Origin of the sequence: Jejuibacter sp. L23 (assembly GCF_050815825.1) — a bacterium.
GTDB lineage: Bacteria > Pseudomonadota > Gammaproteobacteria > Enterobacterales > Enterobacteriaceae > Jejubacter > Jejubacter calystegiae.
This window is the reverse complement of record NZ_CP138199.1, coordinates 5,082,584-5,197,552: the sequence shown is the minus strand read 5'-3', so window position 1 is coordinate 5,197,552 and position 114,969 is coordinate 5,082,584. Positions and strand designations below refer to the sequence as shown.

Genomic DNA, 114,969 nt, shown 5'->3' with positions numbered 1-114,969 from the left:
CTATCAGTTGCCGGGGGATGAAAAGCGCAGCGGCGAGAAATACACCATCTCCTGGAGTAAGTATCTGCCCAGCCGTACCAATATCACGCTGGCGTCGTACTACTACCGTACCCAGGATTACGCTTCGTTCAGCGACTACATCGCCACGAAGGACAACATTGAGTACTACGGCTATAACGGCATCACCCGCTATAGCAAACAGGCATTCAGCGCCACCGTGAGCCAGCCGCTGGGGGAAAACTACGGGCGTCTGTCGCTAACGGCCTACTGGCGCGACTACTGGAATAACCGTAAGAGCACCAAACAGTACAACCTGAGCTACAGCAATAAGTTTAATTCGGTGAATTACACCCTGTCGCTGCGCCGCTCTGAATACAACCAGAGCTACTATGACTATGACTATGACAGTTACAAAGGTAACCAGAGCAGCTATCTGCGCAGCCAGCGTAAGTCGGAAAACAGCGTCTATTTGTCACTGACCATTCCGATGAGCATTTTCGACAGCCCGGGCAGTATTTCGACCCGCACCAGTTTCCAGCAGGGGAAATATGCCTCTACGGATCTGAGCGTGAATGGCACGAAGCAGGACGTGGATTACAGCCTGGTACTGACCAACGATAACGACGCGAAAACCCGTTCAGCCGATCTGTACGGCTCGTGGGATACCTCCTGGAGCCGGTTGAGCGCTGGTTTAACCGAAGCCAGCGACTACCGTCAGATGAGTATGGGTGCCAGCGGCAGTCTGCTGGCCTGGTCCGGCGGGGTACTGGCCTCTGGTTCAACCGGCAGAAGCTTTGTGATTGTCGATGCGCCAGGAATGAAGAATGCCACCATCAACGGCGATTCTTCGGTACGCACCAACGCCAGTGGTAAGGCGCTGGTTACCAACGCGGTCGCCTACCGGCAGAACAACTTCAGTATCGATGCCGATGAAAAACAGGATAGCGATGTCGATCTGCTGGGCAACATCATGCATATGGCCCCCTACGAAGGCAGCATCACATACCTGAAATATCAGACGGATACCCGTCGGCTGTTTACCCTGGAGGCCCGGCGTGAAAATGGCGAGCCGCTGCCGTTCGGCACCGCAGTGCTCGATGGCAACGGGGAGAATCTGGGCTATGTCTCTCAGGGCAGCCAGTTGTATGTGAAGGCGGAACAGATGCCGCAAAGATTGAAAATTAACGTCGGTACTCGTCATAAGCGGGAAACCTGCGTGATCGAAGCACCAAAAGAGGGAGTGATAAATGTTTGCCGTTGAGCGTACGCACTCCGTTGAATGCGCCGATAGCTATATTCGGCTGGCGCTCAACAATATGCTGGATGAGCTGGCAGTCGAAAACGTGAATGTGGCGCATCTGAGAATTCTGGTGATTGCTGAAAAAGATCCTGTTGAAGGACTGGCTCGTTTTTGTCGCGTTAATCCCGATCGGTATGATCTGATCCTGTGCTCGCAATTTTACTATGCGCTTATCCAGCACTTTTTTACTAAGTGGCGGTTAAGGTTTGTTTGCCTGGATTCTGAATATGCGCTGATTAAAAAGAATATTCGTCGCATTGTTACCCATGAGTTTGAGCCCAAAGTGATCCCCTGGCCTGGATTACGATTTACCCCAGGGGAACTTGAACTAATTTACTATCATATGAAGCAGTTATGCGCCAAACAGATAGCGCGCATTGAAAATTGCAGTATTAAGGCGGTTTCTAACCGTAAGCGTCAGGTCATGGCTAAGATGCATTGCCATACCAATGCCCAGTTTTGGCTGACCCTTAAGTTTTTACTGCATTTTGACCACGCCAGCCTGCGCAGCCTGAATTCCCGAACTGATGAAAACATCAGCCATTACGCCGTGCCTGGTCGCTCTGTTTCTTCAGCTATTACCGGAAATCGTTATGCTTAAGCGTTTTTTTACCGTAATTGCCGTGGCGGCAACCCTTTTCACCACGGGCGCAATGGCGCAGCTACCGGCGGCGGATATAGATGCCTATGGCCTGACGGGGGATACCTGCGGTATTACCAGCGGCCTGTTTTCAAAAACCCGCGTGGCTGAGTCTGACAAAACGCTTAACCTTTCTACGGCGTTTTTGAGTGGTACTAAAGCGACATTTTCCTATACCACGGCCTGGAGTGGGAGAATGAGCTGTACCTATGGCAACGTGGGTATCGGCGGCTTGCTTCAGGACCACCTCTATTATTTTACCGCGCTGGGTGGCAACCCTGTTTATCTGAACTTCACCAGCGCCGATGGTGAATCAGACTACTGGGTTAAAGTGACCGCGGAAATTACCGGCGATACTAAGGTGACGGTAAACGGGATTATCGGTACTCATTCCATTAGCTATCAAACCAGCTATACCATTACCGCAGAGCTGCTCTCTACGGCGCCTTCCGGCGTTGAAAATTATACCAAAACCACGACCTCCGGCGTGGCTTCAATAATTCCGGCAGTAATGAGCGGAGCAGGAGCCAGTGATTCAACTTTTGGCGGTATTTGGGGTAATAAATATACCTACGCAGAGGAAGTGTTTGACAATATGATGAACGATCTGGACCGTTCTTCCTGGTCAACCAGTCGCTATATCGCCTTTGAGCGCCTGTATATTCAGTTCGACCCGAATCAGACCACCTGCAATCTGAAAAAAGATATGACAGTGCAACTACCGCCGACTTCCGTCAGCATATTACAGCGCGACGGTAAGGCACCCGGCACCAATTTTGTTGTACCGATTACCTGCGTCAACATGTTGGGGGGCAGCAAATCCACCCGTAACATTCGCGCCTGGATTTCCAGCAACGATATTCTTAATGATGCCAGTACCGGCACCATTCTGGTCAATGATGAAACCGATGCCGGCGGTGTTGGGATATCATTACGGCCCTATAATCTTGGTATTGCAGAGGATGACCTGGTCATTTCCAGCGGGATGACCGATCTGGGCGCAACCGAAATATTCACAATAGACGAAGGTGAAGCGGTTGATGGTGACTTTGCGTTATATATGAATGCTTATTATAAGGTCTATAACGCATCGGCTTTAACCTCAGGCAAAGTCGTGGCAACCGCGCAAATTATGTTCGGTTACGATTGATGGCAGTCACAAGTTGCCCTGAAAAACAGTTTTCTTATTTTGTATTGTAATAATGGTCTGAATTAATAATGATAATATCTTTACAGGATGCAATTAATCTTCTCAATATCATTATTGAGCCGATTTTCCCGGATCTGGCATCCCATATGCAGCGTACAACCTATATTTCGTTGAGTCTGGCCAGAGCTCTGGAACTGCCGGAAGAGCGGGTCCGGAATGTCTATCTGGCTGCCAGTATCCACGATATTGGCCTGCTGGCGAAAAAGCAGCGTGAAATTACCGCCGACAACCTGAGCAATGAAAACCTGATGTTCCATCATGAAGAGATTGGCGAAGCTATGGTGGCGGGAATCAGCTTTCCTCCGGAAGTGCAATCGATGATTCGTCACCACCATATTCACTGGAACAGCCAATATCCGGATGAGTATCCGCTGGATAATCATATTATCCATATGGCAGATGAGTTTGATCTCTATTTAAGAAAATGCCCGAAAGATTTCATCGTCAATGCTGATGAAATTATTAATGTTTTTCTAATGGCTCATTCCGATTATCCGCCAGAATTAATCGTAACGCTGCGTAAACTTAGCCAACGGGATGCTTTCTGGTTTCGCCTGGAATCCCAGCGGTTGCACAGCGTACTAAAGCGTATTACCCCGGTGGCGAATATGCTGATGGGCAGCCAGGATTTTCTGGAGTTCTGCCTGCTGATTTCCCGAATCGTGGATAAATACAGCAGCTTTACGATGACGCACAGCACCAGCGTGTCGAATGTTTCCTGCAAAATTGCCAACCTTATGGGCTTTTCGCTTCACGATCAGACTGAAATCGCCATTGCGGGCTATCTTCACGATATAGGTAAGGTGCATATTCCGCTGGCGGTGCTGGAAAAAGAGGGGCGCCTGACGGACAACGAATATGCGCTGATTCGTAAGCACAGCTATAAAACGCTGGAAATATTAGCCCTGATTAAGCCCCTTAAACGAATTACGCCCTGGGCGGTGAATCATCACGAACGACTTGATGGTGGCGGCTATCCCTTTGGTCTGACGGCCCGGGATCTCGATCTGCCCAGCCGTATTATGGCCGTTGCCGATGTCTTTACCGCGCTAACGGAAAATCGGCCCTATCGTCAGGGAATGGCGGCGCAGAAAGCATTAACTATCCTGGAAGAGGAAGTTGCCGGAAATAAGCTGGACGGTGATGTGGTGGATATTGTTAAGCGGCATCTTGATGACGTTTATCAGTGCGTCCTACGGGTATAATCGTTTACGATTTTTCTCTTTGATTGTTCGATCAGAGAGATAATGAGCAATACAGGGATTTTATGAAGTATATTATCGCCAACAGGGTTGTTTATGATTCCGATGCAGCATTGCTGATCTGTAATGATGTGCAATATCATGAGTCAAAAAAATTGACTAATACGGCGAATCGTATCCTGGCGTTGCTGATTGAGTCCCGCGGTGAAGTCATTGAACGTCAATATTTACTGGAGAATGTCTGGGAGTCGTATGGTCATGTGGGATCTAACGGCTCTTTAAATCAGTACATTAGTATATTACGAAAATCTCTGGCCTCATTAACCGACCTTGATGATATCATTATTGCGGTGCCAAAGGTGGGGTTTCTGTTTTCGCCTGATATTGATGTCCTGCCCTGGAAGGAAACCGTTGAGGTATCAAAAAAACGCCGTGTGCCGTTATGGTTTTTGGATGCATTACTCTGTGCTCTGATCGTCATGGTGCTTTTCTTAAATATTGATGCATTATTTAAAAATAACCTCTGGCAGCCTTATACTAAAACAGTAAAGCTCTATCAAATAGAGAAATGCCAGATTAAATCCTATATTGGGATTCCTGCTCGCGCAATGAATAAGATGACTGAGGCAATTAATAGAATATCGCCTTATCTTAAAGAACGTTGTACTCATCACCCCGCGCTGGTGATTGTGCAGGCGCAGCGTAATGTCCTGTACGGAGGAGGGGGGCGGCTGTTTTTGTCATTCTGTCCACTCAGTAATGGCAATGTTTCATGGTGTGAAAGCTCGTACTATTATAACTGGGCGCTATAAATGAAAAGAACGATCGCATTACTGCTTATTCTTATGGCTCTGGCGGCGAGCTTCGCCTGGCTAAGCCTGAATCATGGTCGGGGTTATTATCAAAGTAGTTGTGAGGTCAACCTTAACTACAGCGACAGTACGGAAGGCGACCAGTACCATTTTTATGGTAATCTGGTGTTTGATTTTGAAACTAACCGTACCGGACAGCTCTATCTTTCAGGCAGCGCGCGAAGTGCTGACCAGGATTATATTTTTTCCCGCTACGTTAACTTTAGCTATCTGAATGAAAACAATAATCGCTACCGTATGGCGATTAACAAAGTAAATAAGATTGGCCATGATTCGGCGCCGGACGAGGTAGCACAAAAAATCTACCGGGTTATTGGCCTTGTCGGCGGTGTTTATGTTTATATGGAACGTCATCGTGATGGCTATATTCTTTTAGGGAATATGGTATCACCGGTGATGACCTGCGTAATATTGTCATAGCGGGAAGTGATTGAAATTGCAGCGCTGCCATAGCAGCTCTTTATTTATAATAATAATCTCTTTCTTCTCGGTGGCGATAATTCCCTGAAGGCAGAGTTCATTTATTATTCGGTTCTGGGTTGAGGGGGAAATAGCCAGCAGGGTAGCCATCTCCTTTAAGGTGACCGGCAGGCTAAAGTGCTGATGCGGAAAGGTGTTTTCCTCAAGTTTTTGAGACAGCAAGGAAATAAAGGCGCAAATGCGACCGGCGGCTTCGCCACGAGTTAATACAGAAATCAGGCGCTGATTTTCATATACTGCACGGGAGAGTAACGCCAGGGTATAGTTAAGAAAGTCGGTGGTTATCAGGCTCAAATCATAAAGCCGACGGGTTTCCAGCATACAGATTTCGGTATCGGTAGCCGCAATGGCATCGTAATGGTAGCGGCCATTGTGCAGTGCATCACCGTTAATCAACTGGCCGGAAATAAACAGATTCTGAATATTACCCGCGGCATCATACAACTTTATTGCGCCGCGTCGCAGTGCCAGCAAATGAGTGACCTCATCGCCGCAAGAAAACAGGCTTTCTCCTTTCTTGTAACATCTTTTGCGTTCCAGGCTTTGCACCAGTTGGGGTACAGGGTTGTCGAACAGATAGTCTTTGCATATTTTTCCAAAACAGCAGCTATCGCAATCGCCACATTCGGCCAGTGTATTCTTCATATTTTCATCGGTTGATCTGTTTCCGGCTATTATACGTTTTTCCCCTTCCCGACAGCCACTCCCCGGTGTCCAGGATTAGTCCATGCTGGTGGATATTAAAGCACCCGAATCAGCCGGGCTGGGTTCCCCGCATAGATCCCTTTACGGGTAATGGGTTTCACCACCACACTACCGGCCCCGATGACTGCTCCAGGGCAAATGGTATCGGTCAGAATAGTCGCTCCGCTGCCTACGGTGACATGATCGCCCAGGATAATGGTTATCCAGCGTGCAGGGTCTGGCTCCGGGGCACCGTCCTTAAACAGATCGTTGGCAAAGGTTACCCCATGACCAATAAAGCAGTTTTCGCCCAGAGTGACGCCTTCGCAGAGAAAAGAGTGGGATTGCACCCGACTTCCTTTACCGATGCGGCAGTGACGCTGGATCTCCACAAAAGGACCGATAAAGACATCATCCTGAAGCTCACACTCATAGAGATTTACCGGCGCCACCACCGTAACATTATTACCAGCGCTGACGTCGCGAATGCCGCTATGCACTATTCTCATGGAATTCCTCATGTTTCTCTGATGCCGCTGTTCTGATTATGACCTGGCATGGCAGGTTCCACGTGGTTTCAGTTCCCATTTTGTAAAAACGGCACGATTCCCCCGGGTTCTCTATACTGAGCAACGGTTGACCGTTATCACATTTTTAACCTGGAGTGGACAATGGAGCTTTATCTCGATACCGCCGATGCCGCAGCCGTAGCGCGCCTGGCGCGCTGCTTTCCCGTTGCGGGGGTGACCACCAATCCTTCTATTGCGGCCGCTGCGGGTCGGCCACTGGCCGAGACGCTCATAGCGCTGCGCGAAGCCCTGGGTTGCGAAGGGCGGCTGTTTGCCCAGGTGCTGGCCCCGGATGCGGAAGGCATGGTCTCTCAGGCCAGACAGTTACGAACGCTGGTCCCCGATCTGGTGGTGAAGATTCCCGCAATACCGGAAGGACTGGCGGCGATCCGCCTGCTGAAACAGGAAAAAATCCCGACTCTGGGAACGGCGGTCTATGGTGCGGGGCAGGGGCTGTTTGCCGCACTGGCGGGGGCGGAGTATATCTCTCCTTACGTTAATCGTATGGATGCACAGGGCGGAGACGGCGTACAGACAACGCGCGATCTCCAGCAGTTGCTGACCCAACATGCTCCCCATGCCCGCGTGCTGGCCGCCAGCTTTAAAACTGCCCGCCAGGCGCTGTCGTGCCTGCTGGCAGGCTGTGAGGCGATTACGCTGCCGGTAGAGATCGCACAGCAGTTTATTCAGGCGCCAGCGGTTGAAGCCGCCGTTGAACGCTTCGAACAGGACTGGCAGGGGGCTTTTGGCAATCGCTTCCTGTAACCGGCCACCGCTGGCGGCCGGAATATCGCGAATTAACGCTCTTCGTTAAAGACGATACCCAACTGGCGGCGGACCTCATCCATCGCGCTAAGGGTAGACAAAGAGGCGGAAAGCGGGCGAATGGGGGAGTCTGTCAGCCCCTGTTCCAGACACCATGCGAAGTGTTCCGCTTCGTGAAACAGTTGCTGGTAGCGGTTGGTGGGTTCCTGCCACGTCAGCGTCCGGTCTCCCTGGCTGGCGCGCAGCGTAAAGTTGCCAGGTGCATAAAACTGTCCGTCCAGCGTCAGGGTGGCGTCGCGTCCGGCAATAACCGCGCCGCCTGGCGTGTTGCTAAACAGCGTGGTGTTTAACACCGACTGCATCCCGCTGTTATGCACCATCAATATCGACGCCTGTCCGTTTACTCCGCCCGGCACCTGCTGGCCGCGAGCGATAATCTCCTGCGGCTCGCCGCCCACCATCAGGCTAAAAGCCACCAGATAGCTACCGAGATCCAGCATAGGCCCTCCGGCCAGGCTGGCGTTGAAAATTCGGTGATCGGCGGTAAAAAATTCGCCGTGATCGGCAATCAGGGTGTGAACATCGCCCAGTACGCCATCTTCCAGCAACTGGCGCAGCACGTCATATTTCGGCAGGAAGTCGCACCACATGGCTTCCATACACAGCAGGCCCCGGGCGCGGGCTTCCGCCTGTAACGTCGCCCCTTCCCGGGCGTTTAACGCCAGCGGCTTTTCGATCAGCACGTGTTTCCCGGCCTGCAGGCAGCGCATGGCGTCCGGAAAGTGGCGGTTGTGGGGCGTGGCGATGTAAATGGCATCGAGTCCGTTATGAGCCAGCATCGCGTCCGTATCGTCAAACGCGTGCGGAATCTGCCACTGCTGCGCAAAGGCCCCGGCTTTCTCCTGACTGCGGGCCGTCACGGCGGTTAATTGCTGGCGGCTGTTCTCGCGCAGCGACTGAACAAAGCGTTCGGCAATCCAGCCCGGGCCGATAATGCCCCAGCGCAGTTCGGGAATGGTCTGTGGAGCCGGGTGCCGCGGTGTGGGTAAAGAGGAGGGAAACATAGCTGCTCCTGATTATTCTGTTGTGGGTTCCGAGAGCTGACTATAGATAAGCGTTCACGCTTTTGGGGACGGGCCTGATGATGGAAAACCCTCAGCCCGGCGGGTGCCGGGCCGAAGGATGATTAGCGTTCCGGCATCTGCTCCGGCAGCTTGAGTTTAGCCCGCTGTTTCGCGACCTCTTCCGCGCTGACCGGCGTTGCCGCATTGCCCCAGGCGTTGCGGATGTAAGTAGCAACGGCGGCCACCTGCTGGTCGGAAAGCTTCCAGGCGAAGCTGGGCATGGCGCCACTGGTGGGGTTGCCCTGAGTTACGGCGCCGCGTCCACCCTGCAAAATGGTGGTGATGATGGAAGAGGCATCATCCGCCCGTAGTCCCGGATTATTGGCCAGACCCGCCGCCAGGTTGGCAATGCCCTTACCGTCGCTGTTATGGCAGGCGGTACAGTTCACCGAATAGATATTTTCCCCGCTCTTCATCTGCGGATGACTGGCGGCCAGCGGCTGCGGCGGCTGGGTGTCATCACCCGGCAGCGACTTCAGATAACGGGCGATGGCCTGCAAATCCTCATCGCTCAGGTGCTGAGTCGAATTGGTCACCGCTTCCGCCATCGGCCCGGAAGCCACGGCGACGTGGTTACTGCCGAGCTTCAGATACTGCACGATCTGCGCTTCGCTCCACTGGCCGATACCGGTATGGGGATTGCTGGTGATGTCCGGCGCGTGCCAGTCGCCCAGATTACTGCCCTGCAGGTAAGCGCGGGTATCACCGCCCAGCAGGTTCTTGGCGGTATGGCAGGCGGCGCAGTGCTCCAGCCCCTGAACCAGATAAGCCCCACGGTTCCAGGCATCGGACTGACTGGGGTCCGGCGTAAAGCCGGAATTATCGAAAAACAGCAGGTTCCAACCCATCATCGCCAGCCGGATGTTATAGGGGAACGGCAGTTGGGTTTCAGGAACCTTGCTGTGCACTGGCTTTACCGACCGCATATACATCCAGAGGTCGTGCATGTCCTTGTCGCTGACCTTCACATAGGCGTTATAAGGCATCGCCGGGTAGAGGTTTTCCCCCTCTTTCCCTTTGCCGTGGCGTACAGCCCGGTAAAAGTCGCGCTCGGTCCAGTTACCAATGCCGGTTTCGACATCCGGCGTGATGTTGCTGGCGAAGATATCGCCAAACGGGGTGCTGATGGCGTAACCGCCGGAGAAGGGCTGCTTACTGCCCGGCGCCGTATGGCAGGCCACGCAGTCGCCGGCAATGGCGACATACTTGCCGCGAGCCACCGCGGCGGCGTCCTGCGGGGCAGGCGGCTGCTTCATTGGAATCTGATTATCGGCCACGTCATCCGCCGATGCGTCGCCGTTGCGCCACAGCAGAGCCGCCGCGACCACAGCGGCGATAACGGCAAGACCGCCAACGATTTTTCTCTTTTTCATATCACACCTTTACCAGCGGTCCGGGGTTTTTCAGGTACTGTTCGATAATGGCCTTTGCCGTCCACAGACTCAGGGCGCCGATGGTGCCAGTGGGGTTATAGCCTGCGTTATTGGGGAACGAGGAAGCACCCAGTACAAACAGGTTGTGCATATCCCAGCTCTGCTGATAGCGGTTAAGCACGCTGGTTTTAGGGTCGGTTCCCATCACCGCGCCGCCGATGGTGTGATCGCTTGCCAGGTTGTAGGGCGAATAGTGGCCGGAGGCGGAGTTGGTGCCCACCACCGTTTTCGCGCCCATGGCCTTACCGATGGCGACGCTCTTCTCTTCAATAAACTTTGCGGAGCGGCGATCGTTTTCGTTGTAGTCGAAGGTCACGCGCAGCAGCGGCAAACCGTAATCGTCGGTGTATTCCGGATCGAGGTCGAGATAGTAATCCTCGTGGGAGTAGCTGGTTCCCTGGCCGAAGATAAAGGTGGCGTTCTGGAAGGCGTGGGTATAGGCCTTCTTCCAGTCTTTACCCCAGCGTGGCGTACCGGGCGGCAGCAGATCGGCATTGCCGATGGGGCGGGCACCGCGCGCCACCACCAGGATACCGGCGCCGCCGATAAAGCCAAGATTGCTATGGTCGAAGTTGTCACCGTTAAAATCATCGATCTGCTGGGAAAGGGCGCCAGCGCCGATGTACTGATTGAGATTTTCGTCTTCGAAGAACAGGTTAGCGCCAGAGACGGTCTGGAAGCTGTAGGCGCGGCCTACCACGCCAGTTTTGGTGACCGGATCGTAAGGCTGGCCGATTTTCGACAGCAGCAGCAGGCGCACGTTCTGCATCTGGAAGGCGCTTAACACCACGATATCCGCGGGCTGTTCCCACTCCTGGTTATTGCGGTCGATCCAGGTCACGCCGGTAACGGTCTTGCCGTCGTCAGCCTTGTTGACGCGCACGACAGTGGATTCGGTCAGTACGGTGAAATTTTCACGCTGCATCAGCGCCGGGATCACGCAGGCGTTGGGGCTGGACTTAGAGAAGTTACCGCAGCCGTAATAGAGGCAGTAGCCGCAATAGGTGCAGGGACCCATACGCACGCCCAGCGGATTGACATAGGCGCGGGACGCCTGGCCCGCCGGGACCATAAACGGGTGGTAGCCCATGGCTTTAGTGGCGTCGCGGAAGATATCGGTCAGGCGCATCCCTTCCAGCGGCGGCAGCGGATATTCGCTGCTGCGGTTACCTTCAAACGGGTTGCCGTCGGGGATTGTTTCACCGTTCAGGCGCCCGGCTTTACCGGAAACGCCAGAGATTTTCTCGAAGCGATCGTAGAACGGCTCCAGTTCGTCGTAAGTGACGCCCCAGTCCTGGAGGATCAGGCCGTCGGCAATCTGTTTTTCGCCGTAGCGCTGCACGGTTTGGGTGTAGGGCTCAAGGTCGAATGGCGTAAAGCGCCAGGCCATACCCGCCCAGTGGGTGCCGGAACCGCCCACGTTATAGCCCATCTCGTTCAGGTTCCAGTCGCGGGTTGGCAGCGCTTTCTGACTACTGTTATTACGGAAGGTCGAGGTTTCTACTGCCGGGGGCAGCAGCATGCCGCGGCGCGTGTCCCAGCGTAGTTCGTCGGTATCGACGGAAGGGGGGAAGTCGGTGGCGGTCTCAAACCAGGGGCCGCGCTCAATGGCGACCACGTTCAGACCAGCACGGGTCAGCTCTTCGGCAATCAGCGAACCGCACCAGCCAAGGCCGACGACCACGACATCCGCTTTTGGGCGTACATTTTTCATTTTTTTACCGCTTTCGTAGACTGTGGTTTACAGGCCGTTATCGATCAGGCTGGTGGGGATAATGTTCAGCTTCTGCCCCTTCTTACTGAGCAGATCGCGGAAGTCATAGCGGGCGCCCGGGAAGCCGATCATGTTCCAACTGGCCATCCCTTTGTTACCGCCGTAGATAGGGTCGGCAAGGAAACCTTCGCGCACGTTTTGCAGCAGAAGTTCGAACAGCACTTTTGTGTCGACCTCCGGACCAAGGTCGAGATTATTGGCTTCCATGGCGTGCAGCAGTTGTTCCTGCTGCTCTGTCGACAGCGCGACAAAATCTTTGCCGAAACGCTTATGGGTGGCGGTATCCAGTGCTTTCAGTCCCTGGCGATAGCGTTCGGCGGGGGTCAGCGCCGACTGCGGCCCCTGTTCCGGGGTGCCTTTAATAAAGCGTCCGCGGCGATACAGCGTAGCGGCCCGGCCATAGTCACCGGCCAACTGGCGGTCGATAAAGGTGGCGCAACCAGCCTCTTTACCGCTAATGCTAAGCTCATCGGCAGGAATAAAGCATTCGGCGATGGCGCCGACGGTTTCGAATTCATGCTGGGTAAAAAATTGCAGGCCGCCTTTACGCGGCGGTGCCGGGGGCGTCTGTATTTTTCCGGGTTCCCAGGGCTGGCCGCCGCTTACCTCCGCCGCTTTACCGGCTGCAGGCAACGTGGAAGCCACGCCGAGGACGGCGAGAGACGATAAAAACTCTCTACGTTTCATCTGGTTTGTCCTGTGCTCATCATTATTTCTGGTGCGGCTTACCACGGTTGCCACCGTAAATGACAGGCGCTTCTGGAGGGTATCAGGTAGTCCATCAGAAATACGCGTAATAATCCATCAGTACACTTTCCGGATAACAGATAAGGAAATCAGAGAGCCAACGACATTAATTAAATAAGATATTCGCGGTATGAAATTCTTCCCTGATTAAACAACGCGGTAGCCATTTTAATCCGTATTGGATGTTAACGAGGTTGTTACTTTTTGGGTACATCTGGCTTGATGGTTTTCCATCAAGTCAGTGATGGCGGATAAAATTTGAACGTATTATGGCGCCGGGTACGCTATGATAACCTGAATATCCGGCGCTGGTGTGGTGGCGTGGATGAAAAACAATCTCATGAATAATAAGGTTTTTAACATTTCACTGAACGATATTTCTCAGGACAGGAGCGTCATAAAAGGTTACAAATTGCCGGGTGGAAATAATGGGTTTTGTCGCAACTAATAAGTCAGGAAGAATCAAAAGGATTGCACCAGAGGGGAATCATCCTTTTGTGCGATATAAAAACAGAAGTGGCTGAAAAATAAAAACAGGTGATTGCGTAAATCCTTTGGATTATTACATGATGGAGCGTTTTATTTTCACGGGATTCCCATTATGGCAATGAAAAAATTGACGCTGGAGATCCTGGCAAAAATGGCGGGCGTTGGCGTGGCGACGGTCGATCGGGTACTGAATGAGCGCGGCGGCGTTTCTCCGGAAACCGCCCGTAAAGTGCTTGAGGCGGCGCGCAAAGCCAATCTGCGCCGGGTTCTGCCGGAAGCCTACCAGCGTCCCTGGCAGATAGAGCTGCTGCTGAGCGGTAATGACGCCTTCTTCTTCAAGAAGCTGGCCAGGGATTTTAGCGAAGTGGCGGATGCCGTGGGCTATCAGCGCGTTTGCCTGCACCGGACGCTGATTCCGGAATCCCAGCCGGAACGGCTGGCCCGCCACCTGATCGACTGCATAGAATCCCGCGACGGCATTATCGTTTTCGCCCATGATTACGGTCCGGTACGCGACGCGCTGGCGCTGTGTCAGGCTCGCGGCGTACCGGTCGTTACCATCGCCACCGATCTGCCTGATGCCGGGCGGCTGTGCCATGTGGGTATCGATCAATATCAGGCGGGCCGCACCGCCGGGCTGCTGATGAGCCGCGCCACGCCTCAGGCGGGGGAGGCCATTGTCGTCAGCGGCCGCTTCGACTATCGCGCTCACCGCCAGCGGGTAGCGGGCTTTCGGGATGCGCTGCAGCAGCGGGCACCGCAGTTGCGGTTGCGCGAGGTGCTGGCCGGACAGGATCAGCGCCAGACCATTCGTAAGTTGCTGGATCAAAGCCTGGGCCGGGCGGGCCATATCGTCGGCTTATACAATACCGGCCTTGGCAATACCGAAATCAGCGACGTCCTGATGCAGCACCAGTTGAGCGGGCGCTGCACCTACATCACGCATGAACTCTATTCCGTTACCCGCCGCCTGTTACAACAGGATATCCTGAGCTTTACCCTCGATCAGAATGCGGCGCAGCATGCCCAGCTGGCGGTAGGGATCCTGCTGCGTCACCTTGATACCGGCTGGCAGCCGGATGTTTACGAGGCCGGGAAAGTCGCCTTTAATCTGATAACCGCAGAGAACCTGGCATAGCAATGGCCTGCCCTGAAGGCAAGGCCACTCAGCTCAGGGTGTCTATCCAGGGGCTCTGACGTGGGTGAGTCCGGCGATAGCAGTGCACCGAAACCGAAAGCTGCACCAGATCGGTAAATACCGTGGGGTCGAGCTGGGTCAGCTTTTTTATCTGCTGGAGTCGGTAGGTCAGGGTATTGCGGTGGATACCCAGTTGCTGCGAGCTTTTTCCGACCTCGCCATTGTTGGTGATAAAGCAGTCGAGGGTGTCGAGCAGCATTTCCCCGGAGTCGTGGGCCAGCAACAGGTGCACGTTATTTTTGAAAAAGTTGACCATGTAGCTGTTTTCCAGCACCTGGAACAGACAGAGCATGGCCATTTCCCGGAAGTAGTACACCTGACGCCGGGGCTCGACCTGGCTGCCGACCTCGATAACCGAACGGGCGAAGCGCACGGCTTCGCGAATCGCGTGGGTGTCGTCGGCGTTGACCCCGACGCCGATGTGATAGTGGCTAATCTGGCTGCTGAGAATAAAGCCAATCCGTTCCAGTAGCGTCTCCTGCGGCGCTTTAACCGACGCCAGAATCAGAATTTCGTGGCTACTGAGCAGGATAACCTCATGGACGGCGGTAAGGCGGGAAAACTCCCGCAGCAGGGTGCCTAAAATATCGCTCAGACGATGCTGGGCGACCTCCAGCGCAATCACGATGGGCACCAGCGGCAGGCGCAGGGCAAAACCCATTTCGCCCAGGCGGCGCAGCGCCTCCTGGCCTTCGCGAGCCTCGCCGTGCTCCAGATACTGGCAAAATAGCGTATTGCGCAGGTGCTGGCGCCAGTTCATATCGCGCATCTCCAGCGCCTGGCGCACCAGCAGTTCGGCGGTGAGGATAGCCAGCTCGGCATAGCGTGAAATGGCCGTGGGATCGCCGCTAACCCCAATCACCATCACCACCTGCTCATCCACGAGGATCGGATGATTAATTCCCGGATTCACGTTCTTAAAGGGTGCGGCCTCGGCGGCATTATGAATGCAGATCCGCTTACTGGTGCGGATCACCTCGCGGGCCACTTCATGCTGTTCGCCAATGCGCTGGCGATCGCCGGAGGCGATAATGCGTCCGTGGTGATCGATAACATTCACGTTATGGTGAATGATGGCCATCGCCCGGCTGACTATCTCATTGGCCAGGGATTTTGTGATTACTCTGTTCATGCCTGATCCCGGGTCGCAGAGGGCGGGGAGCGCCGCCCGGCCAAAAAGGTGCGCAGCGCGTTTTCCGCCGTATCGGCCAGCAGGCGTTCGGCATCGGCCATCGCCTGCTCCAGACTCAGGGGACGCGGGCAGATGGACCACATGGCATCGATGTGGTGCTGATAGAGCTGGCGGCTGCTCTCGTCGCGCCCGCCGCACAGCGCAATCACCGGCGCCCCGTGGCGGGCAGCGGCGCGGGCGACCCCGATCGGGGCCTTGCCCCAGACGCTCTGGCTGTCCAGCCGTCCTTCGCCGGTAAAGACCAGATCGGCTTCGTGCAGCTGGGTATCGGCATTCAGCAGCGACAGCACCAGCTCAATCCCCGGTCGCAGCCGGGCGTCGGTATACCAGAGCAGGGCGGCGCCCATCCCTCCAGCGGCCCCGGCGCCGGGAACGCGGCTGACGTCGCGACCGGTGGCCAGGATGAGCCGCCGTGCGTAGTGGCTCATCCCCGCTTCCAGCCGGTTCAGCGTGGTGGCATCGGCCCCTTTTTGCGCCCCGTAGACCCGGGTTGCGCCCTGCTCGCCGAGCAGGGGATTAGTGACATCGCACGACGCCTGGACGCCGATCCGGGCCAGCCGCGGATCGAGCGCGCTAAGATCGATCCTGTCGACGCAGGCCAGATCGACCGCGGTTGCCGGGCATTTCAGCGGCGTGCCGTCGGCATGCCAGAAGCGGGCGCCCAACGCCTGGGCGAACCCCAGGCCGCCGTCGTTGGTCGCACTTCCGCCCAGCCCAATCACAATATCGCGACAGCCGACGTCGAGCGCAGCGCTCAGCAGTTCTCCCAGTCCGTAGCTGGTGGCGTGGCGCACGTCGCGCCGGGCTGCGGGGGTTAATTCCAACCCGCAGCACTGCGCCATTTCAATCAGGGCGCTACCGTCCGGGAGCTGCATAAACCCCGCTTCGGTCGGCTGACCATAGGGCCCGGTGATACGCCGTGCATGCCACTGCGCCCGGGCCAGCAGCGGGCTGTCCTGTAGTGCCGCGAGCATGCCTTCGCCGCCGTCGGAAATCGGCATTTCGATAAGGGTCAGTGAATCACTGACCCGGCGTAAGCCCTCCGCTACGGCCGAGCAGGCGGCCCGGGCGCTGCAGCTGCCTTTAAAGGAGTCCAGTGCGATAACGATTTTCATCTTATTATTCCTTTTCGCTGTAGGGTGGCCTCATTATTCCGACCGGACCAGCGCCCGGCCGGTAATACCTGTCGCTCCCGCAGTCAGGATTTACTGCTAAGAGAAGGTTCGGGAAGCGGGCGCGAGTGCGACGGGCGAATAAACGCGCTGGCGATGGCGCCGACTATCAGCAGCGCGACAGCGAACCACAGGCCGGAGGTGGCGCTGCCGGTGCGGTCCTCGAATGCCCCCAGAATAAAGGGGCCGAGGAAGCCGCCGCACAGCCCCAGGCAGTTCAGCAGACCAAAGCTGCCCGCAAGCATACTTCCGCTCATCAGGTTCGGCAGGGTGCTGAAGATAACCGACTGCACCGTGAAGAACATAAAGGCCGCCAGACAGAAACCCACCAGCGCCAGGCTGTGCCCGGCGGTGGCGCCCAGCGTCATGCCTGCGGCCATCACCAGATAACCCAGCATTAACAGCCGCCGGGAACGCGCTTCGCTGCGGGCGAAACGAGGGAGCAGCACGCCGCCGATGGCCGCCGCAATCCACGGAATGGCGGTCAGCAGGCCAATCTGCAATGACGAAAGCTCGCCCCAGGCGCCGATAATGCCCGGCAGAAAGTAGCTCAGGCCGTAGACCGAAAACTGGTGAGTAAAGTAGATAAGCACCAGCAGCAGAAACAGACGGGTGGTAAACGCCTTTTTCAGCGAAAATCCACCATCCGACTGTGGTGCTTCACGGGCTTCGCAGGCCAGCTTCTGCCCGATGAAGTCACTCTCCTGGCGGGTCAGCCAGGGGGCAGCGGCGGGTGTATCCGGCAGTTTGCGCCACACCACGAAGGCCAGTACTACGGCGGGCAGCCCTTCAATAAAGAACATCCACTGCCATCCGGACCAGCCCGCCAGGCCGTGCATTTCCAGCAGTATTCCACCCAGAGGTGCGCCGATGATATTAGCGAAGCAGACCCCCAGCAGGAACAGCCCGGTGGCTTTGGCGCGATCTTCCCGGCCAAACCACAGCGTCAGATAGTAGATAATGCCGGGATAAAGCCCTGCTTCGGCGGCGCCCAGCAGCAGGCGCATGGCATAGAACGACCAGGGGCCGGTGACAAAGGCCATGGCGCAGGAGATAACCCCCCAGGTCAACATAATGCGGGCTATCCAGAGTCGGGCGCCGACTTTAGCGAGCAGCAGGTTACTGGGGACCTCCAGCACCGCATAGGTCAGGAAAAATAGCCCGGCGCCAAGCCCGAAGGCGGTGGCGGACAGCCCCAAATCCACCGACATTGAGGCTTTCGCCATACCGATATTGGTCCGGTCAATAAAGCTGATGATGTAGGCGATAATCAGCAGCGGCATCAGGTGGCGATAGATCTTGCTGTTGATGCGCTGAGCTTCTGGTTTTATCTTTTCATGAGATGGTGACATGGTTACTATTCTCCCGTTGTCACGGTCAAATGCCTTCGTCGATCCCCGGGTGGTAACGGGTTGTCGGAGGACCTGAACCGAACGACGTCAGGCCCGATGCCCCACATCGGGCCTTTTCGCCTCTGAGTTACTCGCCTTCGTGCTCGAATAACATGGACATGCCCTGACCGCCGCCGGCACAGAGCGTGACCAGCCCGCTGCGGGCGCCGCTGCGCTCCATTTCATACATCAGCCTGACGGGCAGAATGGCGCCGCTGGCGCCCACCGGGTGCCCCAGCGCAATCGCGCCGCCGTTAACGTTGACCCGCTCAGGGTCGAGCCGCAGCTCCTGAATCACCGCCAGCGCCTGGGCGGCGAACGCTTCGTTAAGTTCAATCAGATCCACCGACTGAATGTCTCGGTCCAGCCGCGCCATCAGGCGGCGGGTGGCCGGTACCGGGCCGATGCCCATAATGGCGGCGTCGCAGCCCGCCACCGCCCAGCCGCTAATCGACATCCTGGGGCGCAGGCCGCGGCGTTCAGCTTCGGCGCGGGTCATCATCACCAGCGCGGCGGCGCCGTCGTTAATACCGGATGAATTGGCCGCCGTGACGCTGCCGCCGCTGCGAAACACCGGGCGTAGCGTGGCGAGCTTGTCGCGCGGGGTGTCGCGTGGGTGCTCATCGGTATCGAACCGGCGGGTGCCTTTTTTCCCTTCCGGCACGTCCATCGCCAGGATCTGTTCCCGGAATCGTCCTTCGGCGATGGCGCGCAGCGCCTTCTGCTGGCTGTGACTGGCGAAATCGTCCATGGCCTCGCGGCTGATGCCAAAGCGTTCGGCGACATTCTCGGCGGTGGTGCCGTTGTGCCACGGACCCTCCGGCCAGGTCAGAATGGTGGTTAAGCCATCCTCCAGTTCGCCGTGTCCCATCCGGTAGCCTTCGCGGGCCCGGCGCAGGTAGTAGGGGAGCTGGGTCATGTTTTCAGTGCCGCAGGCCACCACGACGCTGGCCTGGCCGGTTTGCAGCGACATCATGCCGTCGGCCAGCGCCTGAAGGCCCGAGGCGCACTGGCGGTTGACCGACCAGGCGGTGGTCTCTTCCGGCAGCCCGGCGCGCAGTTGGCAGACGCGGGCGATAAAGCCGCTTTCGGCTATCTGGCCGACGTTGCCCACCACCACTTCATCGACCGCTTCCGGGGGAAGACCCGCCCGTGCGACCGCCTCGCGGATAACGGCGGCCGCCAGGTCGTGCTGGTGGGTATGGCTGAAGCTGCCGCCAAAGGTGCCAATGGCGGTACGCACGCCGCTGACGATGACAATATCGTTGGGTTGTTTCATGTGGTTCTCCTTACAGCACCATGCCGCCGCCAACGTTAATCACTTCGCCGTTGATGTAGCGGGCGCCGTCCGAAGCCAGAAACGCCACGCATTCGCCGACGTCGGCCGCATCCCCGGCATAACCGGCGGGAATTTTGCTAATCATCAGATCCCAGACCTTTTCCGGCACCCCGCGGGTCATCTCGGTATCGATAAAGCCCGGGCAGATGGCGTTGACGGTGACGCCCTTTTTCGCCAGTTCACGGCAGGCGGTTTTGGTCAGCCCGACCACGCCCGCTTTAGAAGCGGCGTAGTTCGACTGCCCCACATTGCCGAGCCAGCTGGCGGAAGCGATGTTGATAATGCGGCCGCCCCCGGCCTCGCGCATCAGGCGGGCGGCCTGCTGCATACACAGAAAGGTGCCTTTCAGGTTGATATCGATGACCATGTCCCAGTCGGCCTCGCTTAGCTTATGCAGCATGGCGTCGCGGTTGATGCCGGCGTTATTGACCAGGATATTGATGCCGCCGGCCCATTCCTGCGCCCTGGCGAATAGCGCCTCTACCTGAGCGGGGTCGGCAATATTGCAGGCGATAAACAGCGCTTCGTGACCGGCGCTGCGCAGGGTATCGGCGGCACGTTCTCCCTGGTCGCCGATATCGGCGATAACGACCCGGGCGCCTTCCCGGGCCAGTACCTGGGCGATGCCCAGGCCAATGCCGCGGCCTGCGCCGGTGACAATGGCGGTTTTATTGGCGAGTTTCATAGCGTATTTCCCTGTTGAGTGGCGGCCGACAGCTGTCCGGCCAGGTTAAAGGGGGCGTCCTGGAACAGCGCGCTATCCATGACGGCCAGGTTTTCTGCTATCTGCGGGCGAAATGCCATCTGGTCCAGAATGTCGCGTTGCAGGTCGACTCCCGGGGCGATCTCGATAAGCACCGGCCCTTCGGGGCGCAGCTCGAAAACGGCGCGCTCGGTGACGTAGTGCATGGTCTGGCCGTTGGCCCTGGCCTGTTCGCCGTTGTATGAGATCTGATTGACAAGGCTTACCAGCTTGCAGACGTCGCCCTCGCGCAGGATCTGCAACTCACCGTTCTGGCAGGCGATTTCCAGTCCCCGGGCGGTGAAAGAGGAACAGAACACCACGTGGCGGGCATTCTGGGTGATATCGATAAAGCCCCCGGCGCCGGGGCAGACGCTGCCCAGTCGGGTGGCGTTGACGTGGCCGTTGGGATCCATTTCACCGGCGCCCATAAAGGTGATATCCACCCCGGCGCCGTTGTAATAGAGCATCTGATCGCGGTGATTAATCATGGCGCTCAGGTTGCGGCCAATGCCGAAGTCGATGCCGCCCTGCTGCAGGCCGCCGTAGATACCGGACTCCACGGTAATGGTCACCTGGTCCGCGACTTTCTCTTCATGGATGATGGCGCCGATCACGTCGTTGGGAATGCCGGTGCCCAGGTTGATCACGCAGCCCGGGGTCAGGAAACGACAGGCGATACGGCCAATCAGCTTGCGCAAATCGAGCGCCAGGGGGGTGGTGCCGTCTTCCGGGATGCGGGTATCGCCGCACAGCGCCGGATCGAAGGCGCAGCTTGAGGTCTGGCGGTGATCGCGGTCCGGCTGCTCGCACACCACGATGGCGTCGATAAGCGTTCCCGGCACCGTCACCTGCCTGGGGTGCAGGGTGTGGCGGGCCACGCGGTATTTCACCTGGGCCAGCACCCTGGCGCCATAGCGTTTCGCCGCCAGGACCGCGGGCAGCAGTTCCAGCTTCATCGCCTCTTCGTCGGTGGTGAGATTGCCGTCTTCATCGGCATGGGTGCCGCGAATAATCACCACGTTGAGCGGTATTGCCGGGTAAAACAGCCAGGGCTCGCCGCGAAAGCTCACTTTTTCCACTAACTGACCGCACTCCCGGGTGCGGGCGTTCATCCGCCCGCCCTCGACGTCGGGATCGACAAAAGTGCCCAGTCCCACCCGCGACAGACGCCCGTCCAGACCGGCGGCCATATCGCTGTAGAGGTGCACCATCTGCCCCTGGGGCAGACACCACGCCTCGACCTCATCGCGGTCGATCATCGCCATCCAGCGCGGCGCCAGCCCCCAGTGCGAGCCAATCAGCCGGGTGACCATCCCCGGGTGGGCAAAGTGCTGATTGCCGCGCTGGCGATCGCTCTGACCGGCGGCGTGCACCAGGGTCAGGTCGCGCGGTTCGCCGCCGGACAGAAAGCGCGCTTCGATGGCGCTGAGTATCGACCCGGCGGCGCCGATAAGCGTCATACCGACCGTACAGACGGTATCGCCGTTTTGAATCATGGCCGCCGCCTGGTCGGCGCGGATAAATTTAGTGGTCACAGTCGTCTCTCCCGTTAATCCATGGAATATGCCCGGCCAGCTGTTCACGGAGCTGGCGTTTGCTGATTTTTCCGTTGTGGGTGCGCGGCAGCGTGTGGGTGAAAATGATGTGGGCCGGTATCTTGAAGCGCGCCACCTGCCCTTTGAGCCAGGCGACTATCTCGTCGCGGGTCAGGCGGTGGTGGCTGTCGGGGACGATAAAGGCCACCGGCTCCTCGCCGTAGACCGGGCTGGGGGCCGGGATAATGGCCACCTCTTCAACGCCGGGGTAGGTGGAAAGCAGGTTTTCCAGATCGATGGAGTAGATCTTCTCGCCGCCGCGATTGATCATGTCTTTGCTGCGATCTTTAACAAACAGGTAGCCATCAGAGTCCAGATAGCCCAGATCGCCGGTGGCGAACCAGCCGTTTTCATCGCAGGCGGGGCGCCAGGCCGAGGGCTGCCAGTAGTGGCGAATAACTACCTCGCCGCGCAGCCAGATTTGGCCAATTTCTCCGTCCGGCAGTGGCCGTTTGTGGTCATCGAGAATCGCCACCTCCAGTCCGGGGATCGGCCGACCGGCGCTGCCGGGCCGGGCGCCATCGGCGGCATCTTCACACAGCAGCGTGGCGGGCGAGGTGGTCTCGGTCAGCCCGTAGATGGGGTGGATAGCGGTATGGGGAAAGCACTCTTTAAGCTCGCGAATCAGCCCCTGGTTCAGATGCCCGGCGCCGCAGGCAATGGCGCGCAGGGCAGGGAAATTTTCCGGCACCGGCTGCTCAGTGGCCCGCACGGCCTGGCACAGCAGAATAAACACGGTCGGCGAGCCGTGCAGAAACGAGATATTGCGCTCGCGTACGGTATTGACCACTTCCCGCGCATTAAAACGCTGCTGCAGCCAGATGGCGCCGCCCAGATAGATAAACAGCGCCAGCAGGGCGGAAAGACCGGTGATGTGATAAATCGGCACCGCCAGCACGGTGCTGTCGCGATGGCTCAGCTTCAGCCCTTTGGCATAAGCCTGAACCGCATGCAGCAGGTTGCCGTGGCTGATCACCGCCCCTTTCGGGCTGCCGGTGGTGCCGGAGGTAAACATGATGACCGCCGTATCTTCCGGGCCAACCCCGGGGAGCGGCCCGCTCAGGGGGGCGGGCAGGGTCAGCGCCTGCCATTCGGCCAGCGAGACGCAGCGCGCTCCCGGAGTGCGGGAAAGCCACTCCTGGTGGCCGTGATGCCACAGCACCGCATCAGGCGCGATATGGTCAATCAGGCTTTTGCCTTCGGCTTCCGGCAGCTTGGTGCTGAACGGCACGACTTCGATGCCGAGCCCCAGCGCGGCGAAAAACAGCTCGCAGAACGCCGGGTGATTGCCCCAGGCCAGGACAATACGATCCCCCTGGTTAAGTCCCCAGCCGTGGCTGAGCTGAGCCATGGCGCTCTGCACCCGATGGTGGAACTCCCGATAGCTGTAGCGTTGCTGTTCAAACGCCAGCGCCAGGGAATCGGGATAGCGTTGCGCGCTGTGGCACAGCATCTGGTACATATTGGAAGCGTTAGTGCCGCTCGTCATCTCTCTCTCCTGGCAATGCCAAATACATTGCCAGCAGTCTAGAGAGCGGGGAGGGAGGATATTGGGTGGCTGTTCACAACAAAAAACACACAATAAATCATCATTGTTGTAACTTTGCACAACGCCAGGAGAGCCGGATCATAGTTTTTCCGCTACATATCTGATTACAGAAAACCGCCGTTGGATGTGGGTATTGCACACTTTCCGCAACAACCTTAAGGTAACAATTTAATAACATTCCATCTGCTTCTACGGCCCGACAGGCCAGGACGGCCTTCTATAAAAAAGAAATAAGGACAGAAAGTTATATCAGGAGATACCATGAAAACGTTCCTGTTCAGCCGCTATACCTGTTTTGTACTCTGCATCATTCTGACCCTGATTTCGCTGGCGATGATCCCTCAGTCGCTCTGGTTTCTGGTGCCCATGGCGCTGTTCGGCGCGTTGACTGCGCTGGGGGTGCTGGATCTGACCCAGACCCGCCATGCCATCTGCCGTAACTATCCGGTGATTGGACGGCTGCGTTTCTTCTTTGAATTTATCCGCCCCGAGGTGCGCCAGTACCTGCTGGAAGAGGATCAGGAGCAGGTGCCATTTTCCCGGGCTCAGCGCTCACTGGTCTATCGGCGGGCTAAAAACGAGATGGGCGACAAACCCTTCGGTACGCTGCTGGATGTGTATGTCACCGGCTATGAGTGCATTGGCCATTCCATGTATCCGGTCCCGGCGGCGGATCCCGCCTCTTTCCGGGTGACGATTGGTGGACCGGCATGCCAGCAGCCTTATTCGGCGTCGATCTTCAATATTTCGGCAATGAGCTTCGGCGCGCTGTCGGCCAATGCGATTCGCGCCCTGAATCGCGGCGCGGCGAAAGGCAATTTCTATCACGATACCGGCGAAGGCAGTATCAGCCGCTACCACCGGGAATATGGCGGCGATCTGGTATGGGAGCTTGGCAGCGGCTACTTCGGCTGCCGTACCGTCGATGGTCGTTTCGATCCCGAACGTTTCGCCGCCCAGGCGCGGATGCCTCAGGTGAAGATGGTGGAAATCAAGTTGAGCCAGGGGGCGAAACCGGGCCATGGCGGTATTCTGCCAGGCAGTAAAGTGGATGCCGAAATCGCCGCCGCGCGTGGGGTGCCGGAAGGGGTGGACTGTATCTCGCCTGCCTCTCACAGCGCCTTCAGCACGCCGCTGGAGATGATGGAATTTATCGCCCAACTGCGTGAGCTTTCCGGCGGTAAGCCGGTGGGCTTTAAACTCTGTATCGGCCACCCCTGGGAATTTGTCGCTATCGTGAAGGCGATGCTGGAAACCGGGATTACGCCGGACTTTATTGTGGTGGACGGCAAAGAAGGCGGCACCGGCGCCGCGCCGCTGGAGCTTTCCAACTATATGGGGATGCCGCTGCGCGAAGGCCTGCTGTTTGTGCATAACGTCCTGGTGGGCTGCGGGCTGCGCGACAAAATCCGCATTGGCGCCAGCGGTAAGATTATCAGCGCCTTCGATATCGCCTGCATGATGGTACTGGGAGCCGACTGGGTGAACTCGGCCCGCGGATTTATGTTTGCGGTGGGTTGTATTCAGTCCCAGAGTTGCCACACCAATCGTTGTCCGGTCGGTGTCGCGACTCAGGATCCCCAACGCCAGAAGGCGCTGGTGGTGCCGGATAAAGCCGAGCGGGTTTACAACTTCCATCACAACACTATTAAAGCGCTGGCGGAGATGCTGGCGGCGGCAGGGGTCAGCCGACCTGAGGACCTGACTTCACACCATATGCTGCGCCGCATTGCGCCTACCGAAATTAAGGCTTACTCGGATATCTATTTCTATCTGGAGCCCGGCGCTCTGCTGGAGCCAGAGATCGCCAGCGAGTTTTACGCTCGCATGTGGCGGATGGCCTCGCCGGACTCTTTCGAACAGGCGATGGCTGCCTGACAATCAGGTTCACTTCTTGTCAGCCGACCATCGCTGTCGGCTGATATCACGAAATAAGTTTCATATTTGAGAATGTTTTTGGATATTATTCGCAAATTCTGACACCAGACCACAGTATTAATAGTATTGCGTTATAGCTCAAAGTTTGAACCTTGACTCCCATATCGCCCCGTGAGATTTTCCCGGTATCAAATAATATATCGGGTATCATATTTGAAACTATAAAATAATAACCACTGCTATTTATAATGTTTTGTTTCGCCGGTGAAACCAGGCGACCTGTCAATAACGCAGATAAATAATCTGCGGTGGTGGGCTATTGCTTATTTAATGTAGGGGAGTGGGCTATGCGGAAAATAATAATATCACTATTGGTGGGCGGATTGACTGCGGGAGTGGCTCCGGCAATGGCCGCGGGTAAGCCGTTTCCCCATATTGGATGGCGCAGCGCGGACGGTAACGCCGGGCTGGATATCGGTGGCGCACTGCGTGCCAATTATCGCTATGAAGACTGGCAGGGAAGTCAATATCGCAATCCCCCTCACTTACGCTTTGATACGTTCAGAATAGACAGCAGTGGCTATTATAATAATTATTTTTTCGATGCCGGGTTCTGGTTTCAGGATAATCGAAAATATGCCATCGATCGGGCGTTTGTGGGTTATCGGTTTAATCAGAATAATAGCGTTCAACTGGGTATTCCCGGAAAGCCTTTTGGGCTTGAACCCTATCCCCAGTTTGGCTGGTCGTATGGTATTCCGTTTTATTTAGGTTTTGGCGTCAATGCCGCAAGCGGCATTAAATATCAGTACCATGATAATCACTGGTCGTTAGATGTGGCTTATTTCCCGTGGATGGAGCCGGAAAATCTGCGCTATGCCCCAGAGGTGGGGGACTACAGCCGTCTGAAAAACACCATATATCCCACTCAACATCAGCAGCGTAACGAAAAGCGCGACCAGGTCAATGTACGGCTGGCCCGCGAATTTCAGTCTGGCGACTGGCGCAACGAGCTGGGAGGATCTCTGGCGCTGGCGCGCCTGCATAATCGCGATACCGGCGATGACGGCAGCTTCTGGGCGGCGGGTCTGCATGGGCGTTTGCAGAACGGTCCCTGGCAGCTTTCATCCCAGTTGATTCGCTACCAGTACTCACCCAAAAACCCCACGGGTGTGGATGACGATACAGTACTGATGGGCGGCAACGGCCTGACCCCGGCTTACCTGATCCCGGCAAAGGCGACCACCGCGTCGCTTAACCTGGCCCGGGACGTGGATGTGAAGTGGGGGCCGGTATCGAAATTGCGTTTCTACAATGACTACAGCGTGTTGTGGAAAGATAAAGGCGACTGGAGTGACTCGCAGATGAACACCGTGGGGGTGCAGGTTTTCGCCATGCCGGTGATGTTCTGGGTGGACTTTAGCTGGGCGAAGAACGTGAATCCATGGGGCGGTGCGCTCAACGCCACCGGCTGGACCAATACCGAGTCTCAGGGCAGCGGCAAGTGGTATTTCCGCACCAACGTTAATATTGGCTATTACTTCTGAGATTTTCCGCGCAGGGTGTCTGAAAAAACAGCAGTCAGCAAACGTTTTCGTAGATCGTAAAATGAGGGTTATGTATTACTTTTTAAAAATTTTTAGTCTTATATTCTGGATGACAGCGTCGGTTTTTGGGGATCTGTTTCTGGTTTGACATTTTGCCAGAATATCACTCCGTTGAAAGGAAGCAAACGTTTGCGCTCAGCACTGGATTGCAACCCTTCAGATGATGATAATCGCAGCCTTGTGTGGCATGGCACCCCGGGGCGGGGCCTTGTATGGGCCATATTTCCGCGTGGTATCGACCTGTTTAAAGGGACGAGCCAGGCGGATGGGCAGGTGCTGCACCATTTATTTTGGCTCTTTTTTGTTTTCATCATCAGGGTATCAACATGAACAAATGTTGGGAAGCAGGGGTAAACGGCGCACGGCGCGCAGGGATATCATCATTATTCGTTGGCGGGGCTGCGGTCTGTCTGGCGCTGGCATTGCCTCTGAGCGCGCAGGCGGCTGTCTCCTTTAAGTCTGACAGCGCCTGTTTCGACAGCAACGGCAACGTCAGCAGTCTGGCCGATGCCTTTAGCTGCGGTAAGGTTAGCGGCAGCGCCCGGGCGCTTTACTACACCACCCATAACGCCTATTTCTCTAAAGGTTTTAATCAGGACACCATCAGCTACGGCGGTTTTGTGAAGTATGAAACCGCGCCTCTGTACGGTTTTAACGTCGGGGTCAGCGGCCTGTTCCTGCGCGGTATCAATCACCCGCCCGAAGAGCGCGTCATTAGCGATATTGGCGATAACCAGACCAATATCGGCGAAGCCTGGCTGACCTGGCGTCACGGCGATTTCCGCATTACCGGTGGTAATCAGCGTCTGGATCTGCCTTTTGTCGGCGACTACGACTGGCGTATCACCCCTATCCTCTATCAGGCGGTAGATATGCAGTACGGCAGCGGCGATGACTTTCTGCGCGCTACTAAAATCTGGCGCTATAAAGGCTGGGGCAGCGATCAGGTTAAGCGCACCACCGCCTACACCGAAGTGGACGAGAAAACCGACGGCATGTGGGCTATTGGTGCCGGACATCACCTGATGTGGGACGATAAAAAGCTGACCGGCCAGATGTGGTATGAAAGCTATGACGACTTCTCTAACATCTTCTATACCGAAGGCCATATTCAGTGGCAGCAGGCGCCGCTGAGCCCGGACTTCGGCTTGCAGTTTATTCGCGGCACCAGTGAAGGTAAGGCGCTGGCGGGCGAGGTGGATAACCGTTCCTTTGGCGCCCAACTGGCGTTGACGCTGACTCCGAACCTCTCCTGGGCCATGGGGTATGACCATATCGCCGCCAGCGGCAACAGCTATGGTTACGGATCGCTGGTGACCCCTTACGCACACAATACCGCCTCTGGCCCTTATTTCGCGCAGCCGTATTTCACCAGCACTCAGGATCTGGGCAGCGGCAACGCCTGGGCCACCAACCTGAACTGGCAGGCCAGCGAAAGCCTGACCATGGGGGCGCGCTATTCATGGATGGATCTCACGCCGTCGGTGGATTCCGGTAGCCTGCGTCAATCTGAATATCTGCTCTACTTCATCTGGAACTTCCAGGGCGCGCTGAAAGGCCTGAGCCTGAGCGACTTCGTCGGCGTTCAGACTTCACCGCTGTATGAGAAAGACTTCTGGCAGAACCGCCTGACGCTCCAGTACGACTTCTGATCCCCCGGACGGGGCGTTCTGTCCCGTCCTCTTTCCCCCAGGCTGCTATACTCATTCGGATAAAGAAAGACCGTTAACATTAAGGATGAGTTTATGAAATCACTGAAATTTTTTCTTCTGGGCGCCACCCTGTTCGTACCGGCCATTGCGCTGGCGGAAAATCCTTTTGCCGGGCTGCAGTTTCAGCAGCAGCGCGCGCAGATCGTGAAAGAGATGCGGGCGAAGTGCGGCGTCAGTCTGGAGCAGAGTGATACCGAATGGCAGAACCGCCTGCTGGGGATGGAGGGTAATAAAGAGAATATTCAGCAGGCGACTCAGGCGATGCAGCGTAAAAATCAGCAGCAGTATGACGCTGCTATTAAGCGAATCAAATGCCCTGAATAGCATTCAGGGAATACCGGAGGCGCCATGTTCCAGTGTTCGCGTCTGCTGCTATTGACCGTCTGGCTGGGGTGCGCTGCGGCAACCGGCGCTCAGCAGCCCGCACCCGACCCCACGCCTGTACCGACCCTGCCCGCCCCCGGGAATCCCGACGGCCCGACGCCTGAAAAACCGGCGCTTCCGCCGGATGAGCCGGAGCAGCCCGACCTTCCTGGTCCGGTACCAGAGCTACCGCCGCTGCCTTCACCGCCGTCCGCGCCGCCCTCGCTGACCCGGGTTGTGCGGATTATCCCAGAATGCCCATCCTGCGCAGTGCCGCAAAGCTTTCCTGAGTCCCGCCCTGAGGGTGATATTCCAGGCTTACCCAGCCCTGATAGCCGGAATTATCGATCAGGGTAAACAGCTTCTCGAAATCCACCTCGCCGGTGCCGGGCTGGTGGCGCCCGGGGACGTCGGCTATCTGAATATGGGCAATCCTGTCCATATGGCTCTTCAGCACCGAGAACGGATCTTCACCGGCGCGCAGCGAGTGCCAGAGATCGAACTGAATGGCGATATTGTCGCTATCCACTTTTTCAAACAGGGCCAGCGCCTGTTCGACGTTAGAGATCACGGCGCCGGGCACGTCGTTGCGGTTAATGGGCTCCACTACTAACTGAACGTCGATATCCGCCAGCGTCCGGGCCGCCATGGTCATGTTTTCCACAAGCGTTGGCCAGGGCTGCGCATCGTTGCCTTCGGGGCCGGAAGGGCAGTTAATGCGCGGCGGCCGCAGGGCCTTACCGTAGGCGACGGCCTGATCAAGCCCTGCCCGGAAATCGTCGCGCCGAGATGGCTGCGAGGCAAAGCCGCGTTCGCCTGCGTCCCAGTCGCCCAGCGGCATATTAAACAGCACCAGCTCCTGCTGATTACGTTCCAGCGCCAGGCTAAAAGTTTCTGCCGGTGTGCCGTAGGGGAAGAAAAACTCCACGGCCTGAAAGCCATCGGCGGCGGCCCTGTCGAAGCGCTCCAGGAACGGATATTCGGGGTACAGCATGGTCAGGTTAGCGGCAAAACGCAGCATAAAGACTCCTTACATCGTCATAACGGATATCGGCTGTTAACGGGCCGGGGCCTGGTCCAGCGCGTCTGGTACGCCGGGCTTGTGAAAGCGAATCACCAGAGTGCCGAGCACATAAAGGCCAGAACAGACAGTGAAGAAGGTGAGCACGCCGGTGAAGCTATTGGTGGCCTGCAAAATCAGCCCCACCACGATGGGAACCAGAATACCGCCGACGCTGCCTGCCATATTCATGGTGCCGCCCACCAGGCCTACCCGGGATTTATGGGCCAGTAGCGCAGGCAGACTCCAGTAGATACCGCCGCCGCCGGTCAGGAAGAACGAGGCGACAGAAAGCATCATCACGGCGCTTATCGGATCGCTGATGCCAGGCAGCAGCAGGAAGATAGTCAGAGTTACCAGTCCGGAAATGGCGATCAGGCTTTTCACGGCAAGGCCGTGGCGCATGCCGCGTTTTACCAGAAAATCGACCAGGAACCCGGCGCTCAGCGAGCCCAGCGCCCCCATCATAAAGATGATAAAGGTGGCGTTACCGATGGCCTTAAGGTCGAAGCCGCGCGCCTGGGCCAGGTAGCTGGGCCCCCAGGTCAGCAGGCCGAAGTAAATCATCGCCCAGGTGGCGCGGCCGAACATAATGCCCACCAGCGAACGGGTATCGATGCCCATACCTTTACAGGGCGCTTCTTCCTCGTTGTTACGGGCGGCTTCATCATCGGCCTGAATCAGCGCCAGCTCGGCGGCATTCACGCGCTTATCTTCGGTGGGTTTATCGCGCAGCTTGAACCAGGCCAGCAGCGCCAGCGACATGCTGAACACCCCGGCGACCACAAAGGCCAGACGCCAGGAGTCGAGCAGGTCTATCAGATACGCGATGATCAAGCCTCCTACAGCCACGCCCAGCGGGCTGCCGCAGTCCATTATCGAAGCGCCGCGACCACGCTCGGCCCGGGCCAGCCAGGTGGAGCTCATCTTGGCGCCGGAAGGGGAAACCGGCGTTTCCGCCACTCCCAGCGCGATACGGGCGAAGATAAGCGACAGGCCGCCGGTCGCCAGCGCCAGGCCAATCTGGCTGGCGCCCCACAGTACCGTAGAGGTGGTCAACACCTTACGGGGACCAAAGCGGTCCAGCGCCCAGCCGCCGGGGATCTGCAACAGCGCGTATGACCAGAAAAAGCTGCTGAGAATCAGCCCCTGCATGGTCGGCGACAGGTGGAACTCTTCTTTGATATAGGGGATGCCAATGGAGATAGTGATGCGGTCCATCAGATTGACCGCCAGCAGGAAGAAGAGCACCGCAAAAATCCGCCAGCGGACTCGGGTGGGTTGTTCCTGTGTGGCAGACAGCGGGGGGGTTGAAATGCGCATATCGGTTCTCCGTTGCTATCGTCACAGGCGCCTGTCGCGCCCCAGGCGCTAAGGCAGACGTCCGGAATTTCCGGCGGTGGCCAGCGGTGTGATGTTTGTTCAGATGTTCATAACAATAACTTGTGTTTAAGAAAGTAGAGGGAATTCTGATGTGAAAAAATGAAAGGAATCACAAAAAACGAAAACGATGGAATAAAAATAGAGGATTTTTTTATTTCCCTCTCATGAATGAGAACATTTGTTCGTATTTTTATTTCACATATATCATTTGTTTGGCTTTTTAATTCCACCTGGTAATTATTCGGGTTTGTTAATTACCGTTATCATCATTTCTTGCAACGGATTTTTGTTTTCATTCAATTGTTTTTTAATGATTTTATTTTAATTGTTTTATTCTGATATTAACGCGTAAATGCTATAGACAATAATTCGTTATGATGTTATTGAAACGATGGTTATTTCATTTTATAACCGTATCATTGGTGTGTCTTAATAGGGTTTTAGAAATATCTTGTTTTATATTTCACTAAATTATGTGATTTGTATCACTCTCAGTTATTTGCCATTTCTGCTTTGATAAGATTGAACATAAGTATTTGGTTAAAACGAATGAACGCCGTTCAGGAAACCGAGCCTGGCCGCGTTTGGATAAGGAGCATAATGATGTCTGGATCCTCCGCGCGGCTGGTTCCCTCTGCCCATATCGCTGAACTCTTTTTTCCCCTGATGGCCTCGGAAACCCGGGTAGTCGAGACGGTCCGGCGCATTGCCGGGTTCGGGTACTACCGGGCCGTTGAGACCGGCATTATCACCGGCTCCCGGGAAAGAGAGGCGTTGCGCGAACGGGTCGCCTCCACGCCGCTGATACTGACCCAATGGCTGACCTTTGCGCTACTTAACGAGCAGCTTAACCTGAGTAGTCTTGATCCGGCGCTACGCCGCAAGTCGGTAGCCAGAGCCCGGGAACTGGCGCATCTGGCTGCGGAGTGTGGCACCCGTAAGCTTTCGCTGGTGAGCGGTGCCGACCCCGGCGAGGCTCGCCGTGATGAAGCGCTGGCCGCCTTTGGCGATTCGCTGGTGGCGCTGGGGGAAACGGTCAGTCAGTACCCGGATATGATTCTGCAACTGGAGCCGCTGGACCGCTTTGCCCATAAGCGCCAGCTCATCGGATTTAGCGACGAGACGGCGAGGTGGATGCAGGCGCTGCGCCCCGACTGCCCGAAGCTTTATATCGCCTGGGATAGCGCTCACGTGGCGCTTAATCAGGAAGCGCTGGCCACCTCGCTGCGCCAGTGCGCGCCGCTGATGTCGCAGCTGCATCTCTCTAACGCGATTCTCGACCCGGCGCAGCCCGGCTATGGCGACTACCACATGAAGTTCGGCGCACCGGGTTTTCTGACGGCTGAGGTGGCCCGGGAGATCATTACGGTAGCCCGTAGCCTGGAACTGCCACCGGAGCTGGATGAAATTACCATCGCCATTGAAATGCGCACCACAGAACAGGACGATTTGTGGGCAAATGAGCGCGAATGCCGGGAGTTTTTACAGGCGGCTATGGCGTAAAGTGCGGGCCGCACGCTGCGGCCCGCACAGAGATTACAGCGGATAACCGAGCAGGGCTTCTAGCTGCTGACGCGAGCGTTTCAGCACCTCAAGGCTAATGGCGGGATCCACCGGTTGTGATGCCCGATGGGGCAGAGTATCGCTGCTGCGATGCATCCGCAGTGGAATCTCCAGGCTACAGGGAATGGCACGTTGCTCAAGTTCGCGCAGCAGCGGCTGGTAGTCCAGCACGCCTTCGCCAATAGCCGGGAAGAAGAACTCGCCCTCTTTGCACAGCACATCTTTAATATGGGCGTGACGCGCGCCGGGTAGCATATGAATGCATTCGTTAATGGCATCGCGCTCCGGGCGCAGCGAAACGGTGTTGCCCGGATCGATATTAAAAGCGACCGCCGGGCTATTGATAGCCTCCAGCAGCGCCATACCCTCTTCGGCGACGGCAAAGACATCGTAATTGGGATCGCCGCCGTTTTCGATGCAGATAACGCAGCCGCTGTCGGCGGCCAGCGGCGCCAGTTCCCGCAGATTGGCGATAATGGTCTGCCGGTCTTCGCGTTTGCCGATACAGGCGTTAAGGAAGGTGGCGCCGATGCGGGTGGCAAACTGAATCCGCGTTGTAAACTGCGCCACGGCGTCTGGCGCCGCCAGGTTCATGGTGCAGCCCAGCGCCCGGGTCTGTAACTGGTACTTTTCCAGTAGATCCAAAATCCGTGCGGCGTTTTCCGGGCCGAACAGCGATGGGTCCAGATTCCCCACGTAGCCCTGATTGTACGCCAGTTCGATATAGCGAAAACCAGCTTCCCGGATGGTACTGAAAGCCACTTCCGGTTCCACGCCGTCGAACATGGCGGTATTAACGCCTGGCTCCAGTTTTTGTTGCATCTTCGCGCTCCTTAGCTGCCCTGATGTGCCTGATGCTCGTAGTAGCTGATGCGCTCCACTTTCGGGCCGGAGCGGCCGGATTCGAATTCGCTTTCCAGCCAGGCATCCACCAGCGATTTCGCCAGTTCAGGGCCGATGACCCGGGCGCCCATGGTCATGATTTGGGCATTATTGCTCTTGCGGGCCCGTTCGGCAGAGTAGACATCGTGGCACTGGGCCGCCCGAACGCCGGGGACCTTATTGGCGACGATCGCCATGCCGATACCGGTTCCGCACAGCAGAATACCGCGCTCAAACTTGCCTTCGCTAATGGCCGTTGCCAGATGGAAGGCGATATCCGGATAGATTTGATCGTTATCGACCACGTCGTGGCTGAAGTCTTTTACGTCGATCCCCTTTGCCTGCAGGTGTGACTTTACGATGTTTTTCATCTCGGTTGCCGCGTCGTCGGCGCCGATTGCGATAGTCGCCATAGTGTTTACCTCCGGTGGTTGTCGTGTCGCCCTTCCGTGGTTCGTTCAGATGCTTTTCATCGAAACACATGAACATTCAGGTCCGGTTAAAAAAGTAGCTTTAAATATTCATAAGTTCAATAGCATTTCATTTGAACGGGCGGTACGGCAACTGCTTTTCCCTTTGTATCGCCTTATTTCGCCTTTATATGGCGAATAAGGGTTTTTTTCGCCATTTTTGAAATCGCTCACAGTTTCACTTGATGTTCATATGCTCATTTTGGGTCAACTGTTATGTTCATTATCAGATAACAATCCGATAACAAACCCGATGCTGAGTCAGGGTGAACCCCACAAGGCGATGCCGACACAACCGTGCGGCGCCGCGATACAGACAGAATAGACAGGCAGGAGAGCAGCGTTATGACATGGCTTTTTAATCACCCGTCCGATTTTGCCAAAGAGATGGTTTCAGGCTTCGTCAGTGCCAATGCCGCCATTGTTCGTCAGGTTCCCGGCGGCGTGGTACGCAGTACCTGCAGTAAACCGGGTACCGTGGCCGTGGTGGTCGGCGGCGGCTCCGGCCATTATCCGGCGTTCGCCGGTCTGGTTGGTCAGGGGCTGGCCCACGGTGCGGCTATGGGCAATCTGTTTGCTTCGCCGTCGGCCCAGCAGATCTGCTCGGTGGCCCGGGCAGCCAACAACGGCGGCGGCGTGTTGCTGGCCTTCGGTAACTATGCCGGGGATGTTCTGCACTTTGGTCTGGCCCGGGAGCGGCTGATTGCCGAAGGGATCCCCTGTGAGGTCATCGCCATTACCGATGATATTTCCAGCGCTGTGCCCGACGAAGAGGAAAAGCGGCGCGGGGTGGCGGGCGATCTGGTGGTGTTCAAGGCGGCGGCCGCTGCCGCAGAGCGCGGCGACAGCCTGGAACAGGTCCTGGCGGCGGCGCGGCTTGCTAACCAGCGCACCCGCACTATCGGCGTGGCTTTTTCCGGCTGTAAATTGCCCGGCGCCGGACAGCCGCTGTTTACCATTCCCGAGGGGCAGATGGCTTTCGGCATGGGGATTCACGGCGAGCCGGGCATCAGTGAAATGCCGATAGGCACCGCCAGCGAGCTGTCTCACCACCTGGTGGAACACCTGCTGCGCGACGTTCCCTCTTCGGTGCCTCAGGTTAAGGGGGCCAGAGTCGGTGCGATCCTGAACGGTCTGGGGTCGGTGAAGTATGAAGAGCTGTTTGTGCTGTGGCACAGCGTGGCGGAAGATCTGGCGCAGCGCGGCATTGAGGTGGTGGATCCCCAGGTTGGGGAATTCGTCACCAGCTTTGATATGGCAGGACTTTCCCTGACGCTGTTCTGGCTGAATGACGAGCTGGAAGGGCTGTGGCAGGCACCTGTCTACAGTTCGGCATTCCGTAAAGGATCGCGTTTTAACGAAGAGCCGCTGCCTGCGGGGCAGGAGAGTGAAAATCAGGTAGCGCCGCTGCCGGAAGCCAGTGCCGAATCCCGCCAGTGCGCGGTACGGATTGCCGGAATGGTGGATGCGCTGGCGGAAACGGTCATCGAAAATGCCGAAGAGCTGGGGCGTATTGATGCCGTGGCGGGCGATGGTGACCATGGCATTGGTATGGAGCGCGGCGTGCGGGCTGCCCGTGAGCAGGCGCGTCAGGCGCTGGAACGCGGCGCCGGGGCGGGCAGCGTGCTGCAACAGGCCGCCGATGCCTGGGCCGACAAGGCCGGTGGAACCTCTGGCGCCATCTGGGGCGTGATTCTGAATACCATCGGTATTACCCTGGGCAATGAGCGCCAGCCGGATACTCTGGTGGTGGCGCAGGCCATAACCCGGGCCTGTGACGGCGTGATGCACTTTGGTAAGGCGAAGCCCGGCGATAAGACGCTGGTGGACGTGCTGCTGCCGTTCAGCGAAGCGCTGAATCAACAGGCTTCCCGGGGGCAGCCGCTGGCGGAAGCCTGGAGGAACGCTGCCGATGTTGCGGAACGCAGCGCCCGGGAGACCGCGGATATGGTACCTAAAATCGGGCGAGCCCGACCGCTGGCGGAGCGCAGTAAAGGCACGCCGGATGCGGGCGCCGTCTCACTGGCGCAGATAATCCGGGCCGTTGGCCGCTGCATGAACCGTGAATCCGAAACAGGGGGAATGGCATGTCACTGAAACCGGTTATCGGCGCGAGTATGAAGATGTACTTCGGCTACCAGCAGACCCTGGAGTGGTGTCGGGCGGTGTCCGGCATCATCGCCAGCCACCCGCTGACCCAACAGGAAGGGCAGGCCACGCTGTTTACCTTCCCGTCGGCGCCTGCCATTGAAGGGGCGCTACAGGCTTTTCGGGGCACTGCCATGGGGGTCGGCGCCCAGAATGTCTCATCGGAGCCGCCGGGCGCCTGGACTGGCGAAGTCAGCGCCGCCATGCTGCAGGAGATGGGCTGTCGCTATGTGGAAATCGGCCATGCCGAGCGGCGTCGCCACTTCTTTGAAACCGACGAGCTCATTCAGCGTAAGGTCAATATTGCGCTTCAGCACGGTCTGACGCCGGTGGTCTGCATCGGCGAGCCGGAGCAGCTTAGCCCTGCCGACGCGACCCGTGTCGCTATTGAACAGGCTCGCCAGGTACTGGGCGAGCCGGGAACGACGCCGCAGGGGGCGGTGATTTTCGCCTGGGAGCCCCAGTGGGCCATCGGCGCGCCTCAGCCTGCTGGCGATGATTATATTCGCGAGGTCTGTTCCGGCCTGCGGGCGTGGTTGCAGGACAATACGCCGGATCCACACCGGGTGATTTATGGCGGCAGTGCCGGGCCGGGGTTGCTTAGCCAGCTGTGGCCGGATGTCGATGGTCTGTTCCTGGGGCGCTTCGCCCATCAGCCTGAAGCTTACCGCGCCATTCTTGATGAGGCCGCTGCATTGTCCGGCGCGCTTTAGCTGCTGGCGGCTAAGGGTTTGTCCGTACAGGGATTGTCGGTGTAGTCATCCTCTGTCTATTCGTTATCTGGTATAGTTTTTGGCAAATGTTCATCACCCTGACAATTTCACGACGTGGAGATCGCAGCCCGTATGGATAGATCCAACGACTCAAAGGATTACGAATTACTGACGGAGATCGCTATCGCTTACTATTGCGATGAGGTCACCCAGGAGGAGATCGCCAAACGTTTCGGCTTTTCACGTATCAAGGTGGGCCGTCTGCTGAAACGCGCGAAGGAAGAGGGCATTGTTGAGATCAATGTTCGCTACCATCCGGTGTTCAGCACCCAGCTTGAAAAGCAGCTAAAAGAGCGCTTCTCCGTGAAACGTGCGCTAATTGCGCTGGATCATAACGATGAAGATGAACAGCGCCGTCAGGTGGCGGCGCTGGTTTCCGGCTATCTGGCGGCCTCGTTGCGCGACAGTATGGTGGTCACCGTGGGCCAGGGGCGCAACGTGGCGGCGGTGGCGGAGTACACCAGCACGGTACAGCCGAAAGACTGCCGCTTTATCTGCGGCATCGGCGGCACTCACCGCCCCGGCGATGTGATTAACGCCGACCATATCAGCCGCCTGCTGGCGAAAAAGTTCGGCGGCAGCAGTGAATCGCTCTACGCGCCGGCCTATGTGGAAAATACCGAACTAAAGTCGGCGTTGCTGCGTAACGGCACCATTAAAGAGACCCTGGACCGGGCGCGTAAGGCGGATATCGCGCTGGTGGGTATCGGCGATATGAATGAAGACAGCTATATGGTGAAGCTGGGCTGGTTCACGCCTCAGGAGATTAATGACGCCAGCCTGAATCAGGGCGTGATCGGCGATATCGCGGGCTATGACTTCTTTAACGCTCAGGGCCAGCACGTGCATACGGTGATGGACGATCGGGTTATTGGTCTGAGCGTGGAAGAGCTGCGCCAGATCCCCTGCGTTATCGCCATTGCTTCTGAAAGCACCAAAGCGATGGCGATTATGGGCGCGCTGCGTACCGGCGCCATCGACGTTATCGCTACCAGCGCCCGCAATATCAGGACGATTTTGAGTGTGACTCAGTAGTTATATGTATCGTTTCAGAGGCGGTGATTATTGTTCTGAATCGGCCGCGCAAAACCGGTAATGTGCGGATACAGGCATTCATGCCACGTGGCAGAATGCCTGAAAAATTTTTTCGGAGTCAGGACGATGAAGAAAAAGCGCCCGCCGGTGCCTCACGATGGATTGTTGATACACAAAATAATTCAAGTTGCATCGCGGCGGCAACTGAACGAATCCCCGGGAGCATAGTAGTCCTATGTGACCGGGGTGAGTGAAGGCAGCCAACAAAGAGGCAGCTTGAAGTATGAAGTGTATAAAACCTTTTTGACCCACCCCGATACCGCTCGGGATTTTCTGGCGCTCTATCTTCCGCCCGCGCTGTTGAAAATCTGCGATCTGAATACGCTGAAGCTGGAGTCCGGCTCTTTTATTGAAGAAGGGCTGCACCCTTACTTTGCGGATGTGCTCTGGTCGCTGAAGACCGCCAACGGTGAAGGCTATATCTATGCGCTGATCGAGCATCAGAGCACGCCCGACAGGCATATGGCCTTCCGGCTGTTGAGGTATGCCATTGCCGCCATGCAGCGCCATCTGGATGCCGGTCATGAGCGGCTACCGCTGGTGGTGCCGATACTGTTCTGCCACGGTCGCGCCACGCCCTGGCCTTATACGTTGAACTGGCTGGAGCTGTTTAACGAGCCGGAGGTGGCGCGCCAGCTATACAGCGCAAGCTTCCCTCTGGTTGACGTGGGGGCGCTGGACGACGACGACATCATGAAGCACAAACGCATGGCGATGCTGGAACTGCTGCTTAAGCACAGCCATATCCGTGATCTTATGGCTGTGATCGAACCGTTGGTCTGCCTGCTGGAGGAGGGATACACTACGCAGGCGCGGTTAACGGCGTTGATGAACTGGATGCTGCATACTGCGAATACCGTTGAACCGGTCGCCTTTGTGAAGGAACTGGCGCACCGGATGCCACAACACAGGGAGGAGTTTATGACGATAGCGCAGGCACTGGAACAAATAGGTCTGGAGCGGGGGTTGCAGCAAGGTCTGGCGAAAGGCCTGGAACAAGGCCGCCAGGAGGCGATGCAGGATGTGGCCCGTCGCCTGTTAGGGAGGGGGTTATCCCTGGAGGTGATTGCCGAGGCTACTGGTCTGTCGGAACAGGTGTTGCGGCAGATTCGCCAGTAAGAGTTGCAGACCCCTTTGGGGTCTGCTTCCGTCAGGCGCTATTCCCGATTCACCATCGGCAAGTCCAGATGATGACGCCGGGCGCAGTCGATGGCTATATCGTAGCCCGCATCGGCGTGGCGCATTACCCCGGTGGCCGGATCGTTCCACAGGACTCTTCCCAGCCGGGCATCTGCGGCATCGCTGCCGTCGCAAACAATAACCACCCCGGCATGCTGTGAGAAGCCCATCCCGACGCCGCCGCCGTGATGCAGGCTGACCCAGGTGGCGCCGCCTGCGGTGTTAAGCAGTGCGTTCAGCAGCGGCCAGTCAGAAACGGCGTCGGAGCCGTCTTTCATCGCTTCGGTTTCCCGGTTTGGCGAGGCCACTGAGCCGCAGTCGAGATGATCGCGGCCAATCACTACCGGCGCCTTCAGTTCGCCGTTGCGCACCATCTCGTTAAAGGCCAGCCCCGCCTGGTGGCGCTCGCCCAGCCCCAGCCAGCAGATACGCGCGGGTAACCCCTGGAAAGCGATGCGCTCCCTGGCCATGTCCAGCCAGCGATGCAGATTGCGGTTATCCGGGAACAGTTCTTTTAACTTTGCATCGGTTTTGTAGATATCTTCGGGATCCCCGGAAAGCGCAACCCAGCGAAACGGACCTTTGCCTTCACAGAATAGCGGGCGGATGCAGGCGGGAACGAACCCGGGGAAGTCAAAAGCGTTTTTTACCCCCTCTTCCAGCGCTACCTGGCGGATGTTGTTGCCGTAGTCGATAGTGGGGACCCCCATATGGTGGAATGCCAGCATCGCCCGAACGTGTTCGGCCATAGAGGCCCGGGCTGCCGCCTCTACCGCTGCGGGATCGGTGCGCTGGCGTTCATGCCATTGCGCCACGCTCCAGCCCAATGGCAAATAGCCGTTTAGCGGATCGTGAGCCGAGGTCTGGTCGGTCACGATATCCGGTCGCGGCCCACCGTGTTTCGCGCGCTCCACCAGCTGCGGCATAATTTCGGCGGCGTTACCCAGAAGCCCTACCGAGATAGCCTCACCGGCCCGGGTGGCTTTGTCGATAAGCGCCAGGGCTTCGTCCAGAGTGGTGACCTTATGGTCGAGATAGCGGGTACGCAGCCGGAAATCGATGCGCGATTCCTGACATTCGATAGCCAGTACGCAGGCCCCCGCCAGCACGCCGGCCAGCGGTTGGGCGCCGCCCATGCCGCCCAGACCGGCGGTCAGGATCCAGCGGCCGGTTAAATCGCCGCCGTAGTGCTGACGCCCGGCTTCGACAAAGGTTTCGAAGGTGCCCTGCACAATGCCCTGGGCGCCAATATAGATCCAGGAGCCCGCCGTCATCTGGCCGTACATCATCAGCCCGGCCCTGTCGAGTTCGTGGAAGTGATCCCAGGTGGCCCAGTGGGGCACCAGGTTGGAGTTGGCGATCAGCACCCTGGGGGCATCGGCGTGGGTGCGGAAAACCCCGACCGGCTTGCCGGACTGCACCAGCAGTGTTTCATCGGCTTTCAGACGCTTTAGCGTCGCCAGAATCTGTTCAAAGCACTCCGGGTTCCGGGCCGCCTTGCCGATACCGCCGTACACCACCAGATCCTCCGGGCGTTCGGCCACATCGGGATCCAGGTTGTTCTGAATCATGCGGTATGCCGCTTCGATCAGCCAGTTTTCACAGTGCATCTCAGTGCCGTGCGGCGCTCTGATTTCGCGATTCATCGTCGCGTTCCGGGAGTCAGACATGGGGTTATCCTTCGGTTACGGTGGGCAGAATGGCGGTAATAACGTCAGGCCAGGCGCTGCGGCTGGCCCACTGGCGCATCACATCAAGCTCTGGCGCCAGCAGGCGATCCTGTTCCAGGAAAGGCACCTGATGGCGGATGGCGGCCAGCTCCGTTTCCAGTAGCGCCGAGCTCTGGAGCGGGCGGTGGAAGTCGATGCCCTGGGCGGCGGCCATGGCTTCAATACCGACCACTGCCGCGCTGTTAAAACACATCTCGCCCAGACGGCGCGCGGCCCAGGTTGCCATCGAGACGTGATCTTCCTGGTTGGCGGAGGTGGGCAGGCTGTCCACGCTGCCGGGATGAGCCAGAGATTTATTCTCTGATGCCAGCGCGGCGGCGGTGACCTGGGCAATCATAAAGCCGGAATTGACGCCGCCGTCGTTAACCAGAAACGGGGGCAGCCCGGAAAGCGCGCTGTCCAGCAGCAGCGCCAGCCGCCGTTCGGAGATAGCGCCGACTTCCGCCACCGCCAGGGCGATAATGTCCGCGGCAAAGGCGACAGGCTCGGCGTGGAAGTTGCCACCGGAGATCACATCATCATCGTCGCTGAATACCAGCGGATTGTCTGACGCCGCATTGGCTTCGGTTTGCAGGACTCCGGCGGCGTGGCGCAGGTTATCCAGGCAGGCGCCCATCACCTGAGGGATACAGCGAATGGAGTAGGGGTCCTGCACCCGACCGCAGTTGGCGTGGGACGTGAGGATTTCGCTGCCGGTCAGCAGTGAAGAGACGACCTGCGCCACCGCAATCTGGCCGCGCTGGCCGCGGGCCTGGTGAATGCGGGCATCGAACGGGCGTATCGAACCTTTGATTGCCTCCAGCGACAGCGCGCCGGAAACCAGCGCGGCGGCAAACAGGTTTTCAGCTTCGAACAGCCCGCGCAGGGCCAGCGCTGTTGAAACCTGAGTGCCATTCAGCAGCGCCAGCCCCTCTTTCGGACCGGGCTCCAGCGGGTTCAGACCGACTCTGGCCAGCGCTTCCCGGGCGGAAATAATTCGCCCGTTATCCCGCACATCACCGACTCCCAGTAGCATCAGAGACAGATGGGCCAGCGGCGCCAGATCGCCGGAGGCGCCCACGGAGCCTTTCTCCGGGATGCAGGGCATGATTCCCGCGTTATACAGGGCGATCAGGGCTTCAATCAATGCAGGCCGTACGCCGGAATGGCCCCGGGCCAGACTGATAATTTTGGTGGCCATCACCAGCCGCGTGACGTTATCCGGCAGTAGTGCCCCCAGTCCGACGCTGTGCGACAGAATCAGATTGCGCTGTAGCTCGGCCAGTCGATCGTGGGGGATGGTGGTCTGGGCCAGTTTGCCGAAGCCGGTATTGATGCCGTAAACCACCCGCCCGGCATCGACAATCTCGTCGACCGTGCGTCGGGCGGCATTGACGGCGCTCCAGGCGCTGTCGGCAAGCGTCAGCGTGACGTTACCGTGGTAGATCGCTTTCAGGGTTGCCAGACTGACTTCTCCGGGCGTCAGGCGGCATTCGACAGATGACATAATCACTCCTGTGTTGAGACAAGGTGTATTGCCCCTCCTGCGGGCGGTTATTTTTGAGTCAAGCATATTTGTATTATCTTGTCTATACAACCAGGCGGGAACGGGATCACAGTGACAAATTTTGTCGTGAAAAGTCGGGTATCAGTGGGTAAATGACGTGAAGAGACGAGTCTGTCGCGGTGTCAGATGTCTATACATCCTGGTGGGTAGCCAGTACACTAGCGTTATATTCTGCATCAGGGTAAGCCAATGACCAGCCAGTCCGCCGTTTCTCAGTTAGCCAGCGCTATGGGCCAGCAGCCCGCCCCCATCTATCTTCGGGTGAAGCAGGCGATTATTACCCAGATTCGCGCCGGCCACTGGCAGCCGCATCAGCGTATTCCTTCGGAAAGCGAACTGGTTAATGAGCTGGGGGTCAGTCGCATGACCATTAATCGCGCCCTGCGTGAACTGACCAGCGAAGGTTATCTGGTGCGCATGCAGGGTGTGGGTACCTTTGTGGCGGAAAGCAAAGGCTATACGGCGATGCTGGAAGTGCACAATATTGCTGAAGAGATCGCCCTGCGCGGCCATGAGCACACCAGTCGGTTGCTGACGCTGGAAGAAATACAGGCAGACGGCGAGCGGCTGGCCATGCCGGGCGTCGCGCAAGGTCAGCCCCTGTTTCATTCGCAGATTGTGCATTACGAAGACGGTATTCCGGTTCAGTTGGAAGACCGGCTGGTGAATCCCATTATGGCGCCCGATTACCTGAAGCAGGATTATCAGGTCATCACGCCCTATACCTACCTGATGCAGGTGGCGCCGCTTTCCGCCGGGGAACATGTGGTGGAAGCGGTGATGCCCGATGCCTTCCAGCAGAAGACGCTGATGATTGATGCCCGGGAGCCCTGCCTGCTGGTGCGCCGCCAGACATGGAGCGGCAACCATGCGGTGACCGGCGCCCGTCTGCTCTATCCCGGCACCCGCTATAAGCTGTTAGGCAAGTTTCGCGGTCATAACTGATTTTTAGCGTATGCCGTTATGACGGATTTAATCTATTCATTCTTCCCGCTTTCTTGAGCGCTATTTCAGTGTTGCGCTGGATATTGCTGCGGCCAACTGTGCTGAAAGAAAAAACGATGGCGTGCAAGTACAACCTCCAGATAGAGATGAGCTGAATGTCATTGCTGTGATTTTGAGCCACTTTTTTTCATTTTTTTCGTTATATATATTTTTATACATCGATCATTTTTCAGGACGAAGAGCAACGATGCCGGTTACGCGACGGAGATTGATTCAGGGAGTGGCTGCGACTGCGTTGATGCGCGGCATGCCTGCTTTTGCCGCAGAGCCTGTTACTTTTTCCGTTGGTGGAATACCCGCTCCTCACGAAATACGTCGGGTTATGGGGGCTGGCGGGCCTGCGGATATGCTGTTGTTGGCCGCAGCGCCGGAGAAGCTGATCGGTTTCTCTTCCTTTGATTTCAGCCTGAATCAGGATGGACTCCTGCCGCAGAGGATCGCGCGGCTGCCGAAATATGGACGGCTCGCCGGACAGGCCAGCACGCTTCCGCTGGAAAAACTGCTGTCGCTGAGTCCGGATCTGATTGTTGACTGCGGTAACGCCGATGAGACCTGGCGTTCGCAGGCCAGGCGTATTGGCAGTCAGACGCATATTCCATGGCTGTTGATTAATGGTGAACTCCGCCGGACCCCGGAGCAGTTACAGGCAATAGGGCAGATACTGGGCACTGAATTTCGTACCACGGCACAAGCGGCGCTGGCTCGCCAGTTTATCCATGACGCGCTGGCCTTTTCCCGTACCTCCGGCGCCAGAGTACGCTTCTATGCTGCTCGCGGTACCCGTGGGCTTCAGACGGGGTTGCGAGGTTCCCTGCATACTGAAGCTGCCGAACTGCTTGGACTGGAGAATGTCGCCCGGGTAAATGGACGTAGCGGTTTGACTCAGGTATCGATGGAAAATCTGCTGGAGTGGCAGCCCGATATCATTCTGGTGCAGGAAGCAGCGACCCTGCACAGCCTGACTCGCGATCTGGTCTGGCAGGGAGTGAAGGCGGTGGCCAGAAAGCGCATTCTGTTTCTGAGTGGTTTGCCTTTCGGTTGGCTGGATGCGCCGCCAGGCATTAATCGCTTGCTGGGACTACGCCGGTTGCATGGCTGGCTGGATGCATCCGTCCGCCGGGGATTTGAACAGGATATGATGCGCTTTGCGGCGCTGTTCTGGCATACCCGGCTCAGCAAGGCGCAGTATCACAATCTGGTTGATCCCCGATGAAACCCTCGACGCAGCTGTTTCTTATTGGCGTATTGATTGTGGGTTGCGTTGCGCTGGCGGCCATGTCCGGTGCTTACCCTCTGAGTTTCCAGCGGCTGGCTGCGGTGTTGCTCAATGAGGATGGGGTTCCCGACCGCGAGCGCTTTATGTTCTGGTATATACGCCTGCCGCGCATTGCCTCGGCGTTACTGATTGGCGCTGGGTTGGCAGGAGCAGGTGCCACCTACCAGGGAATCTTTCGTAACCCGCTGGTATCACCGGATATTCTTGGCGTTTCTGCTGGCGCGGGATTGGGCGCCTGTATTGCCATAAGTGCGGGCCTGTCGATGGGATTTATTCAACTGCTGGCGTTTAGCGGTGGCTTGATCGTGGTGTTCGGCGTCTGGCTGATTTCCCGCCTGATAACGCGCCGCGATCCGGTGTTAAGCCTGGTGCTGATCGGGATTGCATTGGGCACTTTGTGTGCCGCCGGGATCTCGCTAATCAAGACGCTTGCCGATCCCTATACCCAATTGCCGTCTATTACCTTCTGGCTGATGGGAGGACTGTCGGGCATGACGCTAACCGATCTTGGATTTTGCGCACCGGTGATACTGATGGGATCCGCGCCCTTACTGTTGTTGCGCTGGCGTATGAACCTGCTGACGCTGTCTGATGAAGAGGCGCTATCCCTGGGGATAAACGTCAGCAGGCTGCGTTTTGGTTTGATTGTTTGCGCCACCCTGATCACTGCCAGCGCGGTGGCCGTTGCGGGAGTTATTGGCTGGATTGGTCTGATTGTGCCACATATCGCCCGGTTGATGACGGGGGGTAATTATCAGCGACTGCTGCCGGTCGCCATGGGATGTGGGGCAATTTTGCTGTTATTAACTGACACCCTGGCCCGAACCCTGAACGATGTGGAAATCCCTCTGGGTATCGTAACGGCATTTTTAGGAGCGCCTTTTTTCCTGCTATTGCTGACCCGCAGAGTACATCGCTAAAAATACCTGGCGTAACGGAGATCGTTTTATGCTTATTGATCATATTGATTTTACAGAACTTTACCGCCAGCAGATGCGGCTGGCGCAGCGTACCGAAAAAACACCTGAGCACTGGGATCTGCGGGCGGAGAAAATGGCGACCCGGGGTGATGAACCGGAAAATAGCTATCTGCAACAGCTGCTGGCGAAGATCGATCTGCACGGCGCGCAGACACTGTTTGATATGGGGTGTGGGCCGGGAACGGTGGCGCTGGCGCTGGCAGACAAGCTGCGCGAAGTTTATGGCGTGGATTACAGTCCGGGGATGCTGGCGGTCGCCGCCAGGCGTGCGCAGGAGAGGGCGATTAAGAACGTTCACTGGGTAAAGCGGGCATGGGAAGACCCCTGGGATGATTTGCCACAGTGCGATATTGCGGTGGCTTCCCGCTCGACGCTGGTCGCCGATATCCGGCAGGCCATGGTTCGCCTTAACCGCATGGCACGCTTAAGAGTGTACACCACCCATATGGCCAGTAGCTCGTTCGTTCCGCCGTCGATTCTACGGGCGCTGGGGCGTGAGGTTGCAGAACTCCCGGATTATATCTATGCCCTGAACGTGCTCTATCAGATGGGGATACAGGCCCGGGTCGATTTTATTCGTGGTCAGTGTGAATACCGCCTGGATACCAGCACTTTTGAGCTGTTTGAGGAGAATATGCGCTGGCACCTGGGGGGGCTGGACGATGATGAGCGTCAGCGTCTGTATCGCTGGTACCAGCGATATGACGCCAGCGCGTTGGCGCCTGCGCGCCGCGACTGGGCGCTCATATACTGGGACAGCGTACCAGAGGAGAGGCTCAGATGATCTTCATCCCTCAGGCACTTACCGATACCTGGTTGCAGGAAGATATCTACGGTGGGGATGTGACTACCCGGGCTCTGGGTATTGGCGATATTCCCGGCCGGATAATCTTTTGCCACCGTGAAGGCGGCTGTGTCAGCGGTATTGTCGCGGGCAGGCAGATGCTTTGTGCCCTGGGGCTGTCGGTTACGACGCTTGCCTGTGACGGCGAGCGGGTGGCGCCGGGTCAGGCGCTGCTGACCGCCAGTGGTTGTGCTGCGGCGCTACATCAGGGCTGGAAGGCGGTGCAGAACGTGCTGGAGTGGAGCTGCGGCGTTTCCGGCTATCTGTCTGACATGCTCGCGGTGTTGCGTCAGCGTCACCCTGACGGCCATATTGCCTGCACCCGGAAGGTGATTCCCGGAACTAAACTGCTGGCAACTCAGGCTGTTATCGCCGCCGGTGGGTTGATTCACCGGGCCGGCTGCGCGGAAACAGTGTTGCTGTTCGCTAATCATCGGCGCTTTCTGGCGAATAACCAGGCGTGGCGGGATATCGTCGATCGCCTGCGGCGTGCGGCGCCGGAGAAAAAAATCGTCGTAGAGGCGGATACTCCGGATGAAGCCATGGCTGCGCTGGCGGCGGCGCCCGACCTTATCCAGCTCGATAAATTTACCCCCGACCAGGCCTTGCAGGTAGCGAAACAGGCCGCGATGACTGCCCCCGATTGTTCGCTGGCTCTGACCGGCGGCATAACGTCTGCCACGCTACCGGAATATCTCGATTGCGGCATCAGGCTGTTTGTGACCTCTGCACCTTATTACGCCACACCGGCGGATATTGGGGTCAGATTGATTCCGGAGAACTCTACCCAATGATCCCGATAATATGGAAACAGAAAAATGGAATTCTCAAGAAGCTGTCTTTATTCGGCGTTATCGCTCGTTTGCGCGTCTGATGTTCTCGCCACAGAAACGATGACCGTCTGGTCAAGCCCTGCTGCTGCGACCTCCACCATTCTGGACAGGCAAACCCTGACAGCGCTGGATAAAGAGAATGTGGCACAGGCGCTGAGTGTAGTACCCGGTGTGATCCTTCAGAAAAGCGGTGGCCGTAACGAATTACAGGTTAAGGTGCGCGGTTTTGATAGTCGTCAGGTACCGATATTTTTTGATGGTGTGCCGATATACGTTCCCTATGATGGCAATCTGGATTTAGGGCGCCTGTTAACGGCGGATATTGCTTCCATCGAGGTGGGAAAAGGCTACTCGTCATTGCTTCAGGGGCCTGGCCAGATGGGAGGCGCCATTAATATCACCACGGGCAGACCCACCAAACCGCTGGAAGTGAATGCCGGTTATCGTCAGGGCTGGGTTAGGGGTAAGGATAGCGGTTCTGAACGCTGGGCTTCGCTGGGGGTTAGTCATGATGCAGGCTATTTTCAGCTTAGCGGCACTCAGCGAAAACAACGGTTTCTGGGACTGCCTCACCGTGTCGATAATCCGGTGGCGGGAAGAGGTGGCCGTATGGCGAATTCGGCCGCCGACGATAAACGCGGGATCCTGAAACTGGGCGTGACACCTGGCTCCCGCGATGATTATTCCATCACCTATATTCGTCAGGACGGCAGCAAAGATAATCCGCCCTACGCGGGTAGCCACGATCAGCGGTCCCGCTACTGGCAGTGGCCGCAGTATGATAAAGAGAGCTATTACTTTCAGGGAATCACGGCGCTGGGAGAAACCCTGACGCTGAAAAGCCGACTTTACCGGGACACCTTTAAAAATACCCTGCTGATGTATAATTCGCTGGCTGACCTGAAGCGTAAGTCTGGTAGCTATAGCCACTATTCTGACTACAGCCACGGTGCAGGTTTGCAACTTGCCTCGGATGTGTGGTTCGGAGATTTACTCGCCTTCGCCGTGAACTGGAAGGATGATGTTCATCGGGAAAAAGGCGCGCGGGCGGCGCCGTATGACCGCTATCGGGATCGCACCTGGTCGCTGGCCAGCGAATATCAATGGAGCAGTGGCGATCGTGTTGAGGTGGTTGCGGGTATCAGCTATGACTGGCGCAACAGCCTGGAAGGTAAAAAACATGAGAAAAACGGTACGCTCACCCACTATGCCGGTAATCGCGTCTCGGCCTTTAACTGGCAGGTCATGACGAAATATCATGTTGATAACAAAAATAGTCTGGCATTTTCTGTCTCTGACCGAACCCGTTTCCCGACCCTGAAGGAGCGATATACCACCTCAAGACCGGCCTATAACCAGATAGCGCGGGTGAATCCCGGGCTGAAACCCGAGCGTGCATCTGGTGTTGATCTGACCTGGAATGGCGCCTTTAGCCACGACGGGCGTTACGAAGCCAGCCTTTATTACAACCGCGTTGACGATGCGATCGAGAGCCAGAGCATTGAAGGCGGGCTGGTGCAAAACCAGAATATCGGGCGGGTGGATTACGTGGGAATGGATATCGGCGTCCGTGGGCACCTGGTACCGATGCTGGAGGTAGGGCTGAGTTATGGGCTGGTTCACGCACAGGTGAAACGACGTAATACGGGTAATATCACCGGGCTTCCCACCCACACTGCGACGGTATGGTTTACTCTGGCGCCTTTGTCATCCCTGAGTCTGACGATCTCAGAAGAGGCGCGCTCCGCCAGCGATAGTGTCAGCTCTGGCACCCAGAAGGCGGCAGGTTTTGCGGTCACTCATTTGCGGGCTGACTACGAGATGGGTAAGGGGCTCAGCCTGAACGTTTCGATCAGCAACCTGTTCGATACCCGCTATGCCTATAGCGAAGGATTTACTGAGGAGGGACGACGTTATCAGGCTGGCGTAACGTATCGGTTCTGAGGAAAAATAAGCCCGCTGATGAATAGTCCGGCAGTGATATAAGTTGAATTATTTTTATAACTCCCTCATCACCCGCGCAAAGTCGCGGGCCGCCTGCTGTTCCAGCGGATGCGTTCTATCCTGAATCACTGCCCTGCCAGCGACCCAGACGTGGCGGATAGCGGTGCGATCGCCTGCAAACAGCCAGCGGTTTATCATATGCGCTTCGGGGCAGGTCCCCAGCCATGCGTCGTCGTCCAGTAGCAGCCAGTCGGCGCGCAGGCCGGGAGCCAGACGGCCGCCGCGAATGCCGCAGGCCTGAGCACCGCCGCTTGCCGCCTGCGACAGCAGCAGATTCCCGACCATGGGCTGCGCCCGGGTCGCCAGCCGGTTGCGTTGCCTGTCGCGCAGGCGCTGCCCGTATTCCAGCCAGCGCAGCTCTTCCAGCACGCTCAGCGAGACGTGGCTGTCCGAACCAATGCCCCAACGCCCGCCGTGGCGCAGGTAGTCGGTGGCGGGAAACAGACCGTCTCCCAGGCTGGCTTCGGTAGTGGGACACAGGCCAGCAATCGCGCCGCTGTGGGCCAGGGCTGCGGTTTCCTGCCCGGTCAGGTGAGTGGCATGCACCAGGCACCAGCGCTCATCCACCGGCGCATGGTCCAGCAGCCAGGCCACCGGCGTCTGACCTGACCAGGCCAGACAGTCCCGCACCTCTTTTTCCTGCTCTGCGATATGAATATGCACCGGGAGATGCGACCCGGCGTTGCCCAGCACCTCATCGATCTGCCGCTCGCTAACGGCGCGCAGCGAATGAAAACAGATACCGTGGTTGATGAGCCGCTCGTCGCGGATGGCCGCCGCAAGCCGTGTCTGAAGCTGAAGATAGTCGTCGGTCGAGTGAATAAAGCGGCGCTGACCGGCTTCCGGTGACCGTTCGCCAAAGCCGGACCAGCTATAGAGCGCGGGCAGCAGCGTCATACCAATACCGCTCTCCCGCGCCGCATGGATAAGCTGCCACAGCATATCGTCACCGGCGTAGTGGGTGCCGTCCGGCGCGTGGTGCAGATAGTGAAACTCTGCGACCTGGGTATAGCCCCCTTTCAGCATCGCGATATAGAGATAGCGGGCGATGATGCCCACCTGTTCCGGCGTCATGGCGCCGAGCAATTGATACATCCGGTCGCGCCAGGTCCAGAAGCTGTCGCTGTCGTCAGCGGCGACTTCGGTCAGCCCGGCCATCGCCCGCTGGAAGGCGTGGGAATGCAGGTTAGCGAGGCCGGGAATCATGATCCCCGCAAGCCGGTGGGCGCCTTCCGGTTTGGCATTGGGGGTCAGGGTTTCGATATTGCCATCGTGATTAACCTCAATGGCTACATCGCTGGCCAACTGGTCATCCAGTAAGGCACGCTCCACAAAATATCGGGTCATGGTTGATCCTCGCTGTCTTAGTTGTATATACATATACATACACTATGACGCACTGTAAATCATCGAAGAGGCGATATGGCTGAACAATCCAGTAATGATTGCGACTCGCTCTGGAGCGGCGCGGACCTGGTCACCATGCGCGACGGCGCATGGAATATTATTCGCGATGGCTTTATCGCCGTGACGGCAGGAAGGATAGTCGCGATCGGCCCGGCGCAGGAGGCGGTCCGCTTCAATCCGACCCATCGCCACCGCTTTGCGGGGGGAATTGTGACGCCAGGGTTTATCGACTGCCATACCCATCTGGTGTTTGGCGGCGACCGCAGCGCCGAGTTTGAACAGCGGCTTAACGGCGTGAGCTATGCCGATATCGCGGCTCAGGGCGGCGGCATTCTTTCCACGGTGCGGGCCACCCGTGAAGCCAGCCTGGAAACCCTGGTTGAACTGGCCCGGGAGCGGCTGGCGCTACTGATGGCGGACGGCGTCACTACGGTGGAGATCAAGTCCGGATACGGCCTGGATAAACCGACCGAACTGTGTATGCTGCGGGCCGCGCGTTGTCTGGGGGAGCAGATGCCGGTGGAGGTGGTGACCACCTGCCTGGCGGCTCATGCGGTGCCGCCGGAATATCGTGACCATCCTGATGACTGGATTCAGGTGGTGTGCGACGAACTGTTGCCGGAAGCCCACGCCGCCGGTCTGGCCGATGCGGTGGACGCCTTCTGCGAGCATCTGGCCTTTTCCCCCGCCCAGGTGGCGCAGGTGTTTGAGGCTGCCCGCAAGCTGGAGCTGCCGGTGAAGCTTCATGCCGAACAGCTTTCGGCGTTGGGCGGCGCGGAGCTTGCGGCACGCTATCAGGCGCTGTCTGCCGATCACCTGGAATATGCCACGGATGAAGATATTCGCGCGATGGCGGAGCACGGCACCGTAGCGGTACTGCTGCCCGGCGCCTTCTATCTGATGCGTGAAACGCAGCACCCTCCGGTGGCCGGTTTCCGGCAGCATAAGGTGCCGATGGCGCTGGCAAGCGATCTTAACCCTGGCACCTCTCCGGCGCTGTCGCTGCGGCTGATGCTCAATATGGGCTGTACCCTGTTTGGGCTGACGCCGGAAGAGGCTGTGGCGGGGGTGACTCTCAACGCCGCCCGGGCGCTCGGTCTTCAGGCAAGCCACGGCACCCTGGAGCCGGGGAAAGTGGCGGACTTCGTGCACTGGAACATTACCGAGCCCGCCGGGCTGGTGTACTGGCTCGGCGGTACCCTGCCGTGCGAGGTGGTCTACAGAGGAGAACTGCGATGATGGCGTATGATTTTCACCAGGGCAGCGCACCGCTGCTGGTCAGCATTCCCCATGCCGGAACCCGTTTGACGCCGGAAGCGGAGCAGGGGCTTAGCCCCGAAGCGCTGCCCCTGCCGGATACCGACTGGCATATCCCTGAACTCTATGATTTTGCCACCGGGCTGGGAGCCAGCATTATTCGCGGGCACTATTCGCGTTTTGTGGTCGATCTTAACCGGGCGCCGGACGACACACCGCTCTACGCCAGCGCCACCACCGGGCTGTTCCCTCAGACGCTGTTCGACGGCACACCCGCCTGGAAAGCAGGAAAGGAGCCGGATGATGCCTGTCGCCAGCGCTGGCTGGCGGAGATCTGGCAGCCTTATCATCAGAAACTCCAGGCAGAGCTGGCGCGCATCAGGCAGCAGCACGGCTATGTGGTGCTTTACGATGCCCACTCTATTGCTTCGGTGATACCCCGCCTGTTCGACGGCGCGCTGCCCGATATTAATTTGGGCACCAACGACGGCAGGAGCTGCCCGCCTGCCATGGCGCAGGCGATGGTTGAATTGTGCGAGTCATACCCGCAGTACCGCTATGTCCTGAATGGTCGCTTTAAGGGCGGCTATATCACTCGCCAGTACGGCTCCCCGGCTCGACGTCAGTATGCGGTGCAGGTCGAACTGGCGCAGTGCAACTATATGCGCGAAAGCCATCCTTTCAACCTGGTCGATGACAAGGCAAAGGCGCTGAAGCCATTGCTCCGCGCCTTTCTTGAAAGGCTGGCGAACGGCGGGGATTTTGGGGCATAGTCGTTCAGGGGAGCCGGGTTTGCTCCGGCAACCGGCGCCGGTCAAAACGTCGCAGGCTGTAGTAGAGAATGGCGGTAAAGAACCAGCCGATAATCCACGAGATATCGTTACCGCCAAACAGCCAGGTCAGCCCTCCCTGCCAGAACGCGTTAGCGACAAACGGCACCTGAATCGCCAGTCCCAGCAGATAAACCGCAATACCATAACCATTCCAGCGTCCGTAGCGGCCATGGGGGGCGCTCAGGGCCGGAATGTCTACCTTGCCTCTGGAAATCAGGTAGTAATCCGTCAGGCTCATGGCGCTCCAGGGAATAAAACAGGCCAGCAGTAACAGCAGAAAATGGGTGAAGCTTTTCAGGAAGTCAGGCTCGCTGAGCAGCGCAATAGCACAGGAAAGGCCGACCATCGTCACCACAAACAGCGTGCGCGTTCTCTGGCCGATGGCGGTGGTCTTGCGAAAGCCGCAGACGATGGTGGTGAGCGACATAAAGCTGCCATAGGCGTTCATGGTGGTGAAGGTTATCTTGCCGAAACAGATGGCGAAATAGATGACCATCGCCATGGCGCCGCTGTTACCCAGGCCAACGATATAGCTGACTTCGTTGCCGGAAAAGGCGCTACCGGCAATGGCGGCGGCGAACACTCCCAGCGTCATGGAAGCCTGGGTACCGAGCACCGTGCCGCAAAAGGCGGCGCTAAAGACGGAGCGAGCCGAAACGGTATGGGGCAGATAGCGGGAGTAGTCAGAAACATAGGGGCAGAAGGCCAGCTGCCAGGAGGCGGAAAGCGACACCGCCAGCAAAAAGGAAGACAGCGTGAAGTGGCGATTGTGCAGAAGCGTGGCGACATCGTTGGACAGCAGCAGCGTCACAAACAGCCAGGCGAAAGCCAGAATCCCCATAACGCTCGCCAGTTTGCCCAGCTTATGAATCACCCGGTAGCCCAGAATCGCCACCACGATGATGATGGCGCTGAACAGCATCATGCCGGTGCTGTTGCCCACGTGCAGCAGTTGCGCCATCGCCTGTCCGGCCAGCACCGTGCCGCTCGCCGAAAAGCCGATGTACATCAGGCAGGCCAGCACCAGCGGGATCACCGCGCCATAAACGCCAAACTGCACCCGGCTGATAATCATCTGCGGCATGCCGAAGCGTGGTCCCTGAATGGCGTGCAGCGCCATCACAGCGGCCCCCAGAATCTGGCCGGTCAACAGACCCACCAGCGACCAGACCACATCGCCCCCCAGCACTACCGTCAGCGCGCCGGTGACGATGGCCGTGATTTGCAGATTGCCGCCAAACCACAGGGTGAACTGGCTGAAAGGGTGGCCGTGACGCTCCGTATGGGGAATGTAGTCGATAGACCGGAACTCCCTCAGCGAGACCCCCGGCGCGTTGGTTGTTTGAGTATGGATCGATGGGGAAGACATAGGTTCTCCTTGTCAGGATGAGTTGCGCCAGTGGCGGCGGGAAGATGACAGGCAGAACGTCGCAATCTGCGAATGACTATGGTTGTATATACAAGATCGAAGAACAGACTGTCACAGCCAGGGAGAATTGGCAAGTCACTGAGTCATATTAAAAATTTATTTAACGGGCGGATTGGATAACGTGGGGGAATGTAACGAAAAGGGCTCGCGCCGGGCGTACTGCCCGGCGGCGGGATTATTTTTGGTATTGCCGATCGGTGACCTGCTCAAGCCAGGTCACCGGTGAACCATCCACCGACTCGGCAATGGCGATATGGGTCATGGCGTTATCCGGCGTGGCGCCGTGCCAGTGTTTTACCTTTTCAGGGATCCAGACGATATCGCCCTGGTTCATCTCTTCAATGGCTTCGCCTTCGCACTGAATCCACCCTTTGCCGTGGGTGACAATCAACGTCTGGCCCAGTGGGTGGGTGTGCCAGGCGGTACGGGCGCCGGGTTCAAAGGTGACGGTTGCGCCGCCCACTTTTGCGGGCTCTGTGGCCTGGAACGGGGAATCGATACGCACCCGGCCAGTAAAGTAGTTTTCCGGTCCCTGAACGGAGGGGGTTGAGGCGTTGCGGATAATTTTCATGGCAGGTTCTCCATTGGTGAATTGCTGATGGAATAAGCGTAACAGGCGTGGCTCAGGTTGATTAGCGGGCAAAATGTGAATGGACTCATGAGATAAGCTCATAACTGAGCATATACTGGGGGATAAGATCTTACCGGAGCGCCCTTTTGCTTAAAGAGAATTTTAACGACCTGATCGCCTTTCTGGTGGTGGCCAGGGAGCGCAGTTTCACCCGCGCCGCCGCCAGGTTGGGGCTTTCCCAGTCGGCGCTCAGCCATTCGATGCGCGCGCTGGAAGAGCGAATGGGCATTCGTCTGTTGACCCGTACCACCCGCAGCGTCTCGCCTACTGAAGCCGGTGAACGGTTGCTGGAGCGTATTGGTCCGCACTTCAGCGAAATTGAGCTGGAGCTCAGTCTGTTAAAGGAGTTGCGTGATCGGCCTGCGGGCAATATTCGTATCACTGCCGGTGAGCACGCCGTCGATACCGTGCTCTGGCCGGTGTTGCAGGGCTTTCTGACTCAGTGGCCGGATATTCATGTGGAAGTCACCGTAGATAATACGCTGATGGATATTGTCAGCCACCGCTTTGACGCCGGTATCCGGCTGGGCGAACAGGTGGCGAAGGATATGGTGGCGGTTCCCGTCAGCCCGCCGATGCGCATGGCGGTGGTAGGGTCGCCCGACTGGTTTGCCCGCCATGCGCCGCCGCAGACCCCGGCGGATCTTCAGCACCATCGCTGTGTGAATATGCGCCTGCCGACCCTGGGGGGGATGCTGCCGTGGGAGTTTTCTGCCGACGGTAAAGAGCTGCGGGTCAGGGTGGAGGGGCAGTTGACCATTAACGACTTGCGCCACCGTATCGCCGCCGCCCGGGCGGGCTTAGGTCTGATTTATCTGCCGGAAAACTGCGTGGAGCAGGAACTGGAGGAAGGGAGCCTGGTGCGGGTGCTGGAGTCCTGGTGTGAGCCATTCCCTGGCTACTACCTTTACTATCCCAGCCGCAGACAGCATACCCGGGCCTTCTCCCTGCTGGTGGAGGCGCTGCGCTATCGTGAATGATAGCGCCGGGGAAGGTTACCGGCCGTCAGGAATGTCGGTGGAGGCCGCCTGTTTACGCTGGGTTTCAAAATCCGTAATGCGCTGGCGCAGCACGGCGATGGTGTTTTGCAGGGCTTTGGAGCCCAGCACCATACGCAACGGCGCTGGGTCGATGTCCACGCTTTCGATAATGCGTGCCGCCATGCGCTCTGGGCAGCCCGGCGCCAGGCCGTTGGCGGGATCCAGCATGCTCTGGAAAGCATGGGCGGGGCTGGTGTCGTATTCCGGCATCAGTTTAGCCACGCGGGCGCTGCCGTAGCGAAACTCGGTACGGGCGCCGCCGGGCTCTACCAGCGTCATACCAATGTCGAAGGGGGCCACTTCGTGCGCCACGGACTCCACAAAGCCTTCGATACCCCACTTGGTGGCGTGGTACAGCGAGTTGCCCGGAAAAGCCACCTGCCCGCCGTAAGAGGAGATCTGAATAATCCGCCCGCCGCCCTGCTGGCGCATATGGGGCAGGGCGCTGCGAATAAGCTGGATGGCGCCCGTCAGATTGGTCGCAATTATTTGCTGAATCTCATCATCGCTCAGCTCTTCGGCGGCGCCAAACAGGCCATAACCGGCATTACTGATAACCACATCGATACGCCCGTGCTGACGCCAGGCATCATCGACGGTTCGACGCACGGCGGCGCTGTCCGTCATCTCCAGCAGCGGTGCGCTAAATGTTTTTGGCCAGTTTTCCAGCAGATCCTCTACTTTGCCGTGGCTGCGTACCGTACCGATCACGCGATCGCCTTTCTGTAACAGCTGCTGTGTTAGCGCGCGGCCAAAACCGCTACTCACGCCGGTAATGAACCAGGTTCGTTGCGTCATTATTTGCCTCCATCATTTGCGGCTGTAGCGGGGTCAGGCCTTTAGCGTGCCCATATCGATAACAAAGCGGTACTTCACATCGCTCTTTTCCATACGTTCGAAGGCGTGGTTAATATTCTGGATATCAATCATTTCCACGTCCGCAGTAATGCCGTGCTCGCCGCAGAAATCCAGCATCTCCTGAGTTTCTGCAATGCCGCCGATGCAGGAACCGGCCACGGCGACAATCACTATAGACCATGGACAGACGAGCCACTACAGACGATAACGATATGCTGTTATGAATCCGATGCATTAATGCGTAACCCGCAAGAGTCGTAACGCCAGAGCCTGGCGTATGACATCTTTGCCAGGCAGAGGGTTAAGGCGGTAGCGCTTGAATAGCAAAAGAGGTTAAAACCCTGCCAGCACAATCTTCCCGCGCGCTTTACCGCTTTCGATTAACGCGTGGGCCTTGCGCAGGTTCTGCGCGTTGATTTGGCCGTAGTGGTCACCCAGGGTGGAACGCAGGGTGCCGTTATCAATCAGGCGGCTGACGTTTTCCAGAATTTCATGCTGACGTTGCATATCCTCGGTCTGAAAGATAGCGCGGGTAAACATCAGCTCCCAGTGCAGTGAAACGGCCTTGCGTTTCAGCGGCATCACATCAAGCACTTCCGGATCGTCGATGACCCCCATCCGCCCCTGGGGCGCCAGCGCTTCTACAATCTGAGGGAAGTGCTTATCGGTATGGGTCAGGCTGGCCACGTAACGTACCTGGTCGATGCCGATTTTTTTCAGCTCTTCGGCCAGCGGACGGCTGTGATCGATAACATGATGAGCGCCCAGGGATTTCACCCATTCGGCGGTTTCCGGCCGCGAGGCGGTACCGATCACGGTCAGCGACGTAAGCTGGCGCGCCAGTTGGGTCATGATAGAGCCCACACCGCCGCCCGCACCGACAATCAGCAGCGCCGCATCTTCTTTTTCGCCCACCTGCAGGCGGTCAAATAGCAGTTCCCAGGCGGTGAGGGAGGTTAACGGCAGCGCCGCGGCATCGGCATCGCCCAGGGAGCGCGGCTTATGTCCCGCGATGCGTTCATCCACCAGGCCATATTCGGCATAGGCGCCGGGCCGCACAATAGAGCCTGCGTAAAACACTTCATCGCCGGGTTGAAACAGCGTCACGCTTTCACCCACGGCTTCCACTTCGCCAACGGCATCCCAACCCAGAATGCGCGGCGTATCGGTCGGCGCGCCGTTGCGGACTTTGGTATCCACCGGGTTAACGGAGATGGCGCGGATTTTAACCAGCAGATCGTGGGCGCCGGGCTGCGGTTTGGGCAGCTCGGTTTCATACAGCGACTGGGGGTCGGTAATGGGTAAACCGTTCTGGCTGTAGACAATGGCTTTCATAACGCTTCCTTATAAAGTGGTGAATAAACGGCGCCCACGGTGCCGCGTTGCTAAAAAAACAGGGTAGCCGCCGCGCTATCAGCGAAAAACGGCAGATAAAGAGCAGGACTTTCACTCCTGCAGTGAAAATCATTTACAGTGTTAGCCGTCGCTTCTAAGTATTGGGGGTACCGGATGATTCGTCTGGAAGATATCAGGCTGTTTGTTCGCTCCGCCGCGCTGGGCAGTTTTTCCAACGCGGCGCGCGAAGCCAATCTGCTGCCTGGCCAGGTGAGCGCGGCGGTGCAGCGCCTGGAGCGGGAACTGGATAAGCGGCTGTTCGCCCGTTCCACCCGCAGCCTGAGGCTGACGGCGGAAGGGGAAAGGTATCTGCCCTATGCGCTGGAGATGCTGGAGGTCGTCCAGGCGGGCGCGGAAAGTTTGCACAGCGGCGATGAAGCCTTCAGCGGCGAATTGAAAATCTCCGTCCCTTCCGATACCGGCCGCAATGTGCTGCTGGCGGCGATTACCGCGTTTTGTGAACAGCACCCTAAGCTCACGCTGCGGCTGGCGCTTTCCGACAGGATAAGCGATGTGTTTCGCGATCCGGTGGATGTGGCAATCCGCTATGGCGTGCTGGATGACAGCAGCTATGTGGCTCTGCCGCTGGCGCAAGATAATCGTCGGGTGCTGGCGGCTTCGCCGGACTATCTGGCGCGTTACGGCAGGCCGGAAAGTCTGGACGCTCTGGCCAGTCACCACTGCATTCTGTTTACCATCAACGGTCATGCGTGGGATCGCTGGCCGTTTGATACCGAAGAGGGGCCGAGGGAGTTAAAAATTCACGGCAGACTGATTAGCGACGACGCCGATGTGGCCCGGCGCTGGGCGGTGGCAGGTATGGGGATTGTCTATAAATCGTGGATCGATCTCTATCCGGATATCGCCGCCGGCAGGCTGGAGATATTGCTGCCGCAGATTCCGGGCCAGGCGGCGCCCCTGAACTTTATCTGCCCCCACCGGCGTCAGTTTTCTCCGGCCATTCGCGGGCTTTACCGCCAGTTGCAGCAGGCGCTAAGCGAAATGACCGGGCGGCGGTAGCGCCGCCCGGGACATCATCAGAACCGGTAGTTGGCGGTAACGCTGAAGTTGCGCGGCGCGCCGTAAACCACGGAGCGGCTGACGCTGGTGTCGTAGGTTTCATCGAACAGGTTATTCAGATTAGCCTGTAGCGACAGGTTTTTATTCACCTGATAGCGGGCGAACAGATCGACCAGCGCATAGCTGCCCTGCTTCGCGCGCCAGGTGCCGTCCGGGGTAGCGACATCCTGATACGTGCCATTCTGCCAGTTCACGCCGCCGCCAACGGTCAGGGCCTGAAGCGCAGGCAGGCGGTAGCTGGTGAACAGCTTCAGCGAGGTGCGCGGCAGCTCTGGATTGATCGCCTTATCGTCGCCATCCTCGGCCAGATAGCGGGTGGCGCCAAAAGTCATCTGCCAGTTGTCGGTCAGCGCGCCGTTCACTTCCAGCTCAACCCCTTTACTGACCGTACCGTTCACGCTCCGGTATGCGGTTTCGGTGGTGCCGGGGATAATCTGGTTGGTGGTCTGGGCCACGTTATCCTGCTCGATACGGAACACCGCCAGCGAGGTGGTCAGACGGCTGTTCATCCAGTCGGACTTCACGCCCAGCTCGTAGTTTTCACCGGTGGTGGGCGACAGATACTTGCCGTTAATATCCCGGTAGCTCTGGGGCTGGAAGATGGAGGTATAGCTGGCGTAGGTCGACCAGTTATCGTTGATGTCATACACCAGCCCGGCGTAAGGCGTGGTGCGGTTCTGCTCCATATGCTGGGTCAGCCCGTCGATGCTCCATTTGGTGTAGCGGGCGCCCAGAATCAGGTACAGCGGGTCCGCCAGCGAGATACGGGTCGATGTATAGGCCGATTTAATGTGGATGGTGTCATCCTGCGCCACGTCCATCGGGCCCCAGTCGGTTTCCGGGAAGTGCGCGGTGCCGTTCCAGACGTTGCCCACCTCTTCGGCGGAGACATTGGCCCAGGCGTTCAGGTAACGGTTATTCTGCTTGCTGTAGCTGGTGCCGACCATCAACTGATGCTGACGGCCAAACAGCTCATAATTGCCGCTGGCGAACAGATCGAGCGCATCGACTTTACGTTTTCCGGTGTTGTAACCGGTTCCGCCCACTACGGGGTAAGAGGGACCATAAGGGCTGACCAGATTGCCAGTGCTGCGATCGACCAGCGCATCCAGGTACATCTGGCGGCTGTCGAGTTCCGTTTCGCTGTGGGTGCCGTTCAGGGTCACTTCCCAGTTGTTATCGAAGCGGTGGTTTAGGGTGGCGAAGACTTTCTTGAAGGTTTTGTCGTTATAGGCCCAGTCCGGCGCGGTGCTGCGGCTGCGGTCGAAATGGGTGGAGCCCCCATCGGTATACCAGCGCGGCAGGCCGCCCCAGGTTGGGCTATCGACATCGATCTGCTGGTATTCATAGCCCACAGAAAAGCGGGTGGCGTCGGTCAGGTCGGCATCCAGCACGCCGTAGAAGAACTTCTTCTCACTTGTATAGCGATCCAGCCAGCTATCGTTATGCTGATAGCCCGCCACCATCCGACCGCGGATGCGCCCGTCGCTGGTCAGCGGCGTGGAAAGGTCAGCCACATAGCGCTGCTTGTTCCAGCTTCCATACTCCACAGAGATATCGCCGGTCGGCGTGCGGCTGTCGGCATGTTTACGCACCATATTGATGGCCGCCGAAGGGTTGCCGGTGCCGGTCATCAGCCCCGTGGCGCCACGCACTACCTCCACGCGTTCGAACAGCGCGGTATCGGACAGCGCATCTCCCAGATTCCAGCGCGATTCAAAGAAGGTGGGGATCCCGTCCACCATGTAGTTATCAATCAGAAAGCCGCGAGAATAATAGAGGCTACGCTCCGAATCCGACATGTTGGTGGTAATACCGGTGGTGTTGCTCAGGACATCCCCCAGCGAATTCAGTTGCTGATCCTGCATACGCTGTTTGCTGATAATACTGACCGACTGCGGAATATCGCGCTGGATCATCAGCATTTTAGTGCCCGCCGTGGTGGTCTTGACGCTGTAGTCCTGCTTATCGTCTGCCACGTTCGGTGTTGCACTGCTGTCGACGACCATCGTCTCTTCGGGTTCGGCCTGGGCCGCGAAGGTCGGAGAGAGTAGCGCCAGGCCAATACTGACGGCCAACAGCGAGGGGGTGGATGCTGCTCTGAATGGGGAAGGCATTGTGACTGGAATCCTTATTGTTATGGGTGCTATCAGGCCCACACGAAGTCTCTGGTCTCGCTGGCGTGAGATCGGTAAGCCGAAAAAAAGAGACAATGAATAATTATGTGAATACAAGTGAGAAGTATACGCATTAGAGGTTGTGTGTAAATATGTCGCGGTATTTCGGCGTAAACAAGCGCTAATCCCTGTTGCGCCGTGCCCGCTACGATAAAATGCCCGGTGGCAGTAGGGGGATGAGATAATGATAAACGGCGGGTTATCGAATAAAAAAGGCCGCCGGAACTGGCGGCCCCGTGTGCTTAACGCACCATATTAAACAGCGACATGCTCTGCATGGACTGGAATACCATCATCGAGGCGCTCAGTGAGAACTCCGACATCTTCGATGCCGCCACCATGGTGACCATCGAGTTGGGGTCAGAACCCACGGTATCCTGCAGGCGGGTTTCCAGGTTGACCCGCTGGGTATCGGCGCTAAAGCCCAGGGCTTCCAGCTGTTGCAGGCTGGTACCCACTTCCGCCTGGATACGGCCCAGGTTGTCCACGCCTTTCTTAATAGAGACGTTCACCTCGTCCAGGGTTTTTTGCAGCGCTTCGCGATCCTCATCGGATTCCACTGGCTGCTTCAGCGCTGCAATAGCGCGATCCAACTGGACGATGATATCGTCGTCGGTGCCGCTCATAAAGACGTCGCTACCGGTGTGGCCCACTTGCATTTCGGTACTGTCGGCCACGACCTGAGACATGGGAGTATCGCCGCCGGAATAGGCGCCGGTCTCTTTATCAAACGGCTGGGTGTTGGTCTTATAGCCAGAGAAGATATAGCGGCCATTGCTGTCTTTGCTATTGCCAATATCCATCATGTTATCGCGAATGCCCTGCAGTTCGGTCGCCAGCGCTTCGCGATCGGCGTCGGAGTAAGAGCCGTTACCGCCTGCCACAATCTTTTCCGCCAGATTATTGGTCATCAGATTAGAGATCGCCGTCAGCGCGTTATTCTCCTGACCCAGCTTGTCCTGGGCGTAGGTACGCGCGGTGGTAAACTGATCGGCGCGGGACAGGCTGTTCTGCAACGTCACGGCCTGGGAAGCAGCGGAGGGATCGTCAGACGGATTGAGCAGCATTTTGCCCGCCGCCAGACGCGTGTAGATATCGTTGCCTTTAACCATCGCATTCGACAGGCTTTCGATATTTTTCTGGTACATAAAATTAGTGCTTAGACGCATAGTCCTGGTCTCTCCTTGTCACGGCAGCCGTTATCGAATGCTCAGAATAGTGTCGAAAATGCTCACTGCGGTTTGCAGCACCTGGGCGTTGGCCTGGTAATACTGCTGGAACATCTGCAGGTTCACATACTCTTCATAGATGTCCACGCCGGCTACGGACTGTTGCTGGGTCTGTACTGCCGTGACCACTTTAGCGCTGGTTTGCAGGTTGCTTTTCAGCGAACTCATGGAAGAACCGACGTTGCTCACCAGGCTGGCGTAGGCTTCCGTCAGGGTCGCGTTACCGATCAGACGCTCATCGCGAATGGCGATCAGCGCTTTAATATTTTCGTTGTTACTTTCGTTGGTGGGATCGTCAGAGCTGGAAGCGGCAATCTGATCGCCGCTGGTGATGGCGACCTTCAGGCTACCGGCCGCGTTTTCCACCGGGTTCATGCGGAAGCTATCGCCCGGCTGAGGCGTACCGTTCGGCATCATGGAGATACCGTCGAACTCCAGCTCGCCGTTGTCGCCAATGGTTGGCGTGACCTTGCTGCCGTCAGCGCGTACTACTTCCCAGTCGTCCTGACCCGGGCCTTTAAAGGTGAGGGTGTATTCCTGGGCCTGTACTTCGCTGATGTTGGTCCAGCTAATGTCAAAGCTGGCGTCACCGGCGTTGTTGCGGTTGGCCTGCGCCACCGGATCTTTAAAGCTGAAGAGATCCTCGCCGCGATTACCGTTCAGATCGTAGCCATCGCGGTTCACTTCATTGAAGCGATTGGCCATCTGTAACGCCATCATGTTCAGGTCGTTGCGCGCCTGTACCAGGTCTTCGTTGCGGAACTTGAACAGGCCGCCGAGGTTGCCGTTGGTGATTTTGCTTTCGTCCAGACGGATGCTATTACCGGAAGCGTCAACGTAAGAGACGATGGTCTGCGCCGGATTTTCCGGCGAGGCGCTGGTTTCCAGCTTGTAGGAGCGATCGCCGTTAACCAGCGGCAGGCCGTTAGCCATCGAAACCGAAACGATGCCGGTGGTGGTGTTCTCTTCCACCCGGATATCGACCTGCTGGCTCAGCTGGTTCAGCAGCAGATCGCGCTGATCCAGCAGATCCGCCGGTACGCCGCCGGTCTGTGCCTGGATCTTGGATATCTCTTTATTGATATTCGCCAGCTGCTCGGTGGCGGTATTAATGTCCTTTACCGACTGTTCGATCAGCGTGTTGGTGCTCTTTTCCAGTCCGTTCAGCGTGTTGCTGTAGCTCTGGTACTGGTAGCTGATGGACTGCATATTCGACAGCGTTTCCTGACGTTCGGCAGCCCCCACCGGATCCTTCGAGATTCCCTCCATGGCGGAGAAAATATTATTCAGCGAAGCGGAGACATTGGAGCTGTCGTCGCCCAGCATATTGTCGATCTGGGTTAGCTGGGTATTGCGGCTGTACAGCGACATAAAATTGGTGGTGGCGCCGCGCAGCTGATTATTAATAAAGCCGTCGTAGGCGCGCTGGACGTCGTCTACCTGCACGCCATAGCCGAAAAAGCCGTAGTTGGTGCTTTTACCGCCGGCCTGTCCCAGAACGATGCTTTGTCGGCTGTAGCCTTCGGTGAAGGCATTGTTCATGTTGTTACCCACGACGTTAAGGGCCGATTGGGCTGAGCTTAGCCCACTGCGGGCCAGATACATGAGATTGGACATAGTGTTCCCGTTTTATCTTTCCGGCCAGTCGCGGGGCGCTGGCAGAGTGAAGTCCCTGCTAGCGTTATCGGCATAACAGGGCAAAACTTCTCTGTCATTTTTAGAAAATTGAACTCAGATCGGTCTGGTACGCTTTTACCGCCTGGTTCAGATTGCCTTTCACGTTTTGAATAATGGAAATCAGCTTCTGCGCATATCTGGGGTCGGTCGCGTAGCCCGCCGCCTGAAGCGCTTTGGCGCCATGCTCGGGAGTTTGCGCGCCAACTACTTTCTGATAGCGTGGGTTGCGGGTCAGCAGCGAAGCATAGTCGGAAAGCGCGTGGGCATAAGAGTCGTAAACCCGGAATTTCGCCTTCACCTTCTGTGCGATACCGTCCACATATTCGGTGGTGGTGACTTCGGTGGTGCGTCCCTTCCAGCCGCCGGTCGCCTTAATGCCGAACAGGTTGTGGCTCGGTTTGCCGTCCTGAGTCGGGATTTCGCGCTGACCCCAGCCGGATTCCAGCGCCGCCTGAGCCATAATCAGCTGCGCCGGAATGCCGCTTTCGCGCGCGACCTGCTGGGCCGGTGCGGACAGGCGTGAAATAAAGTTGGCGTTGTTCAGCACCGGGCCGGTGGGCTGGGCAGGCAGCGGCGCAGATTCCAGCGAAGGAACCGCCCGTCGTACGGCCTGGTTCAGAGCCTGAAGCGGCATGTTGTTGCGCGCCTCCTGGCTCAGGGCCAGCGGTACCTCGTGAGAGGCGCTGTGTACCGTAGTGGTTTCCGGCTCGCCGCCGAACTGTTTAACCATCACATCCGCCAGCCCCAGGCCCCGGGCGGCGATATCCTGGGAGATCTGCTGGTCGTACATCGCGGTAAACATCCGCGACTGGCTGCTGTCGAGTAGCCCGCCTTCCGGGGTGGCGTCGCGCATGCTTTTTAGCATCATCTGTACGAACAGCCCTTCCATTTGCTGCGCCGCTTTCCTTAACGCACCGTTGGGGGAGGTGTTCGCCTCCTTCTTCAGTGCGGCGAGCGACTGGATATCGAATGCTGCCGTCCCTTTCATTAGTTAATCTCCAGTTTCGCACGCAGACAGCCTGCGTTTTGCATCGCCTGCAGAATCGCCATCAGATCGTTCGGGGTGGCCCCCAGGTTGTTCAGCGCCCGTACCACGCTGTTCAGATTAGCGCTGGCATTGACCTGTTGTAGCGAGCCGCCCTGTTCGCGCAACGAAATCTGGGTGTTCGGCGTGACCGTGGTCTGGCCACCGGCAAACGGCGTATCCGGCTGATTAACTTCCAGAGAGCGGTTGACTTCCACGGTCAGATCGCCCTGAGCGATGGCGCAGGAATCCAGTACCACGTTGCGGTTCATCACCACGGTACCGGTACGCGAATTAAGGATCACTTTGGCGTCCGATACGCCCACCCGGATGGGGATATTCTGCATATCGGCCAGGAAGCGCACCTTACCGGCGCCGTCGCGCGGTACGTAGACCCGCACCGTGCGGCCATCTTCCGGCAGCGCGGTGCCGCCGCCGAAGCGGCGGTTAATCTCGTCGCTAATCTGCTGCGCTACGGTGAAGTCTTCTTCATTCAGTTGCAGATTCAGCGTGTTGCCGTTGGCGAAATCCGCCGGTACTTCGCGTTCAATGATGGCGCCGTGGGTGATACGTCCGCTGTTCAGGTGGTTGACCTGAACGCTGCTACCGCCACCCTGGGCACCGGCGCCGGAAATCAGCAGGTTACCCTGAGCCAGGGCGTAGACCTGGTTATCCACGCCTTTCAGCGGCGTCATCAGCAGGGTGCCGCCGCGCAGGCTCTTGGCGTTACCCAGTGAAGAGACCACCACATCTACTTTCTGCCCGGCGCGGGCAAACGGGGGAAGCTGTGCGGTCACCATCACGGCGGCCACGTTTTTCAGCTGCATATTGGTACCCGCCGGAACGGTAATCCCCAGTTGAGAGAGCATGTTGTTCAGGCTCTGGGTGGTAAACGGGGTCTGCATGGTCTGGTCGCCGGTACCGTCAAGACCCACCACCAGACCGTAGCCGATCAGGGCATTACTGCGCACGCCCTGAACGGTGGTTAAATCCCGGATGCGCTCGGCCATGGCAGAGGGGGCCGCCATCAGGCTTACACCGACAGACAGCAGGCAAAGGCACCAGGCAAAAACTGAATTCTTCATTATCACCTACTCAAAACGGAGAAAGATTCAGGAAGAAGCGCTGGAGCCAGCCCATTTGCTGCGCTTCGTTAATATAGCCATTACCGACATACTCGATGCGGGCGTCTGCCACCTGGGTGGAGATCACGGTGTTGCTGCCGCTAATGGTGCGCGGGTTCACTACGCCGGAGAAGCGGATAAACTCCGTGCCTTGGTTAATGGCTATCTGTTTTTCACCCACCACATGCAGGTTACCGTTAGCCAGAACCTGGTGAACCGTCACAGTAATGGTGCCGCTAAAGGTGTTCTGCGCCGCCGCGCCGCCGCGACCGGTAAAGTCGTTATTGCCGGTGATGGCGGTGTTGGCGCGATCGCCTGCGAACAGGCCGTTCATAAAGCGCGGCATGGCTTCAAACGACAGGCCTGCGGAGCCATCGCGCGACGCGTTGGCCGAAGAGCTCTTGCTGGCGCTGACGTTTTCCTGCAACACAATGGTCAGGGTGTCGCCGATGTTGCGCGGGCGACGGTCTTCGAACATCGGCTGATAGCCGTAATTCATGGCCTGTCCCGACTGAAAAATGGAACCGCTGGCAGCGCTGGACGCCACCGGCACCGGCTGTGCTGTGGTCGGGCCATCAACCAGCGGCTTGTGCGGGAGATAGGCGCAGCCGTTGAGCAACAGGCTCAGGCCCAGAGCAGCAAAGGCACCGGACCGTTTACGGAGGGTAGAGCGGCCGCCACTGGCGGACATTTGAGTACAGGATAAGGTCATGTCTTTGGTCACTGCGGTTACGGCTCCGCCTTCAGGCGGAGCACGGTATGGCTAAGCGGTATTAAAGCTGGCTCAGACGCTGGAGCATCTGGTCAGACGTTGATACGGCTTTACTGTTGATTTCATAGGCACGCTGGGTCTGGATCATATTGACCAGTTCTTCCGCCACGTTCACGTTCGAGGTTTCCACGTAGCCCTGAATCAGAGAACCGGCGCCGTTCAGCCCCGGGGTATTCTCGTTTGGTGCGCCAGAGGCCTGAGTTTCGCGGTACAGGTTCTCGCCCAGGCTTTCCAGACCGGAGTCGTTGATAAAGGTTGCCAGAGTCAGCTGCCCCACCTGCTGCGGATTGGTCTGGCCTGCGATGGTGACGCTGACGATCCCGTCCTTACCAATGGTGATGGTCTGGGCGTCCTGAGGTACGGTAATCGCTGGCTGGATCTGGTAGCCGCTGGAGGTCACCAACTGGCCGTTCTGATCGATCTGGAAAGAACCATCGCGGGTGTAGGCGGTGGTGCCATCGGGCATCAGTACCTGAATAAAGCCCTGACCGTCGATGGCCACATCTTTACTGTTATTGGTCTGGGTCAGGCTGCCCTGGCTGTGAATGCGCTCGGTGGCGACCGGCCGCACGCCGGTACCCAACTGCAGGCCAGACGGAATGGTGGTCTGCTCGGATGACTGAGCCCCCGGCTGACGCATGGTCTGATACAGCAGATCTTCAAACACGGCGCGCTGGCGTTTAAAGCCGTTGGTGCTAACGTTCGCCAGGTTGTTGGAGATCACATCCATATTTGTCTGCTGGGCTTCGAGGCCGGTTTTGGCAATCCATAAAGAGCGGATCATTGTGCTACTCCTTGTGCCCGGCGTTAGCCAAGGCTCAGTAATTGGTTGGCGCGTTTGGCGTTGTCATCGAGATTGGAGATGGTTTTCATCTGCATATCGAAGCTGCGCGCGTTGCTAATCATGTCCACCATCGATTTCACCGGGCTGACGTTGCTGCCCTCAATGGCGCCGGGGATCAACACCAGTTCCGGATCCTGCGGCAGTACCGCGCCACGCTGCGCCGCAGCACCTGCGTTAACGTGGAACAGGCCGTCGTCGCCGTGGTTCAGTTCGGACATTTCGGCGTTCACCATCTTCAGGCGTCCGACCTGGGCGACGGCTGTCGCTTCGTCACCGGCGCCCAGCGCCGAGATGGTGCCGTCCGGCGCAATGGTGATTTCTGCCTGAGGCGGCACGGCGATCGGACCGCCGTCGCCCATCAGCGGATAACCGCGTACCCGGAGCTGGCCTTCGGCATCGACTTCGATATTGCCGTTACGGGTGTAGCCTTCGCCGCCGTTGGGTAGCTGAACCGCCAGCCAGCCGTCCTGGGGCAGGGCCACATCCAGGTTGCGCCCGGTCTGGCTGACGGTGCCCATGGTGGTGTCGTGATAAGGGGTGGATGCCGTGACCAGGGCACGGGTCTGGATACTGGGGCCGTTAATGGGGACGGCGCGATACGCCGCCAGCTGGGCGCGAAAGCCCGGCGTGGAGGCGTTGGCCAGGTTGTTGGAGGTGACAGCCTGGCGATCCAGCGCCGCTGACGCGGCGCCTAATGCGGTATAAATAGCGCGATCCATAGCGGATTACCTTTAACGCAGGTTGACCAGGGTCTGTAGCACTTCAGACTGGGTCTTGATGGTCTGGGCGTTGGACTGGTAGTTACGCTGATAAACGATCATGTTGACCATCTCCTGGCCCAGATCGACGTTCGACGCTTCCAGCTTGCCGCCGTACAGGTTGCCAAGGTTACCGGTACCGGAAACACCAATGGTCGGCTGGCCGGACTGTGGGGTCTCAGACCAGCAGTTGTTCCCCTCAGAGCTCAGGCCGCCGGGGTTGGTGAAGTTTGCCAGTACCACCTGGCCCAGCAGCTGCTTCTGGCCGTTGGAATAAGAGGCGATGATCTGACCGTTGTCGCTGACGGAATAGCCGTTCATCAGTCCCGGCGGGAAGCCATTGGTGCTGGGGCTGTTCATCGAGGTCTCGGCCCCCTGCTGAATCATGCCGTCCATATCCAGCGCGAAGTCCAGCGGATCGGCGCCGTTATATCCGGAGCTCTGCACGTTGAGCTGCGGCGGGTTGGTGGTCAGCTGGCCTGAAGAGTCAAAGTTTAGCTCCAGCTCCTGATAGACCGGGTTGCCATCGGCGTCGCGTAACGGAGCGGTGGTATCGCTGCTGTAAGCCTTCCAGGTGTTGTCACCGGTTTTGACAAAGTAGACGTTAATGGTGTGCTTGTTGCCGAGGCTGTCGTAGGCATCGACCTGAGTTACATTGTTGTAGGATTTGCTCTCGGCCGGATCGAACGGGAATTCCGCAGTATTGATGGCTGTTTCATCGGAGTTCAGGTTGCCCTTCATGGTGCCGCCGGTCGACGCGCTGGCCGGCATCTGCCCGGTTGGGATCTGAATCGGACCCACGGGGGCGCCTGCTTCAATGGTCGGCGGCGTGCCGGTGGCCTGATAACCGTTCAGGAACATGCCCTGGTTATTGATCACGAAGCCGTTCTCATCGGATTTGAACTGGCCGTTACGGCTGTAGAAGGTCCGGCCTGCGGAGTCGGTCATACGGAAGAAGCCGTTGCCGGAAATCCCCATATCCAGGCTGCTGGCGCCTGCACCCAGTACGCCGTCCGTGAAGTTTTGATTCACGCCTGCAACGGTGACACCCATCCCGATCTGGGAACCGGCGAAAACGTCGGCAAAGGCGATCGAGCCGGATTTAAAGCCCACCGTCTGGGAGTTAGCAATGTTGTTACCCACCACGTCCAGCGCCTGGGAGGCGGCATTCAGGCCGCTAAGTCCTTGTGAAAAACTCATTTAATGTTTCCTGTAATAAAAAGCGTTAAATCCAAAAATGGGTTATTCGACCATGTAAACCTTGCCGAGGGTGGCCGTGCCATCCATGCCCAGCTGTAATATTGCGCCGTTCGGACCAAAGGCGACGGCTTCCACCTTCGCGGCTTTCAGTGCCACAACATTCGGGGCATCGCCATCGGCGTTTTTGGCGCTGAAGGACACCTTGAATTCCTTGTCGGCGGTAGGGGGGCCTGGCTGAACGTTTTCCAGATCGTCGAGCGTGAATTTGTGAACCCCGCCCTTCACGTCCTTCAGTTCCCCGGTGAAGACGTTGCCCGCGCTGTCGGTCAGCGTGACCGTCACGGTTTCGGCGTCGCTGCCCAGCGACAGGCCAAACACTTTGTTGCCATCCTCGCTGGTGGAAACGGTCGGATCGCCTTCGATCATGACGGTACGTCCCACCCAGTCGGAGACGCCCATCTGCTGCATACTGGTCATCATCATGCCCACCGTTTCAACGCTGGAGTTCAGCTGTTGAACCCCAGCCGCGGTCTGGAACTGCGCCAGCTGTGCGGTGAGCTGGTTATTGTCCATCGGGTTGGTGGGATCCTGGTTCTGCATCTGGGTGATCAGCAGCGTCATAAAGTTGTTCAGCAGCTCATCGGCGGAGTTACCCAGCGTATTGTTGCTGGTTGCCGTCGCCGTGCTGGTATCAGAGGTACTGCTGGTGGCTTTAGCCGTACTCTGGTTACTGGTGGCGGAGGACATCAGAGGAGATATCGCCATTTATCGTTTCCTTACTGGCCGAGGCTCAGAGTCTTTAACATCAGCGACTTGGCGGTATTCATCACCTCCACGTTCGCCTGATAGCTGCGCGAGGCAGAGATGGTATTGACCATTTCACCCACCACATCCACGTTAGGCATACGGACATAGCCGCTGCCGTCCGCCAGCGGATTGCCCGGGTCATACACCATACGGTCCGGTGCGTTGCTTTCCACGACCGAGGCCACTTTTACGCCGCCGACATCCTGGCCCGGCGCGCCGTTGACCTGGAAAACAACCTGGCGGGCACGCCAGGGCTGTCCGTCGGGGCCTGTGGCGCTATCCGCATTGGCCATATTGCTGGCGCTAACGTTAAGACGCTGGGACTGCGCCGTCAGGGCCGAACCTGAAATATCAAAAATGCTGAAAATGGACATGGCTAAAATTATCCCTGGTTCATGACGGTCATCATGCCTTTAATACGCGAGTTCAACATGGTCAGGCTGGTCTGGTATTTCACGCTGTTATCCGCGAAGTTCACCCTTTCTCTGTCCATATCGACGGTATTGCCATCGGCGCTCGGCTGATCCGGAACGCGATAGAGCAGTTGGGTATCCAGGCTGTCCGGCCCGGTGGCTGGAATATGGCTCCTGGATGTGAGATTGAGCGATAGCGCGCCCTTGCCGGACGTTCGACCCTGTTCCACGGCATTTTTCAGTTCCGCGGCAAAATCGATATCGCGAGCCTGATAGCCCGGGGTATCGCTGTTGGCGATATTGGCCGCCAGCACTTCCTGACGCCGGGACAGTAAATGCAGCGCTTCCTTCTGGAAATTCAGGTGACTGTCTAGTTTGTCGAGCATCTCTCCTCCCACTCCGGGTATTTATGAGGTGGCTATTTTAAAACCGAAAGGGAAAAGGCTATCCGACGAATAAGGGCAAAAACTTTGGTTATTTGTCCCCTTAACCTGGCGCGTTTTTCTATAGACTGGCGTCCTGAGAAATTGTCGTCGTATCGCCGACGATGGGTTAACCTGGGGGCTGTGATGTCGTTATCTGCGCGCGTTCAAATTGCTGTTTTTGGCCTGTCCGGGCTGGTTGCGCTTGCTCTGGCGGGCAGTACACTGGCCTGGAGCGCGGAGCGTTCCGCACTCGCTGAGCAAATTGAGACGCAGCTTAATGCGCGCCACGCTGATAAAGGCATCAGGCATCAGGTCACGATCAAAACGCCCCGGGCGCAGTGGCCAGGCTGCCAGCGTCCGAAGCTGACGCTGCCGGATGGCAACCGGTTAACGGGCAATATGAGCGTGGCGGTGCAGTGTGAACGTAAGCAGTTTCTGCAAGTGATGGTCGAGGCTGAAGGGCGCTACTGGGTCGCCGAACAGGCTATTCCTGCGGGGGAGGCGATTACCCGGTCGCAAATTGGTACGCGTAGCGGCCCGTTAAGCAAGTTGCCTGCGGGTCTGGCGTTCCAGCCTCAGGAGATTGTGGGTAGCGTTGCTTCCCGCGCTTTCAGGCCCGGTCAGCCGATCATTGCCAGCCAGCTGCGTAAATCGTGGCGGATTAAAACCGGTGATGAAGTGGATGTTATCCTGAGCGGTGAAGGCTTTCGCATTCGCAGTAAGGGGAAGGCCATGAGTAACGCCGCGGTGGATGAGTCGGTACGTATTCGTATGGCATCCGGGCAGGTCATCAGCGGTAATGTGGCCGTTAACGGGGATGTCGTGGTGCGGCAGTAGCAGTGCCGTGAATCTGGGTAAAAAAAAGCGCAAGTTTTGTTTTATCCCGCCGATAACCCAGTTAACAACTACAAGATAAGCCGTCAGGCACAGAGATTGTGAGGAAAACTATGAGTATTGAGCGCACACTGCCGACCCAACCCATCGCTACCACTGGTGCGGTTCAGTCAACCATGAACGACGCCAAAGGCGTTCGTGAGCAGCAGCCTGCCAGGACCGGGACTACCGAAAAACCGGGCGTTCAGGTTGCCATCAGCGATGCATCACGCCAGATCGCCGGCAGTGAAGATATCGATATGGCGCGCGTAGAGCAGATTAAAGATGCCATTGCCCGTGGCGAACTGCATCTGGATGCAGGAAAGATTGCGGATGCGCTGCTTGCCGATAGCGCGTTCTTTGAATAATCAACGATTGTCACAGGTATTATGGAAAACTTAGCGCTCATTCTGGAGAAAATGTACGGGGCACTCTGCGAGCTGGAGGTCACGCTGCTGGAAGAAAACACGCAGCTTAGCGGCTCGCAAATAGACCCTGTCTCGCTTCAGGTGGTTACGGATAAAAAGAGCAGCCTGCTGGCCGCGATCGCGCACTATGACACCCGCCGCCAGGAAGAAGAGACCCTGCATCACCAACGTGCGCCTTATGCGGGCATCCAGGGGCTGGAGACCAGCTGGCAACAGATTCATCAACTTACGGTACGCCTTAGTGAACTTAACCAGCGTAGCGGTCTGTTACTGGAAAAGCAGCAGGAGAACGTCAGGAAATTACAGAATGCCATGAATAAGACTCGCGTCGGCCAGATGGTCTATGGATCTGACGGGCAGTCACGCACTGGCGCTTCCGGCCGTTCTTTTAACATCAATGTATGATTTTTTATTGAGTAGATTTGTCCTATTCTAATTTTTATATTGTTGAGTATTTTTCTTTATTAGTTTATAGAGGGTTTATAAAGGATCTTAGTATCTACTATTTTATAAAATATAATTAACAATATAATATTTATAAGATAATAAAAAACGTCCTTATTAGAATTGTCCTGGGTTTTCTGAATTTGTTTACACTCCGTTTATGAACTTGCCTATAGATGGAGGTGATGTTTTGATAAATAAAAGCAATGACATTGCGATTTTTAACCACCTTGTTATTTATTTTGTTTTATTTCAATTGGTTGGTGAAAGTCTGCTCTGGATGTGATGTTCCTTTGCTTACATAAAATTACATATAAGCCTCTTTTTTTTCAGGCGTTTTCTGGCCGTATTATCACTATAGTTATTATATTTTTATGTTTTGGTTTCCTCTCAGGCCGCGTCATATCTGACTTTTTCCCTCAGAACGCAATTATTGTAAAAAATATACAAAATTAAAATTGAACAACCTCGGACTTATCACAATAATAAGCCCGAAAGTTCGCCAGTGTTGTTATTCATTTCACATGTTTAATATATGTTAATCAGTGCTTGTTCATTGTTAACTTTGCGTGTGCATTTTATAGTCTGGCCCTATTATTCTTTTGGAAAGTTATTGCCTATGAACATCGATAAACAGCTGCAGAGTATCCATAACATTAACCTGTCTTACCTGTTACTCGCTCAGCGTTTAATCATGGAGGATGAAACTGCCGCCAGTTTCAGGCTGGGGTTGAGTGAATCAACAATTAGCACCCTGAAGGAGCTTTCGCTTTCTCAACTGATCAAGCTATCGACCACCAATCAGGTGATTTGCCGACTGCGCTTTGATGAAGACGGTGTCATTGGCCGTTTGACCAAAGAGTCGCGTATTGACGGCCTGCAGCAGATTCATGCCGGCATTCTGCTGTCGACCGATCTGCTCAGTACGTTGACCGAGCCGGAAATGCCTGCTGCCAAGAGGCTGTCATGATATGTGTGAAAAAAGCATTCTTCGTGAAATCCAGGATATTCAGCTGGCTATGGAGCTTATCTCCCTGGGCGCCCGTTTGCAGATTCTTGAGAATGAGACCAGCCTCAGTCGGGGACGCCTTCTAAAACTTTACAAGGAACTAAGGGGAGCGCCGCCGCCGAAAGGCATGCTTCCATTCTCGGTCGACTGGTTTATGGCATGGGAGCAGAATATTCACTCCTCAATGTTCTACAACATCTATCTGTATCTGCTCAAGACCGATAAGTGTCGTCCGATTGAGGCGATCATTAAGGCCTACCGCCTGTATCTGGAACAGTGCCCGCCGCATAACCCCGGAGAAGAGCCGGTGCTGGGGCTGACCCGCGCCTGGACGCTACTGCGTTTTATCGAAAGCGGCATGCTGGATCGCACCGAATGTTCCTGCTGCAAAGGGGCTTTCATCGTCTACAGCTATCAGCCGAAGCACAACTTTGTGTGCAGTTTGTGCAACCCGCCTTCCCGGGCGGTGAAAAAAAGTAAACTTTCCGAAGAGGTGGCCGATAACCTCTTACACCAACTCAAGCTGGATGAGCATGAGTGGCACAGCGCTTCTCTCGCGCTGGCGAATGAGGGATACAACGCTCAGGGGCGTGCGTAATTCTTCATAACGCCCGGGAAGCATTTGTGTTAAGCATCGGATCGTTAAGGGAATCGTGTGCTAGTTCTTATCGGTTATGTCATTGTATTTGTATGTGTTTTTGGTGGGTTTATGCTGTCAGGCGGCCAGCTCGGCGCGCTGTACCAGCCCACTGAACTTTTGATTATCGGCGGCGCTGGTGTCGGCGCATTTGTGGTCGGTAATAACGGTAAGGCTATTCGCGCCACCATGAAAGCGTTTCCACGCCTGTTTCGTGGGTCTAAATACACCAAAGAGATGTATATGGATCTGATGGCGCTGATGTTTCTGCTGCTCGCTAAAGGGCGCCAGAACGGGATGATGTCGCTGGAAGCGGATATTGAAGATCCCGCCAGCAGCGCGATTTTTTCTGCCTATCCCCGCCTGATGGACGATAAGCAACTGATGGAGTTTATCGTCGATTACCTTCGTCTGATGATCAGTGGGAACCTGAATGCCTTCGAAATAGAGGCGCTCATGGACGAAGAGATCGAAACCTGCGAAAGCGAAAACGAAGTTCCGGCCAGCAGTCTTAACCAGGTCGGCGACGCTTTCCCCGCATTTGGTATTGTGGCCGCGGTCATGGGGGTGGTTAACGCCCTGGCGGCTGCGGATCGCCCGGCCGCCGAACTGGGGGCGCTGATCGCCCACGCCATGGTGGGGACTTTCCTGGGGATCCTGCTGGCTTACGGCTTTATTCTGCCGCTGGCGGCGCTGCTGCGCCAGAAGAGCAGCGAAAATATCAAGATGATGCAGTGCATCAAGGTCACGCTGCTGTCCAGCATCCATGGTTATGCTCCGCAAATCTCCGTTGAGTTCGGCCGTAAGACGCTGTACTCCACCGAGCGTCCGTCGTTTACCGAACTGGAAGAGCACGTACGTCAGGTGAAGAAAGCCGGCAACAGCACGGAATAATCGGCCATGAGTAAAAAAGACAGTTCCGTCATTATCGTCAAAAAAAAGAAATCGCACGGGCACAGCCATCACGGCGGCTCGTGGAAGATTGCCTACGCAGACTTTATGACCGCGATGATGGCGTTTTTCCTGGTAATGTGGCTGCTGTCTAACTCCACGCCTGAAGAGCGCCACCAGATTGCCGAATATTTTCAAATGCCGCTGAAGACGGCGATGTCGAATGGCGATCGCTTCAGCCTGAGCGACAGCACCATTCCGGGCGGCGGTGACGATATGATGAAGGTCCAGGGAGAGGTCCAGAAGCGCCGTGCGGATAGCAGCCGCCAGCGGGATATGCAGAGTCTGAATCGGGTGCGTGAGCGTCTCGATCAACTGATTAAAAATGACCCTCGCCTGAAAGAGCTACAGCCCAACCTGAAGATTAAGTTACTGAATGACGGCCTGCGTATTCAGATAATCGATAGCCAGCAGCGACCCATGTTCCGTAGCGGCAACAAAGAGGTTGAACCCTATATGCGGGATATCCTGCACGCGATTGCACCGGTCCTGAACGATATCCCCAATAGCATCAGCCTTTCCGGCCATACCGATGACGCCCCTTATGCAAACGGCGAACGTAGCTACAGTAACTGGGAACTTTCCGCTGACCGCGCCAATGCTTCGCGCCGTGAGCTGGTTGCCGGTGGCCTGCAGGCCAATAAGATCCTGCGGGTGGTGGGGATGGCCGACGCGATGAATCTGAAAAACGTGCCCGGGGACGATCCCTCGAACCGTCGAATCAGCATCCTGATTCTGACCAAAGAAAAAGCACATGAGATTCTGAATGAAGATAACAATGAGGCGCGGGACATCTCCCTGAGCGAGGAGGATCCGCAGGGGATCCAGCAGATTCAGGAACAGGTTCCTCCGGCATCCTAATACAGGAACGTTAGAGCGGCGAGCGATTATGGATATTAGTGATTTTTATCAGACATTCTTTGACGAGGCCGACGAACTCCTGGCGGATATGGAACAGCACCTTCTGGAGCTGGATCCGCAGACGCCCGATAAGGAGTTGATGAATGCGATTTTCCGTTCGGCTCATTCGATTAAAGGCGGAGCGGGAACATTTGGCTTCAGCATTTTGCAGGAGACCACGCACCTGCTGGAAAACCTGTTGGATGAAGCCCGCTGTGGTGAACTGGCGCTAAATGGCGACATCATCAACCTGTTTCTGGAAACCAAAGATATTATGCAAGAGCAACTAGAGGCTTATAAATCGTCCCAGGAGCCGGACAGCGCGAGCTTTGAATATATCTGTCAGGCGTTGCGCGAACTGGCGCTGGAGAACAAAGCCGCGAAGGAAGGCAACGCGCCAGAAACCGCGACCCCTTCTGCGCTTGCCCCGCAGGCACCGGTAGCCGTAGCGGCTGAGCATACTCACCTGCAGGTGACGCTGAGCAAATTAAAAGAGAACGAACCTGCGCTGTTGCTTGAAGAACTGGGCAATCTGGGCGCCGTTGTGGCGCATCAGCAGCAGGGAGACAGCCTGATTGCGACCCTGGACACCCAGACGCCAGCCGACGATATCGTTGCCGTGATGTGCTTCATCGTAGAGCCGGACCAGATTACCGCTGTGCCGGTGTCGGCCGAATTGGTCAAACCGACGGTGGTGCAAAACGAGCAGCCCGAACCCGCGGAAAAGCGTCCTGAAGCGGTACAGCCTAAAGCCCCGGCGGCAGTGGCCCGTCCACAGCGTAGCGCGGTCCAGGAGTCCAGCAGTATCCGCGTGGCGGTAGAGAAAGTTGACCAGATCATTAACCAGGTCGGCGAGCTAATTATCACCCAGTCCATGCTGTCGCAGCTGTCTACTTCGCTCGACCCGGCGATCAGCGGCGATCTGCTGAACAGCATCGGTCAGTTGGAGCGTAACGCGCGCGATCTGCAGGAGTCGGTGATGTCCATCCGTATGATGCCGATGGAGTATGTCTTCAGTCGCTTCCCGCGTCTGGTACGCGATCTGGCTGGCAAGCTGCAAAAGCAGGTGGAACTGACGCTGCATGGTGGTTCGGCTGAACTGGACAAGAGCCTGATCGAACGCATTATCGACCCGCTGACTCACCTGGTGCGTAACAGTATCGACCACGGTATTGAAGATGGCGAAACCCGCCTGGCGAAGGGCAAATCCGCCCGAGGCAACCTGATCCTCTCTGCGGAGCATCAGGGGGGCAACATCGTCATCGAAGTGATCGACGACGGCGCCGGTCTTAACCGGGAAAAAATTCTCGCCAGGGCGGTTTCTCAGGGGATGGACGTTAGCGAAAACATCAGCGACGAAGAGGTCTGGATGCTGATCTTCGCGCCGGGATTCTCTACTGCGGAAAAGGTGACGGATGTTTCCGGCCGTGGCGTGGGTATGGACGTTGTGAAGCGAAATATCCAGGACATGGGCGGTTATGTGGAAATCCGTTCCGAGAAAGATAAGGGTTCCACCATCCGCATTATCCTACCGTTGACGCTGGCGATCCTTGACGGGATGTCGGTCAGGGTAGGGGAAGAGACCTTTATTCTGCCTCTGAACGCGGTGATGGAGTCGCTACAGCCTCAGGAAAAAGCGCTGCACCCGATGGCAGGCGGCGAACTGATGTTGCAGGTGCGCGAAGAGTATCTGCCGTTGATTCAGCTCCATGAGGTGCTGAATATTAGCGATGCCCAGACTGAACCGGGCAAGGGAATTGCCGTTATTCTGCAGAGTGCAGGAAGACGATACGCGCTGCTGGTCGATCAGTTAATTGGGCAGCACCAGGTAGTGGTCAAAAACCTGGAGATGAATTACCGCAAAGTTCCCGGTATTTCCGCCGCCACCATTCTGGGGGATGGCAGTGTAGCCCTGATTGTGGATGTGGCCGCGTTGCCACTTTTATGTCGTGACAAACGTATCGCCGACGTCATTGCGTGACGGCAGCGTATCCAGGAGATATCAGCATGATGAGCATGACTTCAGACAACCAGATGGCGGTTGAAAACCTCGGACAGGAGTACCTGATTTTTGCGCTGGGCAATGAAGAGTACGGTATCGAGATTCTTAAGGTGCAGGAGATTCGCGGTTACGATCGCGTTACCCGCATCGCCAATACGCCGGAGTTTATTAAAGGTGTTACCAACCTGCGCGGCATTATCGTGCCGATCGTCGATCTTAGGGTCAAATTCGCTCAGGAAAATATCCGCTACGACAATAACACCGTGGTGATTGTCCTGAACGTGAACCAGCGGGTGGTGGGCATTGTGGTGGATGGCGTTTCTGATGTCCTTTCCCTGACCGCCGAACAGGTAAAACCGGCGCCGGAGTTTTCTGTGACGCTGTCCACCGAGTACCTGGTGGGGCTGGGGGCCATTGATGAGCGGATGGTGATTCTGGTCGATATCGAAAAACTGCTGAGCAGTGAAGAGATGGAGCTGGTTGATAAGATTCACGGTGACGCCAGCGCGCTTGCGCTGTAACTCTTCACCTTCCCCCTCACCCTAACCCTTCCCCCTCACCCTAACCCTCTCCCCAAAGGGGAGAGGGGACTATGCTGGCTTCGGCTTTTTCCTTCCTCTCTGAACTGAACGTATATACCAAAGGGGAGAGGGGACTATGCTGGCTCCGGTTTTCTGAACGTACATCTTAAAAGGGGAGCGGGGGTTATGTTAGCTTCGGTTTTCCCCCTCTCCCTTTTAGGGAGAGGGACGGGGTGAGGGTGATCAGCGGCTCCAGGGTCGGATTGCCTCTTTTCCTCCTCTCCCCATTCACAATCAGACCGGCATACTCATAATTTCCTGGTAGGCGCTCACCAGCTTATTACGCACCTGCACACCCAGGTTCAGCGCCAGGGATGACTTTTGCATCCCGACCATCACGTCATTCAGGCTCACGTCCGGGGCGCCGAGCATAAACTTCTCCGTCATGGCGGAAGACTGGTTACGAACTTCATTCAGGCTCTTCACGCTATCCAGCAGTACATCGGAAAAGCGGGTTTCGCTTTTTTCCTGCAAGGCGGAATTAAGATTAACGGCTGGCGACTGAATACCGCCGGATGCCTGCGCAGCCAGCGCTTGCATGCTTTCAACAACACTATTTATTGCCGGAACGGCCATATTTTCACCTTAAACCAGATTGTCGAATTGCTGATTATTTAGCCTGTTTCGCCAGGCTTGTATCAGTGTTGCGCACCATAACACAGTGGAATGCAAACAAAACCGGTAAATAGCAGGCAAAAAGGCAGGCTTATTCACCCATCGATATCGGTGCAAATCGCAAATAATGTCTACCCCGAAGCCGGACGCTAAAGAGTGTGGCCCTGAGGATCGGGTAACCCATTCAGTACGCGTTAATGACTTCATTTAGATAATCAGGCAGGAATATGGCATGAGTGCCCAGTCAAACGGCATACCCACGAATAAAACTGCAGGCCTAATGGCCCAACTGGAACGTTTTCGTGCAAACCCCAGACTTCTTTTACTCGTTTCCATAGCAGCGGCGGTGGCCGTGGTTATTGCGGCTCTGCTTTGGGCTCGCTCCCCTGACTATCGCGTCCTTTATAGCAACATCAGCGACCAGGATGGCGGTGCGGTGATTGCTCAGCTTGAACAGATGAAGGTGCCCTATCGCTTTAGCGATAGCGGCGGCGCGATCATGGTTCCGGCGGATAAAGTACATGACGCGCGCCTGAAGCTGGCTCAACAGGGATTACCGAAAGGTGGTGCGATAGGTTTTGAACTACTGGATAAAGAGAAGTTCGGCATCAGCCAGTTCAGCGAACAGGTGAACTACCAGCGCGCGCTGGAAGGTGAACTGGCGCGGACCATGGAAACTCTGGGGCCGGTGCGCAACGCGCGCGTCCACCTGGCTATTCCTAAACCCTCTCTTTTTGTGCGTGAGCAGAAACAGCCCACGGCATCCGTTACGCTGAACCTGTATCCGGGTCGCACCATGGATAGCGGTCAGGTGAATGCTATCGCCTATATGGTTTCCAGTGCGGTACCGGGTCTGCCAGTAGGCAACGTTACCGTGGTGGATCAGAGCGGCCGCCTGCTGACTCAGTCAGGCAGCGATGAACAGTCGTTGAATGCCTCGCAGCTTAAGTATATCGCCGAAGTTGAAGCCGATTATCAGCAGCGTATCCAGTCAATACTGGCGCCGGTGGTCGGCAGCCAGAACGTGCACGCGCAGGTGACAGCGCAGATTGACTTTTCGACCCATGAACAGACGGCGGAACAGTATCAGCCTAATAACAATCCGGAAAAAATGGCGCTGCGCAGCCGCCAGACCAGCCAGAGTCAGCAGGCCGGTATGGGCAACGTGGGTGGCGTGCCGGGAGCGCTAAGCAACCAGCCCGCACCACCGCCGAGCGCGCCGATTGAAACGCCGCCCGCCCAGGGGAATAACAACGCTAACGCTGGCGCCAACAACAATAACAACAACAATAACGCAGCGGCAGGAAATACGGTAAGCACCAACTCGACCCAGAGTGGCCCGTACAGCAATCGCAGCGATGAAACCGCCAACTATGAAGTGGACCGCACGCTGACCCATACCAAACGAGGCAAAGGTAATATTGAGCGTCTGTCCGTTGCGGTGGTGGTGAACTATCAGAATGACGAAGAAGGTAAGCAGGTCGCCCTGAGCCAGGCGCAGATGGATCAGATCAATCAGCTGGTACGCGGTGCGATGGGCTACTCAACCGATCGCGGCGATAACCTGAGCGTGGTGAATTCGCCGTTCACCGATAACAGCGAGCTGAGCGTGGAACTGCCGTTCTGGCAGCAGGATCGCTTCATCGACCTGATGCTCTCTGGCCTGCGTTATCTGGTAGTACTTCTGGTGGCGTGGATTCTGTGGCGTAAGGGCATTCGTCCGCAGCTCGAGAAACAGCGTGAACTGACGCGCATGCAAATCGAGGCCGATAAAGAAGCCCGTCGGGCCAAACCGGAAGCGCCGCGCCAGAGCACCCGTGCCGAGCAGGAAGAGAACGCCCGTGCCCAGTTGCGTACTGAAACAGAAATGCACAGCCAGACCATCCGCAACATGGCCGACCAGGAGCCGCAGGTGATTGCCCTGGTGATCCGTCAATGGCTAAGTAAAGAGCAGAAATAACCCATGAATGCGATTGAGAAGAGCGCCATCCTGATGATGACGCTGGGAGAAGCCCGGGCTGCTGAGGTGTTTAAACACCTCAACAATCAGGAAGTGACCCAGATCAGCTCCGCGATGGTCAACATGACCAGCTTTACCCATGAGCAGCTGGCCGAAGTCCTGCGCGAATTCCATAAAGATGCGGCGGACTTCTCCGCCCTGAGCGTAAATACCAATGACTACGTGCGTAGCGTCCTGGTGAAGGCGCTGGGTGAAGAGCGCGCCTCCAGCCTGCTGGAAGATCTGCTGGATTCTCAGAACAGTACCAACGGTATCGAAACCCTGAACTTCATGGAGCCTCAGATGGTGTACGATCTGATCCGCGAAGAGCATCCTCAGATCATCGCGACCATCCTGGTGCATCTCAAACGCGGCCAGGCGGCGGACGTACTGGCACGATTCGACGACCGCGAGCGCAACGACATCATGCTGCGTATCGCGACCTTTGGCGGCGTTCAGCCGGCGGCGCTGCAGGAACTGACCGAAGTGCTTAACAACCTGCTGGATGGTCAGAACATCAAGCGCAGTAAGATGGGCGGTATCCGTCCGGCGGCGGAGATCCTGAACCTGATGAAATCGCAGCAGGAAGAGGCGGCCATCGAGGCGGTTCGCGAATACGACGGCGAACTGGCGCAGAAGATTATCGACGAAATGTTCCTGTTCGAAAACCTGGTCGAAATGGAAGATCGCAGCATTCAGCGCATCCTGCAGGATGTGGAAAACGAATCGCTTATCGTTGCACTGAAAGGGGCTGAACAGCCGCTGCGCGACAAGTTCTTCCGCAATATGTCCCGTCGCCAGGCCGAGATTCTCAGCGAAGATCTCAGTTCCCGCGGCCCGGTACGTATGTCTCAGGTCGAGACCGAGCAGAAGAGCATTCTGATGGTGGTGCGCCGCCTGGCGGAAAGCGGCGAGATTGTACTGAGCAGTGGCGAGGACGAGTATGTCTGACGGGCGTCTGAAGCACGACTGGCGCCGCTGGATGCCGGAAGATCTCGGTTCTCCCTTTGCGTCGCTGGATAGCCTGCCGCCGATTCCCGAGGCAGGCGTAGAGAGTAGCCCGGAAGAGAAGCTGGCCGAGCTTAACCGTCTGCGTCAGCAGGCGCAGCAGCAGGGTTACAACGAAGGACTGAAAAAGGGCGAAGAAGAGGGTCATGCCCAGGGCTATGAGCGCGGCCTTGAACAGGGCAAAGCCGAAGGGATCGAACTGGGTCTGGCGCAGGCCAAAGCCGAACAACAGGAACTGACAGACCAGTTCGCCAGCCTGTTGAAGGACTTTAACGTCACCATGGAAAGCCTGGATGAAGTGATTCCGGCGCGCCTGGTGCAGATGGCGCTCACCGCCGCCCGTCAGGTCATTGGTCAGGCGCCGATGTGCGATGCCAGCGCGTTGGTTGAACAGGTGCGTAAGCTGCTGCATGAAGAGACGCTGTTCAACGGCCAGCCGCAGCTTTGGGTCAGCCCGGATGATTATCCGATGGTTCAGGAACAGCTGGGCAGCACCCTGGAAAATCACGGCTGGCGTCTGTACTCAGACGGCAAGATCTTACGCGGCGGTTGCCGTATTTGTTCTACCGACGGCGAACTGGATGCCACCCTGGGGACTCGCTGGGAAGCGTTGTGCCATCTGACCCAGGAGGAGACGCTGTTATGACGGCGCGCCTCGACCGCTGGCTCAGTACCCTGAGCCGTAGTGAAAAGCGGATGAAGAACCTGGCGCCCTACCGTCAGTACGGCAAGCTGACCCGTGCCACCGGGCTGGTCATGGAGGCCACCGGACTGCAGCTTCCTATCGGCACCAACTGCATTATCGAACGTAATAACGGCCAGGGCATTGAGCAGGTGGAAAGCGAGGTGGTGGGCTTTAACGGCCAGATGCTCTATCTGATGCCGCTGGAGCAGGTAGACGGCATTCTGCCCGGCGCCCGCGTCTATGCCCCAGGCATGGTAAATGGCCTGCCGCCCGGTAAGCAGTTGCCCCTTGGCCCTGAGCTTCTTGGCCGGGTGCTGGATGCCAGCGCCCGGCCGCTTGATGGTAAACCCGCGCCGGATACCGGCTATCGCGCACCGCTAATTACCCCGCCATTTAACCCGCTTCAGCGGGTGCCGATCCATAACGTACTCGATACCGGCGTACGCGCCATTAACGGCATGCTGACCATTGGTAAGGGGCAGCGTGTGGGCCTGTTTGCGGGTTCCGGGGTGGGTAAAAGCGTGCTGCTTGGCATGATGGCACGTTACACAAAAGCCGATGTGATCGTCGTGGGACTGATCGGTGAACGCGGGCGCGAAGTTAAAGACTTTATTGAAAATATTTTGGGCGAAGAGGGCCTGAAGCGCGCCGTGGTCATCGCCGCTCCCGCGGACGTTTCCCCACTGCTGCGTATGCAGGGGGCCGCTTACGCTACGCGCATTGCGGAAGACTTTCGCGATCGCGGACAGGATGTACTGCTGATCATGGATTCGCTGACCCGTTATGCCATGGCGCAGCGCGAAATCGCGCTGGCCATTGGCGAACCGCCAGCCACCAAAGGCTACCCGCCTTCGGTATTCGCCAGGCTCCCCGCGCTGGTGGAGCGCGCCGGGAACGGCACCCAGGATGGCGGATCGATCACCGCGTTTTATACCGTGTTGACCGAAGGGGACGATCAACAGGATCCGATCGCCGACTCGGCGCGCGCGATCCTCGACGGCCATATCGTGCTGTCACGCCGTCTGGCTGAATCCGGTCACTATCCGGCAATCGATGTCGAAGCCTCTATCAGCCGCGCCATGACCGAGCTGATTGCCCCGGAACACTACAAGATGGTGAACACCTTTAAGCAGTTGATCTCCAGCTATCAACGCAACCGCGATCTGATAAGCGTGGGCGCCTACGCCGCGGGCAGCGACCCGCAGCTCGATCACGCTATCAGGATTTATCCGCAACTGGAGGCCTGGTTACAGCAGGGCATCCTTGAACGCAGCAGTTATGAAGAGGCACGCGAGGCGCTGTTTGCGCTGTTCCCCGACCTCTCTTCCCGGTAACACAGGAGGAATAAATGGCGACCGCTTCCCCAATGGACACCTTGCGAGAACTGGCCGAAGAGGCCTTGCAGGAGGCGACCACCCAGTTAGGCAAAATGCGTCTGGCCTGCCAGCAGGCGGAAGAGCAGCTGAACCAGCTCATTAACTATGAGCAGGAATACCGACAGCGGCTACATACCAATATGACGGCCGAGGGAATGGCGGCAACGAACTGGATGAATTATCAACAGTTTATGACATCCCTGGACAAAACCCTTGAGCACCATCGTCAGCATGTGGCTCAGTGCCAGCATCATGTCAGTCTGGCGCTGAAAACCTGGCAGGAGAAAAAGCAGCGTCTGAACGCGTTTGAAACGCTCAGAGACCGGGCGATGGCAACCCAGCTGCTGCGAGAGAACAAGCTGGATCAAAAATTGATGGATGAATATGCGCAGCGCGCGAGCCTGAGGAAGGATAACTTATGATTCCGAATACATTACCGAATATGGGCGTGGCGGGTCTGGCTGCTTCCTCGCCTGAGGCGCGCACTGCGAACGGGGAAGCGGATTTCGCGCTGCAACTGGCATCGGCGCTGCCTGGCGATGAAACGGTTGCCGACGTTATGCCGGAGATGACGACAGATACGCTGCCGCTGGCTGAAAAACTGATACAGCAGATTCGCGATGCGCTGGAATCTGGCACGTTGCCGGAAGGCACGGCGCTGGACGGCGGGCAGGTACAGCAGCTTCAGCAGTGGCTGGCGCAGCTCACCAATAGCCCGGAGCCGCAGACGCAGGAGCAGAAAGACGCGCTGCTTATGCGCCTTAGCGCCAGCGCTGACGGGGTGACCGGAGAAGAGGCCACAACGTTGCTTAAAAGCCTGATCGAAGATGAAGGTAAAGGCAAAACCACGCTGGCGTCAATCAGTGCCGCTACTACGTCGTCCGGCGGACATATTCCGGCGCTGGTGGCATCGGCGTTGAATATTGAAAAGCGCCGTTCCGGCCAGGAACAGGCGCCGGTGAACGATGCGCTGACCCAGGGCAAAATGGCGGTACAGCCCGAGATGACCGAGGCCAGCCGAGCCAACGCGACGGCGCTGGTGCAGGAATCCTCACTGCCTCAGGCGGGCGTCACGCATGAAACCCAGCCTCTGAACGCCGCGCTGTTGCGTCTGGCGCCGGAAGGGGGCACTACGGGCCACGCCAACGCGCTGGCGACCGCCAGTACCAATGCGGCGCCGGTCCTTAGTCAGCCGCTGGGCTCCGCCGCCTGGCAGCAGGCGCTGGGGCAGCAGCTGGCCATGTTTACCCGCAACGGTATTCACAACGCCGAATTGCGGCTGCATCCCCAGGATCTTGGCGCGCTACAGCTCAATATTCGTATGAGCCAGGAGCAGGCCCAGTTGCATATTGTCTCTGATAACCACCACGTGCGCGCCGCGCTGGAAGCGGCTATGCCTCAGTTGCGAACCTCACTGGCTGAAGCGGGTATCGAACTGAGCCAAAGCAGCGTCAGCGCCGATAATGCTGCGCCCTGGCAGGATGCTTCTGGTGAAAATCGTCAGGGGGGTGACGGCGAGGGTGGCAATGGCTCAGGCGCAGGCGGTAGCGGCCAGGATGAGGCCGAACAGACCACTGTTCAGACCCGAACCATCATGCGGCCAGGCGGTGTGGACACCTTTGCCTGATCCCGTTTTAACGGTCGATGTGGCGCTATTTTCCCGTGTTATTCGGACCATTGCTTCAAAAGTTTGCTGCGATAATGTGCAGCATATTATTGCGTTGTTGACGAAGTTTTAGCGCCGGGGCTGGCGCTAATGTTGTGAAAGGATCGAGAAATTCCATGGCAAAGAAAGATTCAGCGGATGAGAAGAAGAAAAAGGGGGGACTGGGGGTTGCTCTGTTTGCCCTCATCGCTCTGGGCGCCTGTGCCGCCGCCGGTTACACCTGGTATGAGCTGAAAAATGTTAAATCACAGATTGCCAATGGGGTCGAAGAACAGCCGCCCGTAGTCAGTCAGGTTCCGCTATATATGCCGCTGGAAACCTTTACCGTCAGCCTGAAGCCGACCGAAGAAGACGCCGATCGCGTGCTGTATATCGGTTTGACGCTGCGTCTGCGCGATGAAAACTCCCGGGCTCTACTGGAAGAGTTCTTACCGGAAATTCGCAGCCGCCTGCTGGTGCTGCTTTCTCAGCAGACCGCCGAACAGCTGGCGACCAACGACGGTAAAACGGCACTGAGCGATCAGATTAAAACGGAGCTGAATAAGCCTATTTCTGACCGTACTGCCGCCGTCACCGACGTGCTGTATAACGCCTTTATCCTGCGGTAAACGCCATGTCTGACAGCATCTTATCCCAGGCCGAAATCGACCGCCTGCTTAACGGCGGCAGTGGCGCGGAAAACGATACCGCTGCCCAGAACGCTGCTCTGCCGGGCGATAACGTGACGCCCTATGATCCCACTACGCAGCGTCGCGTGGTGCGTGAGCGTCTTCAGTCTCTGGAGATTATCAACGAACGCTTTGCCCGACAGTTTCGTATCGGGCTATTCAACCTGCTACGCCGCAGCCCGGATGTCACCGTCGGCAATATTAAGATTCAACCGTACCTCGAGTTCGCACGTAATCTGCCGGTGCCCACCAACCTGAACCTGGTGCACCTGAACCCACTGCGTGGTACGGCGCTGTTCGTCTTTTCGCCCAATCTGGTGTTCGTGGCCGTGGACAACCTGTTTGGCGGCGACGGGCGTTTTCCGACCAAGGTCGAGGGGCGTGAATTTACGCCGACCGAACAGCGCATCATCAAGCGCATCCTGAATATGGCGCTGGACGCCTACAGTGAAGCGTGGAGCTCCATTTATAAACTGGATGTCGAGTACGTACGTGCTGAAATCCAGGTGAAGTTTACCAATATCACCACGTCGCCGAACGATATTGTGGTGACCACGCCGTTTTACGTGGAGATTGGCGCGCAGAGCGGGGAATTTGAGATCTGTATCCCTTTTAGCATGATTGAGCCACTGCGCGAGCTGCTGACCAGCCCACCGCTGGAAAACTCGCGTCAGGAAGACGAACAGTGGCGCGATACCCTGGCCACCCAGGTGAAAGCGTCCGAAGTAGAGCTGGTCGCGAACTTCGCCCGGATCCCTACCCGTCTTTCGCGAGTGCTTAAGATGAAAGAGGGTGATGTCATTCCGATCGACGCGCCAGAACGCACCGAAGTGACGGTTGATGATGTCCCTGTGCTGTACGGGAAGTACGGCAGCCTGAATGGTCAGTACGCGTTGAAGGTAGAACACCTGTTTAACTCCGCATTACAGTCCCTGAACGACGAGGAATTACCCCATGAATGATACCCAACAGCCGTCCAGCCCGGAAAAGGAGTCTGTGGACGATCTTTGGGGCGAGGCGATGAGCGAGCAGCTCACCGCTGAAAGCAGCGCCGTTTTCCAGGCCCTGGATAAAGAAAGCCCGCAGATGAATCTGTCCGCCGATCTCGATCTGATTATGGATATTCCCGTCAAAATGACGGTGGAACTGGGGCGCACCAAGATGACTATCAAAGAACTACTGCGCCTGAGTCAGGGCTCAGTGGTGTCTCTTGACGGTCTGGCCGGTGAGCCGCTGGATATTCTGATCAACGGCTACCTGATAGCCCAGGGCGAAGTGGTGGTGGTGTCCGATAAATTCGGCATCCGCATTACCGATATCATCACGCCTTCCGAACGTATGCGCCGTCTGAGCCGCTGATGAAAAATCAGGTTTCCATCCCGGCGCCATCGGCGCCTGTGACCACGCCGGCTTCACTGATGGTGAACGTCGGCGGGGCACTCTGTTTTATCCTGTTGTTTATTCTGGCCATCGCCTGGCTGGTGCGCCGGTTTAACCTGACCTCGCTGAAGCACCCCGGTCAGCGGCTGCTGAGCGTTAAGAGTCAGTGCTCGCTGGGGCAGAAGGCGCAGGTGGCGGTGGTAGAGATTGAAGGCAAGTGGCTGGTGCTGGGCGTAACGGCGGAGCAGGTGACGCATCTGCATACCCTGGACGCTCGGGCGGCGGACGGAGAACCGGAAACCGGCAAAGCCGTCGTGGATTTTCAGGCGGCGCTGGGGGCGCTGCTGAAGAAGGGTCGTAAACCGGAGTCACCGCAATGAGCTTTACCCTGAACCGTCGTCTGATGCCGCTGCTGGCGCTGGCGTTTCTGATATTGCTGCCTGTACAGAGCGCGCTGGCCGCTGATGCGGGAATCGTGATTAGCCGACCGCTACCTGGCGGCGGCGAAAGCTGGTCACTGCCGGTGCAGACGCTGGTCCTGCTGACGTCGCTGACCTTCCTGCCCGCGGTGCTGCTGATGATGACCGGTTTTACCCGCATTATTATCGTGCTGGGTCTGCTGCGTAACGCCCTGGGCACGCCGTCGTCCCCGCCGAACCAGGTGCTGCTGGGACTGGCGCTATTCTTAACCTTTTTCGTGATGTCGCCGGTTTTCGACAAGGTGTATCAGGACGCTTACCTGCCGCTGTCCGAAGATAAAATTAATATGGAAACCGCCCTCGATCGTGCGGCCAGTCCGCTGCGTGAATTTATGCTAAACCAGACCCGGGAAACCGACCTGGCGCTCTATGCCCGGCTGGCGAAAGAGAATGGATTTCAGGGGCCGGAAGATGTACCGATGCGCGTTCTGCTGCCGGCGTTTGTTACCAGCGAGCTGAAAACCGCATTCCAGATAGGCTTTACCATCTTTATACCATTTTTGATTATCGACCTGGTGATCGCCAGCGTGCTGATGGCGCTGGGGATGATGATGGTGCCGCCAGCCGGTATTTCGCTGCCCTTCAAATTGATGCTGTTCGTTCTGGTGGATGGCTGGCAGCTATTGACCGGTTCGCTCGCCCAGAGCTTTTTCAGTTAATCACGAGGACATGCTATGACTCCTGAAAGCGTTATGGCGCTCGGCTATCAGGCTATGCGCATCGGATTCTCTATGGCGTCACCGTTGCTGATTGCCGCCCTGATTACCGGCCTGGTGGTCAGTATCCTCCAGGCATCGACCCAGATTAACGAGATGACGCTGTCGTTTATCCCGAAAATTCTGGCCGTTGCGTTGACCGTGGTGCTCGCCGGTCCGACCCTGATGAATATGTTCCTGGACTATATGCGCACGCTGTTTAACAGCCTGCCGTACATTATTGGCTGACATGTACCAGGTCGATATTTCCCAGGTTGGTGCGCTCATAAGCCACTACTTCTGGCCCAGCGTGCGGGTGCTGGCGCTGTTTACCACGGCGCCGATTATCAGTGAAAAACAGATAACCACCCGGGTGAAAATTGGCCTGGCGATGCTCATCTCTTTTCTGATTGCGCCTTCGCTCCCGCCGGTGAAGGTTGATATTGTGACGGTGAGCGGGCTGTGGCTGGCGCTGCAGCAGATTCTGATTGGCGCGGCCATTGGCCTGACCATGCAGATGATTTTTGCCGCGGTACGTACGGCGGGGGAGATAATCGGCCTGCAGATGGGGCTCTCTTTCGCGACCTTCGTCGATCCTTCCGGCGGCCCTAACATGCCGGTACTGGCGCGATTACTGAACGTGCTGATGATTCTGCTGTTTCTGGCATTCAACGGCCATCTGTGGATGATCTCCATTCTGGCGGACAGCTTTACCGTGATCCCCATCGGCCCGGAACCGCTGAATGGCCACGGCTTTCTGGCTATCGTGAAAACCGGGGGGATTATCTTTTCCCACGGGTTGATGCTGGGACTGCCGATTATTACCCTGCTACTGACGCTGAATATTACCCTGGGTCTGCTGAATCGCCTGACGCCGCAGCTCTCTATCTTTGTGGTGGGTTTCCCGCTGACCCTGACGGTGGGAATGGTGGCGATGTCGCTGCTGATCTACACCCTGGCGCCGTTCGCTGAATATCTGATCAGCGATGTTTTTGAGCGTCTGACGCAGATTATGGGCGACATTGGCTAATCATAAGCGCGCCCGTGGCGTGCGCGCTTTACCCTCAAACGACTAAAGATTCACGCAGCTCCAGAGCGGCATCAGTCTATTGCCAATCAGATATGCGTTTTTCATTTTTACTATCGAGTACTGTTTGTGCGGCTCCACGCTGAACACATAGCGGTTGAAGAGTTCATCGGTGATGGTATCGACATTCCTCTTATGGATTTTGATATGTCTCATCGTCATATTCCCTTCGCGATCGGCGGCATATTTAAAATGCAGGTCGCGGGCAACCCGGTATCGATTCGCTGAACTGTCGGCGCCGCTGACCCTCAGGATGGCTGAGATCCTGATGATTCCTGTATGACGGCTTTGGGTTTGCAGCATGAAGTAACCATGAGTACTGAAGTGTGCAATATCCGATGAAGATTCGAAGGATGAGATGCAGCTAATATCAACACGATTATTGCGCGTGGGGTGTAGTACAGTAAAGAGTAACACCGCCAGAATAATAAGCGGTGTCAGAAAACTGGCGATTAATATTATTTTATTATTCATAGTGATAGATGCTCTTACAGGCTTTGAATGTAGTGGGAGCATTTTCATCGGGCAGGCAATTCGCTACAAACAACTGTTCCGGATGAGCATTTATTGAATATTCACTCACCTTCAGAATAATGGTGTCCCCTTCGTCGCATGTTATTTTACTTTTATCCAACAAGCGTTGAAGATTGTCATCTGCTGCTATCCAGTCAGACGTTTTTTTACTTAGTGAATAGATTTCACATGGGCCATGGCGATTTTTTTGATCATAGATCAGATTAGGCGCTGGCGTATTGTTCGGGTGGATAGCATAAATCAGGCAGGGAAACGCGATGCCGATAACGCTAATCGCAAAGGCTTTGATCAGCTTTCCCGAACTGAGCCTGAGATGCTGCCAACCTGGCATATTTTCGGCGGGTGATTTTTGCACTGCGGAAGTGTCGGAGTGCTTATCGTTTTCCTGTGTATTGTTGAGATCAATCGCCTGGATACCAACGTGTTCCAGCATAATAAAGCCGACCCTGGGTATTGTTTGAATAACTTCGCCTTCCAGACCCAGCCGTACAAAGGTGCGTCTCAGTATCGAGATATACTGATTCAACGTATTATTGGATGAATACAAGCCATATTTTTCCCAGACTTCTGATAATATGGCCGTCCTCCTTAAGATCACGCCATGATTTTCTATGAAAAAACTTAGTATCCTGGCGATGGTAGAGGAGATGTGGATGATTTCTTCCGCAGCTGTGGTATTCCATAACGCGCCATCTTCCATTCGAAAAACAACCGTGTCATTAATTAAATAAACCATCATAAGACCTTTACATTAAATTTCCGTTCAGGATTTACCCGCAGTCAAATCGTTTTTGGTAGGATATTTTGTATCCATGAATACTTACTCTGTAAAACCACATATTTTCAGTGTCTTAACCTATAATCATGTGATTTATCAATATAAATACTCGAAATTTTGCGTTTTCCGTTATTATCACCCCCGTAAGCCGCGATCGTCACCGGAAGAGCAATATGCATCAGAATAATCTGATTATGCAAATTTAATTTCAATTTATTAACTTTTATTAAACACAGGCGGGGAGATGAAGGCTTATATTGATAAATACCCTGACAGGGAGTATGGAGATGGTGATGTTAACGCAGAGTTATTTCCTGGAATTACTGAGGGCTTAAGGTCACTAACGCTTTTTTTTCAACCAATATTTAATTCGACGTCTCATCGCGTTATTGGCGTTGAGGCTCTGGCCAGGTTTCTGATTAACGATGAATACATACTTACCGGGGAGCTTATTCGTCACCTTGAAGAACCTGAGTTTGCCAGTATTTATTCGATGGCATTAATCTCCAGACTTCAGGGGTTTATCATCCAGCAGCGTAATAAACTGGATAGCGGCTTTACGTTTTCTCTCAATCTGTGTCTGTTTCAGCTTTGTGACAGAACGCTGATTCAGCGCCTGGTTCAGTTGAAAAAAGTTGCTGGTAACAACATTCATATTCAGGTTGAAATTGTCGAACGTCATATTCATCAGGAAATAGGTGATGATGTTATCGAGGCGAGCCATTTTTTGAATCAGCAAGGTATAAAGATTTCATTGGATGACTTTGGTGTTGAGTCTTCGGCGTTTGATTATCTTAATCTGGTTGAGGTTGATACTATCAAGCTGGATAAAAGCCTGACCCGATGTCGGGAACAGACGCTTTATTATAAAAAGATTCTCCAGGGTTTACTGGCTGCATCCCGGGCAATGAATGTCATTTTGATCGCCGAGGGCGTGGAATCAGAGTATCAAAAACAGCAACTGGAGAGACTGGGGATTTATCTTCATCAGGGCTTTTATTATTCCAGACCGGTCTCAATGACGGCGTTCGCTGATATGCTGCATTAATGATGGGTGTTTTTTATTGAGGATATCACACTCAGACGCTGTCCGGGCTGCTACAGTCCAGGCAAATTATTTTGGCGCCGTTCACCGCAACATGAGGATCTCTTTATAACCATGCACTAAACCTGGAGCAGAAAGGTGTTGAGAAAGAGCGCTTACAAGGCATTCAGGAATGGGGTATGGCAGGGCGGGCCGCTCGCCCGCACCTGGGCTCAAATTTCCTTTATGATGATGTCAGACGGTAATTCACGGTGAGCTGCTGACTGACGACATTAAGCGGCGGGCGTAGCTGGCCGCGTTGATTTACCGAATAAATAAAGCGCCAGGTATCGCCGGGGCGCATATTTTCCGGCAGCGCTCGCTGGCCGGCCAGCGCGTCAATTTTGACGCAGCGGGCCTGGGTGCACAGCTTAATCTCCAGCCCCGGTGGCGGGGGATTGAGTAACGAAATCCGCCAGCTGATACGGGTGACGGTGGCCTGAGGCGGTACGGCGACAGAAGGGGTTAGCGGCCTGCCGGACATTATCTGGTTGCCGACGCTCAGTATGCCGCCGACGGTGGTCTGGCTCCAGGAGGCGGTGGCGGCAAGGGCGGCCTGCGGTAACAGACCACAAATCAAAGCCAGAGCGATACTGCGGCGCATTACTATTGACCCCCCACGATAGAGCTCATCCGAATAGGGCGATGGTTTGCGATCTCCATATTGGACATCACCACCAGCTGCGGCATGGCGCGGCGCAGGAAGCGCGACAGCATCATACGCAGGATGTGGTTCACCAGCAGTACCGGCGGCGCACCCATAGCCTCCTGACGCTGGAGCGCACGTTCCGTCTGAATCATCAGGTTTTCCGCGATGCCCGGTTCAAGGCCGCTGCCGCTCTGGGCTGCCTGAATCAGAATGCGCTCCAGCCCCACATCCAGACCAATCACCTGCAGCTCCCCACTGCCCGGGAACCACTGATGAGTAATGGCGCGACCCAGCTTCACGCGCACCAGCGCGGTCAGCTCATCCGGATCGGTCTGGCCCGGCGCATGTTCGGCCAGGGCTTCAATAATCGAGCGCATATCGCGGATGGAGACGCGCTCGGCCAGCAGATTTTGCAGAACCTTATGCAGCACGGTCAGGCTGACGGTACCGGGGATCAGATCCTCGATAAGCTTCGGCATATCTTTGGTGATGCGATCGAGCAACTGCTGGGTTTCCTGACGACCAAACAGATCGCTGGCATTCATGGCAATCAGATGGTTAAGGTGCGTCGCCATCACGGTGCTGGCATCCACCACGGTGTAGCCCTGGGTCTGAGCCTGTTCGCGCAGAACTTCGTCGATCCAGACCGCTTCCAGACCGAAGGCTGGCTCCTGGCAGGGCTCGCCTTCCAGGGAGCCCACGGCATTACCGGGATTAATTGCCATCCAGCGCTCCGGCTGAGTTTCACCGCTGCCTATTTCCACCCCTTTCATCAGAATACGGTAGTGAGTCGGCGTCAGGTCGAGATTGTCGCGGATGTGCACCACCGGCGGCAGGAAGCCCATATCCTGAGCGAATTTCTTACGAATACCGCGGATACGGCCAAGCAGTTCGCCGCTCTGGGCGCCATCCACCATTGGAATCAGGCGGTAACCCACTTCCAGCCCCAGCATATCTTCGAACTGTACGTCCTGCCAGGTAGCTTCGCTGGCCTGCAGGGACTCCTGCTTGATGGGATCTTTCTCCGTCTGACCGTCTGCCGCGGTTCCGGAAGAGGTCCGCCCTTTGCCGTCGGCGCCGCGCAGCCACCAGGCTAGTCCCAGTAGCCCGCCGGTAAACAGCAGGAAGACGAAGTTCGGCATGCCGGGGATCAGCCCCAGCAAGCCGATTACGCCCGCAGCCAGCACCATGACTCTTGGGTTGCTGAACAACTGGGTAAACATCTGTTCGCCCACGCTCTGCTCATTCGACACGCGGGTCACGATAACACCGGCGGCGGTGGAGATAATCAGCGCCGGGATCTGGGCGACCAGACCGTCACCAATCGCCAGCAGAACGTAGGTTTCACCGGCCTGGCCGAACGGCATGCCGTGGCTCAGCATACCCACCAGCAGGCCGCCGACCATCTCGATAACCAGAATCAGAATACCGGCGATGGCGTCACCGCGGACGAATTTACTCGCACCGTCCATGGAGCCGTAAAAGTCGGACTCCTGAGTCACTTCGGTACGACGACGTTTGGCTTCTTCTTCGCCAATCAGACCGGCGTTCAGGTCGGCATCGATAGCCATCTGCTTGCCAGGCATTCCGTCCAGAGTAAAGCGAGCACCTACTTCCGCGATACGGCCTGCACCCTTGGTGATAACCATAAAGTTGATGATCACAAGGATAATAAACACCACGATACCGATGGCGAAGTTACCGCCCACCAGGAAGTGACCAAAGGCCTCTACCACATGGCCCGCCGCCGCTGAACCGGTATGACCTTCCATCAGGATGATACGGGTGGAAGCGACGTTGAGCGCCAGCCTGAGCAGGGTGGAGAACAGCAGGATGGTCGGGAAGGCGGCGAATTCCAGGGTTCGCTGGGTGAACATGGCCACCATCAGAATCATCAGCGCCAGGACGATGTTGAAGGTGAAGAACAGATCCAGCAGGAACGCCGGTAGCGGCAGTACCATCATCGCCAGAATCAGCATGATCAGTACCGGACCGGCAAGGATTTGCCATTGGGTCTCTTTAAGATTGGGTAAGCGTAGCTTTGTGGCGATGTTGGACATCAGTGTTTACTCTCTCGTGCAAAGTCCAGCCCTGCCGGAACCGAAATGTTTTGCGGTTTGCGCGGGATAAGCCCGCCTTCTTTACGCCAGCGGCGCAGCCCATAGACCCAGGCGAGCACTTCGGCCACCGCGCTATAGAGTGCGGTGGGAATCGGCTGGCCGATTTCACTATGGCGATACAGCGCGCGCGCCAGCGGCGGCGCTTCCAGCATGGGAATGCGGTGTTCGTTGCCCAGTTCGCGAATGCGCAGCGCAATGGCGCCAGCCCCTTTCGCCACCACTTTTGGCGCCGACATAGCGCCTTCTTCATAGCGTAGGGCAACGGAATAGTGAGTCGGGTTATTCACAATCACGTCCGCTTTGGGTACGTCGCTCATCATGCGGCGCTGGGCCGCGGCCCGCTGCTGCTGACGGATGCGTCCTTTAACGTGCGGGTCCCCCTCCTGCTGTTTAAATTCGTCGCGGATCTCCTGGCGGGTCATACGCATTTTCTTCAGGTTGCTGAAGATTTGGTAAAATACGTCATAAGCCACCATTGGAATAAGGCTCAGCGTAATCAGCAACATGCACTGCGAAATCAGGGCCAGCGCGTCATCAATGGCGGTCAATGGCGTTTCGTGCAGCAGGCGCATCATTTTGGCCCAGTTGCCCCACAGAAACAGACTGCAGGTCACCGTCACCAGGGTGACTTTCAGCACGCTTTTCAGCATCTCTGATACAAACTGTTTGGAAAACATGCGCTTAATGCCGGGCAGCGGGTTCATCCGTTTAAAGTTGGGCTTAAACGACTTGCCGCTGAAATGCAGACCGCCCAGCAGCATCGGCGAGCCTATCGCCACCAGCACCAGCCCCATCATCAGCGGCACCAGGGCGCTGACCGCCTCCAGTATCAGGCGCCCGAACTGACGCACCATGGTCTTCTGGTCGTTAATGATGCTGTGATCGAAATTCAGCCCGTCCTGCAATAGCAACCCGAGATCGCGGGCCATGTGGTGCCCCACCGTCCACAGCAGTGCCCAGCCAGCCACCAGCATCAACAGCGAGGTCAGCTCTTTCGAACGGGGGATTTGTCCCTCTTTTCGCGCTTTCTCTCGTCGTGTGGGGGTGGGGTCTTCTGTTTTTTCCTGGTCGCTTTCTTCAGCCACGGTAGCCCGTCGTTTGTGCTCTGTATTTAGAGGGTTTCAGGCTGTATAGGATGCCAAATTTTGGCCAGAATCATGCGGGGAAAAGAGATGCCTTTTAGGCGCTTTTTCGCTGATAGCGTCTATTGACCCACGAAAAAGCGATGAAGGGATGCGCCAGCCCGATCCGCAGATAAAAACAGGCGGCTGGCGCATAAAGAGAGGTATTGTTGCTTAAAAACCAAGGCTATCCAGTAAGTCATCCACCTGATCCTGGCTTGCCACTACGCCATTGCGTGAGCTGTCTATCTGCGGTCCGTTGATCAGTCCACTATTTTTAGGCTGCTCCGTGCGTGCCGATTCCGGGATGTTTTCCAGCAGAACCTGGATCAGTTCTTTTTCGATCTCCTGGATCATGTCCATCATGCGTTTGATGACCTGACCCGTCAGATCCTGGAAATCCTGCGCCATCATAATATCCATCAGATGCGCATTGGTTTTATCGACCAGCGCTGGCGTCTCTTTCAAAAAGCTGCGGGTGTCGCGTACCAGCTCACGGGCATCGGACAGCTCAATCGGATCCTCAAACCAGGCATCCCAGCGCAGAGAGAGCTCGCCCGCACCGCTGTGCAAACGGTCCTGCAAAGGACGCGCTTCGTCCACGCAGTTTAGTACAGTATCTGCCGCCTGAGAGGTCTTGCTCACCACGTAGCTCAGGCGCTCCCGGGCATCAGGGATGGCTTCGGCTGCCTGGATAATGGTCTGATCCAGTCCCAGGTCTTTCAGGCTGTCGCGCAGCAGGCGGGTCATATTACCGATGCGCGAAATAATGTCGTTAATGTTACCTGCCGCCTGGGCTGTAGTCATTGTATCCATCACCGTTACCACCCGAGTTTTTCAAAGATTTTGCCCAGCTTTTCTTCCAGCGTCGCGGCAGTAAAGGGTTTCACCACGTAGCCGCTGGCGCCAGCCTGGGCTGCGGCGATGATGTTCTCTTTCTTCGCTTCCGCTGTCACCATCAGTACCGGCGTCTGACCCAACGCCGGATCCTTACGAATTTCAGACAGTAATTGCAGGCCATCCATGTTCGGCATATTCCAGTCGCTGACGACGAAATCAAATTTGGATTCACGCAGTTTGTTCAATGCGTCCTGACCGTCTTCGGCTTCTTCCACGTTATGAAAGCCCAGATCCTTAAGCAGGTTGCGGACAATGCGGCGCATGGTGGAAAAGTCGTCAACAACCAGGAAGCGCATGTTTTTATCGGCCATGTTTTTCATTACCTCTGTAAAAAATTAAATAAACGTCTCAATATCTCCGGCGCGGCCGGAACGTGGTTAATCAGATGCGCTGGGCCTGGCCCACGACGGCGTTAAGCATTTTCTGGCTGACATGTTCCAGACAGACAACCTCGCAGGCGGCGCCTGCGGCGATGGCCTCACGGGGCATGCCGAAAACCACACAGCTTTTTTCACTCTGTGCCAGAGTCCAGGCCCCTGCATTACGCATGGCCAGCAGTCCGGCGGCGCCGTCGTTGCCCATACCAGTCAGAATAACGCCCACGGCGTTCTTGCCTGCGGTGCGCGCCACCGAATGGAACAGCACGTCTACCGACGGGCGGTGGCGATTCACTGGCGGTGCGTCATGCAGCTTGATGTGGTAGTTCGCCCCGCTGCGCACCAGCTCCATATGATTATCGCCAGGGGCGATATAGGCATGGCCTGGCATAACACGCTCGCCGTCTTCGGCTTCTTTTACCGAGATCTGGCACAGTTTGTTCAGGCGATCGGCAAAGGAGCGGGTAAAGCCTGGCGGCATATGTTGGGTAATCAGCAGTCCCGGGCAGGTGGGGGGCAGCGGCACCAGGGTTTGACGAATGGCTTCGGTACCGCCAGTGGAGGCGCCGATAGCGATAATTTTTTCACTGCCCACCATGGGAGGAGAAACCAGGCGCCTGGGGGGCGCCGCGGGTGTATGGCGTGCGATCTGCGCCCGCGAGGCGGCTCGGATCTTATCGGCGATGGCGTCGCTATAGTGCATCATCCCTTCTCGCAGGCCGATCTGCGGCTTGGTCACGAAATCCACGGCCCCCAGTTCCAGCGCGTTCAGGGTGATTTCCGACCCCCTGCTGGTCAGCGAAGAAACCATAAGGACCGGCATCGGGCGCAGCCGCATCAGGCGCTCCAGGAAATCGAGGCCATCCATGCGCGGCATCTCCACATCCAGCGTTAGCACGTCCGGGTTATGGCGCTTAATTAAGTCACGGGCGATAAGCGGATCCGGTGCCGTCGCCACCATTTCCATATCCGAATGGCTGTTAACGATCTCGGTCATTAACTGACGAATTAATGCCGAGTCATCAACGCACAGTACCTGTATCTTTTTCATCGCTTATCCTTAGTCAGTCCATAGACGGACAGCCCCTTCAGATAGAAATCATCACTAAGCTGGCTGACGTGTTCGGAATGTCCGGCAAACAGAATTCCACCTTCTTTCAGCATGCCAGCGAATCGGCGCAGAATTTTCCGTTGCGTATCCTTATCAAAATAAATCATTACGTTACGACAGAAGATGGCATCGAAAGGGCCGGGAACGGCCCAGTCGTTATCCAACAAATTCAGCGGCTGATACTGGATGCCTGAGAGCAGTTCGGGGCGCACCCGCACCTTGCCTTCCTGGCTGCCGGTACCGCGCAGGAAGTAGCGTTTTTTCTGCGCTTCCGTCAGCTTGGCGATGTCCAGTTCGCGATAGATACCGCGGGTGGCGGTGTCCAGAACCTCGGTGTCGATATCCGTTGCCCAGATTCGGGTGCCGGTACTGCGCCCCAGGGTCTCATCCAGCGTAATGGCGATGGAGCAGGGCTCCTCACCGGTAGAGGCCGCAGTACTCCAGACGCTGTAGCCGCCTGGGCGCGAACGGGCGTGTTCGGCCAGAATAGGGAAGTGATACGATTCGCGGTAAAACGCGGTCAGATTGGTGGTAAGCGCGTTGATAAAGGGTTGCCACTCTGCGTGTAGCGTATGGCTTTCCAGCAGGCCAATATACTGTGAAAAATTGTCCAGATTTAGCGCCCGCAGACGGCGGGACAGTCGGTTGTAAACCATATCCCGCTTGTTATCAGCCAGAACGATACCGGCACGTTGATAAATCAGCTGGCTGAGCTTTTTAAATTCCGGTTCCGTCAGTGGCACACGGACCATAAACTTATTGATGTTGTCACAGAGCTGTGAGCCGGTAGCTGGATTATGTATGTCTACTTCTCGTTGCATGACGGTCTTTAGTCCCTTTAATCGTTGCTCACTACATGTCTGATTGATTCCCTTCAGATCAGTGGAGTGGGGAGTCTTATGTAGTGCTATCGGTTAATTGTGAAAATTCTTTAATTGCGGTATGACCAGAAAAAAGCCGCCAGCGAAGCTGGCGGAAAGCGACAGAAAAAAAGGTGAGAGCTATCTCTCTGTTATTGTTAATTATTCGATCCGAAACCGGCCAATGACGCGGGTCATGCTGGCGGCCTGATCCTGGAGCGCTGCGGCGGCCGTAGTGGATTCTTCCACCATGGCGGCATTCTGTTGAACGATGCCGTCGAGCTGATGCACCGCCTGATTGATTTCGTTAATTCCCACCATCTGCACGGCAGTGGCGTCCTGAATCTCCTTCATGATCTGCGTGACGTTCTCAACGTTGATGATGATGTTGTCCATCGCATCATTAGCCTCCCGCACCTGGCAGGCGCCAGACATGACGCTTTCAACCGTGGCTTCGATCAGATCTTTAATTTCCCTGGCGGCATGGGAGCAGCGCTGCGCCAGGCTGCGGACTTCGCTGGCGACCACCGAGAAGCCCCGACCCTGTTCTCCGGCCCGCGCCGCTTCTACCGCGGCATTGAGCGCCAGGATATTGGTCTGGAAGGCAATGCCGTCGATAACGCTAATAATGTCGCGAATTTTGTCGGAGGCGTTTTCAATATCGCCCATGGTGCTGAGCACAGTATTAACCACCTCGCCGCCATGCTGGGCGGCACTGGTGGCGGATTCGGTAATGCTTCCCGCCTGACGCGCGGAGTCTGCCGACTGGGCGACGGTTGCCGTAATCTGTTCCAGCGACGAAGCGGTCTGTTGCAGGCTGGCCGCGGCGGATTCGGTACGGCCGGAGAGTTCGCGGTTGCCAGCAGCTATCTCATCCGACGCGGTGTGTACCGAATGGCTGGTGTCGCGGATCTGGCTCATGATTCCGCCCAGATTACCGACAAACTGGTTAAAGGCGCTGGCGATTTGCGACACCTCGTCGCCCCCCTGATCCGGCAGACGCTGGGTCAGATCGGCATCGCCGCTGCTGATGGCCAGCATAGAGTCGCGCACCAGCGCCAGACGCTTAAGCACTTTGGCCATAATCAGGCTGATAATCAGTGCAGCGCCCGCTGCCAGTACCACCAGCGATATCAGCGACAGCGTTAACATCCAGGCGCTGCCTTCGTTCATTACCGCTTTATTGAGCACGACCATGACCAGCCAGTCGGTTCCTGCAACCTCTTTAGCCCGAACCAGCGTCATTTCGTTATCGATTTCCACCTCTTTACGCGTTGTGGTCATCAACAATTTGGTCATGTCGAAGTTGGGCGACAGCTCGGTAATGGGCTTGAGCGTCAGACTGGGATCGGCGTTAGCGATAATGGTGCCGCTGCGGTTAATCAGCATGCCAAAGCTCTTTTCCGCAGGATGGATGCTGAGCACGTTGTTAATCACCGTGTCCATCGCCATATCGCCTGCGACCACACCCAATAGCACGCCCTCTTTGGTAATCGGCGTCGCGACGGTCACTACCAGGATACCGCTGGCATCATCCATATAGGGCTCGGTCACGATGGTATGGCCCGCATTGACGGCCTGGGTAAACCAGGGGCGGGAGGTGGCATCATAATCCAGCGGCACATCGGTAATACCTTCGAACTGCGTGGTTTTATTGGTAAAGCTCACATAAATATTGGTGAAACCGGAAGCGTCGATGATCGAACGGAAGTAAGGCCGTGGATTTTCCATCAGCGCTTCATCGGTTAATGACTCAATATTGCGCTTCTTGATCATTATCCAGTCGGCCAGCGCCGTAGCATGACTATTGCTGATGGACGACAGGCTGGCATTGATGAGTTGATCGTTGTTTTTGTGAGCAACGCTGTAGTTAAGGAAAGTGTTCAACATCAGAACACTGACGACGATAGCGATGCCCGCAGCAGTGATGCGGGCTCGTATTGTTTTTAACATAAAGCTCTCTACCTTCGGGCCGGTGGGTAACAAATGCACGGAGTAGTTATCGGTCAGAGAGATGAGAACTTTCCCAAAAATGTGGATTTCTTTTGTAAAAGTGCAGAATGTGTTAACTATTTGTTTTTAATTTAAAAAATGGATAGTGAACGGAAGCATTCGAGCCTTTTCTGCCCGGAATAATGAAGGGAAGGGAGGCAACGCCCGTAGGGAAACGGGCGCCACGGATGATGACTGTTCGCTTGGGTTATCCAGATAGCTTAAACGGTCTGTATCACGGCGGAGCGCGGTCAGGCGCCCGTATTTCTGAGACAGATCCGGGAAAATTCGCTGGCCGGAACCGGCTTTCCGTAATAGAAGCCCTGAAGCCAGGTGGCTCCCAGCTGTTTCAGGCTTTCTACGTGCTTTTCGGTTTCCACCCCTTCCACCACGGTACGCAGATCCAGCTTTTTCGAAATATCGATGATACCGGCAATCAGATGACGATGGGCGACTTCGGGTTCAAGATGAGTAATAAACTTGCGATCCACCTTCAGAATATCCAGCGGATAGTCCTGTAAGTAGCTGAGGTTGGAATACCCGGTGCCAAAATCATCAATAGCGATAATCACGCCAAGCTGGTGCAGTTGGGTGAGAACATCGTTGATCTGGCGGTTATCATTAAGAATTTCGCTTTCGGTAATTTCGACCACCAGGTGGATCAGCCCGTCAGGAAGGCCGTTCAGAAAGTGGCGGCAGTCTTCGATGACCTGACCGGACAAAATATGGCGCGAACTGAAGTTAATACTGACGTGGAAGCCCGGCGTAATACGGCGTTTTTCCGTCAGCAACCAGCTTCTGACCTGACGCATAAGGTTCCGGGTCATCGGGATGATCAGCCCGGACTCTTCGGCCAGGGGAATGAACTGGTTGGGCGGGATAATGCCATCACTGGTAGAGATCCAGCGTGCCAGCACCTCGCAGCCAGTTAGTTCGCCGGTCAGGGTATCGACCTGGGGCTGGAACCACGGCTGTATTTCACCCCGGTCGATAGCGACCTCCAGCTTTTTACGCAGGGATTTCGGCTTGATTAACGTGCTGTAAACCCACACGCCCGCCAGCGGACCAATGGCCAGCAAAACGAAAAACAGCGCGGCAGAGGCATGGTAGTACTGTCGCCAGGTGTAGCTGTCCGGCAGCACATAGACCAGGCTGTAGTCATAGTTTGTTGATGACTGAACTCGCGTGCGCGTTTTGTCTCGCGCCAGCGGTGCCGTATGCAGTCGCCCTGAGCTGTCCAGATAGTGGCCGTCAATGCTCAGATAGTGCTGCTCTTTGTCGTTCTGCCCGGTCAGATCATTGTAGAAATAGAAGCCGGGAATACTGGCGATGATCTCGACGTTCTGAAACTGGCGCTTCAGGTTAATGACCTGGGTTTTTTGGGCAGGAACAGGACCATAGCTGAAAGAGAGTTTCCTGTCATTTTTAAAGTAATTGCTAACCGGAATGGCCACCTCTCCCGCCAGTGACGAACAATAAATGGTGCCCTGTTTCGCCATGCTAAAGGAGCGTGAGTAAGGGGAAAGCGCGGTTAGCTGACGTAGCGAATGGGCCATTTTGGAGCAGCGGTCGCTGTAAAGGTCGGACGCCTTACCCAGCGACTGGCTGACCGTCTCAAAAATCATATCGATGCGGCTGATGGCGTTGGCCATGCTAATTTTATCCTCGGCCTGGTAAGTGCTGAGGGTCTGCTGGTGGATCAGTAGCGCCCCGACCAGCCAGATAGCCAGCGTGGTGCTGATAGCCAGTAGCATGTTTCTGACGGGTACTTTTTTATTTTTCATTATGAACATAATCGCTGGCGCAATTGTATATTTCGGCGTGTTTTTCAAAAAGAATATAGCCAGGGAACACAATAATGTTAAAGATCAGTATAATAATAAAATTCTGATTCGGTTTTTTCTCTACGCCGTGATTTTCCTGGTCATTACGAATCATGATGGAATGCATTTCTCTGGTCAGGGCGGATGGGTGCCAATAGATATATACGGATGAGAAATTAAATGACGGTTAAATGAAATTATTATTCTGACTTTCGTCAAAATATTGTAATGGGGAAAAAATGATAGCCAGGATAATTCTTTTAAATGTGGATTAAATGTTCGCGGTAGGTGGCATTATTGTTATTTTCTGAAGCTGTTTATCAGGGGGGCGGTAAAACAGGCCAGTGGCAGGCACATTCATAAAATAAAGCGGAAGTCAAAACAAATTAAGCAGCAAAAACGGCCGTTTTTAGCGCAAAAGATCTGCGCTGGCATCCCATAGAATAGGCCGTAATTCCCTGATCCCACTTCCTGAGTGAAAGCGACCTGCCTATGAATACGAGATGTCCTGTGACCTACCTGGTGCCGGGAGCCCCCGGGCTCTCAGGAGCGTGTTAACGTGGCTCACGTCTTACTTCGCAGCGGTTCCCTGAATGACTTTCAGGCCGTAGGCAATAACGGGCAGGCGGTGTTTGAGTCTGCGGTGCAGATCCGCGAGGCGCTGCGATTACGCGGGCTGGAACAGGCGGCCAGTATTCTGGCGATTCCTCAGGTCGATGACGCAGGTCAGTGCGTAGACTGGTATGCCCCCGCCGGAAAGCGGGTGGTTTCCTGGATTGGCGCTGACGGCGAAACACGCCGTAAGGCGCTCAAACAGCTGGAGCGCTGCCTGGAGGAGGTCACGACATTAAGTGAACGCAGCCAGCGGGCTTCCAGACCGTCGATGCGCCGTTTTGGTCTGCTGCTGGCGCGCGCCTTTATGTTTCCCGGCGCCAATCACGTCTTTCTGGTGGACGATCGTCCGGTAATTACCTTCTGGGGCTTTATTGCGCATCATCAGAAGGTACCGGAGGATGCGCTGATCGTACTGCGCAGCGTCGTGGCGCCGGAGCCGTTTCCCGAACCGGAACCGGTGCCCGAACCTGAACCTGTCGCCGCGGCAGATCCCACTCCGCCCGTACCGGAGCCTGAGGCGGTTAACACCCAGGCCGCGCTGGGTACCCGCCTTTATGAAACCACCTCTGCCGTGCCTGTCGAGCCGGAAGAGGTGGAAACCCCTGCGCCGAAGAAGCGCTCGCGCAGTTTACCGCTGGTAGGCGGCATGGTGCTGATGCTGTGTATCGCTTCTGCGGCGGCCTGGTTCACGCTGTCCGGCACACCGGAAGCGGAGACGGCGGTACCGCAGATAAGCGAAGAAGCGGAGCCTGAGCCGGTTAAGGCGCCTGAGCCGCCAGCTCCGTCAACGCTGCCGCTTCAGCTCGCCACGGTACTGGAAGCGCCACCGCCTCCGCCTCCGCCGCTAACACCGGGCGCGCTGGTGATGCCCGTCGATGCGGTCAAGGCGGGCTCTACCCGCTTTCTGAATGGCCGCTGGCGAATCAGCGGCGAGAACCGTGGGCCGGTTGTCCGACCGGATAAACTGCCGGTGCTGCACGCCATCACGCTGCAAATCAAAGATAACGAAGGGAGTGCGACTCTGGCGCTCGACGGCAAGCTCAGCTGTAAGACGGATATTTATTCCGGACTGATGCCTTCCGGCACCCTGATGGTGAAAAGTCGCGCCCGGGCGCGCTGTAGCGATGGCTCGCGCTATCCGATGCCGGAGATCGCCTGCCGTCAGGGAGAGACCGGCGCGGCTCGCTGCGAGGCGCGCTATAACGATCAGGATCAATCCCTGCCGCTAACGTTTAAGAAAGTGAGTAAGTAAGCCATGCTGGTTAACCTGTATCCGTACCGTCATGATGTCTCCCTGATTCGGGATAGCGGCATTCAGTTCCTGGACTTTGGCATCACGCTGGCCGAACCGGGAGCATCCGGCTGTTTTGTGCGTAAAACGGCTAATGGTCCGCTGTTGCGTCTGTCGTGGGACCAGGACCGGCAAAAGTTTACCCTGCCTGCCCACGATGGCGGCACGCCAGAGGTGGTTGAACCGGAAAGCCGGATTTCCATCAGCCACTCTTTAAATCTGCTGGATGGCGAATGGTTGCCTCTGCCGGTGCTGCGGGTGAGCGCCATGCGTCGCTTTGCCCAGGGCCCCTGCAACTGGGCGCGCTTCCAGGTTCGCCGCCTGGCGCAGCCGGATGACGCAGGCCATACCCACCGCCTGACGCTGGCGCTGGATACCCGTATCGCCCGCGATGTCGAAGGGGAAGAGCTGCTGGCGCCGGTCGAGAGCGATATTACCTCCGGTACGCGCTTTGCGCTGGCCTGGCACGATAGCGAGCTGGATGACTTTATCGATCAGACGTGGGTAGACGGCTGGCTGCGGGAAAGCTTTATGACCGCCGCGGAGCTGGAAGACCGAACCCAGGGCGATATTCAACTGGCGCTGAAAAAATTCGAATATCAGGCGCACTGGCTGAATCTGCTGGAACTGATGGGGCAGCATCTGGCGATCCCCGAGCTTAAGATCGTCGCGGCGGGATCGCCTACGGAGACGATCCCGGCGGATCTGGTGCTGGATGTGGGGAATACCCACACCTGCGGGATCCTGATCGAAGATCACGGCATTGGCGATAACGGCCTGCGCCATACCGCACAGCTTCAGCTACGTTCGCCAGAGGCGCCGCAGTTCGCCAGCGCGTCGTTTTTCCCTAGTCGCCTGACTTTTGCCCGTGCCGATTTCGGCAAGCGTTTTTATTCCGTGGAAAGCGGGCGCGACGACGCCTTCATCTGGCCTTCACAGGTGCGGGTGGGCCATGACGCTTGCCAGCTCGCGGCCCGACGTCCGGCCATTTCCGGCGCATGCAGCCTTTCCAGCCCGCGTCGCTACCTGTGGGACTGTTCGCCGGTGGATAATGCGTGGCGCTTTAGCCGCAGCGCTAACGGCGCAGAAGCGGAAGCCATCGTCCGGCCATTGATGATGCTGATGAACGACGAAGGCGTGCCGCTGGCGGAGCTCCCCGCTGATGAGCGTCTGCCGGTATTTTCCGCAAACTACAGCCGCAGCGCGCTGATGACCCAGTTACTCTGCGAGCTGCTGGCCCAGGCATTGAGTCAGATTAACAGCGTGGATAACCGCCTGCGCATGGGGCGCCCCGATGCGCCGCGCCAGCTGCGGACCTTAATTTTAACCCTGCCGACCGGTATGCCGGCCAGGGAGCGTGATATTTTCCGCCAGCGGATGGAGCAGGCGATTAACCTGGTCTGGCGCGCTATGGGCTGGCATCCGCAGGAAGCGGACCAGGGACGTAGCGTACCGCTGCCTGTGGTACAGGCCGAATGGGACGAGGCAAGCTGCGGCCAGATGTTCTGGCTGTATAACGAGATTCATCAAAATTATGCCGGAAGCGCCGGGGCGTTGTTCAGTGCGCTGGCCCGGCCGGGAGTTGACCCGGAACAGCGCTATCCGCTGCGGGTGGCCTCTATCGATATTGGTGGCGGGACCACCGATATGGCCGTTACAGAGTATTCGTTGCAGGAAGATGACAGCCGCAGCGTGCGGATAACGCCGCGCCTGCTGTTCCGGGAAGGCTTCCGGGTGGCGGGCGACGACATTCTGCTGGACGTGATTGGCCAGTGTCTGCTGCCGGCGCTGGCAAACTGGCTACGCCAGTGCGGCGCGCGCGATATCGATATCCTGATGCAGCGGCTGGTCGGTGAAGCTGAGTACCCCGAATCCGGAGATATGCTGCGCCAGCAGATGACGCTGCAATTCTTTATTCCGCTTGGTAACGCCATTCTGGCCGCCTGGGAACGGAGCCGTCCGGACGATCGGTTGCCCGGGCTCGACATGCTGGCGGGCGATATGCTGACGGACCCGCTTTCCGATGAGCTGATCACGGAAGTCGCCCGACTGGTGCAGCCTGCGCTGGCGGATGACGCGACGCCTTTCGATTTAGCGGCCATGCCGCTGCGGACCAACTTTACCGAGCTGCAGCAGGCGGTGTTGGAACGGCGCTTTGCCATCTCGTCGCCGCTGCATGCGCTGTGCGAGGCCGTCACCTGGTACGACTGCGACCTGGTACTGATGACCGGCCGCCCCGTGGGACTGCCGGGTATTCAGGCGCTGCTGCGTTATCTGCAACCGGTACCGGTCAACCGTATGGTGATGATGAACGACTACCCGGTGCATGAGTGGTACCCCTTTAACGGCCACCCGAAGTCCACCGCGGCGGTGGGCGCCATGCTGTTCAGTCTGTCACAGTCCCTGCGGTTGCCGGGTTTCCTGTTCCAGACCGCGGGGATTCAGGCCTGGTCGACCATTCGTTACCTGGGCGTCCTGGACGAACAGAACCGCCTGGCGGATGAAGATATCTGGTATCGCGATATCGATCTGGATGACCCACGGGGCTGTCTGGAGAGCGATAACGCCTTTGCGATTCGCGGCAACGTTCGGCTGGGTTTCCGCCAACTGGATAATGCCCGCTGGCCCGCCACGCCGCTCTACACCCTGAATATCGTGGATCCGCAGCTGACGGTGGCCATTGCCAGCCAGGGGCCGCTTTACGTGCGCCTGGCGCTAAGCAAGGAAGCCGGACAGGGAGAGGCATTCGTACTGGCTGAAGCCCGGCTCGCCAGCGGCGAGAAGGTGTCGCCGCAGCGGCTGAGCCTGACCTTAAATACCCTGACCGACTCACGCGGCAGCGTGTCTGAATACTGGATTGACAGCGGGAACCTGTACAACAAATGAGCGCCTCTATTTCATTAAACACCGCCGTCTTTAGCGCGCTGTTCCACTGGGTGACGGTGAATCGCCAGCAATCGCCGCTGCTGGACGATGTCGCTGACGGTATTCTGTTGCGCCTGCGTCAGGTACGTCAGCAGTATTTACAGGCCGAGTGCGCGACGGCCGCGCTGCCCACCGTGGGACTGTATGGTCATTCGGCCCGGGGTAAGGCCCATCTCAGACAGTTGATGGTCACGGAGCCGGAACACGCGGCGTTTTTAAGCGCGCTGGCAGGGGCTGACAAACAGCCGCAGATGGCCGTGCGTTTTGGTCCTGCCCACTGGCCGGAGCACCCGGGATTTCCGTTGTACCTGACGCTGTTCAACGAAGGGGAACTGGCGCAGATTTTCCTGCGTCACCATATGGCCAGCGGCGATGGCCGCCCCTTTGAGCCTGCGCAGATGCGCGAGCGTCTGGACGAGGCTCGCCGCAGCTACGACAGCGGCGAAGCCACCGGCATCGATGCGGAACAGATTGTCGGACTGGCCGCGGCTTATCGCCAGTTAACGGGCATTGCCGAGCCGGGGATCTGGAGCCAAATGGCGGAAGCGCTGCCGCTGATGAGTCTGGCGCAGCGCACGCGCTGCCTGGCGCTGCTGTGGGGTGACAACCACGCGCTGACCCGGCGTTGGCAGGATGTGACCTCTGCCCTGCAACAGTTGGGCAATGCGCGTCACGTTCTGGCGCCGGAGCAACTGCTGCTGGACAGATATCGCCAGCCGGTCATGGAGTTCCTGGCTCCTGAGGAGTCCACAGGCGAAGCGGCGTCGATCGGCGTTCGCCCGCTGGTGGGGGGCGAGCTTGCAGAGCCGATCGCCGTACCCTGTAGCCAGCTTTCCCTGCTGTGCGCCGAACTGGCCTCTGGCGCCGGGTCTGTCGAAGATCTGCCAGCGCTTAACGTACTGGATATCCCCGGTTTTCAGCGTGATACCGGGCGTAACCTGGGCCTGAGTAAGCGTAATTTCCTGAGCGAATTTTATCGCCAGAACGGCGAACCCGATCTGCTGCTGGTGTGTCAGTCGGTGCAGGAGCGCAAGGATAACCGCGAGGTGGCTTCCCTGCTGATTGACTGGCTGCCTGCGACTGCCGACACGCCGCGACTGGCCTGGGCCATTACGCCCTTTGATACCCGTTTCGACGCTGTTCCCGGCGCAGAATCCATAGACAGCGCAGTGCAGAGCCTGCTGGATAGCGCCCGCTATCCCTGGGGAGTCTGCCAGGTCATCACGGACAACGACGCCCGGCGTCTGGTGCGCTGGCTGGGTGATAACCTGGGGGATGACAGACGGACTGCACAGATCCAGCGTCGTCAGCGCGAACTGGAAACGGAGGTCAGCGAACTGTTCCGGCGCTGGTTAGTGGATCCCGCCACTCTGGGGCCGGCCAGTAATCTTGAACTGGAAGAGCTGGTCAGGGTGCTACAGCAGCAGGCGGCGGGCCATGGCGCGTTGTTGAATGCCTTACTGCCTGCCCGAAGCGCGCTACAGCGCGTGTGGCAGCAGTATCCGCCGTCGCTGGAGTCCGGTACCGATCTGTTTGATTTTTCTCTCGATCTGTTTGCAGACGATCGTCGTGATGTGGCTGCCCCTGAAGCCAGTCGCGCCGATTTCGAACATGCGGTACACAGGCTGTGGGTGAACCACCTGCGACAGTGGGCAGAGAAGGGGAGCGACGGCCTGAACCTGTCGACCCCGCAGCGTCGTACCCTGTGCGAAATTCTGATTACCACCAGCTATCGCCTGAATCTGCCGGGGTTGTTTACCCGGGTTCTGGTGGGCTGTGAGCGTAGCGCGCTGGCGGACAGCGCCCGGGTGATGTCTGCCCTGAGTGATTTTATCTCCTGGCTTGGCTATGCCGGTTTGGATGCTTCCGTGCGTCCGGCCAGCCGCTGGAACCCGGGTCACCCTATCTTTTCGCTTGGCGTGCGCCCACGCAGCAGCGAGCGACTGACGAAGCTGGAGGCGAACCCGGTGCATGCCGCCACGCACTATGTGTACGACTGGCTGGTAGCGCTCTGGACCCGCGCGACGGAGAACATTAACTATCGCCATCCGCAGGATGTCAGCCCCGATGCCTGCTTAATGCTGCGTACGCTGTTACAGGCGCAGTAATCGGTTTACACCGCCCTTTGCCCCCGGTTTCGGGGGCTTTTTTTTGGTTCATCGCAGGTTAGCGTGAAAATGAAGTTATCGTGGTTAGTCCATTTTCTGGATAAACATGCAGCGCAGGGGGAAGGTTCCGTTCACCTTAAGGTGATTTTGCTTATGCAAATAGCGGAGCCGGTGAACGGGTCAGGTGGCCTTACGCCCGGCCCCCTGACAACCCCCGGCGCCCGGCGAAAAAAATGCCCTTCGGGTCCCCTCCGTGCTCCCGGCTCTCTTAACGGGACCGGGGACGATGTAACGTCCCTGTAAGGCGCGTCCTCGCCCCGCATCCCTGCGGGGCGTCCCTGAGAGCCGGAATCCTGTCGGCATTTTTGAGCCGGGGAGTGTTGCCGTCTTTCATCTTCTACCCAGATGAATCAGGAAAGGTATTGCCGGTGTCATTTGAAAAAAACAGCGTGAAGCAAACAGGCGAGGAGAACCCCGCCTGGTCTGCTACATCAAGATGAACGCTAAGACGGGATTAGAAGGTATCCCATTCGTCATGCACTTCCGTCTTCTCCTCTTTGGCTGGTTGACGGGCAGGCTTCGCCGGTGTTTCGACGTGGGCGATTTTCGGTTCAGGGCGCACGATTTTATGGCGTACCGGCTCCTGGTGCTCACGGATCTGGAAAATCGACACGCTGCTTTTCAGGGCATTAGCCTGAGAAGACATGGTGGTGGAGACGGATGCCACCTCTTCAACCAGCGAGGCGTTCTGCTGGGTGACCAGGTCCATTTCATTAATCGCCTGGGCAATCTGATCGATACCGGTGCTCTGTTCATCGGTGGCTGAGGTGATCTCATTCATGATGTCGCTCACCTGGGCAACAGAAGTCACAATGCCCTGGATAGTTTCACCGGCTTTTTCAACCAGCTTTGCGCCGTCGTTAACGCTTTCTACCGAGTGAGAAATCAGGCCGCTGATCTCTTTGGCGGCGTCGGAGCTGCGCTTCGCCAGGTTACGCACTTCGCTGGCCACCACTGCAAAGCCGCGACCCTGTTCGCCTGCCCGGGCCGCTTCCACGGCGGCGTTAAGCGCCAGAATGTTGGTCTGGTTGGCGATGCTGTCGATGACCGAGTTGATGTCGGCAATCCGACGCGAGCTTTCGGTAATCTGATCCATGGTCTGGATGACATTGGTCATCACTTCGCCGCCCTTACGGGCCACATCGCTGGCGTGGACGGTAAGCTGGCTGGCGTGACGGGCGTTGTCGGCGTTCTGCTTCACGGTAATACGCAGCTCTTCCATGCTGGCTGCGGTTTCCTGTAGCGCTGCGGCCTGTTGTTCGGTACGGGAAGAGAGATCGTTGTTGCCCACCTCGATTCGGCCGGCGCTGGTGGTAATGTTTGCTGATCCCCCCTGAATCTTGCTGACCATATCAACCAGTGAGGTCTGCATATTTTTCAGTGCCAGCAGCATTTCGCCAATCTCGTTACGCGGGCCGGGGTCGAAGTTGTGATACAGCTCGCCATGACCGATAGATTCCAGCGTATTTGCAGTCAAGCTCAGGCGCTGGAACAGGTTCTTGCGCAGCCAGAAGCTGGCGAAGACGGAGATGAAGACGGTGACAATAATAAAGACGATGGCGGTCCAGATTGCTTTGGTACGATCTCCAGCGGCATCTGTTTGGGCATGGAGGCTGACGGCTTTGTTTTGTTGCATATAGCGATCGATGGCCGTGCTGAGCTTGCGTTCATATTCGCCGTTGTCGAAACCGGTATTGTTGTAGTTTTCCAACTGCTGGATATTTCCGTCATAGCGGGCGACGAGCGCGTTAAAGGCTTTGACGATCTCTTCAGCGCTCATGCGGGTCTCTGCGCTGGAACGTTCCAGACCCTGGAAAATACGGGCGTGTTCTTTTGCCCGGGCAATGGACTCCTGAATTTCACGATGTTTTCTGTCGATGGTTTCATGGGACATATTGGGGTCGTTGTGAACGTAGTTCAGGTCGCCGCGAACGCTATAGAGCGCATCCACCAGACGGGATATTTCCCGGGAGTTTCTGTCGGCAAGGCTAAATAGGGCAAAAGAGTCGCGGGTTTTATTGGCGTTAATAATCACCATCGCGTTGGTAATAAAGGTGATAACGCAAAATATGACCAGCGCACCTTTCAGGTACGTGGATAACTTCAGGGTTTTCATTTCTCTCTTCCTGGTGGAGACTGACGCTAGTGTTATCGGTAAATTTGGCGGAACCTTGCGTTATTTAACCAGGCGTTGAGTATCGCAGAGTGTAAAGAAACGTCAGTCATGTTGAGAGGGCTCTGACGTTTTCTTACATAGAAAGATTATTCGGCGGATTGCAGGCGGGCGCGCAGGCGCTTAATGACCTGGCTGTGAAGCTGACTGACCCGGGGTTCGCCTACCCCCAACACGGCGCCAATCTCTTTCATATTCAGCTCCTGCTGGTAGTAGAGATTGAGCAGAAGCTGTTCTCTTTCAGGAAGTCTTTGAATTTCTTCGATAACCCTCTGGCGAAGGCTGCTGGAAAGAAGCTGCTGGAGTGGATTCTGGCGTGCGTGCTGTTCACCGGGCAGTTCCACGCTGCCCCCTTGTTCTTCCTGAAGTTCGTCCAGGGAGAAGAGCTGGCTGGTATTGGTATCCATCAGAATTTGCTGGTAAGTTTCAAGATCCACCCCCAGCTCTTCGGCGACTTCGGGCTCCGAAGCGGTGCGGCCCAGCCGTTGTTCAACCCGGTGAATAGCGGCGGAAACGTCGCGGGCATTGCTACGTACCCGGCGCGGAACCCAGTCGCGTTCGCGCAGTTCATCCATCATCGCCCAGCGTACCCGCTGAGTGACCCAGGTGCGTAGCTGGGTTCCCTGCTGGGGATCGTAACCGTCGATGGCGCTAAGCAGCCCGATCATGCCGGCCTGAATTAAGTCATCCAGTTCGACGCTTGCGGGCAGGCGCACCTGCAGGCGCAGCGCCTCGTGGCGTACCAGTGGCGCGTACTCCGTCCAGAGCGCGTTTTTATCTGTTA

General features: G+C 56.9%; 103 protein-coding genes and 1 pseudogene (2 of these 104 only partly in view). 53 read left to right on the top strand and 51 right to left on the bottom strand.

The window, feature by feature from the left end:
• The 6 genes from SCU88_RS24770 to SCU88_RS24745 all read left to right on the top strand — a co-directional run.
• Nucleotides 1-1,261, top strand: the 3' portion of a protein-coding gene (locus SCU88_RS24770) for a fimbria/pilus outer membrane usher protein (protein WP_175340191.1). Its footprint begins 1,247 nt before the window's first position; only the last 1,261 of its 2,508 coding nucleotides appear in the window; its start codon lies beyond the left edge, outside the window; the stop codon is at nt 1,259-1,261.
• Nucleotides 1,248-1,901 carry a helix-turn-helix transcriptional regulator gene (locus SCU88_RS24765; RefSeq protein ID WP_138094995.1) on the top strand — a complete coding sequence of 218 codons (654 nt, stop codon included), beginning with the start codon at nt 1,248-1,250 and terminating at the stop codon, nt 1,899-1,901. The genes SCU88_RS24770 and SCU88_RS24765 overlap by 14 nt, the downstream gene beginning before the upstream one ends.
• Nucleotides 1,894-3,090, top strand: coding sequence for a fimbrial protein (locus SCU88_RS24760; protein WP_175340190.1), 1,197 nt, complete (start codon nt 1,894-1,896; stop codon nt 3,088-3,090). The genes SCU88_RS24765 and SCU88_RS24760 overlap by 8 nt, the downstream gene beginning before the upstream one ends.
• Before the next feature lie 68 nt (nt 3,091-3,158).
• Nucleotides 3,159-4,355 (top strand): HD domain-containing phosphohydrolase, encoded by a 1,197-nt coding sequence (locus SCU88_RS24755; RefSeq protein WP_175340189.1) that lies wholly within the window; start codon nt 3,159-3,161, stop codon nt 4,353-4,355.
• Nucleotides 4,356-4,417: 62 nt separating this feature from the next.
• Complete coding sequence (locus tag SCU88_RS24750) at nt 4,418-5,164, top strand: winged helix-turn-helix domain-containing protein (protein WP_175340188.1); 747 nt, start codon at nt 4,418-4,420, stop codon at nt 5,162-5,164.
• On the top strand, nt 5,165-5,644 hold the full coding sequence (locus tag SCU88_RS24745) for a FidL-like protein (RefSeq protein WP_175340187.1): 480 nt from the start codon (nt 5,165-5,167) through the stop codon (nt 5,642-5,644).
• Here the strand turns inward: SCU88_RS24745 and SCU88_RS24740 are convergent.
• On the bottom strand, nt 5,639-6,349 hold the full coding sequence (locus SCU88_RS24740; protein ID WP_138094990.1) for a Crp/Fnr family transcriptional regulator: 711 nt from the start codon (nt 6,347-6,349) through the stop codon (nt 5,639-5,641). The genes SCU88_RS24745 and SCU88_RS24740 overlap by 6 nt on opposite strands.
• A 95-nt stretch (nt 6,350-6,444) precedes the next feature.
• Nucleotides 6,445-6,897, bottom strand: coding sequence for an acyltransferase (locus SCU88_RS24735; RefSeq protein WP_138094989.1), 453 nt, complete (start codon nt 6,895-6,897; stop codon nt 6,445-6,447).
• Between the two features lie 162 nt (nt 6,898-7,059).
• Between SCU88_RS24735 and fsa the strand changes: the two genes are divergently transcribed.
• Nucleotides 7,060-7,722 (top strand): fructose-6-phosphate aldolase, encoded by a 663-nt coding sequence (fsa, locus tag SCU88_RS24730; protein ID WP_175340186.1) that lies wholly within the window; start codon nt 7,060-7,062, stop codon nt 7,720-7,722.
• 32 nt (nt 7,723-7,754) lie between these two features.
• Here the strand turns inward: fsa and SCU88_RS24725 are convergent, their stop codons facing one another.
• The 4 genes from SCU88_RS24725 to SCU88_RS24710 form a co-directional block, all read right to left on the bottom strand.
• Nucleotides 7,755-8,786 (bottom strand): Gfo/Idh/MocA family oxidoreductase, encoded by a 1,032-nt coding sequence (locus SCU88_RS24725; protein ID WP_175340185.1) that lies wholly within the window; start codon nt 8,784-8,786, stop codon nt 7,755-7,757.
• A 122-nt stretch (nt 8,787-8,908) separates the two neighbouring features.
• Nucleotides 8,909-10,219 carry a c-type cytochrome gene (locus SCU88_RS24720; RefSeq protein WP_138094986.1) on the bottom strand — a complete coding sequence of 437 codons (1,311 nt, stop codon included), beginning with the start codon at nt 10,217-10,219 and terminating at the stop codon, nt 8,909-8,911.
• Between the two features lies 1 nt (nt 10,220).
• Nucleotides 10,221-11,993 carry a GMC oxidoreductase gene (locus SCU88_RS24715; RefSeq protein WP_175340184.1) on the bottom strand — a complete coding sequence of 591 codons (1,773 nt, stop codon included), beginning with the start codon at nt 11,991-11,993 and terminating at the stop codon, nt 10,221-10,223.
• A gap of 27 nt (nt 11,994-12,020) precedes the next feature.
• Complete coding sequence (locus SCU88_RS24710; protein WP_138094984.1) at nt 12,021-12,740, bottom strand: gluconate 2-dehydrogenase subunit 3 family protein; 720 nt, start codon at nt 12,738-12,740, stop codon at nt 12,021-12,023.
• A 667-nt stretch (nt 12,741-13,407) separates the two neighbouring features.
• On the opposite strand from SCU88_RS24710, the gene SCU88_RS24705 reads away from it, so the two are divergent.
• Nucleotides 13,408-14,427: a substrate-binding domain-containing protein gene (locus SCU88_RS24705; RefSeq protein ID WP_175340229.1), complete on the top strand. Its 1,020-nt coding sequence runs from the start codon at nt 13,408-13,410 to the stop codon at nt 14,425-14,427.
• Between the two features lie 28 nt (nt 14,428-14,455).
• Here SCU88_RS24705 and SCU88_RS24700 read toward each other — a convergent pair whose 3' ends face one another.
• The 7 genes from SCU88_RS24700 to SCU88_RS24670 all read right to left on the bottom strand — a co-directional run bounded on the left by SCU88_RS24700 (nt 14,456) and on the right by SCU88_RS24670 (nt 23,410).
• Complete coding sequence (locus SCU88_RS24700) at nt 14,456-15,619, bottom strand: sugar diacid recognition domain-containing protein (RefSeq protein ID WP_175340183.1); 1,164 nt, start codon at nt 15,617-15,619, stop codon at nt 14,456-14,458.
• Nucleotides 15,616-16,794: a glycerate kinase gene (locus SCU88_RS24695; RefSeq protein ID WP_175340182.1), complete on the bottom strand. Its 1,179-nt coding sequence runs from the start codon at nt 16,792-16,794 to the stop codon at nt 15,616-15,618. Before SCU88_RS24695 ends, SCU88_RS24700 begins: the two co-directional genes overlap by 4 nt.
• Before the next feature lie 83 nt (nt 16,795-16,877).
• The gene (locus SCU88_RS24690) at nt 16,878-18,203 is read right to left on the bottom strand and encodes an MFS transporter (protein WP_196240478.1); all 1,326 of its coding nucleotides are present in this window, start codon (nt 18,201-18,203) and stop codon (nt 16,878-16,880) included.
• 127 nt (nt 18,204-18,330) lie between these two features.
• Nucleotides 18,331-19,521, bottom strand: coding sequence for an acetyl-CoA C-acyltransferase (locus tag SCU88_RS24685; RefSeq protein WP_175340181.1), 1,191 nt, complete (start codon nt 19,519-19,521; stop codon nt 18,331-18,333).
• Between the two features lie 10 nt (nt 19,522-19,531).
• On the bottom strand, nt 19,532-20,266 hold the full coding sequence (fabG, locus tag SCU88_RS24680; RefSeq protein WP_138094980.1) for a 3-oxoacyl-ACP reductase FabG: 735 nt from the start codon (nt 20,264-20,266) through the stop codon (nt 19,532-19,534).
• The gene (locus SCU88_RS24675; RefSeq protein ID WP_175340180.1) at nt 20,263-21,861 is read right to left on the bottom strand and encodes a CoA-transferase; all 1,599 of its coding nucleotides are present in this window, start codon (nt 21,859-21,861) and stop codon (nt 20,263-20,265) included. The genes fabG and SCU88_RS24675 overlap by 4 nt, the downstream gene beginning before the upstream one ends.
• A complete protein-coding gene (locus SCU88_RS24670) occupies nt 21,851-23,410 on the bottom strand; it encodes an AMP-binding protein (protein ID WP_175340179.1) in 1,560 nt (519 codons plus the stop codon). Before SCU88_RS24670 ends, SCU88_RS24675 begins: the two co-directional genes overlap by 11 nt.
• Before the next feature lie 321 nt (nt 23,411-23,731).
• Between SCU88_RS24670 and SCU88_RS24665 the strand changes: the two genes are divergently transcribed.
• The 4 genes from SCU88_RS24665 to SCU88_RS24650 all read left to right on the top strand — a co-directional run bounded on the left by SCU88_RS24665 (nt 23,732) and on the right by SCU88_RS24650 (nt 28,991).
• Nucleotides 23,732-25,348, top strand: coding sequence for an FMN-binding glutamate synthase family protein (locus SCU88_RS24665; RefSeq protein WP_138094977.1), 1,617 nt, complete (start codon nt 23,732-23,734; stop codon nt 25,346-25,348).
• A gap of 347 nt (nt 25,349-25,695) precedes the next feature.
• Complete coding sequence (locus SCU88_RS24660; RefSeq protein ID WP_175340178.1) at nt 25,696-26,895, top strand: hypothetical protein; 1,200 nt, start codon at nt 25,696-25,698, stop codon at nt 26,893-26,895.
• A 386-nt stretch (nt 26,896-27,281) separates the two neighbouring features.
• Nucleotides 27,282-28,607, top strand: a complete 1,326-nt coding sequence (locus SCU88_RS24655; RefSeq protein ID WP_175340177.1) for an OprD family outer membrane porin — start codon at nt 27,282-27,284, stop codon at nt 28,605-28,607.
• A 93-nt stretch (nt 28,608-28,700) separates the two neighbouring features.
• Nucleotides 28,701-28,991, top strand: coding sequence for a YicS family protein (locus SCU88_RS24650; RefSeq protein WP_175340176.1), 291 nt, complete (start codon nt 28,701-28,703; stop codon nt 28,989-28,991).
• 283 nt (nt 28,992-29,274) lie between these two features.
• Here SCU88_RS24650 and SCU88_RS24645 read toward each other — a convergent pair whose 3' ends face one another.
• Nucleotides 29,275-30,051, bottom strand: coding sequence for a TIM barrel protein (locus SCU88_RS24645; RefSeq protein ID WP_175340175.1), 777 nt, complete (start codon nt 30,049-30,051; stop codon nt 29,275-29,277).
• A gap of 36 nt (nt 30,052-30,087) precedes the next feature.
• Entirely contained in the window at nt 30,088-31,413 is a 1,326-nt protein-coding gene (locus tag SCU88_RS24640) for an MFS transporter (RefSeq protein WP_138094971.1), read from the bottom strand.
• Between the two features lie 660 nt (nt 31,414-32,073).
• Between SCU88_RS24640 and SCU88_RS24635 the strand changes: the two genes are divergently transcribed.
• On the top strand, nt 32,074-32,976 hold the full coding sequence (locus SCU88_RS24635) for a TIM barrel protein (RefSeq protein ID WP_175340174.1): 903 nt from the start codon (nt 32,074-32,076) through the stop codon (nt 32,974-32,976).
• Nucleotides 32,977-33,009: 33 nt separating this feature from the next.
• Here the strand turns inward: SCU88_RS24635 and SCU88_RS24630 are convergent, their stop codons facing one another.
• Nucleotides 33,010-33,858, bottom strand: a complete 849-nt coding sequence (locus tag SCU88_RS24630; protein ID WP_175340173.1) for a TIM barrel protein — start codon at nt 33,856-33,858, stop codon at nt 33,010-33,012.
• Nucleotides 33,859-33,869: 11 nt separating this feature from the next.
• Entirely contained in the window at nt 33,870-34,331 is a 462-nt protein-coding gene (locus SCU88_RS24625; protein ID WP_138094968.1) for an RpiB/LacA/LacB family sugar-phosphate isomerase, read from the bottom strand.
• Nucleotides 34,332-34,733: 402 nt separating this feature from the next.
• On the opposite strand from SCU88_RS24625, the gene SCU88_RS24620 reads away from it, so the two are divergent.
• The 4 genes from SCU88_RS24620 (at nt 34,734) to SCU88_RS24605 (ending at nt 39,523) form a co-directional block, all read left to right on the top strand.
• Complete coding sequence (locus SCU88_RS24620; RefSeq protein ID WP_175340172.1) at nt 34,734-36,485, top strand: dihydroxyacetone kinase family protein; 1,752 nt, start codon at nt 34,734-34,736, stop codon at nt 36,483-36,485.
• Entirely contained in the window at nt 36,476-37,249 is a 774-nt protein-coding gene (locus SCU88_RS24615; protein WP_175340171.1) for a triose-phosphate isomerase, read from the top strand. Before SCU88_RS24620 ends, SCU88_RS24615 begins: the two co-directional genes overlap by 10 nt.
• 132 nt (nt 37,250-37,381) lie before the next feature.
• Entirely contained in the window at nt 37,382-38,344 is a 963-nt protein-coding gene (locus SCU88_RS24610) for a sugar-binding transcriptional regulator (RefSeq protein ID WP_175340170.1), read from the top strand.
• 276 nt (nt 38,345-38,620) lie between these two features.
• Nucleotides 38,621-39,523, top strand: a complete 903-nt coding sequence (locus SCU88_RS24605; protein WP_138094964.1) for an Rpn family recombination-promoting nuclease/putative transposase — start codon at nt 38,621-38,623, stop codon at nt 39,521-39,523.
• Nucleotides 39,524-39,561: 38 nt separating this feature from the next.
• On the opposite strand, the gene hutU is transcribed toward SCU88_RS24605, so the two are convergent.
• Together hutU and hutH are read right to left on the bottom strand one after the other, a co-directional pair.
• On the bottom strand, nt 39,562-41,253 hold the full coding sequence (gene hutU, locus SCU88_RS24600; protein ID WP_175340169.1) for a urocanate hydratase: 1,692 nt from the start codon (nt 41,251-41,253) through the stop codon (nt 39,562-39,564).
• Between the two features lie 4 nt (nt 41,254-41,257).
• Nucleotides 41,258-42,799 (bottom strand): histidine ammonia-lyase, encoded by a 1,542-nt coding sequence (hutH, locus tag SCU88_RS24595; protein WP_175340168.1) that lies wholly within the window; start codon nt 42,797-42,799, stop codon nt 41,258-41,260.
• A 249-nt stretch (nt 42,800-43,048) separates the two neighbouring features.
• On the opposite strand from hutH, the gene hutC reads away from it, so the two are divergent.
• The 6 genes from hutC to SCU88_RS24565 all read left to right on the top strand — a co-directional run bounded on the left by hutC (nt 43,049) and on the right by SCU88_RS24565 (nt 49,741).
• The gene (hutC, locus tag SCU88_RS24590; RefSeq protein ID WP_175340167.1) at nt 43,049-43,804 is read left to right on the top strand and encodes a histidine utilization repressor; all 756 of its coding nucleotides are present in this window, start codon (nt 43,049-43,051) and stop codon (nt 43,802-43,804) included.
• A gap of 247 nt (nt 43,805-44,051) precedes the next feature.
• Nucleotides 44,052-45,077, top strand: a complete 1,026-nt coding sequence (locus tag SCU88_RS24585; protein WP_175340166.1) for an ABC transporter substrate-binding protein — start codon at nt 44,052-44,054, stop codon at nt 45,075-45,077.
• On the top strand, nt 45,074-46,060 hold the full coding sequence (locus SCU88_RS24580) for an iron chelate uptake ABC transporter family permease subunit (RefSeq protein WP_175340165.1): 987 nt from the start codon (nt 45,074-45,076) through the stop codon (nt 46,058-46,060). Before SCU88_RS24585 ends, SCU88_RS24580 begins: the two co-directional genes overlap by 4 nt.
• 28 nt (nt 46,061-46,088) lie before the next feature.
• The gene (locus tag SCU88_RS24575) at nt 46,089-46,904 is read left to right on the top strand and encodes a methyltransferase domain-containing protein (RefSeq protein ID WP_175340164.1); all 816 of its coding nucleotides are present in this window, start codon (nt 46,089-46,091) and stop codon (nt 46,902-46,904) included.
• Nucleotides 46,901-47,758: a ModD protein gene (modD, locus tag SCU88_RS24570; RefSeq protein WP_175340163.1), complete on the top strand. Its 858-nt coding sequence runs from the start codon at nt 46,901-46,903 to the stop codon at nt 47,756-47,758. The genes SCU88_RS24575 and modD overlap by 4 nt, the downstream gene beginning before the upstream one ends.
• 24 nt (nt 47,759-47,782) lie before the next feature.
• Nucleotides 47,783-49,741 (top strand): TonB-dependent receptor domain-containing protein, encoded by a 1,959-nt coding sequence (locus SCU88_RS24565; RefSeq protein ID WP_175340162.1) that lies wholly within the window; start codon nt 47,783-47,785, stop codon nt 49,739-49,741.
• A gap of 54 nt (nt 49,742-49,795) precedes the next feature.
• Here SCU88_RS24565 and SCU88_RS24560 read toward each other — a convergent pair whose 3' ends face one another.
• Nucleotides 49,796-51,148, bottom strand: coding sequence for a formimidoylglutamate deiminase (locus SCU88_RS24560; protein WP_175340161.1), 1,353 nt, complete (start codon nt 51,146-51,148; stop codon nt 49,796-49,798).
• A 75-nt stretch (nt 51,149-51,223) separates the two neighbouring features.
• On the opposite strand from SCU88_RS24560, the gene hutI reads away from it, so the two are divergent.
• A complete protein-coding gene (gene hutI, locus SCU88_RS24555; RefSeq protein ID WP_175340160.1) occupies nt 51,224-52,447 on the top strand; it encodes an imidazolonepropionase in 1,224 nt (407 codons plus the stop codon).
• On the top strand, nt 52,444-53,238 hold the full coding sequence (gene hutG / locus SCU88_RS24550; RefSeq protein ID WP_175340159.1) for an N-formylglutamate deformylase: 795 nt from the start codon (nt 52,444-52,446) through the stop codon (nt 53,236-53,238). The genes hutI and hutG overlap by 4 nt, the downstream gene beginning before the upstream one ends.
• Before the next feature lie 4 nt (nt 53,239-53,242).
• On the opposite strand, the gene SCU88_RS24545 is transcribed toward hutG, so the two are convergent.
• Both SCU88_RS24545 and SCU88_RS24540 read right to left on the bottom strand, forming a co-directional pair.
• Nucleotides 53,243-54,616, bottom strand: a complete 1,374-nt coding sequence (locus SCU88_RS24545) for a purine-cytosine permease family protein (RefSeq protein WP_241666617.1) — start codon at nt 54,614-54,616, stop codon at nt 53,243-53,245.
• A 286-nt stretch (nt 54,617-54,902) separates the two neighbouring features.
• Complete coding sequence (locus SCU88_RS24540; RefSeq protein WP_175340158.1) at nt 54,903-55,298, bottom strand: (R)-mandelonitrile lyase; 396 nt, start codon at nt 55,296-55,298, stop codon at nt 54,903-54,905.
• Nucleotides 55,299-55,444: 146 nt separating this feature from the next.
• On the opposite strand from SCU88_RS24540, the gene SCU88_RS24535 reads away from it, so the two are divergent.
• Nucleotides 55,445-56,338, top strand: a complete 894-nt coding sequence (locus SCU88_RS24535; protein ID WP_175340157.1) for a LysR substrate-binding domain-containing protein — start codon at nt 55,445-55,447, stop codon at nt 56,336-56,338.
• A 15-nt stretch (nt 56,339-56,353) separates the two neighbouring features.
• Here SCU88_RS24535 and SCU88_RS24530 read toward each other — a convergent pair whose 3' ends face one another.
• From SCU88_RS24530 to SCU88_RS24520, 3 genes and pseudogenes are all read right to left on the bottom strand, one after another.
• Nucleotides 56,354-57,196, bottom strand: a complete 843-nt coding sequence (locus tag SCU88_RS24530; protein ID WP_175340156.1) for an SDR family oxidoreductase — start codon at nt 57,194-57,196, stop codon at nt 56,354-56,356.
• A gap of 33 nt (nt 57,197-57,229) precedes the next feature.
• Nucleotides 57,230-57,418 (bottom strand): annotated as a pseudogene (locus SCU88_RS24525) (NAD(P)-dependent alcohol dehydrogenase); the annotation flags it as partial.
• A 171-nt stretch (nt 57,419-57,589) separates the two neighbouring features.
• Nucleotides 57,590-58,591, bottom strand: coding sequence for a zinc-binding alcohol dehydrogenase family protein (locus tag SCU88_RS24520; protein ID WP_138094949.1), 1,002 nt, complete (start codon nt 58,589-58,591; stop codon nt 57,590-57,592).
• Nucleotides 58,592-58,765: 174 nt separating this feature from the next.
• On the opposite strand from SCU88_RS24520, the gene SCU88_RS24515 reads away from it, so the two are divergent.
• Nucleotides 58,766-59,671: a LysR family transcriptional regulator gene (locus SCU88_RS24515; RefSeq protein ID WP_138094948.1), complete on the top strand. Its 906-nt coding sequence runs from the start codon at nt 58,766-58,768 to the stop codon at nt 59,669-59,671.
• Between the two features lie 17 nt (nt 59,672-59,688).
• Here the strand turns inward: SCU88_RS24515 and fhuE are convergent, their stop codons facing one another.
• From fhuE to flgB, 12 genes are all read right to left on the bottom strand, one after another.
• Nucleotides 59,689-61,848, bottom strand: coding sequence for a ferric-rhodotorulic acid/ferric-coprogen receptor FhuE (gene fhuE, locus SCU88_RS24510; RefSeq protein WP_175340155.1), 2,160 nt, complete (start codon nt 61,846-61,848; stop codon nt 59,689-59,691).
• Between the two features lie 302 nt (nt 61,849-62,150).
• Complete coding sequence (gene flgL / locus SCU88_RS24505) at nt 62,151-63,077, bottom strand: flagellar hook-associated protein FlgL (protein ID WP_175340154.1); 927 nt, start codon at nt 63,075-63,077, stop codon at nt 62,151-62,153.
• Nucleotides 63,078-63,107: 30 nt separating this feature from the next.
• Nucleotides 63,108-64,754 carry a flagellar hook-associated protein FlgK gene (gene flgK / locus SCU88_RS24500; protein WP_175340153.1) on the bottom strand — a complete coding sequence of 549 codons (1,647 nt, stop codon included), beginning with the start codon at nt 64,752-64,754 and terminating at the stop codon, nt 63,108-63,110.
• A gap of 100 nt (nt 64,755-64,854) precedes the next feature.
• Nucleotides 64,855-65,802, bottom strand: a complete 948-nt coding sequence (flgJ, locus tag SCU88_RS24495; RefSeq protein ID WP_175340152.1) for a flagellar assembly peptidoglycan hydrolase FlgJ — start codon at nt 65,800-65,802, stop codon at nt 64,855-64,857.
• Nucleotides 65,802-66,866 (bottom strand): flagellar basal body P-ring protein FlgI, encoded by a 1,065-nt coding sequence (locus SCU88_RS24490; RefSeq protein WP_241666616.1) that lies wholly within the window; start codon nt 66,864-66,866, stop codon nt 65,802-65,804. The genes flgJ and SCU88_RS24490 overlap by 1 nt, the downstream gene beginning before the upstream one ends.
• A gap of 67 nt (nt 66,867-66,933) precedes the next feature.
• Nucleotides 66,934-67,596: a flagellar basal body L-ring protein FlgH gene (locus SCU88_RS24485; RefSeq protein ID WP_421805406.1), complete on the bottom strand. Its 663-nt coding sequence runs from the start codon at nt 67,594-67,596 to the stop codon at nt 66,934-66,936.
• Nucleotides 67,597-67,735: 139 nt separating this feature from the next.
• Nucleotides 67,736-68,518 carry a flagellar basal-body rod protein FlgG gene (flgG, locus tag SCU88_RS24480; RefSeq protein ID WP_175340151.1) on the bottom strand — a complete coding sequence of 261 codons (783 nt, stop codon included), beginning with the start codon at nt 68,516-68,518 and terminating at the stop codon, nt 67,736-67,738.
• 23 nt (nt 68,519-68,541) lie between these two features.
• The gene (locus SCU88_RS24475; protein ID WP_138094940.1) at nt 68,542-69,297 is read right to left on the bottom strand and encodes a flagellar basal body rod protein FlgF; all 756 of its coding nucleotides are present in this window, start codon (nt 69,295-69,297) and stop codon (nt 68,542-68,544) included.
• Between the two features lie 12 nt (nt 69,298-69,309).
• Complete coding sequence (flgE, locus tag SCU88_RS24470; protein ID WP_138094939.1) at nt 69,310-70,536, bottom strand: flagellar hook protein FlgE; 1,227 nt, start codon at nt 70,534-70,536, stop codon at nt 69,310-69,312.
• A 42-nt stretch (nt 70,537-70,578) separates the two neighbouring features.
• Nucleotides 70,579-71,301, bottom strand: coding sequence for a flagellar hook assembly protein FlgD (locus SCU88_RS24465; protein WP_138094938.1), 723 nt, complete (start codon nt 71,299-71,301; stop codon nt 70,579-70,581).
• Between the two features lie 11 nt (nt 71,302-71,312).
• The gene (gene flgC / locus SCU88_RS24460) at nt 71,313-71,717 is read right to left on the bottom strand and encodes a flagellar basal body rod protein FlgC (RefSeq protein WP_138094937.1); all 405 of its coding nucleotides are present in this window, start codon (nt 71,715-71,717) and stop codon (nt 71,313-71,315) included.
• A gap of 8 nt (nt 71,718-71,725) precedes the next feature.
• The gene (gene flgB / locus SCU88_RS24455; RefSeq protein WP_138094936.1) at nt 71,726-72,142 is read right to left on the bottom strand and encodes a flagellar basal body rod protein FlgB; all 417 of its coding nucleotides are present in this window, start codon (nt 72,140-72,142) and stop codon (nt 71,726-71,728) included.
• Nucleotides 72,143-72,325: 183 nt separating this feature from the next.
• Between flgB and flgA the strand changes: the two genes are divergently transcribed.
• The 9 genes from flgA (at nt 72,326) to cheW (ending at nt 79,946) form a co-directional block, all read left to right on the top strand.
• Nucleotides 72,326-73,018, top strand: coding sequence for a flagellar basal body P-ring formation chaperone FlgA (gene flgA, locus SCU88_RS24450; protein WP_175340150.1), 693 nt, complete (start codon nt 72,326-72,328; stop codon nt 73,016-73,018).
• A gap of 110 nt (nt 73,019-73,128) precedes the next feature.
• Nucleotides 73,129-73,422 carry a flagellar biosynthesis anti-sigma factor FlgM gene (gene flgM / locus SCU88_RS24445; RefSeq protein WP_138094934.1) on the top strand — a complete coding sequence of 98 codons (294 nt, stop codon included), beginning with the start codon at nt 73,129-73,131 and terminating at the stop codon, nt 73,420-73,422.
• A gap of 21 nt (nt 73,423-73,443) precedes the next feature.
• The gene (locus tag SCU88_RS24440) at nt 73,444-73,887 is read left to right on the top strand and encodes a flagella synthesis protein FlgN (protein ID WP_138094933.1); all 444 of its coding nucleotides are present in this window, start codon (nt 73,444-73,446) and stop codon (nt 73,885-73,887) included.
• A gap of 658 nt (nt 73,888-74,545) precedes the next feature.
• Nucleotides 74,546-74,896 (top strand): flagellar transcriptional regulator FlhD, encoded by a 351-nt coding sequence (gene flhD, locus SCU88_RS24435; protein WP_421804986.1) that lies wholly within the window; start codon nt 74,546-74,548, stop codon nt 74,894-74,896.
• A 1-nt stretch (nt 74,897) separates the two neighbouring features.
• Entirely contained in the window at nt 74,898-75,533 is a 636-nt protein-coding gene (flhC, locus tag SCU88_RS24430) for a flagellar transcriptional regulator FlhC (RefSeq protein WP_138094931.1), read from the top strand.
• Between the two features lie 57 nt (nt 75,534-75,590).
• A complete protein-coding gene (motA, locus tag SCU88_RS24425; RefSeq protein ID WP_138094930.1) occupies nt 75,591-76,466 on the top strand; it encodes a flagellar motor stator protein MotA in 876 nt (291 codons plus the stop codon).
• Between the two features lie 6 nt (nt 76,467-76,472).
• Complete coding sequence (gene motB, locus SCU88_RS24420; RefSeq protein WP_138094929.1) at nt 76,473-77,384, top strand: flagellar motor protein MotB; 912 nt, start codon at nt 76,473-76,475, stop codon at nt 77,382-77,384.
• 28 nt (nt 77,385-77,412) lie between these two features.
• Nucleotides 77,413-79,404 (top strand): chemotaxis protein CheA, encoded by a 1,992-nt coding sequence (cheA, locus tag SCU88_RS24415; RefSeq protein ID WP_175340149.1) that lies wholly within the window; start codon nt 77,413-77,415, stop codon nt 79,402-79,404.
• A 26-nt stretch (nt 79,405-79,430) separates the two neighbouring features.
• Nucleotides 79,431-79,946 carry a chemotaxis protein CheW gene (gene cheW / locus SCU88_RS24410; RefSeq protein ID WP_138094927.1) on the top strand — a complete coding sequence of 172 codons (516 nt, stop codon included), beginning with the start codon at nt 79,431-79,433 and terminating at the stop codon, nt 79,944-79,946.
• Nucleotides 79,947-80,240: 294 nt separating this feature from the next.
• Here cheW and fliE read toward each other — a convergent pair whose 3' ends face one another.
• Nucleotides 80,241-80,582, bottom strand: coding sequence for a flagellar hook-basal body complex protein FliE (fliE, locus tag SCU88_RS24405; RefSeq protein ID WP_138094926.1), 342 nt, complete (start codon nt 80,580-80,582; stop codon nt 80,241-80,243).
• A 271-nt stretch (nt 80,583-80,853) separates the two neighbouring features.
• On the opposite strand from fliE, the gene fliF reads away from it, so the two are divergent.
• From fliF to fliR, 13 genes are all read left to right on the top strand, one after another.
• Nucleotides 80,854-82,581: a flagellar basal-body MS-ring/collar protein FliF gene (fliF, locus tag SCU88_RS24400; protein WP_175340148.1), complete on the top strand. Its 1,728-nt coding sequence runs from the start codon at nt 80,854-80,856 to the stop codon at nt 82,579-82,581.
• Nucleotides 82,582-82,584: 3 nt separating this feature from the next.
• The gene (gene fliG / locus SCU88_RS24395) at nt 82,585-83,571 is read left to right on the top strand and encodes a flagellar motor switch protein FliG (protein ID WP_138094924.1); all 987 of its coding nucleotides are present in this window, start codon (nt 82,585-82,587) and stop codon (nt 83,569-83,571) included.
• Nucleotides 83,564-84,274 carry a flagellar assembly protein FliH gene (fliH, locus tag SCU88_RS24390; protein WP_138094923.1) on the top strand — a complete coding sequence of 237 codons (711 nt, stop codon included), beginning with the start codon at nt 83,564-83,566 and terminating at the stop codon, nt 84,272-84,274. The genes fliG and fliH overlap by 8 nt, the downstream gene beginning before the upstream one ends.
• The gene (gene fliI / locus SCU88_RS24385) at nt 84,271-85,647 is read left to right on the top strand and encodes a flagellar protein export ATPase FliI (protein ID WP_138094922.1); all 1,377 of its coding nucleotides are present in this window, start codon (nt 84,271-84,273) and stop codon (nt 85,645-85,647) included. The genes fliH and fliI overlap by 4 nt, the downstream gene beginning before the upstream one ends.
• A gap of 14 nt (nt 85,648-85,661) precedes the next feature.
• Nucleotides 85,662-86,111, top strand: a complete 450-nt coding sequence (gene fliJ / locus SCU88_RS24380) for a flagellar export protein FliJ (protein WP_175340147.1) — start codon at nt 85,662-85,664, stop codon at nt 86,109-86,111.
• A complete protein-coding gene (locus SCU88_RS24375) occupies nt 86,108-87,316 on the top strand; it encodes a flagellar hook-length control protein FliK (protein WP_138094920.1) in 1,209 nt (402 codons plus the stop codon). Before fliJ ends, SCU88_RS24375 begins: the two co-directional genes overlap by 4 nt.
• 155 nt (nt 87,317-87,471) lie before the next feature.
• Nucleotides 87,472-87,963: a flagellar basal body-associated protein FliL gene (gene fliL / locus SCU88_RS24370; RefSeq protein ID WP_138094919.1), complete on the top strand. Its 492-nt coding sequence runs from the start codon at nt 87,472-87,474 to the stop codon at nt 87,961-87,963.
• A 5-nt stretch (nt 87,964-87,968) separates the two neighbouring features.
• On the top strand, nt 87,969-88,985 hold the full coding sequence (gene fliM, locus SCU88_RS24365; RefSeq protein ID WP_138094918.1) for a flagellar motor switch protein FliM: 1,017 nt from the start codon (nt 87,969-87,971) through the stop codon (nt 88,983-88,985).
• Nucleotides 88,978-89,382 (top strand): flagellar motor switch protein FliN, encoded by a 405-nt coding sequence (gene fliN / locus SCU88_RS24360; protein WP_138094917.1) that lies wholly within the window; start codon nt 88,978-88,980, stop codon nt 89,380-89,382. Before fliM ends, fliN begins: the two co-directional genes overlap by 8 nt.
• On the top strand, nt 89,382-89,783 hold the full coding sequence (gene fliO / locus SCU88_RS24355; RefSeq protein ID WP_138094916.1) for a flagellar biosynthetic protein FliO: 402 nt from the start codon (nt 89,382-89,384) through the stop codon (nt 89,781-89,783). The genes fliN and fliO overlap by 1 nt, the downstream gene beginning before the upstream one ends.
• On the top strand, nt 89,780-90,541 hold the full coding sequence (gene fliP / locus SCU88_RS24350; protein ID WP_138094915.1) for a flagellar type III secretion system pore protein FliP: 762 nt from the start codon (nt 89,780-89,782) through the stop codon (nt 90,539-90,541). The genes fliO and fliP overlap by 4 nt, the downstream gene beginning before the upstream one ends.
• A 15-nt stretch (nt 90,542-90,556) precedes the next feature.
• Nucleotides 90,557-90,826 (top strand): flagellar biosynthesis protein FliQ, encoded by a 270-nt coding sequence (gene fliQ, locus SCU88_RS24345; RefSeq protein WP_138094914.1) that lies wholly within the window; start codon nt 90,557-90,559, stop codon nt 90,824-90,826.
• A 1-nt stretch (nt 90,827) separates the two neighbouring features.
• Nucleotides 90,828-91,607, top strand: a complete 780-nt coding sequence (gene fliR, locus SCU88_RS24340) for a flagellar biosynthetic protein FliR (protein ID WP_175340228.1) — start codon at nt 90,828-90,830, stop codon at nt 91,605-91,607.
• Nucleotides 91,608-91,649: 42 nt separating this feature from the next.
• Here the strand turns inward: fliR and SCU88_RS24335 are convergent, their stop codons facing one another.
• Both SCU88_RS24335 and SCU88_RS24330 read right to left on the bottom strand, forming a co-directional pair.
• On the bottom strand, nt 91,650-92,138 hold the full coding sequence (locus tag SCU88_RS24335; RefSeq protein ID WP_168198762.1) for a hypothetical protein: 489 nt from the start codon (nt 92,136-92,138) through the stop codon (nt 91,650-91,652).
• Nucleotides 92,131-92,898, bottom strand: coding sequence for a winged helix-turn-helix domain-containing protein (locus SCU88_RS24330; protein ID WP_175340146.1), 768 nt, complete (start codon nt 92,896-92,898; stop codon nt 92,131-92,133). Before SCU88_RS24330 ends, SCU88_RS24335 begins: the two co-directional genes overlap by 8 nt.
• A gap of 322 nt (nt 92,899-93,220) precedes the next feature.
• On the opposite strand from SCU88_RS24330, the gene SCU88_RS24325 reads away from it, so the two are divergent.
• On the top strand, nt 93,221-94,024 hold the full coding sequence (locus SCU88_RS24325; RefSeq protein WP_175340145.1) for an EAL domain-containing protein: 804 nt from the start codon (nt 93,221-93,223) through the stop codon (nt 94,022-94,024).
• A 220-nt stretch (nt 94,025-94,244) separates the two neighbouring features.
• Here the strand turns inward: SCU88_RS24325 and SCU88_RS24320 are convergent, their stop codons facing one another.
• The 9 genes from SCU88_RS24320 to SCU88_RS24280 form a co-directional block, all read right to left on the bottom strand.
• Entirely contained in the window at nt 94,245-94,664 is a 420-nt protein-coding gene (locus SCU88_RS24320; RefSeq protein ID WP_175340144.1) for a flagellar protein FlhE, read from the bottom strand.
• 2 nt (nt 94,665-94,666) lie between these two features.
• Complete coding sequence (gene flhA, locus SCU88_RS24315; protein WP_138094909.1) at nt 94,667-96,769, bottom strand: flagellar biosynthesis protein FlhA; 2,103 nt, start codon at nt 96,767-96,769, stop codon at nt 94,667-94,669.
• Nucleotides 96,769-97,914 carry a flagellar biosynthesis protein FlhB gene (gene flhB / locus SCU88_RS24310; RefSeq protein ID WP_138094908.1) on the bottom strand — a complete coding sequence of 382 codons (1,146 nt, stop codon included), beginning with the start codon at nt 97,912-97,914 and terminating at the stop codon, nt 96,769-96,771. The genes flhA and flhB overlap by 1 nt, the downstream gene beginning before the upstream one ends.
• A 210-nt stretch (nt 97,915-98,124) precedes the next feature.
• Nucleotides 98,125-98,769: a protein phosphatase CheZ gene (gene cheZ, locus SCU88_RS24305; RefSeq protein WP_431810072.1), complete on the bottom strand. Its 645-nt coding sequence runs from the start codon at nt 98,767-98,769 to the stop codon at nt 98,125-98,127.
• A gap of 2 nt (nt 98,770-98,771) precedes the next feature.
• The gene (gene cheY, locus SCU88_RS24300) at nt 98,772-99,161 is read right to left on the bottom strand and encodes a chemotaxis response regulator CheY (protein WP_138094906.1); all 390 of its coding nucleotides are present in this window, start codon (nt 99,159-99,161) and stop codon (nt 98,772-98,774) included.
• A 70-nt stretch (nt 99,162-99,231) separates the two neighbouring features.
• Nucleotides 99,232-100,278 carry a protein-glutamate methylesterase/protein-glutamine glutaminase gene (locus SCU88_RS24295; RefSeq protein ID WP_138094905.1) on the bottom strand — a complete coding sequence of 349 codons (1,047 nt, stop codon included), beginning with the start codon at nt 100,276-100,278 and terminating at the stop codon, nt 99,232-99,234.
• Nucleotides 100,275-101,090: a protein-glutamate O-methyltransferase CheR gene (gene cheR, locus SCU88_RS24290; protein ID WP_241666612.1), complete on the bottom strand. Its 816-nt coding sequence runs from the start codon at nt 101,088-101,090 to the stop codon at nt 100,275-100,277. The genes SCU88_RS24295 and cheR overlap by 4 nt, the downstream gene beginning before the upstream one ends.
• Before the next feature lie 270 nt (nt 101,091-101,360).
• A complete protein-coding gene (locus SCU88_RS24285) occupies nt 101,361-103,151 on the bottom strand; it encodes a methyl-accepting chemotaxis protein (protein ID WP_175340143.1) in 1,791 nt (596 codons plus the stop codon).
• Between the two features lie 290 nt (nt 103,152-103,441).
• Nucleotides 103,442-104,974, bottom strand: coding sequence for an EAL domain-containing protein (locus SCU88_RS24280; protein ID WP_175340142.1), 1,533 nt, complete (start codon nt 104,972-104,974; stop codon nt 103,442-103,444).
• A 598-nt stretch (nt 104,975-105,572) separates the two neighbouring features.
• Between SCU88_RS24280 and SCU88_RS24275 the strand changes: the two genes are divergently transcribed.
• The 3 genes from SCU88_RS24275 to SCU88_RS24265 are packed head-to-tail and all read left to right on the top strand — an operon-like array spanning nt 105,573 to nt 111,952.
• On the top strand, nt 105,573-106,880 hold the full coding sequence (locus SCU88_RS24275) for an SrfA family protein (RefSeq protein ID WP_175340141.1): 1,308 nt from the start codon (nt 105,573-105,575) through the stop codon (nt 106,878-106,880).
• 3 nt (nt 106,881-106,883) lie between these two features.
• The gene (locus SCU88_RS24270) at nt 106,884-109,805 is read left to right on the top strand and encodes a virulence factor SrfB (protein WP_175340140.1); all 2,922 of its coding nucleotides are present in this window, start codon (nt 106,884-106,886) and stop codon (nt 109,803-109,805) included.
• On the top strand, nt 109,802-111,952 hold the full coding sequence (locus SCU88_RS24265) for a virulence factor SrfC family protein (protein WP_175340139.1): 2,151 nt from the start codon (nt 109,802-109,804) through the stop codon (nt 111,950-111,952). The genes SCU88_RS24270 and SCU88_RS24265 overlap by 4 nt, the downstream gene beginning before the upstream one ends.
• A gap of 514 nt (nt 111,953-112,466) precedes the next feature.
• Here SCU88_RS24265 and SCU88_RS24260 read toward each other — a convergent pair.
• Nucleotides 112,467-114,128 carry a methyl-accepting chemotaxis protein gene (locus SCU88_RS24260; RefSeq protein WP_138094897.1) on the bottom strand — a complete coding sequence of 554 codons (1,662 nt, stop codon included), beginning with the start codon at nt 114,126-114,128 and terminating at the stop codon, nt 112,467-112,469.
• A 146-nt stretch (nt 114,129-114,274) separates the two neighbouring features.
• Nucleotides 114,275-114,969 carry the 3' portion of an RNA polymerase sigma factor FliA gene (locus SCU88_RS24255; RefSeq protein WP_175340226.1) on the bottom strand. It continues 31 nt past the right edge of the window, so the window shows 695 of its 726 coding nt (coding positions 32-726); the start codon falls outside the window, past its right edge; the stop codon is at nt 114,275-114,277.

Excerpts from the sequence above, each read along its gene's own strand:
- flgL (WP_175340154.1), bottom strand. The coding sequence starts at position 63,077 with ATGCGTCTAAGCACTAATTTTATGTACCAGAAAAATATCGAAAGCCTG.
- SCU88_RS24260 (WP_138094897.1), bottom strand. The coding sequence starts at position 114,128 with ATGAAAACCCTGAAGTTATCCACGTACCTGAAAGGTGCGCTGGTCATA.
- SCU88_RS24705 (WP_175340229.1), top strand. The coding sequence starts at position 13,408 with ATGAAAAAATTGACGCTGGAGATCCTGGCAAAAATGGCGGGCGTTGGC.
- SCU88_RS24520 (WP_138094949.1), bottom strand. The coding sequence starts at position 58,591 with ATGAAAGCCATTGTCTACAGCCAGAACGGTTTACCCATTACCGACCCC.
- flgE (WP_138094939.1), bottom strand. The coding sequence starts at position 70,536 with ATGAGTTTTTCACAAGGACTTAGCGGCCTGAATGCCGCCTCCCAGGCG.
- hutC (WP_175340167.1), top strand. The coding sequence starts at position 43,049 with ATGACCAGCCAGTCCGCCGTTTCTCAGTTAGCCAGCGCTATGGGCCAG.
- fsa (WP_175340186.1), top strand. The coding sequence starts at position 7,060 with ATGGAGCTTTATCTCGATACCGCCGATGCCGCAGCCGTAGCGCGCCTG.
- SCU88_RS24270 (WP_175340140.1), top strand. The coding sequence starts at position 106,884 with ATGCTGGTTAACCTGTATCCGTACCGTCATGATGTCTCCCTGATTCGG.
- SCU88_RS24640 (WP_138094971.1), bottom strand. The coding sequence starts at position 31,413 with ATGCGCATTTCAACCCCCCCGCTGTCTGCCACACAGGAACAACCCACC.
- fabG (WP_138094980.1), bottom strand. The coding sequence starts at position 20,266 with ATGAAACTCGCCAATAAAACCGCCATTGTCACCGGCGCAGGCCGCGGC.
- SCU88_RS24760 (WP_175340190.1), top strand. The coding sequence starts at position 1,894 with ATGCTTAAGCGTTTTTTTACCGTAATTGCCGTGGCGGCAACCCTTTTC.
- SCU88_RS24745 (WP_175340187.1), top strand. The coding sequence starts at position 5,165 with ATGAAAAGAACGATCGCATTACTGCTTATTCTTATGGCTCTGGCGGCG.
- flgG (WP_175340151.1), bottom strand. The coding sequence starts at position 68,518 with ATGATCCGCTCTTTATGGATTGCCAAAACCGGCCTCGAAGCCCAGCAG.
- fliP (WP_138094915.1), top strand. The coding sequence starts at position 89,780 with ATGAGCTTTACCCTGAACCGTCGTCTGATGCCGCTGCTGGCGCTGGCG.
- flgC (WP_138094937.1), bottom strand. The coding sequence starts at position 71,717 with ATGTCCATTTTCAGCATTTTTGATATTTCAGGTTCGGCCCTGACGGCG.
- SCU88_RS24715 (WP_175340184.1), bottom strand. The coding sequence starts at position 11,993 with ATGAAAAATGTACGCCCAAAAGCGGATGTCGTGGTCGTCGGCCTTGGC.
- SCU88_RS24575 (WP_175340164.1), top strand. The coding sequence starts at position 46,089 with ATGCTTATTGATCATATTGATTTTACAGAACTTTACCGCCAGCAGATG.
- SCU88_RS24330 (WP_175340146.1), bottom strand. The coding sequence starts at position 92,898 with ATGGAAGATGGCGCGTTATGGAATACCACAGCTGCGGAAGAAATCATC.
- SCU88_RS24490 (WP_241666616.1), bottom strand. The coding sequence starts at position 66,866 with ATGGCGGCCCCCTCTGCCATGGCCGAGCGCATCCGGGATTTAACCACC.
- SCU88_RS24765 (WP_138094995.1), top strand. The coding sequence starts at position 1,248 with ATGTTTGCCGTTGAGCGTACGCACTCCGTTGAATGCGCCGATAGCTAT.
- SCU88_RS24585 (WP_175340166.1), top strand. The coding sequence starts at position 44,052 with ATGCCGGTTACGCGACGGAGATTGATTCAGGGAGTGGCTGCGACTGCG.
- SCU88_RS24645 (WP_175340175.1), bottom strand. The coding sequence starts at position 30,051 with ATGCTGCGTTTTGCCGCTAACCTGACCATGCTGTACCCCGAATATCCG.
- fliE (WP_138094926.1), bottom strand. The coding sequence starts at position 80,582 with ATGGCCGTTCCGGCAATAAATAGTGTTGTTGAAAGCATGCAAGCGCTG.
- cheW (WP_138094927.1), top strand. The coding sequence starts at position 79,431 with ATGATGAGCATGACTTCAGACAACCAGATGGCGGTTGAAAACCTCGGA.
- SCU88_RS24620 (WP_175340172.1), top strand. The coding sequence starts at position 34,734 with ATGACATGGCTTTTTAATCACCCGTCCGATTTTGCCAAAGAGATGGTT.
- SCU88_RS24615 (WP_175340171.1), top strand. The coding sequence starts at position 36,476 with ATGTCACTGAAACCGGTTATCGGCGCGAGTATGAAGATGTACTTCGGC.
- SCU88_RS24560 (WP_175340161.1), bottom strand. The coding sequence starts at position 51,148 with ATGACCCGATATTTTGTGGAGCGTGCCTTACTGGATGACCAGTTGGCC.
- SCU88_RS24720 (WP_138094986.1), bottom strand. The coding sequence starts at position 10,219 with ATGAAAAAGAGAAAAATCGTTGGCGGTCTTGCCGTTATCGCCGCTGTG.
- SCU88_RS24280 (WP_175340142.1), bottom strand. The coding sequence starts at position 104,974 with ATGAAAAATAAAAAAGTACCCGTCAGAAACATGCTACTGGCTATCAGC.
- SCU88_RS24325 (WP_175340145.1), top strand. The coding sequence starts at position 93,221 with ATGAAGGCTTATATTGATAAATACCCTGACAGGGAGTATGGAGATGGT.
- flhC (WP_138094931.1), top strand. The coding sequence starts at position 74,898 with ATGTGTGAAAAAAGCATTCTTCGTGAAATCCAGGATATTCAGCTGGCT.
- SCU88_RS24375 (WP_138094920.1), top strand. The coding sequence starts at position 86,108 with ATGATTCCGAATACATTACCGAATATGGGCGTGGCGGGTCTGGCTGCT.
- fliM (WP_138094918.1), top strand. The coding sequence starts at position 87,969 with ATGTCTGACAGCATCTTATCCCAGGCCGAAATCGACCGCCTGCTTAAC.
- fliH (WP_138094923.1), top strand. The coding sequence starts at position 83,564 with ATGTCTGACGGGCGTCTGAAGCACGACTGGCGCCGCTGGATGCCGGAA.
- cheY (WP_138094906.1), bottom strand. The coding sequence starts at position 99,161 with ATGGCCGATAAAAACATGCGCTTCCTGGTTGTTGACGACTTTTCCACC.
- flgJ (WP_175340152.1), bottom strand. The coding sequence starts at position 65,802 with ATGAAAGGGACGGCAGCATTCGATATCCAGTCGCTCGCCGCACTGAAG.
- SCU88_RS24670 (WP_175340179.1), bottom strand. The coding sequence starts at position 23,410 with ATGACGAGCGGCACTAACGCTTCCAATATGTACCAGATGCTGTGCCAC.
- fliL (WP_138094919.1), top strand. The coding sequence starts at position 87,472 with ATGGCAAAGAAAGATTCAGCGGATGAGAAGAAGAAAAAGGGGGGACTG.
- flhD (WP_421804986.1), top strand. The coding sequence starts at position 74,546 with ATGAACATCGATAAACAGCTGCAGAGTATCCATAACATTAACCTGTCT.
- SCU88_RS24630 (WP_175340173.1), bottom strand. The coding sequence starts at position 33,858 with ATGCAACAAAAACTGGAGCCAGGCGTTAATACCGCCATGTTCGACGGC.
- SCU88_RS24660 (WP_175340178.1), top strand. The coding sequence starts at position 25,696 with ATGCGGAAAATAATAATATCACTATTGGTGGGCGGATTGACTGCGGGA.
- modD (WP_175340163.1), top strand. The coding sequence starts at position 46,901 with ATGATCTTCATCCCTCAGGCACTTACCGATACCTGGTTGCAGGAAGAT.
- SCU88_RS24635 (WP_175340174.1), top strand. The coding sequence starts at position 32,074 with ATGATGTCTGGATCCTCCGCGCGGCTGGTTCCCTCTGCCCATATCGCT.
- flgM (WP_138094934.1), top strand. The coding sequence starts at position 73,129 with ATGAGTATTGAGCGCACACTGCCGACCCAACCCATCGCTACCACTGGT.
- SCU88_RS24320 (WP_175340144.1), bottom strand. The coding sequence starts at position 94,664 with ATGCGCCGCAGTATCGCTCTGGCTTTGATTTGTGGTCTGTTACCGCAG.
- SCU88_RS24625 (WP_138094968.1), bottom strand. The coding sequence starts at position 34,331 with ATGGCGACTATCGCAATCGGCGCCGACGACGCGGCAACCGAGATGAAA.
- flgA (WP_175340150.1), top strand. The coding sequence starts at position 72,326 with ATGTCGTTATCTGCGCGCGTTCAAATTGCTGTTTTTGGCCTGTCCGGG.
- SCU88_RS24610 (WP_175340170.1), top strand. The coding sequence starts at position 37,382 with ATGGATAGATCCAACGACTCAAAGGATTACGAATTACTGACGGAGATC.
- SCU88_RS24465 (WP_138094938.1), bottom strand. The coding sequence starts at position 71,301 with ATGGCGATATCTCCTCTGATGTCCTCCGCCACCAGTAACCAGAGTACG.
- fliF (WP_175340148.1), top strand. The coding sequence starts at position 80,854 with ATGAGTGCCCAGTCAAACGGCATACCCACGAATAAAACTGCAGGCCTA.
- hutI (WP_175340160.1), top strand. The coding sequence starts at position 51,224 with ATGGCTGAACAATCCAGTAATGATTGCGACTCGCTCTGGAGCGGCGCG.
- fliO (WP_138094916.1), top strand. The coding sequence starts at position 89,382 with ATGAAAAATCAGGTTTCCATCCCGGCGCCATCGGCGCCTGTGACCACG.
- SCU88_RS24540 (WP_175340158.1), bottom strand. The coding sequence starts at position 55,298 with ATGAAAATTATCCGCAACGCCTCAACCCCCTCCGTTCAGGGACCGGAA.
- SCU88_RS24700 (WP_175340183.1), bottom strand. The coding sequence starts at position 15,619 with ATGAACAGAGTAATCACAAAATCCCTGGCCAATGAGATAGTCAGCCGG.
- fliR (WP_175340228.1), top strand. The coding sequence starts at position 90,828 with ATGTACCAGGTCGATATTTCCCAGGTTGGTGCGCTCATAAGCCACTAC.
- hutG (WP_175340159.1), top strand. The coding sequence starts at position 52,444 with ATGATGGCGTATGATTTTCACCAGGGCAGCGCACCGCTGCTGGTCAGC.
- SCU88_RS24655 (WP_175340177.1), top strand. The coding sequence starts at position 27,282 with ATGAACAAATGTTGGGAAGCAGGGGTAAACGGCGCACGGCGCGCAGGG.
- fliI (WP_138094922.1), top strand. The coding sequence starts at position 84,271 with ATGACGGCGCGCCTCGACCGCTGGCTCAGTACCCTGAGCCGTAGTGAA.
- SCU88_RS24475 (WP_138094940.1), bottom strand. The coding sequence starts at position 69,297 with ATGGATCGCGCTATTTATACCGCATTAGGCGCCGCGTCAGCGGCGCTG.
- fliJ (WP_175340147.1), top strand. The coding sequence starts at position 85,662 with ATGGCGACCGCTTCCCCAATGGACACCTTGCGAGAACTGGCCGAAGAG.
- flgK (WP_175340153.1), bottom strand. The coding sequence starts at position 64,754 with ATGTCCAATCTCATGTATCTGGCCCGCAGTGGGCTAAGCTCAGCCCAA.
- fliQ (WP_138094914.1), top strand. The coding sequence starts at position 90,557 with ATGACTCCTGAAAGCGTTATGGCGCTCGGCTATCAGGCTATGCGCATC.
- cheA (WP_175340149.1), top strand. The coding sequence starts at position 77,413 with ATGGATATTAGTGATTTTTATCAGACATTCTTTGACGAGGCCGACGAA.
- motB (WP_138094929.1), top strand. The coding sequence starts at position 76,473 with ATGAGTAAAAAAGACAGTTCCGTCATTATCGTCAAAAAAAAGAAATCG.
- SCU88_RS24685 (WP_175340181.1), bottom strand. The coding sequence starts at position 19,521 with ATGAAACAACCCAACGATATTGTCATCGTCAGCGGCGTGCGTACCGCC.
- SCU88_RS24265 (WP_175340139.1), top strand. The coding sequence starts at position 109,802 with ATGAGCGCCTCTATTTCATTAAACACCGCCGTCTTTAGCGCGCTGTTC.
- hutH (WP_175340168.1), bottom strand. The coding sequence starts at position 42,799 with ATGTCATCTGTCGAATGCCGCCTGACGCCCGGAGAAGTCAGTCTGGCA.
- SCU88_RS24580 (WP_175340165.1), top strand. The coding sequence starts at position 45,074 with ATGAAACCCTCGACGCAGCTGTTTCTTATTGGCGTATTGATTGTGGGT.
- SCU88_RS24750 (WP_175340188.1), top strand. The coding sequence starts at position 4,418 with ATGAAGTATATTATCGCCAACAGGGTTGTTTATGATTCCGATGCAGCA.
- flhA (WP_138094909.1), bottom strand. The coding sequence starts at position 96,769 with ATGTCCAACATCGCCACAAAGCTACGCTTACCCAATCTTAAAGAGACC.
- SCU88_RS24295 (WP_138094905.1), bottom strand. The coding sequence starts at position 100,278 with ATGAAAAAGATACAGGTACTGTGCGTTGATGACTCGGCATTAATTCGT.
- hutU (WP_175340169.1), bottom strand. The coding sequence starts at position 41,253 with ATGTCTGACTCCCGGAACGCGACGATGAATCGCGAAATCAGAGCGCCG.
- SCU88_RS24690 (WP_196240478.1), bottom strand. The coding sequence starts at position 18,203 with ATGTCACCATCTCATGAAAAGATAAAACCAGAAGCTCAGCGCATCAAC.
- cheR (WP_241666612.1), bottom strand. The coding sequence starts at position 101,090 with ATGGTCCGTGTGCCACTGACGGAACCGGAATTTAAAAAGCTCAGCCAG.
- fliN (WP_138094917.1), top strand. The coding sequence starts at position 88,978 with ATGAATGATACCCAACAGCCGTCCAGCCCGGAAAAGGAGTCTGTGGAC.
- SCU88_RS24710 (WP_138094984.1), bottom strand. The coding sequence starts at position 12,740 with ATGAAACGTAGAGAGTTTTTATCGTCTCTCGCCGTCCTCGGCGTGGCT.
- SCU88_RS24285 (WP_175340143.1), bottom strand. The coding sequence starts at position 103,151 with ATGTTAAAAACAATACGAGCCCGCATCACTGCTGCGGGCATCGCTATC.
- fliG (WP_138094924.1), top strand. The coding sequence starts at position 82,585 with ATGAATGCGATTGAGAAGAGCGCCATCCTGATGATGACGCTGGGAGAA.
- SCU88_RS24440 (WP_138094933.1), top strand. The coding sequence starts at position 73,444 with ATGGAAAACTTAGCGCTCATTCTGGAGAAAATGTACGGGGCACTCTGC.
- fhuE (WP_175340155.1), bottom strand. The coding sequence starts at position 61,848 with ATGCCTTCCCCATTCAGAGCAGCATCCACCCCCTCGCTGTTGGCCGTC.
- SCU88_RS24735 (WP_138094989.1), bottom strand. The coding sequence starts at position 6,897 with ATGAGAATAGTGCATAGCGGCATTCGCGACGTCAGCGCTGGTAATAAT.
- SCU88_RS24740 (WP_138094990.1), bottom strand. The coding sequence starts at position 6,349 with ATGAAGAATACACTGGCCGAATGTGGCGATTGCGATAGCTGCTGTTTT.
- SCU88_RS24695 (WP_175340182.1), bottom strand. The coding sequence starts at position 16,794 with ATGAAAATCGTTATCGCACTGGACTCCTTTAAAGGCAGCTGCAGCGCC.
- SCU88_RS24335 (WP_168198762.1), bottom strand. The coding sequence starts at position 92,138 with ATGAATAATAAAATAATATTAATCGCCAGTTTTCTGACACCGCTTATT.
- SCU88_RS24755 (WP_175340189.1), top strand. The coding sequence starts at position 3,159 with ATGATAATATCTTTACAGGATGCAATTAATCTTCTCAATATCATTATT.
- SCU88_RS24530 (WP_175340156.1), bottom strand. The coding sequence starts at position 57,196 with ATGACGCAACGAACCTGGTTCATTACCGGCGTGAGTAGCGGTTTTGGC.
- SCU88_RS24665 (WP_138094977.1), top strand. The coding sequence starts at position 23,732 with ATGAAAACGTTCCTGTTCAGCCGCTATACCTGTTTTGTACTCTGCATC.
- SCU88_RS24725 (WP_175340185.1), bottom strand. The coding sequence starts at position 8,786 with ATGTTTCCCTCCTCTTTACCCACACCGCGGCACCCGGCTCCACAGACC.
- flgB (WP_138094936.1), bottom strand. The coding sequence starts at position 72,142 with ATGCTCGACAAACTAGACAGTCACCTGAATTTCCAGAAGGAAGCGCTG.
- SCU88_RS24650 (WP_175340176.1), top strand. The coding sequence starts at position 28,701 with ATGAAATCACTGAAATTTTTTCTTCTGGGCGCCACCCTGTTCGTACCG.
- SCU88_RS24565 (WP_175340162.1), top strand. The coding sequence starts at position 47,783 with ATGGAATTCTCAAGAAGCTGTCTTTATTCGGCGTTATCGCTCGTTTGC.
- SCU88_RS24515 (WP_138094948.1), top strand. The coding sequence starts at position 58,766 with ATGATTCGTCTGGAAGATATCAGGCTGTTTGTTCGCTCCGCCGCGCTG.